The organism is Microbacterium sp. LBN7 (assembly GCF_045690345.1).
Classification (GTDB): Bacteria; Actinomycetota; Actinomycetes; order Actinomycetales; family Microbacteriaceae; genus Microbacterium.
On record NZ_CP147856.1, the window covers coordinates 2,540,374 to 2,653,188 of the forward strand.

Annotated in this window: 107 protein-coding genes and 1 riboswitch (2 of these 108 cut by a window edge); of the genes, 55 read left to right on the plus strand and 52 right to left on the minus strand. The window is 69.8% G+C overall.

Going from position 1 to position 112,815, the window contains the following annotated elements:
* The 4 genes in view from hemC to LBN7_RS12225 are tightly spaced (at most 30 nt apart) and all read left to right on the plus strand, a layout consistent with a single transcriptional unit that may run on beyond the window.
* Positions 1–320, plus strand: the 3' portion of a protein-coding gene (gene hemC, locus LBN7_RS12210) for a hydroxymethylbilane synthase (RefSeq protein WP_407359779.1). The gene continues 676 nt to the left of window position 1, outside the view; the window shows 320 of its 996 coding nt (coding positions 677–996); its start codon lies off the left edge, out of view; the stop codon is at positions 318–320.
* Positions 317–1,111 carry a uroporphyrinogen-III synthase gene (locus tag LBN7_RS12215; RefSeq protein WP_116633818.1) on the plus strand — a complete coding sequence of 265 codons (795 nt, stop codon included), beginning with the start codon at positions 317–319 and terminating at the stop codon, positions 1,109–1,111. Before hemC ends, LBN7_RS12215 begins: the two co-directional genes overlap by 4 nt.
* Positions 1,108–2,085: a porphobilinogen synthase gene (gene hemB, locus LBN7_RS12220; protein WP_407359780.1), complete on the plus strand. Its 978-nt coding sequence runs from the start codon at positions 1,108–1,110 to the stop codon at positions 2,083–2,085. The genes LBN7_RS12215 and hemB overlap by 4 nt, the downstream gene beginning before the upstream one ends.
* A gap of 30 nt (positions 2,086–2,115) precedes the next feature.
* The gene (locus LBN7_RS12225; protein WP_116633820.1) at positions 2,116–3,438 is read left to right on the plus strand and encodes a glutamate-1-semialdehyde 2,1-aminomutase; all 1,323 of its coding nucleotides are present in this window, start codon (positions 2,116–2,118) and stop codon (positions 3,436–3,438) included.
* A 98-nt stretch (positions 3,439–3,536) separates the two neighbouring features.
* Here LBN7_RS12225 and LBN7_RS12230 read toward each other — a convergent pair whose 3' ends face one another.
* Positions 3,537–4,982: a DUF222 domain-containing protein gene (locus LBN7_RS12230; protein WP_407359781.1), complete on the minus strand. Its 1,446-nt coding sequence runs from the start codon at positions 4,980–4,982 to the stop codon at positions 3,537–3,539.
* Positions 4,983–5,116: 134 nt separating this feature from the next.
* Here LBN7_RS12230 and LBN7_RS12235 point away from each other — a divergent pair, with 134 nt between their 5' ends.
* Entirely contained in the window at positions 5,117–5,566 is a 450-nt protein-coding gene (locus LBN7_RS12235; protein ID WP_116633822.1) for a hypothetical protein, read from the plus strand.
* A gap of 70 nt (positions 5,567–5,636) precedes the next feature.
* Here the strand turns inward: LBN7_RS12235 and LBN7_RS12240 are convergent, their stop codons facing one another.
* Positions 5,637–7,874: an ATP-binding cassette domain-containing protein gene (locus LBN7_RS12240; protein WP_407359782.1), complete on the minus strand. Its 2,238-nt coding sequence runs from the start codon at positions 7,872–7,874 to the stop codon at positions 5,637–5,639.
* A gap of 110 nt (positions 7,875–7,984) precedes the next feature.
* On the opposite strand from LBN7_RS12240, the gene LBN7_RS12245 reads away from it, so the two are divergent.
* From LBN7_RS12245 to LBN7_RS12255, 3 genes are all read left to right on the plus strand, one after another.
* Entirely contained in the window at positions 7,985–9,046 is a 1,062-nt protein-coding gene (locus LBN7_RS12245) for an enoyl-CoA hydratase/isomerase family protein (RefSeq protein WP_407359783.1), read from the plus strand.
* A 232-nt stretch (positions 9,047–9,278) separates the two neighbouring features.
* A complete protein-coding gene (locus LBN7_RS12250) occupies positions 9,279–11,006 on the plus strand; it encodes an ABC transporter ATP-binding protein (protein WP_341947392.1) in 1,728 nt (575 codons plus the stop codon).
* Positions 11,003–13,234 carry an ABC transporter ATP-binding protein gene (locus LBN7_RS12255; protein WP_407359784.1) on the plus strand — a complete coding sequence of 744 codons (2,232 nt, stop codon included), beginning with the start codon at positions 11,003–11,005 and terminating at the stop codon, positions 13,232–13,234. Before LBN7_RS12250 ends, LBN7_RS12255 begins: the two co-directional genes overlap by 4 nt.
* Positions 13,235–13,301: 67 nt before the next feature.
* On the opposite strand, the gene LBN7_RS12260 is transcribed toward LBN7_RS12255, so the two are convergent.
* Positions 13,302–15,242 (minus strand): D-alanyl-D-alanine carboxypeptidase, encoded by a 1,941-nt coding sequence (locus tag LBN7_RS12260; RefSeq protein ID WP_407359785.1) that lies wholly within the window; start codon positions 15,240–15,242, stop codon positions 13,302–13,304.
* A gap of 81 nt (positions 15,243–15,323) precedes the next feature.
* Positions 15,324–15,435: riboswitch (TPP riboswitch) on the plus strand.
* Between LBN7_RS12260 and LBN7_RS12265 the strand changes: the two genes are divergently transcribed.
* From LBN7_RS12265 to LBN7_RS12275, 3 genes are all read left to right on the plus strand, one after another.
* Complete coding sequence (locus LBN7_RS12265; protein WP_407359786.1) at positions 15,426–16,076, plus strand: ECF transporter S component; 651 nt, start codon at positions 15,426–15,428, stop codon at positions 16,074–16,076. It overlaps the preceding riboswitch by 10 nt.
* 2 nt (positions 16,077–16,078) lie before the next feature.
* Entirely contained in the window at positions 16,079–17,530 is a 1,452-nt protein-coding gene (locus LBN7_RS12270; protein ID WP_407359787.1) for an ABC transporter ATP-binding protein, read from the plus strand.
* Positions 17,527–18,306: an energy-coupling factor transporter transmembrane protein EcfT gene (locus LBN7_RS12275; RefSeq protein ID WP_116633826.1), complete on the plus strand. Its 780-nt coding sequence runs from the start codon at positions 17,527–17,529 to the stop codon at positions 18,304–18,306. The genes LBN7_RS12270 and LBN7_RS12275 overlap by 4 nt, the downstream gene beginning before the upstream one ends.
* A gap of 19 nt (positions 18,307–18,325) precedes the next feature.
* Here the strand turns inward: LBN7_RS12275 and LBN7_RS12280 are convergent, their stop codons facing one another.
* Complete coding sequence (locus LBN7_RS12280; protein ID WP_407359788.1) at positions 18,326–19,060, minus strand: phosphotransferase; 735 nt, start codon at positions 19,058–19,060, stop codon at positions 18,326–18,328.
* Between the two features lie 117 nt (positions 19,061–19,177).
* On the opposite strand from LBN7_RS12280, the gene LBN7_RS12285 reads away from it, so the two are divergent.
* Positions 19,178–19,939 carry an SDR family NAD(P)-dependent oxidoreductase gene (locus tag LBN7_RS12285; RefSeq protein ID WP_407359789.1) on the plus strand — a complete coding sequence of 254 codons (762 nt, stop codon included), beginning with the start codon at positions 19,178–19,180 and terminating at the stop codon, positions 19,937–19,939.
* Between the two features lie 27 nt (positions 19,940–19,966).
* The gene (locus LBN7_RS12290; protein WP_407359790.1) at positions 19,967–20,797 is read left to right on the plus strand and encodes an SDR family oxidoreductase; all 831 of its coding nucleotides are present in this window, start codon (positions 19,967–19,969) and stop codon (positions 20,795–20,797) included.
* Positions 20,798–20,803: 6 nt separating this feature from the next.
* Here LBN7_RS12290 and LBN7_RS12295 read toward each other — a convergent pair whose 3' ends face one another.
* The 4 genes from LBN7_RS12295 to LBN7_RS12310 form a co-directional block, all read right to left on the minus strand.
* The gene (locus tag LBN7_RS12295; protein WP_407359791.1) at positions 20,804–21,553 is read right to left on the minus strand and encodes a sulfite exporter TauE/SafE family protein; all 750 of its coding nucleotides are present in this window, start codon (positions 21,551–21,553) and stop codon (positions 20,804–20,806) included.
* Complete coding sequence (locus LBN7_RS12300) at positions 21,550–22,137, minus strand: ankyrin repeat domain-containing protein (RefSeq protein ID WP_243408783.1); 588 nt, start codon at positions 22,135–22,137, stop codon at positions 21,550–21,552. The genes LBN7_RS12295 and LBN7_RS12300 overlap by 4 nt, the downstream gene beginning before the upstream one ends.
* Positions 22,138–22,315: 178 nt before the next feature.
* Positions 22,316–22,954, minus strand: coding sequence for a bifunctional 4-hydroxy-2-oxoglutarate aldolase/2-dehydro-3-deoxy-phosphogluconate aldolase (locus LBN7_RS12305; protein ID WP_407359792.1), 639 nt, complete (start codon positions 22,952–22,954; stop codon positions 22,316–22,318).
* 63 nt (positions 22,955–23,017) lie between these two features.
* A complete protein-coding gene (locus LBN7_RS12310; protein ID WP_407359793.1) occupies positions 23,018–23,578 on the minus strand; it encodes a ribosomal protein L7/L12 in 561 nt (186 codons plus the stop codon).
* Between the two features lie 71 nt (positions 23,579–23,649).
* On the opposite strand from LBN7_RS12310, the gene rlmN reads away from it, so the two are divergent.
* Positions 23,650–24,951: a 23S rRNA (adenine(2503)-C(2))-methyltransferase RlmN gene (gene rlmN, locus LBN7_RS12315; RefSeq protein WP_207769884.1), complete on the plus strand. Its 1,302-nt coding sequence runs from the start codon at positions 23,650–23,652 to the stop codon at positions 24,949–24,951.
* Here the strand turns inward: rlmN and LBN7_RS12320 are convergent.
* Positions 24,900–25,535: an NAD(P)H-dependent oxidoreductase gene (locus tag LBN7_RS12320; protein WP_116633833.1), complete on the minus strand. Its 636-nt coding sequence runs from the start codon at positions 25,533–25,535 to the stop codon at positions 24,900–24,902. The genes rlmN and LBN7_RS12320 overlap by 52 nt on opposite strands.
* 66 nt (positions 25,536–25,601) lie before the next feature.
* Between LBN7_RS12320 and LBN7_RS12325 the strand changes: the two genes are divergently transcribed.
* The gene (locus LBN7_RS12325) at positions 25,602–26,180 is read left to right on the plus strand and encodes a TetR/AcrR family transcriptional regulator (protein WP_407359794.1); all 579 of its coding nucleotides are present in this window, start codon (positions 25,602–25,604) and stop codon (positions 26,178–26,180) included.
* Positions 26,181–26,236: 56 nt separating this feature from the next.
* Positions 26,237–27,847: a DUF4407 domain-containing protein gene (locus LBN7_RS12330; protein WP_407359795.1), complete on the plus strand. Its 1,611-nt coding sequence runs from the start codon at positions 26,237–26,239 to the stop codon at positions 27,845–27,847.
* Between the two features lie 57 nt (positions 27,848–27,904).
* On the opposite strand, the gene LBN7_RS12335 is transcribed toward LBN7_RS12330, so the two are convergent.
* On the minus strand, positions 27,905–28,225 hold the full coding sequence (locus LBN7_RS12335; protein WP_341947410.1) for a hypothetical protein: 321 nt from the start codon (positions 28,223–28,225) through the stop codon (positions 27,905–27,907).
* Positions 28,226–28,310: 85 nt separating this feature from the next.
* On the opposite strand from LBN7_RS12335, the gene LBN7_RS12340 reads away from it, so the two are divergent.
* Both LBN7_RS12340 and LBN7_RS12345 read left to right on the plus strand, forming a co-directional pair.
* Positions 28,311–29,744, plus strand: coding sequence for a PLP-dependent aminotransferase family protein (locus tag LBN7_RS12340; RefSeq protein WP_243408785.1), 1,434 nt, complete (start codon positions 28,311–28,313; stop codon positions 29,742–29,744).
* A 73-nt stretch (positions 29,745–29,817) separates the two neighbouring features.
* Entirely contained in the window at positions 29,818–30,831 is a 1,014-nt protein-coding gene (locus tag LBN7_RS12345) for an aldo/keto reductase family protein (protein WP_341947412.1), read from the plus strand.
* A gap of 76 nt (positions 30,832–30,907) precedes the next feature.
* Here the strand turns inward: LBN7_RS12345 and LBN7_RS12350 are convergent, their stop codons facing one another.
* Genes LBN7_RS12350 through LBN7_RS12365 form a run of 4 tightly spaced genes read right to left on the minus strand, consistent with a single transcriptional unit; the run spans position 30,908 to position 35,355 of the window.
* Positions 30,908–31,813: a carbohydrate ABC transporter permease gene (locus tag LBN7_RS12350; RefSeq protein WP_341947413.1), complete on the minus strand. Its 906-nt coding sequence runs from the start codon at positions 31,811–31,813 to the stop codon at positions 30,908–30,910.
* The gene (locus LBN7_RS12355; RefSeq protein ID WP_116633839.1) at positions 31,810–32,772 is read right to left on the minus strand and encodes a carbohydrate ABC transporter permease; all 963 of its coding nucleotides are present in this window, start codon (positions 32,770–32,772) and stop codon (positions 31,810–31,812) included. The genes LBN7_RS12350 and LBN7_RS12355 overlap by 4 nt, the downstream gene beginning before the upstream one ends.
* Before the next feature lie 3 nt (positions 32,773–32,775).
* On the minus strand, positions 32,776–34,086 hold the full coding sequence (locus tag LBN7_RS12360) for a sugar ABC transporter substrate-binding protein (protein WP_116633840.1): 1,311 nt from the start codon (positions 34,084–34,086) through the stop codon (positions 32,776–32,778).
* A 33-nt stretch (positions 34,087–34,119) separates the two neighbouring features.
* The gene (locus LBN7_RS12365) at positions 34,120–35,355 is read right to left on the minus strand and encodes an aminotransferase class V-fold PLP-dependent enzyme (protein WP_407359796.1); all 1,236 of its coding nucleotides are present in this window, start codon (positions 35,353–35,355) and stop codon (positions 34,120–34,122) included.
* A gap of 163 nt (positions 35,356–35,518) precedes the next feature.
* Between LBN7_RS12365 and LBN7_RS12370 the strand changes: the two genes are divergently transcribed.
* Positions 35,519–36,211 carry a FadR/GntR family transcriptional regulator gene (locus LBN7_RS12370; RefSeq protein ID WP_407359797.1) on the plus strand — a complete coding sequence of 231 codons (693 nt, stop codon included), beginning with the start codon at positions 35,519–35,521 and terminating at the stop codon, positions 36,209–36,211.
* A 103-nt stretch (positions 36,212–36,314) separates the two neighbouring features.
* On the opposite strand, the gene LBN7_RS12375 is transcribed toward LBN7_RS12370, so the two are convergent.
* The 6 genes from LBN7_RS12375 to LBN7_RS12400 form a co-directional block, all read right to left on the minus strand.
* Complete coding sequence (locus LBN7_RS12375) at positions 36,315–36,830, minus strand: glycine cleavage system protein R (protein WP_407359798.1); 516 nt, start codon at positions 36,828–36,830, stop codon at positions 36,315–36,317.
* A 139-nt stretch (positions 36,831–36,969) separates the two neighbouring features.
* Positions 36,970–38,028, minus strand: a complete 1,059-nt coding sequence (locus LBN7_RS12380) for a PLP-dependent cysteine synthase family protein (protein ID WP_341947416.1) — start codon at positions 38,026–38,028, stop codon at positions 36,970–36,972.
* A 22-nt stretch (positions 38,029–38,050) separates the two neighbouring features.
* Complete coding sequence (locus LBN7_RS12385) at positions 38,051–38,716, minus strand: hypothetical protein (protein ID WP_407359799.1); 666 nt, start codon at positions 38,714–38,716, stop codon at positions 38,051–38,053.
* A gap of 366 nt (positions 38,717–39,082) precedes the next feature.
* Positions 39,083–39,898, minus strand: a complete 816-nt coding sequence (locus tag LBN7_RS12390) for a GntR family transcriptional regulator (protein WP_407359800.1) — start codon at positions 39,896–39,898, stop codon at positions 39,083–39,085.
* Between the two features lies 1 nt (position 39,899).
* Positions 39,900–40,304, minus strand: a complete 405-nt coding sequence (gene rbsD / locus LBN7_RS12395) for a D-ribose pyranase (RefSeq protein ID WP_407359801.1) — start codon at positions 40,302–40,304, stop codon at positions 39,900–39,902.
* Between the two features lie 11 nt (positions 40,305–40,315).
* Complete coding sequence (locus LBN7_RS12400; protein ID WP_407359802.1) at positions 40,316–41,278, minus strand: ribokinase; 963 nt, start codon at positions 41,276–41,278, stop codon at positions 40,316–40,318.
* 124 nt (positions 41,279–41,402) lie between these two features.
* Here LBN7_RS12400 and LBN7_RS12405 point away from each other — a divergent pair, with 124 nt between their 5' ends.
* Entirely contained in the window at positions 41,403–42,086 is a 684-nt protein-coding gene (locus tag LBN7_RS12405) for a transaldolase family protein (RefSeq protein ID WP_407359803.1), read from the plus strand.
* Positions 42,087–42,133: 47 nt separating this feature from the next.
* On the opposite strand, the gene LBN7_RS12410 is transcribed toward LBN7_RS12405, so the two are convergent.
* Complete coding sequence (locus LBN7_RS12410; RefSeq protein ID WP_407359804.1) at positions 42,134–42,811, minus strand: FadR/GntR family transcriptional regulator; 678 nt, start codon at positions 42,809–42,811, stop codon at positions 42,134–42,136.
* Positions 42,812–42,857: 46 nt separating this feature from the next.
* Here LBN7_RS12410 and LBN7_RS12415 point away from each other — a divergent pair, with 46 nt between their 5' ends.
* Positions 42,858–43,826 (plus strand): amidohydrolase, encoded by a 969-nt coding sequence (locus LBN7_RS12415; RefSeq protein ID WP_116633851.1) that lies wholly within the window; start codon positions 42,858–42,860, stop codon positions 43,824–43,826.
* Positions 43,827–43,901: 75 nt separating this feature from the next.
* Here LBN7_RS12415 and LBN7_RS12420 read toward each other — a convergent pair whose 3' ends face one another.
* Positions 43,902–44,675: an SDR family NAD(P)-dependent oxidoreductase gene (locus LBN7_RS12420; protein WP_407359805.1), complete on the minus strand. Its 774-nt coding sequence runs from the start codon at positions 44,673–44,675 to the stop codon at positions 43,902–43,904.
* A complete protein-coding gene (locus tag LBN7_RS12425; RefSeq protein WP_407359806.1) occupies positions 44,672–45,532 on the minus strand; it encodes a fumarylacetoacetate hydrolase family protein in 861 nt (286 codons plus the stop codon). The genes LBN7_RS12420 and LBN7_RS12425 overlap by 4 nt, the downstream gene beginning before the upstream one ends.
* A gap of 125 nt (positions 45,533–45,657) precedes the next feature.
* On the opposite strand from LBN7_RS12425, the gene LBN7_RS12430 reads away from it, so the two are divergent.
* Complete coding sequence (locus tag LBN7_RS12430; protein ID WP_116633854.1) at positions 45,658–46,953, plus strand: L-fuconate dehydratase; 1,296 nt, start codon at positions 45,658–45,660, stop codon at positions 46,951–46,953.
* Positions 46,940–47,950 carry an aldo/keto reductase gene (locus tag LBN7_RS12435; protein WP_341947426.1) on the plus strand — a complete coding sequence of 337 codons (1,011 nt, stop codon included), beginning with the start codon at positions 46,940–46,942 and terminating at the stop codon, positions 47,948–47,950. Before LBN7_RS12430 ends, LBN7_RS12435 begins: the two co-directional genes overlap by 14 nt.
* A 133-nt stretch (positions 47,951–48,083) precedes the next feature.
* Here LBN7_RS12435 and LBN7_RS12440 read toward each other — a convergent pair whose 3' ends face one another.
* Positions 48,084–49,085 (minus strand): LacI family DNA-binding transcriptional regulator, encoded by a 1,002-nt coding sequence (locus LBN7_RS12440; RefSeq protein WP_407359807.1) that lies wholly within the window; start codon positions 49,083–49,085, stop codon positions 48,084–48,086.
* 194 nt (positions 49,086–49,279) lie between these two features.
* Between LBN7_RS12440 and LBN7_RS12445 the strand changes: the two genes are divergently transcribed.
* The 5 genes from LBN7_RS12445 to LBN7_RS12465 all read left to right on the plus strand — a co-directional run bounded on the left by LBN7_RS12445 (position 49,280) and on the right by LBN7_RS12465 (position 54,629).
* Positions 49,280–50,149, plus strand: coding sequence for a sugar phosphate isomerase/epimerase (locus LBN7_RS12445; RefSeq protein ID WP_116633856.1), 870 nt, complete (start codon positions 49,280–49,282; stop codon positions 50,147–50,149).
* 187 nt (positions 50,150–50,336) lie between these two features.
* The gene (locus LBN7_RS12450) at positions 50,337–51,839 is read left to right on the plus strand and encodes a sugar ABC transporter ATP-binding protein (protein WP_341947429.1); all 1,503 of its coding nucleotides are present in this window, start codon (positions 50,337–50,339) and stop codon (positions 51,837–51,839) included.
* The gene (locus LBN7_RS12455) at positions 51,839–52,873 is read left to right on the plus strand and encodes an ABC transporter permease (RefSeq protein WP_207769886.1); all 1,035 of its coding nucleotides are present in this window, start codon (positions 51,839–51,841) and stop codon (positions 52,871–52,873) included. Before LBN7_RS12450 ends, LBN7_RS12455 begins: the two co-directional genes overlap by 1 nt.
* Positions 52,874–52,958: 85 nt before the next feature.
* Positions 52,959–53,960 (plus strand): ABC transporter substrate-binding protein, encoded by a 1,002-nt coding sequence (locus LBN7_RS12460; protein WP_116633858.1) that lies wholly within the window; start codon positions 52,959–52,961, stop codon positions 53,958–53,960.
* A gap of 120 nt (positions 53,961–54,080) precedes the next feature.
* Complete coding sequence (locus tag LBN7_RS12465) at positions 54,081–54,629, plus strand: VOC family protein (protein ID WP_407359808.1); 549 nt, start codon at positions 54,081–54,083, stop codon at positions 54,627–54,629.
* A gap of 111 nt (positions 54,630–54,740) precedes the next feature.
* Here the strand turns inward: LBN7_RS12465 and LBN7_RS12470 are convergent, their stop codons facing one another.
* The 6 genes from LBN7_RS12470 to LBN7_RS12495 form a co-directional block, all read right to left on the minus strand.
* Positions 54,741–55,709 (minus strand): aryldialkylphosphatase, encoded by a 969-nt coding sequence (locus LBN7_RS12470; protein ID WP_341947432.1) that lies wholly within the window; start codon positions 55,707–55,709, stop codon positions 54,741–54,743.
* Positions 55,709–56,668, minus strand: coding sequence for a shikimate dehydrogenase (locus LBN7_RS12475; protein WP_341947433.1), 960 nt, complete (start codon positions 56,666–56,668; stop codon positions 55,709–55,711). The genes LBN7_RS12470 and LBN7_RS12475 overlap by 1 nt, the downstream gene beginning before the upstream one ends.
* A gap of 9 nt (positions 56,669–56,677) precedes the next feature.
* On the minus strand, positions 56,678–57,655 hold the full coding sequence (locus LBN7_RS12480; protein WP_407359809.1) for a phosphoglycerate dehydrogenase: 978 nt from the start codon (positions 57,653–57,655) through the stop codon (positions 56,678–56,680).
* Positions 57,631–59,121 carry a xylulokinase gene (xylB, locus tag LBN7_RS12485; protein WP_407359810.1) on the minus strand — a complete coding sequence of 497 codons (1,491 nt, stop codon included), beginning with the start codon at positions 59,119–59,121 and terminating at the stop codon, positions 57,631–57,633. The genes LBN7_RS12480 and xylB overlap by 25 nt, the downstream gene beginning before the upstream one ends.
* 9 nt (positions 59,122–59,130) lie before the next feature.
* Complete coding sequence (locus tag LBN7_RS12490; RefSeq protein WP_341947437.1) at positions 59,131–59,706, minus strand: glucose-6-phosphate isomerase family protein; 576 nt, start codon at positions 59,704–59,706, stop codon at positions 59,131–59,133.
* 211 nt (positions 59,707–59,917) lie between these two features.
* Positions 59,918–60,454 (minus strand): CGNR zinc finger domain-containing protein, encoded by a 537-nt coding sequence (locus LBN7_RS12495; protein WP_407359811.1) that lies wholly within the window; start codon positions 60,452–60,454, stop codon positions 59,918–59,920.
* A 39-nt stretch (positions 60,455–60,493) separates the two neighbouring features.
* Here LBN7_RS12495 and LBN7_RS12500 point away from each other — a divergent pair, with 39 nt between their 5' ends.
* From LBN7_RS12500 to LBN7_RS12520, 5 genes are all read left to right on the plus strand, one after another.
* Positions 60,494–61,471 (plus strand): EamA family transporter, encoded by a 978-nt coding sequence (locus LBN7_RS12500; RefSeq protein ID WP_407359812.1) that lies wholly within the window; start codon positions 60,494–60,496, stop codon positions 61,469–61,471.
* Positions 61,472–61,600: 129 nt separating this feature from the next.
* Complete coding sequence (locus tag LBN7_RS12505; RefSeq protein WP_407359813.1) at positions 61,601–62,260, plus strand: GntR family transcriptional regulator; 660 nt, start codon at positions 61,601–61,603, stop codon at positions 62,258–62,260.
* Complete coding sequence (locus LBN7_RS12510; protein ID WP_407359814.1) at positions 62,257–63,783, plus strand: MmgE/PrpD family protein; 1,527 nt, start codon at positions 62,257–62,259, stop codon at positions 63,781–63,783. The genes LBN7_RS12505 and LBN7_RS12510 overlap by 4 nt, the downstream gene beginning before the upstream one ends.
* Positions 63,784–63,877: 94 nt before the next feature.
* The gene (prpB, locus tag LBN7_RS12515; RefSeq protein WP_341947442.1) at positions 63,878–64,786 is read left to right on the plus strand and encodes a methylisocitrate lyase; all 909 of its coding nucleotides are present in this window, start codon (positions 63,878–63,880) and stop codon (positions 64,784–64,786) included.
* 76 nt (positions 64,787–64,862) lie between these two features.
* Complete coding sequence (locus LBN7_RS12520; RefSeq protein WP_341947444.1) at positions 64,863–66,053, plus strand: bifunctional 2-methylcitrate synthase/citrate synthase; 1,191 nt, start codon at positions 64,863–64,865, stop codon at positions 66,051–66,053.
* Positions 66,054–66,072: 19 nt separating this feature from the next.
* Here the strand turns inward: LBN7_RS12520 and LBN7_RS12525 are convergent, their stop codons facing one another.
* A complete protein-coding gene (locus LBN7_RS12525) occupies positions 66,073–66,498 on the minus strand; it encodes an META domain-containing protein (protein ID WP_407359815.1) in 426 nt (141 codons plus the stop codon).
* Between the two features lie 290 nt (positions 66,499–66,788).
* Here LBN7_RS12525 and LBN7_RS12530 point away from each other — a divergent pair, with 290 nt between their 5' ends.
* Entirely contained in the window at positions 66,789–68,990 is a 2,202-nt protein-coding gene (locus LBN7_RS12530) for a hypothetical protein (RefSeq protein ID WP_407359816.1), read from the plus strand.
* Between the two features lie 102 nt (positions 68,991–69,092).
* Here the strand turns inward: LBN7_RS12530 and LBN7_RS12535 are convergent, their stop codons facing one another.
* The 5 genes from LBN7_RS12535 to LBN7_RS12555 form a co-directional block, all read right to left on the minus strand.
* Positions 69,093–70,628: an alpha-N-arabinofuranosidase gene (locus tag LBN7_RS12535; protein ID WP_407359817.1), complete on the minus strand. Its 1,536-nt coding sequence runs from the start codon at positions 70,626–70,628 to the stop codon at positions 69,093–69,095.
* A 38-nt stretch (positions 70,629–70,666) separates the two neighbouring features.
* A complete protein-coding gene (locus LBN7_RS12540) occupies positions 70,667–71,584 on the minus strand; it encodes a carbohydrate ABC transporter permease (protein WP_407359818.1) in 918 nt (305 codons plus the stop codon).
* Positions 71,584–72,531: a carbohydrate ABC transporter permease gene (locus LBN7_RS12545; protein WP_207769887.1), complete on the minus strand. Its 948-nt coding sequence runs from the start codon at positions 72,529–72,531 to the stop codon at positions 71,584–71,586. The genes LBN7_RS12540 and LBN7_RS12545 overlap by 1 nt, the downstream gene beginning before the upstream one ends.
* Positions 72,528–73,865 (minus strand): substrate-binding domain-containing protein, encoded by a 1,338-nt coding sequence (locus tag LBN7_RS12550; RefSeq protein WP_407359819.1) that lies wholly within the window; start codon positions 73,863–73,865, stop codon positions 72,528–72,530. The genes LBN7_RS12545 and LBN7_RS12550 overlap by 4 nt, the downstream gene beginning before the upstream one ends.
* Before the next feature lie 93 nt (positions 73,866–73,958).
* A complete protein-coding gene (locus tag LBN7_RS12555; RefSeq protein WP_407359820.1) occupies positions 73,959–75,005 on the minus strand; it encodes a LacI family DNA-binding transcriptional regulator in 1,047 nt (348 codons plus the stop codon).
* A 78-nt stretch (positions 75,006–75,083) separates the two neighbouring features.
* Between LBN7_RS12555 and LBN7_RS12560 the strand changes: the two genes are divergently transcribed.
* Positions 75,084–76,343, plus strand: a complete 1,260-nt coding sequence (locus LBN7_RS12560; protein ID WP_407359821.1) for an FAD-binding protein — start codon at positions 75,084–75,086, stop codon at positions 76,341–76,343.
* 88 nt (positions 76,344–76,431) lie between these two features.
* Here LBN7_RS12560 and LBN7_RS12565 read toward each other — a convergent pair whose 3' ends face one another.
* The 4 genes from LBN7_RS12565 to LBN7_RS12580 all read right to left on the minus strand — a co-directional run bounded on the left by LBN7_RS12565 (position 76,432) and on the right by LBN7_RS12580 (position 81,460).
* The gene (locus LBN7_RS12565; protein WP_407359822.1) at positions 76,432–78,300 is read right to left on the minus strand and encodes a glycoside hydrolase family 127 protein; all 1,869 of its coding nucleotides are present in this window, start codon (positions 78,298–78,300) and stop codon (positions 76,432–76,434) included.
* The gene (locus LBN7_RS12570) at positions 78,297–79,187 is read right to left on the minus strand and encodes a carbohydrate ABC transporter permease (protein WP_341947453.1); all 891 of its coding nucleotides are present in this window, start codon (positions 79,185–79,187) and stop codon (positions 78,297–78,299) included. The genes LBN7_RS12565 and LBN7_RS12570 overlap by 4 nt, the downstream gene beginning before the upstream one ends.
* A 4-nt stretch (positions 79,188–79,191) precedes the next feature.
* A complete protein-coding gene (locus tag LBN7_RS12575; RefSeq protein WP_116633884.1) occupies positions 79,192–80,097 on the minus strand; it encodes a carbohydrate ABC transporter permease in 906 nt (301 codons plus the stop codon).
* Positions 80,098–80,164: 67 nt separating this feature from the next.
* Positions 80,165–81,460, minus strand: a complete 1,296-nt coding sequence (locus tag LBN7_RS12580; protein ID WP_407359823.1) for an ABC transporter substrate-binding protein — start codon at positions 81,458–81,460, stop codon at positions 80,165–80,167.
* 191 nt (positions 81,461–81,651) lie between these two features.
* On the opposite strand from LBN7_RS12580, the gene LBN7_RS12585 reads away from it, so the two are divergent.
* Entirely contained in the window at positions 81,652–82,677 is a 1,026-nt protein-coding gene (locus LBN7_RS12585) for a LacI family DNA-binding transcriptional regulator (protein ID WP_116633886.1), read from the plus strand.
* Positions 82,678–82,707: 30 nt separating this feature from the next.
* On the opposite strand, the gene LBN7_RS12590 is transcribed toward LBN7_RS12585, so the two are convergent.
* Positions 82,708–83,553 (minus strand): NAD(P)-dependent oxidoreductase, encoded by an 846-nt coding sequence (locus LBN7_RS12590; protein WP_116633887.1) that lies wholly within the window; start codon positions 83,551–83,553, stop codon positions 82,708–82,710.
* 57 nt (positions 83,554–83,610) lie between these two features.
* Between LBN7_RS12590 and LBN7_RS12595 the strand changes: the two genes are divergently transcribed.
* From LBN7_RS12595 to LBN7_RS12615, 5 genes are all read left to right on the plus strand, one after another.
* Complete coding sequence (locus LBN7_RS12595; protein ID WP_407359824.1) at positions 83,611–84,621, plus strand: LacI family DNA-binding transcriptional regulator; 1,011 nt, start codon at positions 83,611–83,613, stop codon at positions 84,619–84,621.
* 233 nt (positions 84,622–84,854) lie between these two features.
* On the plus strand, positions 84,855–85,583 hold the full coding sequence (locus LBN7_RS12600; protein WP_407359825.1) for an L-ribulose-5-phosphate 4-epimerase: 729 nt from the start codon (positions 84,855–84,857) through the stop codon (positions 85,581–85,583).
* The gene (locus LBN7_RS12605) at positions 85,580–87,181 is read left to right on the plus strand and encodes a xylulokinase (RefSeq protein ID WP_407359826.1); all 1,602 of its coding nucleotides are present in this window, start codon (positions 85,580–85,582) and stop codon (positions 87,179–87,181) included. The genes LBN7_RS12600 and LBN7_RS12605 overlap by 4 nt, the downstream gene beginning before the upstream one ends.
* 56 nt (positions 87,182–87,237) lie before the next feature.
* Positions 87,238–88,752, plus strand: a complete 1,515-nt coding sequence (gene araA, locus LBN7_RS12610) for an L-arabinose isomerase (protein WP_407359827.1) — start codon at positions 87,238–87,240, stop codon at positions 88,750–88,752.
* Positions 88,752–89,708, plus strand: coding sequence for an aldose 1-epimerase family protein (locus LBN7_RS12615; protein WP_407359828.1), 957 nt, complete (start codon positions 88,752–88,754; stop codon positions 89,706–89,708). Before araA ends, LBN7_RS12615 begins: the two co-directional genes overlap by 1 nt.
* 106 nt (positions 89,709–89,814) lie before the next feature.
* Here the strand turns inward: LBN7_RS12615 and LBN7_RS12620 are convergent, their stop codons facing one another.
* Together LBN7_RS12620 and xylA are read right to left on the minus strand one after the other, a co-directional pair.
* Positions 89,815–91,125: a xylulokinase gene (locus LBN7_RS12620; protein ID WP_407359829.1), complete on the minus strand. Its 1,311-nt coding sequence runs from the start codon at positions 91,123–91,125 to the stop codon at positions 89,815–89,817.
* Between the two features lie 7 nt (positions 91,126–91,132).
* Entirely contained in the window at positions 91,133–92,323 is a 1,191-nt protein-coding gene (xylA, locus tag LBN7_RS12625; RefSeq protein ID WP_407359830.1) for a xylose isomerase, read from the minus strand.
* Between the two features lie 136 nt (positions 92,324–92,459).
* Between xylA and LBN7_RS12630 the strand changes: the two genes are divergently transcribed.
* Positions 92,460–93,626 (plus strand): ROK family protein, encoded by a 1,167-nt coding sequence (locus LBN7_RS12630; protein WP_407359831.1) that lies wholly within the window; start codon positions 92,460–92,462, stop codon positions 93,624–93,626.
* 21 nt (positions 93,627–93,647) lie between these two features.
* Here LBN7_RS12630 and LBN7_RS12635 read toward each other — a convergent pair whose 3' ends face one another.
* A complete protein-coding gene (locus LBN7_RS12635) occupies positions 93,648–94,313 on the minus strand; it encodes a type 1 glutamine amidotransferase domain-containing protein (protein ID WP_407359832.1) in 666 nt (221 codons plus the stop codon).
* Positions 94,314–94,405: 92 nt separating this feature from the next.
* Between LBN7_RS12635 and LBN7_RS12640 the strand changes: the two genes are divergently transcribed.
* Positions 94,406–95,305 (plus strand): LysR family transcriptional regulator, encoded by a 900-nt coding sequence (locus tag LBN7_RS12640; RefSeq protein ID WP_407359833.1) that lies wholly within the window; start codon positions 94,406–94,408, stop codon positions 95,303–95,305.
* 1 nt (position 95,306) lies between these two features.
* Here LBN7_RS12640 and LBN7_RS12645 read toward each other — a convergent pair whose 3' ends face one another.
* Positions 95,307–95,891 (minus strand): antibiotic biosynthesis monooxygenase, encoded by a 585-nt coding sequence (locus LBN7_RS12645; protein WP_116633897.1) that lies wholly within the window; start codon positions 95,889–95,891, stop codon positions 95,307–95,309.
* A 438-nt stretch (positions 95,892–96,329) separates the two neighbouring features.
* On the opposite strand from LBN7_RS12645, the gene LBN7_RS12650 reads away from it, so the two are divergent.
* The 4 genes from LBN7_RS12650 to LBN7_RS12665 all read left to right on the plus strand — a co-directional run bounded on the left by LBN7_RS12650 (position 96,330) and on the right by LBN7_RS12665 (position 100,876).
* Positions 96,330–97,829 carry a CoA-acylating methylmalonate-semialdehyde dehydrogenase gene (locus tag LBN7_RS12650; protein ID WP_407359834.1) on the plus strand — a complete coding sequence of 500 codons (1,500 nt, stop codon included), beginning with the start codon at positions 96,330–96,332 and terminating at the stop codon, positions 97,827–97,829.
* A 34-nt stretch (positions 97,830–97,863) separates the two neighbouring features.
* Positions 97,864–99,045: an acyl-CoA dehydrogenase family protein gene (locus tag LBN7_RS12655; protein WP_407359835.1), complete on the plus strand. Its 1,182-nt coding sequence runs from the start codon at positions 97,864–97,866 to the stop codon at positions 99,043–99,045.
* A complete protein-coding gene (mmsB, locus tag LBN7_RS12660) occupies positions 99,042–99,929 on the plus strand; it encodes a 3-hydroxyisobutyrate dehydrogenase (protein ID WP_407359836.1) in 888 nt (295 codons plus the stop codon). The genes LBN7_RS12655 and mmsB overlap by 4 nt, the downstream gene beginning before the upstream one ends.
* Positions 99,930–100,099: 170 nt before the next feature.
* Positions 100,100–100,876, plus strand: a complete 777-nt coding sequence (locus LBN7_RS12665; RefSeq protein WP_407359837.1) for an enoyl-CoA hydratase-related protein — start codon at positions 100,100–100,102, stop codon at positions 100,874–100,876.
* Positions 100,877–100,977: 101 nt separating this feature from the next.
* On the opposite strand, the gene LBN7_RS12670 is transcribed toward LBN7_RS12665, so the two are convergent.
* The 3 genes from LBN7_RS12670 to LBN7_RS12680 are packed head-to-tail and all read right to left on the minus strand — an operon-like array spanning position 100,978 to position 102,426.
* On the minus strand, positions 100,978–101,421 hold the full coding sequence (locus tag LBN7_RS12670; RefSeq protein ID WP_407359838.1) for a YdeI/OmpD-associated family protein: 444 nt from the start codon (positions 101,419–101,421) through the stop codon (positions 100,978–100,980).
* Positions 101,418–101,888: an SRPBCC family protein gene (locus tag LBN7_RS12675; protein WP_116633903.1), complete on the minus strand. Its 471-nt coding sequence runs from the start codon at positions 101,886–101,888 to the stop codon at positions 101,418–101,420. The genes LBN7_RS12670 and LBN7_RS12675 overlap by 4 nt, the downstream gene beginning before the upstream one ends.
* Before the next feature lies 1 nt (position 101,889).
* Complete coding sequence (locus LBN7_RS12680) at positions 101,890–102,426, minus strand: MarR family winged helix-turn-helix transcriptional regulator (protein WP_116633904.1); 537 nt, start codon at positions 102,424–102,426, stop codon at positions 101,890–101,892.
* A gap of 139 nt (positions 102,427–102,565) precedes the next feature.
* On the opposite strand from LBN7_RS12680, the gene LBN7_RS12685 reads away from it, so the two are divergent.
* The 5 genes from LBN7_RS12685 to LBN7_RS12705 all read left to right on the plus strand — a co-directional run bounded on the left by LBN7_RS12685 (position 102,566) and on the right by LBN7_RS12705 (position 107,678).
* The gene (locus LBN7_RS12685; RefSeq protein ID WP_116633905.1) at positions 102,566–103,342 is read left to right on the plus strand and encodes an electron transfer flavoprotein subunit beta/FixA family protein; all 777 of its coding nucleotides are present in this window, start codon (positions 102,566–102,568) and stop codon (positions 103,340–103,342) included.
* Between the two features lies 1 nt (position 103,343).
* Entirely contained in the window at positions 103,344–104,315 is a 972-nt protein-coding gene (locus LBN7_RS12690; protein ID WP_407359839.1) for an electron transfer flavoprotein subunit alpha/FixB family protein, read from the plus strand.
* Positions 104,316–104,752: 437 nt separating this feature from the next.
* On the plus strand, positions 104,753–106,015 hold the full coding sequence (locus LBN7_RS12695) for a cytochrome b/b6 domain-containing protein (protein WP_407359840.1): 1,263 nt from the start codon (positions 104,753–104,755) through the stop codon (positions 106,013–106,015).
* The gene (locus LBN7_RS12700) at positions 106,012–106,482 is read left to right on the plus strand and encodes an ASCH domain-containing protein (protein WP_407359841.1); all 471 of its coding nucleotides are present in this window, start codon (positions 106,012–106,014) and stop codon (positions 106,480–106,482) included. Before LBN7_RS12695 ends, LBN7_RS12700 begins: the two co-directional genes overlap by 4 nt.
* A 44-nt stretch (positions 106,483–106,526) precedes the next feature.
* Positions 106,527–107,678, plus strand: a complete 1,152-nt coding sequence (locus LBN7_RS12705; protein WP_407359842.1) for an acetyl-CoA C-acetyltransferase — start codon at positions 106,527–106,529, stop codon at positions 107,676–107,678.
* Positions 107,679–107,708: 30 nt separating this feature from the next.
* Here LBN7_RS12705 and LBN7_RS12710 read toward each other — a convergent pair whose 3' ends face one another.
* A complete protein-coding gene (locus LBN7_RS12710; protein WP_116633909.1) occupies positions 107,709–108,218 on the minus strand; it encodes a GNAT family N-acetyltransferase in 510 nt (169 codons plus the stop codon).
* A 130-nt stretch (positions 108,219–108,348) separates the two neighbouring features.
* Between LBN7_RS12710 and LBN7_RS12715 the strand changes: the two genes are divergently transcribed.
* Both LBN7_RS12715 and LBN7_RS12720 read left to right on the plus strand, forming a co-directional pair.
* Positions 108,349–108,909: an acyl-CoA thioesterase gene (locus LBN7_RS12715; protein ID WP_116633910.1), complete on the plus strand. Its 561-nt coding sequence runs from the start codon at positions 108,349–108,351 to the stop codon at positions 108,907–108,909.
* A gap of 42 nt (positions 108,910–108,951) precedes the next feature.
* Positions 108,952–110,352, plus strand: coding sequence for a hypothetical protein (locus LBN7_RS12720; RefSeq protein ID WP_407359843.1), 1,401 nt, complete (start codon positions 108,952–108,954; stop codon positions 110,350–110,352).
* Here the strand turns inward: LBN7_RS12720 and LBN7_RS12725 are convergent.
* From LBN7_RS12725 to LBN7_RS12735, 3 genes are read right to left on the minus strand one after another with little or no spacing between them, the layout of a single operon-like run.
* Positions 110,307–110,894, minus strand: a complete 588-nt coding sequence (locus LBN7_RS12725) for a hypothetical protein (protein WP_341947475.1) — start codon at positions 110,892–110,894, stop codon at positions 110,307–110,309. The genes LBN7_RS12720 and LBN7_RS12725 overlap by 46 nt on opposite strands.
* Positions 110,891–111,451 (minus strand): hypothetical protein, encoded by a 561-nt coding sequence (locus tag LBN7_RS12730; protein ID WP_116633913.1) that lies wholly within the window; start codon positions 111,449–111,451, stop codon positions 110,891–110,893. Before LBN7_RS12730 ends, LBN7_RS12725 begins: the two co-directional genes overlap by 4 nt.
* Positions 111,448–112,164 carry a hypothetical protein gene (locus tag LBN7_RS12735; protein WP_341947477.1) on the minus strand — a complete coding sequence of 239 codons (717 nt, stop codon included), beginning with the start codon at positions 112,162–112,164 and terminating at the stop codon, positions 111,448–111,450. Before LBN7_RS12735 ends, LBN7_RS12730 begins: the two co-directional genes overlap by 4 nt.
* A 208-nt stretch (positions 112,165–112,372) precedes the next feature.
* Between LBN7_RS12735 and LBN7_RS12740 the strand changes: the two genes are divergently transcribed.
* A protein-coding gene (locus tag LBN7_RS12740; protein ID WP_407359844.1) for a Re/Si-specific NAD(P)(+) transhydrogenase subunit alpha crosses the window boundary here: on the plus strand, positions 112,373–112,815 show its beginning. Its footprint extends 1,096 nt past the window's final position; 443 of the gene's 1,539 nt are visible here — the first part of the coding sequence; it begins with the start codon at positions 112,373–112,375; its stop codon lies off the right edge, out of view.

Below are 112,815 nucleotides of genomic sequence, written 5' to 3' on the forward strand. Positions count from 1 at the left end.
CCACCACCGTGGAGCGCGCTGTGCTGGAGGGACTGGATGCCGGATGTCAGGCTCCGATGGCCGCTCATGCGGTGGTCGAAGGGTCCGCGATCCGAGTCAGGACGGTCGTCTACGCCCCCGACGGGGGCCGTCGGATCGGCCTCGACGTCACGGAAGCCCTGAACGGGGAGTATATTCGTCGGAACGGCAGTGGCAATGGAGCGGATGCTGCCGATGGTGCAGACCCGATGCACGCAGCGCGCGAGCTCGGGTTCACTGTTGCCCGTCGGCTGCTCGATCAAGGGGCGGCTGGCCTCGTTTCCCGAGAGCAATCCCTATGACATCCGATTCGAAGCAGGACCTACCGCTGTACGGCTGGCGCATTCTCGTGCCCCGTGGCGGGCCGTGGGGCGACGGCGTCGCCGCCAGCCTCCGCGCCCAGGGCGCGGTGCCGGTCGTCGCACCCCTCATCAACTTCGCCCCGACCAATGACCAGGCCGCGCTCGACGTCGCGTTGGAGCAGCTGGCAGCCGGCGCCTTCGACTGGCTGACGATCACGAGTGCCACGACCGTCGACGTGCTGTTCGCCCACCGCGCGGTGGTGCCGCGGACGACGAGGATCGCCGCGGTCGGCGAGACCACGGCGGCGGCTCTGCAGGCTGTCGGCTACGAGGTGACCCTGGTTCCGGCGCAGGACAACTCCGCCGAGGGGATGGCCGAGCAGCTGATCGCCCTCGAGACGGAGCCCCGCCGCATCCTCGCCCTGCGCAGCGAGATCGCGAAGCCGGTGCTCAGCACTCTGCTCTCGAACGCCGGACACGATGTCGCGAGCGTCGTCGCCTACCGCACGGTCGGGGTCCCGGTCACGGAGCGGATCCGCCGGGACGTCGAGAACGGCCGGATCAACGCGATCCTCGTGACGAGCGGCTCGGTTGCCGAACAGGTGCGCGAGCAGTTCCCCGAGATCCCCGACGAGACGCTGCTCGCAGCAATCGGCCCGCGCACCGCACGCGATGCTCAGAAGGCCGGCCTGCCGGTGTCTGTGGTCGCCGACCGCCAGACGGTCGACGCGCTCATCGATGCCGTCTCGCACTTCACGCTTCCGCACGCGGCCGACGAGTTCGCGCCGTGAGCTTCCCCGAGGTCCGCCTGAGGCGGCTGCGTCAGTCGCGCGCCGTGCGCGATCTGGTCCGTGAGACGTCGCTGGAGCCGCGTCAGCTCGTGCTCCCCCTGTTCGTGCGCGAAGGCCTCTCGGAGCCCGTGGCGATCGGCTCGATGCCGGGTGTGGCGCAGCATTCGCTCGACTCTCTCCGTGCGGCAGCCGTCGAAGCCGCGGAGGCGGGCGTCGGCGGTGTGATGCTGTTCGGCGTTCCCGCGGTGCGCGATGCCCGTGGTTCTGGTGCCGACGACCCGCAGGGCATCCTGAACGTCGCGACCGAGGCTCTGGCGGCCGAGGTCGGCGATGCCCTCGTCGTGCAGACGGATCTCTGCCTCGACGAGTTCACCGATCACGGGCACTGCGGTGTCCTCGACGCCGACGGTGCGGTCGACAACGATGCGACGCTGGAGCGCTACGCCTCGATGGCGCTCGCTCAGGCGCGGGCCGGATCGCAGCTGCTCGGCCTGTCCGGGATGATGGACGGCCAGGTTGCCGTGATCCGTGCGGCGCTCGACGCCGAGGGCTTCTCCGACACCCTGCTGCTGGCCTACGCCGCGAAGTACGCGAGCGCGTTCTACGGACCGTTCCGTGAGGCGGTGGACTCGCAGCTGACGGGCGACCGTCGCACGTACCAGCTCGATCCCGGCAACCGTCGCGAGGGCGTGCGCGAGGCCGTCGTCGACGAGGCCGAGGGTGCGGACATCGTCATGGTCAAGCCGGCGATGGCGTTCCTCGACGTGCTGCGGGAGGTCCGCGACGCCGTGCATATTCCGGTGTGGGCATACCAGGTGTCCGGTGAGTACGCCATGATCGAGGCCGCGTCCGCGAACGGATGGATCGACCGTCGCGCCGCCGTGCTGGAGTCGCTGCTCTCCATCCGCCGCGCGGGTGCCGACGCTGTTCTGACCTACTGGGCGACGGAAGCCGCCCGCTGGCTGCGCGCCTGAGGATCCGGCGCATTCTCTCGAAGGGCCCTGATGACCGACCGCAATGACGACCTGTTCTCCGCTGCCCGCGCGGTGATCCCCGGTGGGGTCAACTCGCCCGTGCGCGCGTACGGCTCGGTCGGCGGCACGCCGCGCTTCCTCGCCTCTGCGGCGGGGGCAAGGGTCACGGATGCCGCAGGTCGCGCCTACGTCGATCTCGTTGCCTCCTGGGGGCCGGCGCTGCTCGGGCACGCGCACCCCGAGGTCGTCGCCGCCGTGCAGGAGGCTGCCACTCGCGGGCTGTCGTTCGGCGCTCCGACCGAGGGCGAGGTGGAGCTGGCTGCGCTGATCGCCGACCGCGTGCGCTTCGGCGACATCCGTCCGGTCGAACGCGTGCGTCTGGTGTCGACAGGTACCGAGGCCACCATGACCGCGATCCGGCTGGCTCGCGGGGCCACGGGTCGCGATCTGCTCGTGAAGTTCGCCGGCAACTATCACGGGCACTCTGACGGGCTGCTCGCCGAGGCGGGCTCGGGTGTCGCGACCCTCGCTCTCCCCGGTTCGGCCGGTGTTCCGGCTCCGATCGCCGCCCAGACGCTGGTGATCGGATACAACGACCCGGAGGCCCTGGCGGCCGTGTTCGCCGAGCACGGCCCGCGCATCGCGGCCGTCATCGTCGAGGCCGCCGCGGCGAACATGGGTGTCGTCGCTCCTCTCCCGGGGTTCAACCGCCTCATCGCGGAGACCGCTCATGCTCACGGCGCGCTGATGATCCTCGACGAGGTGCTCACCGGATTCCGTGTGCACCCGGCCGGCTACTGGGGTCTGCAGGCCGCCGCCGGCGAGGACTACCTGCCGGACATCATCACGTTCGGCAAGGTCGTCGGCGGAGGGATGCCGCTGGCCGCGCTCGGCGGACGCGCTGAGGTCATGGATCTCCTCGCTCCGCTCGGGCCGGTCTACCAGGCGGGCACGCTCTCGGGCAATCCGCTCTCGGTCGCCGCGGGCCTGGCCACTCTGCACCTGGCCACGCCGGAGGTGTACGCGACCGTGGACGCGGCATCCGTCCGCCTTGCTGCCGCGCTCGACGCCGCGCTCGCGGATGCCGGGGTCACGCACGCCGTGGCCACGGCGGGCAGCCTGTTCAATGCGTCCTTCCGCGCGACTGCCCCGCGGGACTACGCCGAGGCGCAGGCGCAGGAGTCGTTCCGCTACGCCCCGTTCTTCCACTCCATGCGCGAGCAGGGCGTGGCACTGCCGCCGAGCGTCTTCGAGGCCTGGTTCCTCACGGCCGCGCACGGCGACGAGGAGTTGGAGCTCATCGAAGCCGCGCTCCCCGCCGCCGCCGCGGCCGCGGCATCCGCTCGGGCCTAGTCGGGGTCGCCAGCACGCCAGGACGCCGGCATGAGCTGGCCCGGCAGGAGCGGGCTTGGAGGAGCTGGCCTGGAGGAGCTGGTCAGGGGATTCGCCGCTCAGACGAACATGACGCGTCGCGGTGCCATGTCGGTGTAGGTGCGCCCGAGCGGACTCGTCCATTCGATGTCTCCACCGGGACGCTGTCGGGCGGTCCATCGATAGCGGCCGTCGATATCAGGATGCTTGAGCGCGTGGTGCCCCAGACACAAGTGGGAGAGGTTGTCGTTCGCCGTCGGCCCGCCTCTGGCGTGGTCGTGGTTGTGATCGATCTGGCAGCGCTGCGTCGGCATGCGACAGCCGGGGAACCGGCAGTGCTGGTCTCGTGCCCGCAGATGCCGACGCATCGCCTCGGTCGGCGAGTACGCGTCGGTCGCCGTCACCATCCCGGTGCGGTCGAGGAACAGGCGGGACCATCCGCCCGCGCGCGCAGCGAGGTCTCGCGCGATGTCGGGGTGCAGCGGACCGAATCCGTCGAACTCTGCCGGACGGTCATCGGCTCCGGCGAGGGTGGAGGCCGCGATGGTGACCTGGATCTGGGCGTGGATTCCATCGAGCCCTGTGCCGCTGGCTGCGACAGGATCGCTCGCGAGCAGCAGGTCCGTGAGCAGATCGGAGCGCACCTGATCGAGTGTGCGGTCGTCGGCCGGCACGTGCTCGATCCACGGGTCGGTCGTGTAGGTGTCTCCGCTGACGATGGAGTGCGCGTCGAGCGGGTCGTGATCGATGCGGTGTTCGTTGAGCGCAGGATCGTCCCGGTGCGGATCGTCGGCGGCGAGATCGCGCACGAACACGGCGTCGTCTCCGGAGTCGAGCGCGTCGGAGGAGAGGACAGGATCCTGCTCGTCGCGGGTGGTGATCACCTGCCGAGCGAGCCGCGTCAGCCGATCGAGGATCGCCGCGGCGAGGTGCTCGGGCAGCACCACCTGGAGCAGTGCGAGGCCGTCGTCGAGCGAGCGCATCGTCACCGCGCGCTCGCCGCGCGCGCGTCGGTGACGCTCGACCAGGGTCTCTCCGGCCAGCGACGCGGCGATCTGCCGCACCATGGCCCGCGTGCGGCCGGGGGAGTCGTGTTCGGCGATCTCGAGGGCCGCGGCGTCGTAGAGACCCAGCGTCTCGGCATCCACCCGTCCCTCCCGCACGGCCAGTCGCACGATCATTCCCGCACGGACGATCTCGCGCACGTGGGCCGCCGTGATGTCTCCCCGCCGGAAGGACTCCTGCACAGCCGGATGCTCGGAGTCGAGCAGACAGGCATCCGAGAACGCGTACTCGACGCTGCCTCGGGCCAGGCGTCCCGCCGCGGAGTACTCCGCGATCATGGAGCGGTGGATCGCGTCGCGGTGGTGCGGATGATCCTTCACATCTTGGTCGAGGATGCGCATCCGGTCGGCGAGGAACGAGGCCGCCTCGGCCTCGTTCACGGCGATCTGCCGGCGCTTCTCCACCCATGCGTCGAGCAACCGCTGACGCTGCTCGATGTCGCTTGTCGGAGAGGAGTTCATGCCTCTAGTATAGAACATATGTTCGAAAGTGCAAGAGGTGATTCGGGGCGACTGGTGCGATCCCACAACGGATCGTTGCGTTCCTGTGAGCAACTTCCAGACAACTGAGAGGGCCGCGCTGGCAGACTGGGGTCATGGTGACGTTGCTGCTGGACCAGACGCAACTGGAGGTCGTGCTCTCGCCGATCGAGCGTGCCGCCACCTTCCACCGGAGCAACCTCCGCGTCGTCCGCGACACCATCACCAAGGTGCAGCTCACGGAAGACGCCTGGACCTGGCTGCGCGGCGTGCCGAACCCCGGAACCCACATCCCCGGCGTGCTCGCCGCCGGCAGCTGGAAGGCTGCGGGCAGCCTCGACTTCGTGCTCATCCGTCGTCGTCGACCCGGTGTCGTGATTGACCTCGAGGGTGACGAGCAGTACCGTCGGCTGATCCTGAGCACGCGTCACGGTCTCGCGCTCACGCAGGCGCTCCGTCTCGACGTGTCGACCGAACCCGCAGACGTGGAGGAGATCGTCGCGACCGCGCCGACCCCCGTCTCGAAGGGCAGCCGCCGACCGGTCATCCGTCCGCGACCCGCCTGACCCGCCCGTTCATCGGGAAAGCCCTCCGCACCTTTCGGCGCGGAGGGCTTTCTCGTGTCAGCGGGCGGTCTCAGCCGTGATGGTGCTCGGAGTTCTCGTCGCCGTGGTGCTCGTGGTGCTCGTGATGCTCGCCCTGCTCGCCCTGCTCGCCGTTGTCCTCGGAGCCCTCGGAGCTCTCGGAGCTCTCGGAGCCCTCGGAGTGCTCGGCGTTCTCGTCGTGGTTCTCGGAGCCGTCCGAGTCCCCGGCGTCCTCGTCGTGGGTCTCGCCCTGCTCCCCGGCATCCGCTTCGCTGTCGGGGGCCGGCTCGCCCGCGAGCGGGACGGTGTCGATCACACCCGTGGACGCGACCGCCCAGTGCGTTCCCTCGTCGGAGGACGCATCCTGCGGATAGTCCTTCGGCTCGTCCTCGTAGTACGCACGTGCGGCAGCCGCGAGCATGGAGCTGACGGCAGCCGATCGGGGGTCGTCGTCGTCCGTGGAGTCGGAGTCGGGGGCCTCAGCGGCGTCGGGCTGCGCCTCGTCCTGCGCGGACCCGGCGTCCGCGTTCACGGACTCATCGTCCGACTCCGCTTCGCTGTCCGCGTCCGTCGCGTCGGAGGCGGCGTCGGTCGCCTCGGAAGCGACGTCGGCCGAGTCGGACGCCTCGTCCGCCGTGTCATCCGTCGCGCCGAGCTCCGTGAAGAACTCGACGCCGGCGTGCGCGTCGTCGCCCGGCTGGTCCGTGCCGTCCTGTGCCGCGTCGTCGGATTCCGTCGCCTCGGATACGGCGGGAGCCGACGTGCCGAACAGGATCTCGTCGAAGGAGCGCGTCGGCGCGGCATCCTCCTCGGATGCGCCATCGTGAGACGCATCGTCCTGAGGTGCATCGTCGGACGTAGCGTCGTCAGCATCGTGCTGCTCGACCGTGCTGTCCTCGACCGTGCTGTTCTCGGCCGAGGTCTCCTCAACGGACCTCTCCTCGACCGAGCTCTCCTCAACGGAGCTCTCCTCGACGGAGCTCTCCTCGACGGAGGTCTCCTCGACGGAGGTCTCCTCGACGGAGGTCTCCTCGACGGAGGTCTCCTCGACGGAGCTCTCTTCGGCGGCGAAACCCGCATCGGCCGCGTCGTCGGCGACGAGCGCTTCGGCAGCACTCTCCTCGACCGCAGCCTCCGAATCCTCCGAAGCCTCCGAATCCTCAGCTGCCTCCGAAACCTCCGCAGCCTCCGAAGCCTCCGAAGCCTCGGCAGCCTCGTCCTCGGCCGCCGTCGCTTCGTCAGCGTCGCCGAGAGCAGCGACACCCGCGACACCGGCAACCCCCGCGACACCGGCAACTCCCGCCGCGACAGCGCCGGCGGCGATTCCTGCGCCGGGTGCCTCCGCGCTCTGCGGGGCGACGAGCTGCGGCGCGGCGGCCTCGGCGCGCGGGCTGAACTTCCCGCCGCGCACATGCTCGATGAAGACGTCTTCCAGGGTCGGGCCGCGCTGCACGAGCGTGCTCAGCGCGATCCCCGCGTCCGCGGCGACGGCGCCGACGGTACCGGCGTCTCCGCCGCGCACGGTGAGTCCGGAGCGCAGCACCTCGACGTCGAATCCTGCACCGGACAGGGCCGCCGTGAGGGCGGCGCGATCGGCGGCGTCCACGACCACCGAGCCGTTCTTCGGGTCGGCGAGCGTCTCGATGCCGCTGGCCAGCACCAGCTGACCCTTCGACAGGACGAGCACGTTGTCGGCGACCTGCTCGACCTCGCTGAGGAGGTGCGACGAGACGAGCACCGTGCGGCCCTCGTCGGCCAGGCGTCGCATCAGGAGGCGCATCCAGCGGATGCCCTCGGGGTCGAGACCGTTCGCGGGCTCGTCGAAGACGAGGGCTCCAGGGTCGCCCAGGAGGGCGTTCGCGATGCTCAGCCGCTGGCGCATGCCGAGCGAGAATCCGCCGATGCGGGAATCGCCTTCACCCTCGAGACCCACCATCGCGAGGACCTCGTCGACGCGCGCGAGCGGGATGCCGTTCGCCTTCGCGGCGATGGTCAGCTGCCGGCTCGCGGTCCGGCGCGGACGGTAGACCGTCTCCTCGAGCACGGAGCCGATCGTGCGCAGCGGCTGACGCAGCTCCGCGAAGGTGGTCCCGCCGATCGTGGCGGTGCCGGAGGTGGCTCGGATCTGACCGAGCAGAATACGAAGAGTGGTGGTCTTGCCTGCCCCGTTCGGGCCGAGGAAGGCGGTGACGGCGCCGGGCTCGACTCGTGCCGAGAAATCGGAGACAGCGGTCACCTCATTGAAGCGCTTCGTCACATTCGTGAACTCGAGCACCTGTCCGTCGGGCATCCGCGACCTCTCGTTGCAATGAACAGTTCCCCCTATCCTGCCGGAAAAGCGCCCGGATCGCGTATTTCGTGCGGATTCCGACCCCGCGCCGACGGAGTAGCCTGGCACGCGTGACCGACACCATCGCTGCGCCCCGCGTCCTCGCGAGCAAGGAAGGAGCGCTCGGCCGGCTCACCCTCAACCGCCCCGAGGCGATCAACGCCCTCGACCTCGGCATGATCGAGCTGCTCACGCAGGCTCTCACCGCCTGGATCGACGACACCGACGTGCAGATCGTGCTGATCGACGGCGCCGGGGAGCGGGGGATGTGCGCGGGTGGCGATGTGCGTGCCCTGCACGGCCAGATCGTCTCCGGTCACGCAGAGCGGACCGCCGAGTTCTTCCGCGCCGAGTACGCGCTGAACGCGCTGATCGCCGAGTACCCGAAGCCCGTGGTCGCGATAGCGGACGGCATCACGATGGGCGGCGGCATCGGCCTGGCCGGCCACGCCGCGATCCGCATCGTCACCGAGCGGTCGAGGCTGGCGATGCCCGAGACCCGCATCGGGTTCACTCCCGACGTCGGCGGCACCTGGCTGCTCGGGCGCGCTCCCGGCCGCTTCGGCGAGTACTTCGCGCTCACCGGCTCGACCATGGACGGAGCGGATGCCGTGCTGCTCGGATTCGCCGACCACTTCGTCCCCTCCGACCGGCTCGACGCCCTGCGCGAGGCGCTGGCCTACCGCGCCGACCCCACGGGGCCGAGTGAGATCGTGCTGCTCTTCGACGAGACGCCCGACCCGTCGCAGCTCCCCGCATCGCGCACATGGATCGACGAGGCGTTCTCCGCGCCGACGGTCGTCGAGATCGTCGAGCGCCTGCGGAGTCAGGGGACGACGGATGCCGCCGCCACCGCCGACCTCCTGGAGGAGCTCGCACCGACGGCGCTCGTCGTCACCCTCGACGCCGTGCGCGAAGCGCGTGGTTTCCCGAACCTGCGTGCGGCGTTGGAAGGCGAGTACCGCCGTGTCCTGTGGTTCGTGAACGAGCACCCCGACCTCGTCGAGGGCATCCGCGCGCAGCTCGTCGACAAGGACCGCGATCCGAAATGGCAGCCCCCGACGCTCGCCGAGCTGGCACCGGATGCCGGTGCCGGCGCGCGCGACTACGCACCGGAGCGTCCGCTCTTCTGAGTCTCGCTGTGCGCGAAGAAGAGGTCTCCATTCGCGCGAATACACGCCCCCCGTTCTTCGCCCGGGTTCAGAAACCGCAGGCCGCGGTTGAAAAGGTTCGCTGTCAGCGAAGGTCCTCCGAAAGGGGGATACGAATGTCCGCGGTTCGTGGCACTCTGTCTTGTGGCCGGTTGTCGGTCGGCACCCGTCTGCCGAGAAACCTGTCGCTCCATCCTTCCTAGAAAGTCCGCCTGTGCTGGGAAAAATCCTCGTCCGCTATCTGTCTCGCTATAGGTGGCTCCTGCTCGGCGTGCTGGTCTTCCAGCTCGCCAGCGCCGCCGCGACCCTCTACCTCCCGCGCCTGAACGCCGACATCATCGACAAGGGCGTCGCGCAGGGAGACACCGGCTACATCTGGAGCACCGGGCTGTTCATGCTCGCCGTCTCGCTGGGCCAGATCATCGCCTCGGTCACCGCCACCTACTTCGCCGCCCGCGCCGCGATGGGCGCCGGTCGTGACATCCGCGCCGACGTCTTCGGCAAGGTCAGCGGCTTCTCCGAGCGCGAGGTCTCCGTCTTCGGCGCCGGCTCGCTCATCACGCGCAACACGAACGACGTGCAGCAGGTGCAGATGCTCGCGATGATGGGCGCGACCATGCTCGTCACCGCTCCTCTGCTCGCGATCGGCGGCATCATCTTCGCCGTCCAGACCAACGTCGGCCTCAGCTGGCTCATCGCCGTCTCGGTGCCGGCCCTCCTCATCCTCGCGGCCCTGGTCATCGGGCGCATGGTGCCGCTGTTCCGCAGCTACCAGGGCAAGCTCGACAACGTCAACCGCATCATGCGCGAGCAGCTCACGGGTGTCCGTGTCGTGCGCGCATTCGTGCGCGAGGGCATCGAAGAGGAGCGTTTCCGCGGAGCCAACACCGACATCATGGTCGTCGGCCGCAAGGTCGGCTCGCTGTTCGTGCTGCTGTTCCCGCTGTTCATGCTGATCCTCAACGTCACCGTCGTCTCGGTCATCTGGTTCGGCGGCATCGAGGTCAACAACGGCACGGTGCAGGTCGGCACGCTCTTCGCCTTCATGCAGTACATCGGCCAGATCATGGGCGGCGTCATCATGGCCAGCTTCATGGCGATGATGATCCCGCGCGCCGCGGTCTCGGCCGAGCGCATCGGCGAGGTGCTCGACTCGGAGTCCTCCATGATCCGCCCGGAGAACGGCGTCACCGCGTTCCCCGCACCCGGTGCCGTGGCGTTCGACGACGTCGAGTTCACCTACCCCGGCGCCGATGCCCCCGTGCTCTCGGGCATCAGCTTCGGCGCGCAGCCCGGAGAGACGGTCGCGATCGTCGGTTCCACCGGATCGGGCAAGACGACGCTCGTCTCGCTCATCCCGCGCCTCTTCGACGTCTCGGGAGGAGCCGTGCACGTCGGCGGCACCGATGTGCGCGACGCCGACGTGGAGGCGCTGTGGGACAGCATCGGCCTCGTGCCGCAGCGTCCGTTCCTCTTCACCGGCACGGTCGCGTCGAACCTTCGCTACGGGCGCGAGGAGGCCACGGACGAAGAGCTCTGGCACGCGCTCGAGATCGCGCAGGGCCGCGACTTCGTCGAGGAGATGCCGCAGGGCCTCGAGTCGCGCATCGCGCAGGGCGGCACGAACGTCTCCGGCGGACAGCGTCAGCGCCTTGCGATCGCCCGTGCGATCGTGCATCAGCCGCAGGTACTCGTGTTCGACGACTCGTTCTCGGCTCTCGACCTGACGACGGATGCCCGCTTGAGGCAGGCGCTGTGGCGGGAGCTCCCGCACGTCACGAAGATCGTGGTCGCGCAGCGCGTCTCGTCGATCACGGATGCCGACCGCATCGTCGTCCTCGAAGGCGGCACCATGGTCGGCGTCGGAACCCATGAGGAACTGCTCGAGACGAGCGAGACCTATCGAGAGATCGTCGAATCGCAGCTGGGGGTGGACGCATGAGCGACAACACCAAGCGAGGCCGCGGCAAGGCAGCGGTCGCCGAGCCCGAGCTGACCGAGGAGGAGAAGTACGAGGCCGAGCTCGCCGAGCAGGCGCGCCAGAACTCGGGCGACTGGGACAGCGTCGCACCGGGCAAGGCCGACAACTTCGGTCCGAGCTTCGCGCGCATGATCGGCCTGCTGAAGCCCTCGGCGGTGTGGTTCGTCTTCGTGTCGATCCTCGGCGCCCTCGGCGTCGTCCTCACGGTCGCGGCACCCAAGGTGCTCGGCGAGGCGACGAACCTCGTCTACAAGGGCTTCATCTCCATCCAGCTCGGGCAGCCCAACGGCGACTTCCCCGGGTTCCCCGCCGGCACCTCGCAGGACGTCGTCGTCGAGGCCCTGCGCAGCGCGGGGCAGGACGACTTCGCGAACCAGGTCGGCGCGCTCGGCGACTTCACGGTCGGACAGGGCGTCGACTTCGAGGCGCTGCGGTGGATCATCGCCGCGGTTCTCGCGATCTACGTCGCGGCGGCGTTCCTCACCTGGATCCAGGGCTACGTCATCAACGTGATCATGGTGCGCACGATGTGGCGCCTCCGGGAATCGGTCGAGGCGAAGATCAACCGTCTGCCCCTGTCGTACTTCGACAAGGTGCAGCGCGGTGAGCTGATCTCGCGGGTCACGAACGACATCGACAACATCACGCAGACGATGCAGCAGTCGCTGTCCGGAGCGCTCACCTCGGTGCTCACCGTGATCGGCGTGCTGTTCATGATGTTCTCGATCTCGTGGCAGCTGGCGCTCGTCGCGCTCATCACGCTGCCGCTGATGGCCGTGATCTTCGGTGTCATCGGTCCGCGTTCGCAGAAGGCGTTCGGCGCTCAGTGGCGCAAGGTCGGCCGACTGAACGCCCGCGTCGAGGAGGCCTTCTCGGGCCACGCCCTCGTCAAGGTGTTCGGACGCGAGAACGACGCGCTCGACAAGTTCCAGGTCGAGAACGAAGAGCTGTTCCAGGCGAGCTTCAAGGCGCAGTTCCTCTCCGGCATCATCATGCCGGCGATGATGTTCGTCGGCAGCCTCAGCTACGTGGGCATCGCGGTGCTCGGCGGGCTGATGGTCGCGAACGGTCAGCTCCGTCTCGGCGACGTGCAGGCGTTCATCCAGTACTCGCAGCAGTTCACGCAGCCGCTGTCCGAGCTGGGCGGCATGGCCGCGGTCGTGCAGTCCGGCACCGCGTCGGCCGAGCGCGTCTTCCAGCTGCTGGACGCCGACGAGCAGGAGGCGGACGACGCCGATGCTCCGGAGCTCGCCGACGGCAAGGGCGTCATCGAGTTCGAGAACGTCGCGTTCTCCTACACGCCCGAGCGCCCGCTCATCCAGGACCTGTCCTTCCGAGTGGAACCGGGACAGACCGTCGCGATCGTCGGACCGACCGGTGCGGGCAAGACCACGCTGGTCAACCTGATCATGCGGTTCTACGAGCTCAGCGGCGGCCGGATCATGCTCGACGGTCAGGACATCGCCGAGATCACCCGCGACGATCTGCGCTCCCGCACCGGCATGGTGCTGCAGGATCCGTGGCTGTTCGCGGGCAGCATCCGCGAGAACATCCGGTACGGCCGCTCCACGGCGACCGACGACGAGGTTCTCGAGGCGGCCAAGGCGACGTACGTCGACCGATTCGTGCACGCTCTCCCCGAGGGCTACGACACGGTCCTCGACGAGGACGCCTCGAACGTCTCGGCGGGTGAGCGCCAGCTCATCACCATCGCCCGCGCGTTCGTCGCGCAGCCGTCGATCCTCATCCTCGATGAGGCCACGTCGGCGGTCGACACCCGCACCGAGCTGCTGCTGCAGCACGCCATGGCGGCACTCCGTGAGGGCCGTACGTCGTTCGTGATCGCGCACCGTCTGTCGACCATCCGCGACGCCGACCTCATCCTCGTGATGGAGCACGGTGACATCGTGGAGAAGGGCACGCACGACGAGCTCATCGCCGCGCAGGGCGCCTACTGGCGCCTGTACCAGTCGCAGTTCGAGCAGGCGGCCACCGACCTCGATGCCGAAGAAGCGCTCACCGGGACGACCCCGGTCGTCGTCACCGGCGACGCCGACGACAGCGCTCAGGCCGAGGCGGATGACGCCGCAGCCGGCGCGTCGGTCGGTGCGCAGTCGCCGACGGCAGAGGCGGCGGCCGGGCAGCGCCTGGTGGAGGACGGTGCCGACGACTCCGGTCGCCGGGCCTGATCACCTGCACAGCACGACGCCCCATCCCGTTCTCCGGGGTGGGGCGTCGTGCTGTTGTCGAAGCCGGTCAGGACTCGTCGGAATGGATGCCGAGCAGCTGCAGCGGGTGCGTCAGCCGCCACCAGGGACTCGGCCCCTCGACGTCCTCCGCGAGCACGAGCGGTGTCGTCACGGAGTCGAGCGGGCCCGCCGTGGTCAGTGTGCCCACCGTGCCCTTCTGCTCGCGCTGGTCGCCCAAGGCGAAGTCCGTCGTCGTGGTCGCGGTCGACCCGTTCCAGAGCACGACGTTCGCGTCGTCAGCGGTGATGATCTCGACCTTCTCGCCCCAGAGCGTCGTGACCTCTCCGACGACCGTGCCCTTCTCGACGGCGGGGGCCTGCGCCTGCAGCGCGGCCTCGGTCTCGGCGAAGAGCGCGCGCGTCGCGGCGAGGCGCTGCTCGTCATCCGCCTGGTTCAGCACCGCGGCGTAGAGCCGCACGGTGGTGTCGCCGACTGCGAGGTCCTTCGCCGTCAGCAGGTTCCACCCGACCAGTGATCCGGTCTTGATGCCCACGACGCCCGGGTCGACGAGCATCCCGTTCGTGTTGACCACTGTGCCCGCTCCGGGCAGATCGACCACCGGGGTTCCGACGATCTCGGCGAAGACCGGGTTCTTCATCGCCCATTCGCCGAGCGTGATCAGCGCCTCCGGGGTCGCCACGTTGCCCTCGTCGAAACCGGACGGCGTGACGACGGTGATGCCGCCGAGCCCGCGCTCCCGCAACCACACGGCAGCGGCGTCCGCGAACTGCTCGTCGGACCCCCAGATCTCCGAGGCCAGCCGGTCGATGTAGTTGTTCGCCGAGCCCATCAGCGTGCCCTGCAGCAGCTGATACTCCGTCAGCACGCCGTCGACCGGCACGTCCAGGGCCGATTGGTCCGACCTCCGGTACTCCCAGTACTCATCCTCGTCGTCGCTGTCGAACGAGAACTCCGGGCCCTGCTCGCCGAGGGCCAGCGGCATCCGGTCGAGCACCATCAGAGTGCTCACGACCTTGGTGATGCTGGCGATGCTCGCGGCGTCCGGCGTGGAGGCGGCCGTGCTCACGCCGGCGATCCCGACGGCCGCGCTGCCCTGCGCCGGCCAGGTGAGGGTCGCTGCCGGTGCGGGGATCGTGTCGAACTCGATCGTCTGCACGGTCGGAGGAACCTCGTGCAGCGGCCAGAGCAGCGTCGTGCCTGCATAGGCCGCGACCAGCCCGGCGAGCACGCCCAGCGGGACCAGCAGACCCGGACGCGTGATCGCCGGCCGCAGGTGCGCATCGCGCATCAGGCCGTCGGCCTGCTCGGCGTCGGCGACGTCATCGAGCGTCGCCACGGACGTGTGGTGCGCGACGGCCGCGGGGTCGACCCAGGTCAGGGCGGTCGCGGTGACGGCCTCGTCGGCCCACTGCGCGGGAGGCGCCTGCAGGGCCGCGGCCCCGCCGTCGGTCTCGTCAGACGTCGCGGCGGACGATTCGGGAGGGAGCGTCGCCGTCGGCGCATCGGCGCGCGGCTTGAAGAGAGGCGGCTCCACGACGTCGGTGGGGGCCTCGGTCGGGACGCTTCCCGCAGCGACCGTCGCGGTCGAGGCGGTGTCGGACAGGGTCTGCTCGGTCGGGACCGTCTCAGTCGGGACGCTCTCGGTCGGGACCGTCTCAGTGGGGACGCTCTCGGTCGGGACCGTTTCGGTCGGGACGCTCTCGACCGCCGTGACCTCGCCGGCCTCCGGACGCGGCGGGTCCGAGGTGAACAGCGCGTCGACGGCGACGGCCGAGACCGCGAGGGCGGGCACGTGGGTCGAGGACGGCGGCGGCGCATCGCCCGCGAACAGGGCGTCGGTCGCGAAGGCAGAAGCCTGGTCCGGCGTGCGCGTGGCGGCATCCGTCCCGAACGGGAACGCGGCGCGATCGGCGTCGGGGGAGGTGTCCGAAGGAGCACCGTCGCCCAGGACGCCCGTCGCCTCGTCGGCGGGATCAGAAGGGGTCACTCGTTTACGGTACCGAATCCCGGCCGTGATCGCGGCGGAGTCACCCCGAGGTCACAGAGTGTCGGGACGCGGTAGGATCGTCAGCACAACCACGGGAGTCCGGCGAGCCGGGCTGAGAGGGAGCGAATCGCGCTTCGACCGTCGAACCTGATCTGGGTCATGCCAGCGCAGGGAGGAGTTCAGATGAGTACGTCCACGTCCACATCCGCGTCCACCACGACGCAGGGTCAGACACCCGCCGCAGGCCTCTTCCGCTGGCGCGTCGTCGACATCGTCGTCGCCGCAGTGCTCGGCGTCGCGATCGGCCTGGTCTTCTGGGGCTGGAACACGATCGGCTACGCCTGGTTCGGCGCGGCCGATGCCCTGACCCCCGGTCTCGGCGGCATCGCCGTCGGCATCTGGCTGCTCGGTGGCGTCGTCGGCGGACTCGTGATCCGCAAGCCCGGCGCCGCGCTGGTCGTCGAGCTCGTCGCGGCGATCGTCTCGATGCTGATCGGCAACGTCTGGGGGGTCTCCACGGTGCTCTCCGGACTCGTCCAGGGACTCGGTGCGGAGATCATCTTCGCGCTGTTCTTCTACCGCCGCTTCGGCATCGTCGTCGCCGCACTGGCCGGTATGGGTGCGGCAGCTGCCGCGTGGGTGTTCGAGCTCTTCTACGGCAGCTCGCCGAACATCCTGAAGTCGCTCGAGTTCAACACGATCTACCTGGTCAGCGTCGTCGTCTCCGGAGCGATCCTGGCCGGCGTCCTCGGCTGGCTGCTCGTGCGCGCTCTGGCGGTCACGGGCGCACTGAGCCGCTTCGCCGTCGGGCGAGAGCACGTGCGCGAGGTCTGAGCGTGAGTGTCGCCGCCCCGGCCCGCGTGCAGGCCGCGGGCTGGGGGTGGCGGTACGCCGGTCGAAAGCGCCCGGCGGTCACCGATGTGAGCTTCACGATCGAGCCCGGGGAGCGCGTGCTGCTCCTCGGCGCCTCCGGTGCCGGCAAGTCCACGCTGCTCGCCGGCCTCGCGGGCGTGCTCGGAGACGCCGATGAAGGCGACCGTCACGGCTCGCTGCTCGTCGACGGGGCCGCCCCGGAGTCTCGGCGCGGACAGGTCGGTCTGGTGCTCCAGGATCCGGATGCCGGGATCGTGCTGTCCAAAGTGGGTGACGACATCGCCTTCGGGTGCGAGAACCTGGGCGTCGCGGCATCCGAGATCCCTGGCCGGGTCGCCGAGGCGATGGATGCCGTGGGCCTCGACGTACCGCTCCACCGCGCGACCAAGGCGCTGTCGGGAGGGCAGAAGCAGCGACTCGTGCTCGCCGGCGTGCTGGCCATGCGGCCAGGGCTCCTCCTGCTCGATGAGCCGACGGCCAACCTCGACCCCGACGGCGTGCACGAGGTGCGGGCCAGCGTCGAGCGTGCTGTCGCCGCGACCGGTGCGACGCTGATCGTCGTCGAGCACCGCACGCCTGTCTGGATCGACCTGATGACGCGGGTGATCGTGCTCGCCGCCGACGGAGGCCTGCTGGCGGACGGCCCGCCCCATCGGGTGTTCGCCGAGCACGGGGCCACGCTCGCCGACGCCGGGGTGTGGGTGCCCGATCGCGGCATCGAGCTCCCGGTGCTGCAGCAGGTGCCGGCATCCGACGCCCTCACGGCGTCCGGGCTCGCGGTCGCCAGGGAACCCGGCGTGGTCGTGCAGGCGGGGCTCGACCTGCGTGTCCCGCGGGCGAACGCGACCGTGATCACCGGGCCGAACGGCGCGGGGAAGTCGACGCTCGCGCTCACTCTCGCCGGCCTCATCCCCGAACACGACGGCGAGGTGCGCTCCGCGCCCGAGCTCGCCGGGCGACGGGGGGTCCGTCCCATCCGCTGGACCTCTCGCGAGCTGCTCACCCGCATCGGCATGGTGTTCCAGGAGCCCGAGCACCAGTTCCTCGCGCAGACCCTGCGCGACGAGCTCGCCGTCGGACCGCGCGCTCTCGGGTGGACCCAGGCGAAGACGGATGCCGTCGTCGACGAGCTGCTCGAGCGGCTGGGCCTCGCGCCTCTCGCGCTCGCCAATCCGTTCTCGCTCTCGGGTGGACAGAAGAGGCGCCTCTCGGTGGCGACCGTGCTCGCGGGCGCACCCGAGGTGATCGTGCTCGACGAGCCGACCTTCGGGCAGGACCGCCGCGGATGGATCTCCCTGGTCGCGCTGCTGCAGGAGGAGATCGCTCGCGGTCGCTCGATCGTCGCGGTCACCCACGACGATGCCGTGATCCGGCACCTCGGCGGTCACCGCATCGAGCTGGGGGCGGCATCATGACCACGACCGAGACCGTCAGGGCGGCGTGGCTCGACGGCGTCAACCCGGTGACCAAGCTGCTGCTCGCGCTGCTGCTCTCGGTGCCGCTCTTCGCATCGATCGACGTCACGAGCGCCCTGGTCGCGATCGGGCTGCAGCTGCTGTGCCTGCCGCTGACGGGCCTGCGCCTCGCCACGGTGCTGAAACGGCTGCTGCCGATCATGATCTTCGCGCCGATCGCCGGGATCAGCATGCTGCTCTACGCGGAGCCTGCCGGTCGCGTCTACTGGACCTTCGGCTTCGCGACCATCAGCGAGGGCTCGATCGTCCTCGCGATCGCGGTGAGTCTGCGCGTGATCGCCCTCGGCCTGCCGACCATCCTCCTGTTCGGCGGCACGGACCCCACGCAGCTCGCGGACGCACTGTCGCAGGTCGCGAAGCTGCCGAGCCGTTTCGTGCTCGGCATCCTCGCCGGCACGCGGATGCTCGGACTGTTCCTCGACGACTGGCGCACCATGGGCCTCGCCCGCCGGGCGCGCGGCGTCGGCGACCGCGGAGCGCTGCGGCGGTTCTTCTCGATGGCGTTCGTGCTGCTCGTGTTCGCCGTGCGTCGAGGGTCGAAGCTCGCGCTGGCGATGGAGGCGCGGGGCTTCGGGTCCGGCATCCCGCGCACCTGGTCGCGGCCATCGCGGCTGCATCCGCGGGATGCCGTCGCCGTGCTCGGCGGCGTCGCGATCATGGCGCTGGCGCTCGCCGCCGCCGTGGCCCTCGGCACGTTCCGCTTCGTCTGGAGCTGAGTCCGAGTCGAGGCGATCGTCAGGTCGCGTTCCAGAGGTCCCGGTAGTAGGCGAGGCGCTCGCGATCGGGTTCGAGACCGTAGGCCTCGATGAGTGCGTCCTCCCAGCCGGGGCCGTAGTTCCACTCCGTGCTCATGGAGGCGACGGCCAGGTCGGCCCAGCGGTCGGCGGTCCCGAGCAGCGCGAGGTCGACGTGGGCGATCCAGCGCCCGTCGTCGCCGACGAGCGTGTTCGGGCAGCAGGCGTCGCCGTGGCTGACGACGAGGCGATCGATGGGCGGGGCGGTGCGCAGCGCGTCCGGCACCTCGATGCCGCGCCCTTCGGCGTTCGCGATGCGCGAGGCGATGCTCCACTCCCACGGGCACTCCTCGACGGGGAGCGCGTCGTGCATCGCCCGCAGGGCCTCGCCGACCGCACGCACAGCGGTCGCGGGTTCGGCGACCCAGCGCGGGTCCACGGCGCTGAGGCCGTCGATCGCCGCGGTCACGAGCCACTCGTGCGTGTCATCCTGCCCCTGCTCGATCACCGTCGGCACGGCGATCCAGCGGGAGGCCCAGGCCATCCGCTCGGCCTCGTCCTGCAGGCTGAACTCGAGGTTCCGCGGTCCCCACTTGATGTAGAACGGATCGCCCGCACCTGTCGCTCGGAAGGTGAGCCCGCCGTAGTCGTTGTCCCAGACGCAGACCAGGTCCGCACCACGCGCGAGGCGGCGGACCTTCTCGGGGACGGCGACCGGTTCCGTGGGAATCGTCATGCCTCCATCCTGACGCACGGTGCGATACCCGGGCCCGGCTTCGTGACTGCACGGAGAACCACGTAGGCTGAGACTGCGTTTCAGAAGCAGCAGTCGCACACGTTCGAAGGAGAACAGATGCAGGTCAGCGGACAGGGTGCTCTCATCACGGGAGGGGCGTCCGGGCTCGGGCTCGCCACAGCACGACGACTCACGAAGGCGGGCGCGCACGTCACCATCGTCGACCTCGCCTCGTCGAAGGGCGCGGAGATCGCCGAAGAGCTCGGCGGACTGTTCGTGCCCGCCGACGTCACCAGCGCCGACGAGGTGCGCGATGCCGTCGCCGCGGCCCAGGCGGCCGCGCCGCTGCGCGTCGTCGTGAACTGCGCGGGGATCGCTCCGCCCGCCAAGGTGCTCGACCGCGACGGGAACCCCGCCGTGCTCGTCGACTTCGAGCGCGTGGTCCGCATCAACCTCGTCGGCACGTTCAACGTGACCTCGCAGGCCGCTGCCGTCATCGCGAAGAACGAGCCCACCGAGAGCGGCGATCGCGGCGTGATCGTGAACACCGCGAGCGTCGCGGCCTTCGACGGGCAGATCGGCCAGCCCGCCTACTCCGCGTCCAAGGGCGGCGTGCACGCGATGACCCTGCCGGTGGCCCGCGAGCTCGCCCGCCACGGCATCCGCGTGTGCACCATCGCCCCCGGCATCATGGAGACGCCGATGCTGATGGGGCTGCCGCAGGCCGCGCAGGACTCGCTCGGCCAGCAGGTGCCGTTCCCGTCGCGCCTCGGCCGCCCCGACGAGTACGCCGCGCTGGTCGAGCACATCGTCGACAACGGCTACCTCAACGGCGAGACCATCCGTCTCGACGGCGCCATCCGCATGGCGTCGAAGTAACCCGTCCGGCAGATCAGAGGAGCACCCATGTCACTGGCAGGCAAGACCATCCTGATGTCCGGCGGAAGCCGCGGCATCGGCCTCGCGATCGCGCTGCGTGCGGCACGAGACGGCGCGAACATCGCGATGCTGGCGAAGACCGACACCCCGCATCCGAAGCTCGAGGGCACGGTGCACAGCGCGGCCGAGCAGATCCGCGCCGCGGGAGGGCAGGCGCTGCCGATCGTCGGCGACGTCCGCGACGACGACGACATCACCGAGGCCGTCCTGAAGACGCAGGGCGAGTTCGGCGGCATCGACATCGTGATCAACAACGCCAGTGTGATCGACCTGTCGCGCTCGCTCGAGCTCGGCGCCAAGAAATACGACCTCATGCAGGACGTCAATGTGCGCGGAACGTTCATGCTGTCGCGCGCCGCGGTCCCGATCCTCAAGGATGCCGAGAACCCGCACATCCTGTCGCTGTCGCCGCCCCTGAACCCGACGCCGAAGTGGCTCGGCGCGCACACCGGGTACACGCTGGCGAAGTTCGGCATGACGATGGTGACGCTCGGCCTGGCCGCGGAGTTCGCCCGTGACGGCATCGCCGCGAACACGCTCTGGCCGCGGACGACGATCGCCACCGCGGCGGTGCAGAACCTCCTCGGCGGCGACAAGGTCATGGCGGCGAGCCGCACGGCCGACGTCTACGCGGATGCCGCCTACGCGGTGCTGCTCAAGCCCGCCGCGAGCTACACGGGCCAGACGCTCATCGTCGAGGACGTGCTCGAGGCCGACGGCGTGACGGACTTCTCCGGCTACGCCGCGATCCCCGGGACGCCCGACTCGGCGCTGTTCCCGGACATCTTCCTCGACTGAGCGGGCTCAGAACAGCAGGTAGACCGCACCCACGACGGTGAGCACGATCACGATGCGGTCGAACAGCCGCTGGTCCATGCGCTTCGCGAGACGGATGCCGGCGAGGGCGCCGATCACCACCAGCGGGGCGAGTACCGCGTCCATCAGCAGCACGGGCACGTGGAACAGGCCGAGTCCTGCGAGGAACGGCACCTTGACCAGGTTGATGATGGCGAAGAACCAGGCCGAGGTGCCGAGGAACACCTGCACGGGCGTCCGCGTCGCGAGGAAGTACGTCGACATCACCGGTCCGCCTGCGTTGGCGACCATCGTGGTGAAGCCGCCGAGCGTGCCGTAGACGCCGGACAGCAGGATGCCGCCGGGGGCGGGCGCCGCGGCATCCGCTCTGTCCTGCCGCCAGCGGCGCCACAGCGTCACGGCGATCATGAGGAGCAGGATCACGCCGATCGCGCGCCGCACGATGCCGTCGCCGGCGAGCGCGAGGAACGCGAAGCCGACCAACAGCCCTGCGACGACGGCCGGCGCGAGGCGCAGCAGCGTCGGCCAGTGCGCGTGGCGGCGGTAGGCGATCAGCGCGAAGATGTCGCCGACCATGAGCAGGAGCAGCATCGCCGCCGTCGAGGTGCGGGCGGGCAGCACCGCCGCGAACAGGGCGATCGCGAGGATGTTGCCGCCGGGGATCGCGGTCTTCGAGATGCCGATCGTGATCGCGGCGACGCCGAGGGCCGCCCATGCCCACGGCTCGAGGCCGATCATCGGTCGATCTCGGCGACGATCGCGTCATAGCCGCGGCTCGCGGCGAGTTCGCGGGGCAGGACGCCGTCGCCGTCGGGGATCGTCACGTCGGCACCGCCGTCGATCAGTGCGCGCACCACGTCGACGTAGGCGCCGGACCCGTCGCCGAGCACGATCGCCTCGTGCAGCGCCGTCCAGTTGAGGTCGTTCACGTGGTTCGGATCGACGCCCGCCTCCAGCAGGATCCGCACGGTGGCGAGCAGGCCGCGCTCGGATGCCGGGATCAGCGCCGTGCCGCCGAAGCGGTTCGTGCTCGTCAGGTCGGCGCCGTTGTCGAGGGTGAGGCGCAGGATCTCGTCGTGACCGCGGGCCCCCGCGTAGAGGTAGGCCGAGTCCTGGATGTCGTCCTTCGCGTTCACGTCGGCGCCCGCTTCGATGAGCACGCTCGCGGCATCGACGCTGTTCGCCTTGGTCGCGATCACGAGCGCCGTCATCCCGCCCTCACCCCGTGCCTCGATGTCGGCGCCGGCGTCGAGCGCCTTCGCGACGGCGTCGGCATCGCCCGTGCCGACGGCATCGAGCAGGTCACGGGTGGCTTCGGACACGGAGGACTCCTCAGACGGCGGCGGCGTTTCGGCGGAGGCGGTGCACGCCGTGGCGGCCAGGGCTGTGCTCGCCGCGATGGTCGCAGCGAGCAGCATCCGTCTCGCTCTCATCGTTCTGGTATACCAAACCAAGCTGAACGTGACCGAATGCGTCGCAGAGTGACGGCGGCGGAGCGCGTCAGCCGCGGACGGCGGACAGCGCTGCCGCGAACCGTGCCGCGCGCTGCTCGATGTCCGTCCAGTCGGATGCCGCGATCGACGCGCCGTTCGCCAGATCGCCGCCGGCTCCGACCGCCACCGCACCCGCGGCGAACCATGCCGCGAGGTTGTCGGGGCTGACGCCGCCGGTGGGCATGAGGGGAGCGTCGGGGAACGGTCCGCGCAGCGCGCCGAGGTAGGAGGGGCCGCCGAGGGACGCCGGGAAGATCTTGACGACGTCGACGCCCAGCGCGAGTGCGCTCATGACCTCGGTCGGGGTCATCGCGCCGGTCATCACGACACGGCCGGTGTCGAGCATGGTGCGGGTCAGGTCGGGGAGCGTGCCCGGACTCACGAGGAACTCGGCCCCGGCGTCGGCGGCGAGCGCCGCCTGCTCCGGAGTGGTCACGGTGCCGGCGCCGACGTAGGCGGCATCCCCGTGCCGGGCGATCAGCTCGCGGATCACAGCCGGGGCATCGGGCGTCGAGAACGTGACCTCGATGCCCGTGACGCCGCCGCGGATGATCGCCTCGGACGCCTCCAGAGCGAGTTCGGGCGAGGGAGCGCGGAGCACGGCGAGGATGCCGGTGGTGCGGGCGCGGGCGAGACGGTCGGACATCGGTTCTCCTCGGGGTGGGGTGCCCCCATTCTCGCGGAACACAACCTGTAATGACAAGTTGTCTCAGTGCGTGCGGCCGGGAACCCAGGCGTCGATCAGGAGCTTGGACTCCTTGAGCCCGAGGCCGGTGTGCTCGCGAAGCACCTTGATCGCGACGATCCGCTGATCACCGGCGACCAGCTTGTCGATGTCGGAGGCGACGGGTGCCGGCAGCGACGCGCGCACCGAGGCGGGCGTGTGCGCCGCCGGAGTGATCGAGGAGTACGCGGCGGTGGCGTTCGATCGGGCAGCGAGGTGCGGAGCCGTCGTGCTGATGGACCAGTGCTCGACGCGGTCCTTCGCTTCCTTCAGGCCGACGCCCGTGACGTCGCGGAACAGCTTGATGGCGTGGATCTTCTGCCCTGCCGCGATGAGCCGGTCGATCTCGGCGACGACCTGCGGGGTGAGACCCGAGGCGGTCGTGGCCGCGGACGACGCGGGCAGCGAGCGTGCGGTCGTCGGCGAGGGCGTGAACGCCTGGGGTTCGGGGAGCTTCGGTCGCATCCCTCGGAGCGCGGCGGACAGGATCACCACGACGACGACGAGGCCGACGACGATCCCGATGATCCAGACGATGGTGTCCATGGGGTCAGTCTAGGGACGCCCCGTTCCGCGCCCCAGGGCCTTCCCACCCGCCACCGCGTACCCTTGTACGTATGACCGACACTCCCCGCACGCGCGAGACGCGCCCCGCAGCATCCGCGTCCGCCCCGGAGGGTCGACCCGCCCAGGGCAAGGTCCGCTCCACGAAGCCCGCCCAGGTGCGTCCGGCAACCGAGGGCTGGACGCAGCAGAAGGATGCCGAGGGGCGTCCGCTCCTGCAGTTCGCGAGCCCGAAGCGGGGGAAGCCCCCCGTGCACCTCGCCGACCTCACCCCGGCCGAGCGGGCCGAGAAGGTCAAGGAGCTCGGGCTCCCCGGCTTCCGGGCGAAGCAGCTCTCCACGCACTACTTCCGGCACTACACGTCGGATCCCGCCGAGATGACCGACCTCCCCGCCGGCATCCGCGAGGATCTCGTCTCCGGGATGCTGCCGCCGCTGCTCACCGAGGTGCGCCGGCTCGAGACCGACCGCGGCGACACGATCAAGTTCCTCTGGCGCCTGCATGACGGTGCGCTCGTCGAGTCGGTGCTCATGCGCTACCCCGGCCGCATCACGCTCTGCGTGTCGAGCCAGGCCGGTTGCGGCATGAACTGCCCGTTCTGCGCGACCGGGCAGGCGGGCCTGACCCGCAATATGTCGACCGCGGAGATCATCGAGCAGATCGTGCGCGCGAACCGCCTGATCGCCGAGGGCGGCCTCGGCGGCAAGAAGGCCGATGACCACAGCATGGAGCGCGTCTCGAACATCGTCTTCATGGGCATGGGTGAGCCGCTCGCCAACTACAAGCGGGTCATGGATGCCGTGCGGTCGATGGTGGCCCCGCAGCCCGACGGCCTGGGCATGAGCGCTCGCGGCATCACGGTGTCGACGGTCGGGCTCGTGCCGGCGATCAAGAAGCTCGCCGACGAGGGCATCCCCGTCACCTTCGCGCTGTCGCTGCACGCGCCCGACGACCACCTGCGCGACGAGCTCATCCCGGTGAACTCCCGGTGGAAGGTCGACGAGGCGCTCGACGCCGCGTACGACTACTACGCGAAGACCGGTCGCCGCGTCTCGATCGAGTACGCGCTGATCAAGGACATGAACGACCACGCCTGGCGCGCCGACCTCCTCGCCGAGAAGCTCAACCAGCGCGGCCGCGGCTGGGTGCACGTGAACCCGATCCCGCTGAACCCGACGCCGGGATCGATCTGGACCTCGTCGGAGACCTCGGTGCAGAACGAGTTCGTGCGGCGCCTGAACGACGCCGGCATCCCGACCACCCTCCGCGATACCCGCGGCAAGGAGATCGACGGCGCCTGCGGTCAGCTGGTCGCGACGACGGAGGACGAGGCCGCCTCGGCCGCGATGGCCTGACCTGCCCGACGCGGTTCCGCCGACCGGCGGGCGTCGCGGGCGCCGAGCTGCTCGGCGCGGTCGAGCCAGCGGGTGACGGTCGCCTCCTTCGCGTCCTTGACGCCGAGCATCCGGTGGGTGCGCACCGAGCGGATGCCGCACAGGCGCATCGTGTTGCGCGCGACGTGCGTCTGCGCGGGGAGACCGGTCAGCGGCGCCGCGAACCACGGGGTGTCGGCGAGCAGGAGCAGGCGCCCGCGACGTGCGGGCAGCAGGCCCTCGGGGAGTCCGAGCTTCGTGTAGCGGTACTCCTGCTGCGGAAGAAGAGCCCGGTCGAAGAAGCCCTTCAGCACGGCGGGCACCGACCCCCACCACAGGGGCGTGGTCACAACCACGGTGTGCGCCTCGCTCAGCGCTCGCTTGGCCTCGACGAGGTCCGGCTCGAGCGTCATCCGCTCGCGGTATCCGAAACGCAGATGCGGATCGAAGTCGAGGTCGCGCAGCGCGAGCACGCGGGCGTCGCCGTGCCCTGCGGCATAGCGCTGCGCGAGCGCGGCGGTCAGAGAGCGGGCGTCGGGGTGGCCGTCGATCACGAGAGCGGGCATGGCTGCGTTCCTATCTGGACAGTGTCAAGCTGGTGGACACTGTCAAGATAGGAGACAATGTTGCTCATGTCAAGTTCGAAGGACGGCTACCACCACGGCGATCTCGCCCGCGCGCTCGAGGATGCCGCGATGCAGCTGCTGGAGCGGATGCCGGCCGCGGAGATCAGCCTTCGCGAGGTCGCTCGCGCGGCGAACGTCAGCCACAACGCTCCGTATCACCACTTCGCCGATCGGCTCGGACTGCTGAAGGCCATCGCCGAGCGCAGCATGGCCGACCTGCTGGAGCAGGTGCGGGTCGCCTCGGTCGCGGCAGGCACCCCCCGAGAACGGCTCATCGAGGGTGGATCGGCGTACATCCGCTTCGCGGTCGAGCATCCGCACGCCTTCGACGCCGTCTACGATCCGACGGTCTGCGTCCCCGGATCGCCGACCGCCACCATGGCGCCGCTCATCCAGGGTCTCGAAGACGTGCTGGCCGAGTCGGCCACCGCGGCAGGGCTCGATACCCCGGCCGATGGACTGGCGCTGTGGGGGCTGATCCACGGGCTGGGCACCCTCGCCGCCGCCGGCCACTTCACGCTCGACCACGCCATCGTCGCGCATGCCGCGACCGTCGACCGGCTCCTCGGAGAGTCGAACCTGTGAGTCGTTCAAAGCCTTCTTCCACGGGATGCACAGGCGACCTTTCGTAGATTGTCGGGATGCCCTATTCCGCCCATCGACCGGGTCGCTACGACTCGCAGGGTCGGATCGTCCTCGACAGCGACCCGAACGCCGAGACCGACGACTTCGACTTCCTGCGCGAGTTCGAGCCCACCGGCACCGACGACGTGACCCGCGAAGTGCCCGTCACCGCGCCTACAGAGGAGACGACGGAGCAGCCGTCACCCGCTCCGAAGCCGGCGCGCAAGCCCCGGGTCCGCAAGCCGCGTCGCGCGCGCACGCCCGGTTCCCGCGCCAGGACTCTGGCGATCCTCGGTGGTGCGGAGGGCGAGATCCTCGACCGCGTCCCCGGCGAGACCCCGCGCTTCGTGCAGATGTTCTTCGTGCTCGCCGGGACCGCACTGGTCTCGGCGATCTCCATGCTGTTCGCCTTGACCACCGGCGTTCAGGCGGCGATGTGGCTGGCCGTGCCGCTGGCACTCGTGTGGGCGCTCATCATCTTCAACCTCGACCGGTTCCTGACGTCGACCATGGCGTCGACCCGGAACGTCTGGAAGCTCATCGGCCTCGCGATCCCGCGAGTGATCATGGCCGCGATCATCGGCTTCGTGGTCGCCGAGCCGCTGGTGCTGCAGATCTTCCACAACGACATCGCACGCGAGGTCGCCTCGACCAACATCACGCAGTCGCAGTCCGACCAGGAGGCCCTCGAGTCGGGGCCGGAGAAGATCGCTCTGGACGCGGCATCCGACCGCGTGGCCGAGCTGGAGAACCAGGCCGCGACCGGAATCGTCGCCGGCACGGATTCGTCCTCGGCGACCGAGTCCGCCGCGCAGGCGACGGTCGACGACCTCACCGCCAAGATGACCGCGCAGCAGGCGGTCATCGATCAGGCCCGCCTGCTGTACCAGTGCGAGCTCACCGGCGAAGGCGCGGGCACGGTCCCCGGCTGCACCGGAGTCAACGGCGAGGGCGCGAGCTCGGATGCCGCCGAGGCGCAGCTCGCCGAGGCGCAGCAGACCTACGACGCGCTGGCTGCGCAGCTGCGCACGGCGAACGACGAGCTCGCCGCCGCCGGCACGTCCGCCAAGGAGAACACCTCGGCGTCGGAGTCGCAGAACCGCGAGCAGGCGCAGTCGCAGCTGCCGGGGGCGCGCGACACCTACGACCAGGCTCTCGCGGCATACAACGCGCGCGCGGATGCCGTGGCGCAGGGCAACGCGGGAGCTGTCGGACTGCTGAGCCAGATCAGCGGACTCAACCGGCTGAGCGAGAAGGAGCCGACGATCCTGTGGGCGCACATCCTGATCGCGGCGCTGTTCTTCATGATCGAGCTGCTGCCCGTGCTGGTGAAGGTCCTCACGAGCTACGGGGACCCGAACCTCTATGAGAAGGCCGCGGCCATCCGCAAGCAGGTCGCGCTCGACAAGGTGACGGCCGAGGGCTTCCGCGACCGCGCCGAGATCGTGACGACACAGTCGCAGGGGATGCAGGCGGATGCCGCCGGCTCCGGTGAACCGCAGACCCGCGCCGAGCGCCGCGAGGCGGCCGAGGCGGCCGAGGCGCAGGAGCGCGAACGGGCCGAGAAGCGCGCGCAGGCGCAGACCCTCGACGAGCAGGAGCAGCTGGTCCGTCCGACAGTCGGCTGAGCCGGCGAAGGCGGCTCAGCCGCGTCGGGAGCACAGGAACCGCAGGCGAGCGGGCTCTCAGGCGAGCTGGAGAAGCCGCTCCGGCGTGGACGTGCTCGTGGAGGTCGGATCGGGGCTGCCGAGATCGCGGATGCGGATGCGGCGGATCGCCGGATCGCCGATCACCGCGTCCGCGATGGATCGGATCAGGGCGACGGTCGACGGGCTGTGCGTCCAGCGCGCACCGGCGAGCTCCGCGTCGATCCGGGCGAGCGGGCCCCGGAGCGCCGGGTCGTGCTGACGGGAGTCCTCGCTGAGCCACTCGACGAGCGCGCCGATGGTCCAATCTGGGTCGATTGGACCGAGATCGGGTGAAGTGCTGGCGAAGAACGTGTCCATTGGTCCAGAATCGGGTCTCATGAGCATCGATCACAGGGCCAATCCGGCGCCAGTGGACCACGGATCGGACACAGGATCATCGACCGTGCTCGTTCGGGCCGGCGAGGTGTCGTCCGAGGGGCTCTCCGGGCGACTGGGGCGCTGGACCCACGGCGACGGCACTCTCGCGGGCCGGCTCGCGCGCGGAATCGCGGGCCTCATCGAGACCGGCGAGCTGCGTCCCGGTGACCGCCTCCCCGCCGAACGCGCGCTCGCCGCCGCCAGCTCGGTGTCTCGGGGCACCGTCGTCGCGGCCTATGCCGACCTCGCCGAGAGCGGGCTCGTCGAGCGGCGGCAGGGGAGCGGAACGCGCATCGCGGGCTCCGCGGCATCCGTCGCCCCCGTGCAGCGACCGGGTCGCGGCGAAGCGCTGTTCTCCGCCCTGCCGAACGCGATCGACCTGCTGCGGACCGTCCCGCAGATCCCCGAGCTCGCCGTGCAGCTGATCCGCGACCATCAGCCACGGCTCGACCTCGCGCTCCTGCCCGAGACGGACCCCGCTGGACTCCCCGTCCTGCGCCAGCTCATCGCGGAGATGTACCGCGCCGAGGGCACGCCGACCACTCCCGAGCAGATCCTCGTGACGCACGGAGCGCAGCAGGCGATCAGCCTCGTCGTGAACGCGCTCGTCGGCCCCGGCGACGTGGTGCTCGCGGAGGAGATCACCTGGCCGGGGGTCACCGACTCGGTGGGGCTGCGCGGCGGCACGGTGCACGGCATCCCGATGGGGCCGGACGGGCTCGACGTCGACGCGCTCGAGCAGGCGCTTGCGCGGCTGCGGCCCGCACTCGTCGCGCTCAACCCGCACCACCAGAACCCGACCGGGACGCGTCTGCCCGTCGCCGCCCGGCGCCGCGTCGCGGAGCTCGCCGCGGTCTACGGCGTGCCCGTGATCGAGGACCGCGTCGTCGCAGGCATCTCCTTCGACGGCGTCGTGCCGCCCACCCTCGCGGCAGAGCGGGCCGATGCGCCGATCATCGTCGTCGAGTCCGTCTCGAAGTGGGCGTGGGCGGGGCTGCGGATCGGCTGGCTGCGCGCCGAGCCGGTGCTCGTGCGGCGGCTGCGCGGCGCACGGCAGCTCGCCGACCAGTCCACCAGTGTGCCGGGGCAGCTCATCGCGCTCGACCTCATCGCGCACGCTGAGGAGCTGCGGCGTGCGAACAGCCGCATCCACCAGGAGCGCCTCGGGCTCCTCCAGCGCCTGATGGCCGAGCACCTGCCCGACTGGCAGGTCGACCCGCCGCGTGGTGGCCTGTCGCTCTGGGTCGCGCTGCCCGCGGGATCCGCCGACGCCCTCGCCCGGATCGCGGCCACCCACGGCGTCTCGATCGCCGGGAGTGCCGCGTTCGCGGCATCCGTCTCCTCCGACGACCACATCCGGATCCCGTTCACCGCACCCGACGACGTGCTCACGGAGGGCATCCGCCGGCTCGGCGCGGCGTGGCGCGAGTATCGGGAGACTCTCGGGCGTGCTTCCTAGGATGACGATGTCCGCCTGAGACCGGTCACGGAATCCCGCCCTCGGCCCGCTCGGCAGCGACTAGCGTGGGAACATGGTCAACTATCGCTATCTCGGAAACAGCGGTCTCAAGGTCTCGGAGATCACCTACGGCAACTGGGTCACCCACGCATCGCAGGTCGGCGATGACGCCGCCGTGAAGACGGTCCACGCGGCGCTCGACGCCGGCATCACCACATTCGACACCGCAGACACCTATGCCAACACCGCCGCCGAGGTCGTGCTCGGCAAGGCTCTGGAAGGACAGCGCCGCGAAGGGCTGGAGATCTTCACGAAGGTCTACTTCCCGACCGGCCCGAAGGGTCCGAACGACACCGGCCTGAGCCGCAAGCACATCCTCGAGTCGATCAACGGCTCGCTGAAGCGCCTCGGAACCGACTACGTCGACCTGTACCAGGCGCACCGCTTCGACTACGAGACGCCGCTCGAGGAGACCTTCCAGGCCTTCGCCGACGTCGTGCGTCAGGGCAAGGCGCTGTACATCGGCGTCTCGGAGTGGACCGCCGAGCAGCTGCGCGAGGGCCACGCGATCGCGAAGCAGCTCGGCGTTCAGCTCATCTCGAACCAGCCCCAGTACTCGATGCTGTGGCGGGTCATCGAGGGCAAGGTCGTCCCGGCATCCGAAGAGCTCGGCATCTCGCAGATCGTCTGGTCGCCGATGGCGCAGGGGGTGCTCAGCGGCAAGTACCTCCCCGGTCAGCCGGTGCCCGAGGGATCGCGCGCGACCGACCCGCACAGCGGTGCCGACTTCATCAAGAGCTTCCTGCAGGACGACATCCTCACCGCCGTGCAGCGGCTCAAGCCGATCGCCGACGAGGCGGGCCTCTCGATGCCGCAGCTCGCGATCGCGTGGGTGCTGCAGAACCCGAACATCGCCGCGGCGCTGGTCGGAGCATCCCGTCCGGAGCAGCTCGCCGAGACGGTCAAGGCCTCGGGCGTGAAGCTCGACGCCGACACGCTCGCGGCGATCGACACGGCACTCGGCGATGCGGTCAACCGCGACGCCGAGCACACCTACTCGGTCTCGCCGAAGCACCGCCTGACCTGAGCCTCGCGTTCCGGTCGCGAAAACGGCTCCATCCGCATGTCGGATGGAGCCGTTTCTGCGACCGGAACCGGCTCGATTACTCCTTCACGGCGCCGGCCGTCAGGCCCTGCACGATCCAGCGGCTCGCGAGCGCGAACATCGCCATGGTCGGCAGGATCGTCAGGACCGCTGCGGCGCTCATCGAGCCCCAGTCGATGTTGAACGTCGAGATGAAGCCGTTCAGCGCCGAGGGGACCGTGCGGTTCTCGTCGGTGTTCATCAGCACGACCGACAGGAACAGCTCGTTCCAGCAGTTCACGAAGTTGAAGATGAACGCCGCGATGATGCCGGGCGTCATGACCGGCACGAGCACCCGGAACAGGGCGCCGAGGCGGGAGCATCCGTCGATCATCGCCGCCTCCTCCAGCGCATCCGGCACGTTCTCGAAGAAGCCCCGCAGCATGACGGTCGAGAACGGGATGCAGATCGCGATGTAGACGAGGATGAGGCCGGGCTTGGTGTCGACCAGACCCAGGTCGGTCATCATCGAGTACAGCGGTCCCAGGGCGATGAACGCCGGGATCATCTGGGTGAGCAGGAACGCGATCAGCACCGCGCCCTTCCCGCGGAACTCGAAGCGGGCGATCACGTAGGCGGAGAGCAATGCGATCAGCGTGGCCACCGCGCCGGCGACGATCGCCACCAGGGCCGAGTTGCCGAGGAACACCGCGAACGAGCTCTGCTGGAACAGGTTCACGTAGTTCTCGAACGAGGGCTCGCTGGGCCAGTACTCGATCGGGAACCGGTTGATCGTGCCCGGCGACTTGATCGACGTCAGCGCGATCCAGTAGAGCGGGAAGAGCGTGATCACCAGCCAGAGCCCGAGGCCGACGACGCGCACAACGCCGCCCGGCGTCACCCGGCGCTTCGGACGCGGAGCCCTGGCCGGGTCGGGGACGGTGAGCCGCCTGGTCTCCGTCATGGTGGTACCGGTGATGGTCATCGCTGGGCCCTCCGCATCGCCATCAGATAGAACGCGCAGAACACGAACAGGAACGCGACGACGATGAGGCCGATCGCGCTCGCGATGCCGTAGTTGCCCTGCTGGGTGTAGTTGATCATCCAGGTCGTGATGATGTGGGTCTGGTTCGCGGGCCCGCCGTTGGTCATGGCGTAGATGATGTCCGGGAAGTTGAAGATCCAGATCACGCGCAGCAGGATCGTGAGCAGCAGCGTCACCGCGATGTACGGGATGATGATCGAGAACAGCTGTCGCACCTTGCCGGCGCCGTCGAGGCTCGCGGCCTCCAGCATCTCGTCCGGGACGGACTGGAGCGCGGCCAGGATCATGATCGCGAAGAACGTCACGCCGTACCAGATGTTGGCGACGATCACGGCGATCATCGCGAGCTTCGGGTCGGCGAGCCAGGGCAGCGGGGCGTCGATCAGACCGGCCTTCATGAGCAGGTCGTTGACGACGCCGAACTCGGCGTTGAACATCCAGCGGAACAGCATCCCGATCAGGAAGCCCGACACCGCCCAGGGGAAGAACACGAGGGCCTGGTAGAGCCCGCGGAAGCGGAACCGCTTGCGCAGGGCGAGGGCGATCAGGAAGCCGATCACCAGCTGCGGGACGAGGGAGCCGACCACCCAGAGGATCGAGTTCCACGCCACGACGGGGAACGCCGGATCCTGGAACACCGCGACGAAGTTGTCGAAGCCGACGAACGGGGTCGACGTGAGGTCCCAGAGGTTCCAGTCGTGGAAGGCCATGCGGGCGCCCTGCAGCATCGGCCAGTATGTGAACCAGCACACGAAGACGATCGCCGGGGCCATGAAGGCCAGGAGCGTCAGCGCGTGCCGGCCGCGGAACGGCCGGCGCCGGGGGCCGGGGGAGGCCCCGCCGGCGGCTTCTTTCGAAGCCGTGCCGACGGAACCTCCCTCGCGAGCGGTCAGGGCCACGGGTCAGCCCTTCTCCGCGGCGTACTTCTCCGTCCAGAAGGCGTCCCAGGATGCCAGCAGATCGCTCGTCGACATGTTGCCGAGCAGCACGTTCTGCACATCCTGGTCGGACTTCTGGATCCACTCGGTCCACCAGCTGACGCCGCGCGGCTGGCGCACGTTGACGTAGGTGTCCGGGTCTTCCGTCATGGTGACGTAGCTCGTCCACGGGCCGGTGGAGTAGAAGTCGTCGTCCGCCGCTTCGGTGATGATCGGCACGAGGCTGTTCGCCTGCGCGAACTCGGTCGCGGGCTCGGCGGACGAGAGGAACTCGACGAGCTTCACCGCCGCCTCCTTGTTCTCGCTCGCCTCGGCGACGCCCCATCCGGCCACGGCCAGCGGCTGCGCGGCCTTGCCCGACGGGCCCACGAGGAGCGGAGCGGTGTCCCACTGGTCCTCGGTGAGGTTCGAGTCCTGGACCGTCGCGATGACCTCGGGGTCCTGCAGCAGGAACGCCGTGGTGCCGTTCGTGAATCCGGCGACCATCTCGGGGTAGCCCCACGACACGGCCGAGGGCGGCGATGCCTTCTCGAAGAGGGCGAAGTAGTCGTCGACGGCATCCTGCGCCTCGGGCGCCGCGAAGATCGTCGAGCCGTCCTTCATCAGGAAGGCGTCGTCGACGTTCAGATCGTCGATCGTGTACGCCTCGATGGCGGCGACCACGTTGCTGTTCGCGTTCGGGCCGCCGCGGAAGGCGTAGCCGTAGACGTTGTTCGACGGGTCCTGGATCGCGCTCGCCTGCTCGAGCAGGTCTTCCCAGCTCTTCGGCGGACCGTCGAAGCCGGCCTTCTCGACGAGGTCGGTGCGGTAGAACAGCGACAGGCCGTAGAAGCCGTACGGGACGAAGTAGCTGTTGCCGTCTTCTGCGACCGACGCGGACTTGGCGTTGTCGGTCAAGGCGTCCCAGCCGTCCCACTTCTCCAGGTCGTCGCCGAGGTCGTACAGCCAGCCGTTGTTGGCGAACGGTCCGACCGTGATGTCGCGCACCTCGAGGAGGTCGACGCCCTTGCCGGACTGCAGCATCTGCTGGATCTTCTGGTCGGCCTGCTCGGTGGGCGGCGAGACCAGGTTGACCTTGATCTTCGGGTTCTCCTTCTCGAACTCGTCGAGGAGTCCGCGGATGAGGTCGGTGCGCGCCGGGTTGGTCAGGCTCTCGACCATCTGCAGGGTGACGGTCCCGTCGGCGGACGGGCCGCCGCCGGCGGAGCAGCCGGTGAGCGCGAGGACGGCGACGGTGCCGACTCCCGCCGCTGTCGTCAAGATCTTGTTCTTCACGATGTGCCTCTCAGTTGGTGTTTCGGGTGGGGGTCAGGGGATGATGACGGATGCCGCGGGCCGGATGCCGGCACGCTGGAGGATCTGCGGGATGCAGCGCTCCACGAAAGCCTCGAAGTCGGATGCCTCGGAGTAGAGGTGCGCCGACAGGCGGAAGTAGCCGATGCCGCGGAAGCTGGTGAACGCGGTCTCGACCCCGGTCTCGTCGAGCAGGTCCATGCGCAGGGCGTCGGCCTCCTCCCGCGTGGCGCCGAGGCCGAGGGGGAGGCGGACGAGTCGCATCGACGGAACGGGCGAGGGGAGCGGGGTGAGGGGCTCCTCGTCGGCGTAGGGGCGGAAGCCCTCGGCGATGATCTCAGCGCCGGCATCCGCGAGCACCGCCATCGTCTCGCGCGCACGCTGCCAGCCGTACTCGCTCTCGATGAAGTCGATGGCGGCGGGGGTGGCGAGGTAGGTCGTCGCGTCGATCGTGCCCTGCGTGTCGAAGCGCGTCGGGTACGACTCCTGCGCCGCCCACGAGTCGATCAGGGGCCAGAGCTCTTCGCGGTCGTGCGTCTCTGTCACGAGCAGCGCCGAGCCGCGCGGAGCGCAGGGCCACTTGTGCAGGTTGCCGAACCACCAGTCGCCGCCGGCGACGGCTGCGGCATCCGCGACGAGGCCGGGGGCGTGGGCGCCGTCGACGAGCGTGCGCACTCCGCGGTCGGCTGCGAGTTCGGCGATGCGTCGGGTCGGCAGCAGCCGGGCGGTCGGGGAGGTGATCTGATCGACGACGATGAGCTTCGTGCGCGGGGTGAGGGCAGCGGCGAACAGCTCGACGATCTCGTCGTCGGAGCCCAGCAGCGGGAGCTCGACGACCCGCACGGTCGCGCCGAAGCGGCGGGCGAGGCGCTGCGCCCCCATCGTGATCGCGCCGTAGCCCTGATCGGTGACGAGGATCTCGTCTCCGCTATCGAGGCGGAGCGCGTTGTAGACGACGGTGGCAGCGGCAGAGGCGTTCGGCACGAAGGCACTGTCCTCGGGGCGAGCGCCCACGAACGGGGCGGTCAGCTCCCGGGCGGCGCGCACGCGCTCGGCGATGCGGGGGAACCACTCGACCGGGCTCAGATCCGCCTTGCGGCGCAGCGCGTCCTGCTGCTCGACGACGGCGGTGGGGACGGCGCCGAACGAGCCGTGGTTGAGGTGGATGATCGCCGGATCCAGGGGCCAGGCATCCCGCGCACGGTCGAACGACCTCAGTCGGAGCGGGGCGGGGAAACCGGTGGCCTGCATGGGTCCTCTTCAACACGTCGGGGGGAGTTGTTGCACAACTTTGCCACACAGGTCGATAGATCACCAGAAATCACGCACAATTTAATAAAGTCGTCATACAAGTTGGTTGCGCGATCGGCATCCGACAGACTCACAGGAGATCCGGGTGCCAGAGAGGAACACGATGAGCGCGTTGGACAAAGCGCTGCACGGGCTGCGGGCGCTCATCGCCGACGGTGCCCTGCGGCCGGGGGACAGACTGCCCAGCGAGGGCGAGCTCTGCGAACGGCTCGGCGTCTCTCGCGGATCACTCCGCGAGGCGATCCGCACGCTCGGCGCCCTCGGCGTGCTGGAGACCCGGCACGGGTCCGGCAGCTACGTCAGCGAGCTGCGCGCCGCCGACCTCATCGGCAGCCTGTCGCTCACCGTGGGGCTTCTGCCCATGGCGGGAGTACTCGAGCTCACCGAGCTGCGGCGCGTGCTCGAACCGCACGCTGCTGCGCTCGCCGCGGCGCGTATCGATGAAGAGACCGTGGAGAAGCTCGACGCGCTCCTCGGCGAGATCGAGGTCAGCGACGACTTCGAGGATCACTCGCGGCTCGACCACGAGTTCCACATGACGATCTCGAAGGTCGCCGGCAACGACGCCCTCACCAGCCTGATCGACGTGCTCCGGTCGCGCTCGCGCGCCTATCGGATCCACGATGTGCACGATGCGGCCGAGCTCAAGCTGCATTCGGATGCCGGGCACCGCGCGATCCTCCGCGGTCTCGCCGCGGCCGATCCGGTGGCGGCCTCGGCGGCCGCGTCTTCGCATGTCGCGTACACCGAGTACTGGGTGCGCAAGTACACCGAGGTGGACGAGCAGGCTGACTGAGACAGTCGACGTCCCGATCTGCGGATGTCGTCCCGATCTGCGGAGGATTCTGACCGATCCGTGAGCTGATCGGGTCACGGTCAGCAGATCGGGACGCAGGCGGTCAGGCGAGGGTGATGTCGACCTGGATCTCGGCGGCGATGCGCTCGAGGTCGGCGCGCAGCGCGTCGAGATCGACCGTCGCCGGAACGCGCGCGGTGACGGACGCCTCGAACAGGCGACCGCCGGCCATCGCGGCATCCCGGGTCTCGGTCGCCAGCTCCTCGATGCTCAGGGCGTGCTGACTCAGCACCGTCGAGATCTCGCGGACGATGCCGTGGCGGTCGTTGCCGAGCACCTGGATCGTCAGGAGCTGCTCGTCGTCGAGATCGACGGCGGGGGTGCCCGTGAGCACGGCGAGGGTCAACAGGCCCTGGCCCTGCAGCGAGCGCAGCGCGGTCTGGAGCTCGGGCGCGCGGTCTTCGGGGACGGACACCTCGATCACGCCCGCGAACGTGCCGGCGAGTTCTGCCAGCGAGCTGTTCTCCCAGTTGCCGCCGTGCGCATCGACGACATCGGCGACAGCGGCCACGAGGCCCGGACGGTCTGCACCCGCGACGGTGAGGATCAGAGTGGTCATGCCGCCAGCGTAGCCCGATCGGCCATCGCCGAAGGGCTGGGTCGCTGAGCCTGCTCGGGCCCTTCGACAAGCTCAGGGACCCAGGGGTGCGGGAGTCATGGCCCCAGGGGTGCGGGAGCCGGGGAGCCGGGGGTGCGGGTCAGTCGGCCCAGACGCCCGTCTCGAGGAAGGCGTCCAGACGTGCGCGATGCGGGGCGAGGTCCCAGCCCTGGGCGGCGACCCACTCGTCGGAGTAGTAGGTGCCGGCGTAGCGGATGCCGCTGTCGCAGATGAGTGTCACGACGCTGCCGGTCTCGCCGGCCGCCCGCATCCGGGCGATGAGCTGGAACGCGCCGTAGAGGTTGGTGCCCGTCGACCCGCCCGCCCAGTGCAGGGTGCGTGCGCGCAGCATCCGGATCGCGGCGATCGAACCCGCATCCGGCACCCGGATCATCTCGTCGATCACACTCGGCACGAACGACGGCTCGACGCGGGGCCGTCCGATGCCCTCGATGCGGCTCGGTCGTCCGGCGGGGGCGTCGACGGTGCCGGCCCAGCCGTCGTAGAACGCCGAGCCCTCCGGGTCGACCACGGCGATCTGCGTCTCGTGCCGTCGGTACTTCACGTACCGTCCGAAGGTCGCGCTCGTGCCGCCGGTGCCGGCGCCCACGACGATCCAGCGGGGGATCGGATGCCTCTCCTGGGAGAGCTGGCTGAACACGCTCTCCGCGATGTTGTTGTTGCCGCGCCAGTCGGTCGCCCGCTCGGCGAACGTGAACTGGTCGAGGTAGTGGCCGTGGCAGTCCGAGGCGAGACGCTGAGCTTCGGGCGACATGTCCTCCGCGCGGTCGACGAAGTGGCACCGTCCGCCGTAGAACTCGATGAGGTCGATCTTCTCCTGGCTGGTGGAACGCGGCACGACGGTGACGAACGGCAGTCCCAGCATCCGCGCGAAGTACGCCTCCGAGACCGCGGTCGACCCGCTCGACGACTCGACGAGCGTCGTGTTCTCGTGGATGCGTCCGTTGACGAGCCCGTAGAGCAGGAGCGAGCGGGCCAGGCGGTGCTTGAGGGAACCGGTCGGATGCACCGACTCGTCCTTCAGGTACAGGTCGATGCCCCACTCCGGCGGCAGCGGGAACAGATGCAGGTGCGTGTCGGCGCTGCGATTGGCATCGGCTTCCAGCAGGGCGATCGCGGTGCTGGTCCAGGAGGTCACGGATCGAGCGTAACGCGCCCGCTCACTTGTCGGTGTAGCCGCCTTCGCCGGTCTCGCCGTCATAGGTGAAGACCTTGTCCTCGAGGGTGATCTTTATATCGTCGCCGAGCGGCTGCTGCGCGAGCAGGCGCTCCTCGAGCATTGCCATGCGTTCGTCGTACTCCTGCGCCTGCTGTTCGTCGATCCCCCAGATCGTCGCGACCTTCATGTCGGTCATCAGATACAGGAACGCCGAGACGGCGGTGCGGTTGTACTCGGTGTCGGGGATCGTCTGCCAGAGCGCGCCGGAGTCGCGCAGGCGCTTGTACTCATCGATCTTCGCCGCGAGCCGGTCCGCGATCCCCGAGGCGTCGGCGTCAGGGCCGGCAGGCTCGTCGTCGGACGGCTGGTCGTCGGAGGGGGCATCCGGCTCTTCGGCGAACGCGCTCGGGCTCGGTACCGGGACCGGGACCGGCGGGGAAGCCTCGTCCGACCCGCGGACGAGGAACCCGACGAGCACGGCGACGCCGACGACCGCGAAGATGACGAGACCGCCGACCACGGCCAGCACGATGCCGAGGGCGTTCGAGGACTTCGCCGGGGCAGGTGCCGGGTACGCGGGTGCGGGAGCGGATGCCGGGTGGCCGCCCGCGGTCGCGTAGGGCGGCAGAGGTGCGGCGGAGGGTCCGGGAGGAACGGGAGCGCTCACCGGTGGCGCGAGCGGGACGACGGGCGGGAAACTCGGAGCGCTGCCGCCTTCGTCCACAGGTGGAGGCGGAATGACGTCGTCTGTTCCGGCCCCTGTCTGCTCGTCTGTCATCGTTCTCCCCTGGATCGACGGCCCCTGCCGGATGCCCTCTCCGAAAGGTAGTCGTTTCCGTCATCGACCGTGCGGGCAGATCTGCTCAGGTGGTCATGCTGTGGGGAGAATCTTCGCCACCATCCGCGACGTGCAGGAGAGATCGTCAGTCGTGCGCGGGCCGCTCGGGGCCCAGGGTTCCTGCTGATTGCTCTCCTGCGGCGTCGTCTTGTCGCGCGGTTCGTCGGTACTCGGGATGACCGCGTCAGGCCCTCTTCAGCCGACCGTGCCCGCGCGAGAGGCACCGCCATCGCCGTCGACGTGCAGGAGAGACGCCTGCGACTGCTCCTGCTGCAGCTGGAACTCGAAGCGCGACCGATCGCCGCGGTGGTAGGCGATGAAGTACTCCATGGGGGCGCCGTCGGCGCTGCGGCTCACGCTGCGCAGCCGCAGCAGAGCCGAGCCCGCACTGACGCCGAGGAGCTGCGCCTGCTCGTGGGTCGCGACCGTGGCCTCCGCTGAGCGGACGCCGTGCGTCGCGACGACGCCGTTGTCGGCGAGGAGACGGTACAGCGACGCCTCGGTCAGATCGGCGTCGAGGGTGACGGCGCCGACGGCATCCGGCATCCAGGTCGTGGAGAGCGACCACGGCTCGCCGTCCACATGACGCAGTCGCTCGAGGGCGACGACCGGTGACCCGACGGGGATCTCCAGGGCGAGCGCGACCTCCTCATCGGCAGTCGTCCGTTCGTGCCGCAGCACATCGCTGTGCACGTGGCCGCCGCGACGCTCCACGTCGTCGTACAGGCCGACGAGCGTGTGCACGAGGCTCTCGCTCGTGCGCGGTCGCGACACGAACGTGCCCTTGCCCTTGACCCGCTCGACCAGCCCTTCGTGCTCCAGCTGGGCGAGAGCCTGTCGCACGACGGTGCGCGAGATGCCGTAGCGCTCGCACAGGCGGTGCTCCCCGGGCAGCGGATCGCCGGGCTGCAGGCCGTCTCGCGCGATGCCGTCGATGATCAGCTGGCGCAGCTGGTCGTACATCGGAGCGGCGGAGTGCCGGTCGATCGTGTCCGCAACGGTGCCGGTCATGTCAGTACGCGACCCCCGCGTGCAGGATGACGTTCGCATAGGGCGTGAACTCGCCGGAGCGCACGAACGCCCGCGCGCCCTGCGTGAGCTTCTTGAACTCGACGTGCGGCACGAGCTCGATCTCGAACCCCATCCCGGTGAAGCGCTCGCGCAGGGCGTCGAGCACCTGCGGGCTCTTCTCGGCGACCTCGGCGGACACCGTCGCGCCCTCCACCACGAGCTCGGCCAGCACGGTGTCGAGCACATCGAGGAAGGCCGGTGCTCCGGGTCGATACGCCAGGTCGATGCGCTCCGAGCCGAGCGGGATCGGCAGGCCGGCATCGGTCACGACGAGCAGGTCGGTGTGCCCGGTCTCGCTGATCACCCGTGAGAGCGCGGGGTTGATCGTGGTCGCTGACTTGCGCATGGGGGTTCTCCTCAGTTCGTCGCGGTCGCGGATTCCCGCGCCTCGAGGAAGGCATCGACATCGGCACGGTGCGGCAGGCTCGGCGACGCGCCCTGCGTGGTCACGGTCAGCGCTCCGGCCGCCGTGGCCAGGCGCACGGCTTCGCTCAGCGTGCTGCCGTTCGCGAGGGCGGCGCCGAGGTAGCCGGCGTAGGCGTCGCCGGCCGCGGTCGTGTCGACCGCCTCGACCGGGAACGGCGGGACGATCGTCGCGCCGTCCGCCGTCACGACGCAGGACCCCTGCCCCGCGAGCGTGATGACCGCGGCGCCCACGCCCTGCTGGAGGAACCAGAGGCCGGCGCGCTCCGCCGACGCGGCATCCGTCACCTCGATCCCGCTGATCAGCGAGGCCTCGGTCTCGTTGGGGGTGACGATGTCGACGCTCCGCCAGATCTCGGCCGGGAGCTCGGCAGCGGGCGCCGGATCGAGGATCACGGTCATCCCGTGCTCGCGCCCGCGTGCCGTGATGTGGGCGGTGAGCGCGGACGGCGTCTCGAGCTGGGTCAGGAGGACGGATGTCGTCGACGCCAGCGCACCGAGCGCGGCGTCGATCTGCTCGGTGCTCAGGGCGGCGTTGGCGAGCGGGACCATCACGATGTCGTTCTGCGCGGAGGCGTCGACGCGGATGTGCGCGATGCCGGTCGGGCCCGGGACCGTGCGCAGGTGCGTGAGGTCGACTCCCGCGTCGCCGAGTCCGTCGACGACGAGGTCGTGGAACAGGTCGTCGCCGACGCAGCCCACGAAGCTGGTGCGGGCGCCGGAGCGCCCGGCGGCGACCGCCTGGTTGGCGCCCTTGCCGCCGAGCATGAGCGTGAACTCGTCGCCGAGGATCGTCTCGCCCCGGGCGGGGAGGCGCCGTGAGAAGGTGGTCACATCGGCGGTCACGCTGCCGACGATGACGACGCCGGAGCGATCGCCGGGAAGTGCGGGGGACATCTCGCTCCTGATCCTCTTCGACAGCACGCTCGGCCGCGTCGGCGTCTTTGACAGACGTCGGCGGCTGTCATTACATTAGCCGAATCCGAACCTGTAACGACAGGTTCCTCTGTCTGGAGCTCCGATGACTGCGATCGCCCCCCGCCTCTACGTCGACAGCGCCGACGTCGACCGCGTCTCCCGGCTGCTCGCCGCCGGCGTCGTGCACGGCGTGACGACCAATCCGACCATCCTCGAGCGCGGCGACAGGACGGCCGCGGACATCCCGGAGCTGTATGCGCGGTGGGCGGGCGAGGGTGCGCAGGAGATCTTCTTCCAGACGTGGGGAGGTGACACGGCGTCCTTCCTGCGAAACGCCGAGGGCATCCGCGCTCTGGGCGACCGCGTGGTCGTGAAGGTGCCGGCCACGGCCGACGGCTTCGCCGCGGCATCCGCTCTCGTCCGCGACGGCGCGACCGTGCTCGTGACGGCCGTGTACTCCGTGGCGCAGGCACTCGTGGCCGCGAGCATCGGCGTGCGGTACATCGCCCCGTACCTCGGACGGATGCGGGATGCCGCCGCCGAGACCGGCTTCTCCGGGCCCGGCGCAGAAGACGTCATCGCCCGCATGCAGGAGGTCTGCGTCGGCAGCGGCACCGATGTTCTGGCGGCGTCGCTGCGCTCGCCGGAGGACATCGTCGGTCTGCGGATGCTGGGCGTGCCCTACTTCACCGCCGCCCCGGACGTGATCGAGCGGATGCTCCTCCATGACGTGAGCGACAGCTCGGCTGTGGAGTTCGACGCGGCCATGGAGCGACTCGGGGCCTGACCCGGGTCGATTCGGGCTGCAGCTTCTGCGCACGCTGCGCGTCGGGATCAGGCGGATGCCGCCTGGCGCAGCCACCGTTCGACGCCGGCGATGTGCGCCGTGGTCAGCGAGGTCGCGAGAGCGGAATCGTGCTGCGCGATGGCCTCGGCGATCGCGCGGTGCTCGGAGAGCGTGCGCTCGACCGCGCCGCCCTCGGTGAGACCGCGCCACACGCGCGCGCGCACGGTCTGGCTGCTGAGGTGGTCGATCAGGCTCGCGAGGTACGCGTTGCCCGCCATCCGGACGATGTCGCGGTGGAAGCGGATGTCGTGCTCCACCAGCTCCTCGATCGTCACGGAGGCGTCGATCCCGTCGATCTCGGCCGCCAGCTCGGCGATCGCCTCGTCGGTGCCCAGGTTCGCGGCGAGGCCGGTCGCCTGCGACTCCAGCATCCGCCGCACCGCGAAGATCTCGAGCATCGAGTCGTCGTCGTGCATGTCGACGACGAACGAGATGGCCTCGAGCAGGAGATGCGGTTCGAGGCTCGTCACATAGGTGCCGTCGCCGCGGCGCACATCGAGCACGCGGATGACCTCGAGTGCCTTGACCGCCTCGCGCATCGAGTTGCGGGACAGGCCGAGGCGTTCGGACAGCTCCTTCTCGGGAGGGAGTCGATCGCCGGGGGACAGCTCGCCCGACACGATCATCGCCTTGATCTTCTCGATCGCCTCATCCGTGACAGCCATGGCGTCATCCTAGCGATTGATCGGATGTCTGGGGCAGGATGGGGGCATGCGCGTCATCGATTCACATCTGCACCTGTGGGATCCGGAGCTGCTCGAGTACACCTGGCTCGAGGGGCCGTACGATTTCCGGTTCGCCGAGATCGAGCTGGAGCACGCGCGGCTGGGCGCCGCGGCGGACGAGAAGGCGGTGTTCGTGCAGGCCGAGACCGCCGACGACCGCTTCCTCGACGAGGTGCGCTGGGTCGAGAGCCTCGCCGAGCGCGTCGGGGTGATCGGCATCGTGGCGGGCGTGCGCCTCGACCACGGAGTCGACACGACCACGCACCTCGACGAGCTCGCCGCGCAGACGCTCGTGGTCGGCGTGCGGCACAACCTGCAGAACGAGCCGGACGGCCTCGCGGTGTCGACGGCGTTCGTGACGGGAGCGCGCGAGGTCGCGGCGCGCGGATGGACCTTCGACGCCTGCGTCCGCGCGAACCAGCTGCCCGACATCGCCCGTCTCGCCGGTGCGATCCCGGAGCTGCGCATGGTGCTCGACCACCTCGGCAAGCCCGAGGTCGGCACGGCGGATGCACCGCGGACGCCGTCGGTGGAGTGGGTGCGCGATCTCGACGAGCTGGCACGGCATCCGAACGTCTTCTGCAAGCTGTCGGGCCTGCCGGCGGAGTCGGCGGGGAACTGGAGCAGAGAGCAGCTCGAGCCGTTCCTGGACGTCGCCGCCGACGCGTTCGGCGAGGAGCGTCTGATGTGGGGCAGCGACTGGCCCGTCTCGGCGATCGGACCGGCGGAGTCGGGCGACCCGCATGCCCCGGAAGACGGCTCCGCGACCTACCAGGCGACCGCGCGCACACGCTGGCTCGAGGTCGTCGTGGCCTGGGCCGAGGCGCGCGGCCACGACGTCGACGCGATCCTCTGGTCCAATGCCGAGCGCTTCTACGGGGTGGGGGACGCGCGGCAGCCGGAGGCGCCGGAGTCTCCGCGCCGCGGCATCCTCGGCTGGCTGCGCGGGGAGTAGGAAGCTCCCGTCGCAGAAAGGCACCGATCCCCGCTCGGGATCGGTGCCTTTTCGCGACCGGAACGCTGACCGGGGCTACTCGGTGCGCAGACGCAGCTGCGCCATGCCGCCGTCGACCTCGATCGCCGTGCCGGTCGTCGAACCGGCGGACGGGCCGACCAGGTAGGCGACGGCTGCGGCGACCTCGTCGGCGCTCACCAGTCGGCCGTGCGGCTGCCGCGCCTCGAGAGCCGCGCGCTCGGCGGCGGGGTCGGATGCCGAGTCCAGCAGCCGACTGACCCACGGGGTGTCGGCGGTGCCGGGGTTGACGGCGTTCACGCGGATGCCCTCGCGCAGATGATCTGCAGCCATGGCGCGGGTGAGCGCGGCGACCGCACCCTTCGACGCGGTGTAGAGCGCGCGCTGCTGCAGGCCGGTCGTCGAGGCGATGGATGCCGTGTTGCAGACCGCCGCCGACGGCGACTTCCGCAGCCAGGGGAGCGCGGCCGAGGTCACGCGGGCGATGCCGGTGACGTTGATCGACAGCACGCGGGCCCACTCGTCGTCGTCGTTCGCGGTGATGTCGCCCGTCGCGCCGATCCCGGCGTTGTTCACCACGATGTCGATGCGGCCGAACTGCTCGGCGACCGCGGCGACCGCCGCGTCGACGCTCGCGCGATCCGACACGTCGGCCGTGAAGGCCGCGAAGGCAGGATCTGCGGCGGAGGTGTCGCGATCGAGCACGGCGATCTGCGCCCCGTCGGCGTGCAGGCGCTGCGCGATCGCCGCGCCGATGCCGGATGCTCCGCCGGTGACGATCGCGACCAGTCCGTCCAGTGCGGTGGGTCCCTGAGCCTGTCGAAGGGTCACTTCTGCGCCTCCCATGCCACGAACTCCTGACGCTGTCGGCCCAGGCCGTCGATCTCGATCTCGACGACGTCGCCGGCGGCGAGGTACGGGAAGTTGCCTGAGAGCGCGACGCCCTGCGGGGTGCCGGTGAGGATCAGGTCGCCCGGCTCGAGGGTCACGTACTGCGACAGGTGGTGCACGATGTGCTCGACCGAGAAGATCATGTCGCTGGTGTTCGAATCCTGGCGCGGCTCGCCGTTGACGAAGCTGCGCAGTCCGAGGGCATGGTGATCGACCTCGTCGGGGGTGACCAGCCACGGACCGGTCGGGTTGAAGCCCGGAGCGATCTTGCCCTTCGACCACTGGCCGCCGGACACCTCGATCTGGAACGAGCGCTCGGAGACGTCGTTCGCCGTCACGAAGCCGGCGACGTGCGCCATCGACTCCTCGGGGGAGTCGAGATAGGCGGTGCGGGCGCCGATGACGATGCCGAGCTCGACCTCCCAGTCGGTCTTCTCGCTGCCGCGGGGGATCGTGACGGTGTCGTTCGGGCCGACCACGGTGTTCGGGGTCTTCAGGAAGATGATCGGGATGGTCGGCGGCTGCGAGCCCGACTCGGCCGCGTGGGCGGCGTAATTCATGCCGACGCAGATCACGGCGCTGGGCCGGGCGATCGGGGCGCCGATGCGGAGGGACGCGGCATCCGTCAGCTCGGGGAGCTCACCGGCATCACGCGCCGCGGCGACGCGGGCGCGGAAGTCGCCGGCGAGGAAATCACCGTTCACATCGGATGTCACGGGACGGAGGTCGAGGTAGCGGTCGCCCTCCACGAGGACGGGGATCTCGCTCCCTGGGGCGCCAAGCCGCGCGAACTTCATGATTCTCCTGATCGGTCGGTGGGCCGCGTCGGTGCGGCCGGTCTCGTTGACAGTATAGACATCCGATGTTTACACTCCAAGAGATCCGCGCGAAGAAAACCGCTCGCGCATGGAGAGGAAACCCTGTGAGCCGCATCGTCGCCCTCGACACCACCGACATCCGCTTCCCCACGTCGCTCAGCCTCGACGGCTCGGATGCGATGAATCCCGACCCCGACTACTCGGCTGCCTACGTGATCGTGCGGACGGATGCCGACGACGACATCGAGGGTCACGCCTTCGTGTTCACGATCGGCCGCGGCAACGACGTGCAGGTCGCGGCGATCGATGCGCTCGCCGGACACCTGGTCGGGCGCGAGCTCGAGCCGCTCCTCGATGACATGGGCGGCACGTTCCGCGCGATCATCGGCGACTCGCAGCTGCGCTGGCTCGGCCCCGAGAAGGGGGTCATGCACATGGCGATCGGCGCGGTCATCAACGCGCTGTGGGACATCAAGGCCAAGCGCGCCGGGCTCCCGCTCTGGCAGCTGCTGGCAAGGATGACGCCCGAGGAGCTCGTCGACCTCGTCGACTTCCGCTACCTCACCAACGCCCTCACCCGCGAGGACGCGCTCGAGATCCTGCGCGCCGCCGAGCCCGGTCGCGCCGAGCGGGAGCAGCAGCTGCTCGCCACCGGCTATCCGGGCTACACCACGAGCCCCGGCTGGCTCGGCTACTCCGACGAGAAGCTCGAGCGCCTGGCCCGTGAGGCCATGGCCGACGGCTTCACCCAGATCAAGCTCAAGGTCGGCGCCGACCTCGACGACGACATCCGCCGGTTCCGCAAGGCGCGCGAGGTGTGCGGACCCGACTTCCCGATCGCGATCGACGCGAACCAGCGCTGGGAGGTGTCCGAGGCGATCGAGTGGGTGAACGCGCTCGCCGAGTTCCACCCGGCCTGGATCGAGGAGCCGACCAGCCCCGACGACGTGCTCGGTCACGCCGAGATCGCGCGGGGGGTGGCGCCCATCCGCGTCGCGACCGGCGAGCACGCGCAGAACCGCGTGATCTTCAAGCAGCTGCTGCAGGCCGAGGCGATCTCGGTCATGCAGATCGACGCGGTGCGGGTCGCCGGCGTGAACGAGAACATCGCCAACCTTCTCCTCGCCGCGAAGTTCGGGGTGCCGGTCTGCCCGCATGCCGGCGGCGTGGGCCTCTGCGAGGCCGTGCAGCACCTGTCGATGTTCGACTTCGTGGCCGTCACGGGCACGCGCGAGGGCCGCATGATCGAGTTCGTCGATCACCTGCACGAGCACTTCGTGGTGCCGACCGACATCCAGGGCGGTTCGTACATGGCGCCGACCGCTCCCGGTGCCGGCATGGAGATGAAGGCCGACAGCATCGCGACCTACACCTGGACGGGTGCGCATGTCGGGGCCTGAGCGGCGGGTTTCCACGTCGGCGGACACCGGGGAGCGCGGGCACGCCCTCACCGACATCCCCGCCCTCGGCTACGGCGCCGCGAACGTCGGGAACCTGTTCCGCGCGCTCTCCGACGACGATGCGTGGGCCGTGCTGGATGCCGCGTGGGAGAGCGGCATCCGGTACTACGACACCGCGCCGCACTACGGACTCGGCCTGTCCGAGCGTCGCCTCGGCGCGTTCCTCCAGACGAAGCCGCGCGACGAGTACGTGCTGTCGACGAAGGCCGGGCGGCTGCTGCGCCCGAACCCCGAGTTCTCCGGCGGCCTCGACACGGCGAACGACTTCCACGTGCCCGACGACCTGCAGCGGGTGTGGGACTTCTCGGCAGAGGGCATCCGTCGGAGCCTCGACGAATCGCGCGAACGCCTCGGCATCGAGCGCATCGACCTGCTCTACCTGCACGACCCGGAGCGCAACGACCTGGATCTCGCGCTCGCCGAGGCCTTCCCCGCCCTCGAGCAGCTGCGTGCCGAGGGTGAGGTCGCGGCGATCGGCATCGGATCGATGGTCTCGGATGCACTGGCCGCCGCCGTCCGCAGCGCCGACCTCGACCTGATCATGATCGCCGGTCGGTACACGCTGCTCGAGCAGCCCGCCGCCGTCGACGTGCTCCCGGCCTGTCGGGAGCGGGGGACCGGGATCGTCGCGGCATCCGTCTTCAACTCCGGCCTGCTCGCCTCGAGCGAGCCGCGCCGCGACGGGCGCTACGAGTACGGACAGCTGCCGGACGAGCTGTGGGAGCGGCTGCTGCGGATCGCCGCGGTCTGCGCCGACCACGACGTGCCGCTGCCTGCAGCCGCCGTGCAGTTCCCGCTGCAGGCGTCGGGCGTGCGCTCGGTGGTCGTGGGCGGGAGTCGCCCCGAGCAGCTGCGCCAGAACGCGGAGTATGCGGCCCGGCCGATCCCCGAGGAGCTCTGGGAGAACCTGGCGGCCGACGGCCTCATCCCGGCGTGAGCGCGGGCGGTGCACGCCGCGTGTTCACATCTCAGCAAGAACGTACGGAGATCGCCCGGATCGCGTCCGAATCCTCAGGGAACACGACGGATTTGCTGAATCGTGAACGCCGACGCAGCGAGACGAGACCGCCTCAGCGTCCGATCGTCGACTCGCGCACGATGAGTTCGGCGGGGAACGGGGTCGTGGCGGGTGGCGGAGCGCCGGGGTCGGCCAGCTGCTGGAGCAGCGCTGCGCCTGCCGCACGGCCGATCTCGTAGCCCGGCTGCCGCACGCTCGTCAGCGGCACGACCCCCTGGTGCGCCTGATCGACGTCGTCGAAACCGACGAGCGCGATCTCCTCGGGAACGCGGATGCCGCGCCGCAGCAGCTGCGTGAGCACACCCAGCGCCACCATGTCGTTCGCGGCGAAGACGGCATCCGGGCGCTCGGCGGCAGGGAGGGCGATGAGCTGCTCGGCGGCCCGCAACCCGTCTTCGGTCGCGAGATGCGGCACGTCGACGACCGTGATGGTCGCAGCGGTGCCCGCGACCGCGTCCTGGAGGCCGGCCAGGCGGTCGTTCGACTGGCTGACCGCGGGATTCCCGAGGAAGAGGATGCGGCTGCGGCCGAGCGAAAGCAGATGCTCGCCCGCGAGCCTGCCCCCGCCTCGATCGTCGAAGAGCACGGACGCGACGGTGTCGGATGAGCGGATGGGGCCGACGACCACCGAGCGGATGCCCCGTTCGGCCAGGAGCTCCAGACGCGGCACGACATCGCCGAGCGGATAGATCACGATGCCCTGCACCCGGTGCGCCTCGAACATGTCGATGTTGCGGCGCTCCTGCGCGCCGTCGCGGTTGCTGTTGCTGAAGAAGAGCGACCAGCCGCCCTCGCGGGTCACGTCCTCGACCCCGCGGGACAGCTCGTTGAAGTAGGGCAGCCACGCGTCGAGCAGGATCAGCGCGAGCGCCTTGCTCGACCCTGCGCGCAGCTGCCGCGCCGACTCGTTGGGCACGAACCCGAGCTGCTCGATCGCGTCCCGGACGCGCTCCCGGCTCGACGCGCCGAGCACGTGCGGGTGATTGAGGTAGTTCGAGACCGTGGAGGATGAGACCCCGGCGAGAGCGGCGACGTCCTTGACGCTCGCGGGCATGGATACTCCTCGTTGTCGTGCCCCGATCACGGCAGCGGGCGGGGCGGCGACCCTCAGCGTAGCGGAGGAGTTGGCACGTGCCAAGAAATGTCTTGACTTCGCTGCGCCACCGCCGTAGCGTGACTCGAACGCCGGGATTGGCACGTGCCAACCGGCGAGGCGACGGTGCCGGACACCCGCCTGCGAGAGGCCTCATGAACATCGGCTGCCACGGGCTCGTCTGGACCGGGAACTTCGATGCCGACGGCATCCGTCTCGCTGTGGAGAAGACGAAAGCGGCGGGATTCGATCTCATCGAGTTCCCCCTCATGGATCCGTTCTCGTTCGACGTGGCGGCCGCGAAGGACGCGCTCGAGGAGCACGACCTCGCGGTGAGCGCATCGCTCGGGCTGTCCGAGGCGACGGACGTCACGAGCTCCGACCCCGCGATCGTCGCGGCGGGCGAGGCGCTGCTGATCCGCGCGGTCGACGTGCTCGCCGAGCTGGGCGGCGAGCACTTCTGCGGGGTGATCTACAGCGCCATGAAGAAGTACATGGAGCCCGTGACGCCCGAAGGACTCGCGAGCAGTCGCGCCGCCATCGCGCGGGTCGCCGACCACGCCGCCGAGCGCGGGGTGTCGGTGTCGCTCGAGGTGGTCAACCGCTACGAGACCAACGTGCTGAACACGGCACGTCAGGCGCTCGGCTACCTGGCGGAGGTCGACCGGCCCAATGTCGGGATCCACCTCGACACGTACCACATGAACATCGAGGAGTCGGATATGTTCGCGCCGGTCCTCGACGCCGCTCCTGCCCTGCGCTACGTGCACATCGGCGAGAGCCATCGGGGCTACCTCGGCACCGGGACGGTCGACTTCGACACCTTCTTCAAGGCGCTCGGCCGCATCGGGTACGACGGTCCGATCGTCTTCGAGTCGTTCTCGTCGGCCGTGGTCGCTCCTGATCTCAGCCGGATGCTGGGCATCTGGCGGAACCTCTGGACCGACAACGACGAACTGGGCGCCCACGCCAACGCGTACATCCGCGACAAGCTCGTGGCGGTCGAATCGATCCGCCTGCACTGAGGCGGGCAGCCGGATCCGGCGGCGGGAAGATCAAGATGTTATTACAGGCCTTCCCCATCCGTGCTTCGTTAGATACATTCAGATACAACTTGCGCGGAAGAGGCGCAGGCCGCAGAATTGATCCGATGTTTACTGCGGCCCGCATCGCCGGACTCGCAACATGACCTTCAAGGAAGCAGGTGAGCACATGAGTGAGCCCATTCTCAGAGTGGAGGGGATCAGCAAGGGATTCCCCGGTGTGCAGGCGCTGAAAGACGTGCACCTGGAGGTGCGTGCCGGCGAGGTGCTGGTGCTGGTGGGAGAGAACGGCGCCGGCAAGTCGACGCTGATGAAGATCCTCTCCGGGATCTACACCAAGGACGAGGGCACCATCACGTTCGAGGGTCAGGAGGTCGAGCTCACCAGCCCGCTGCAGGCCCAGGAGCTCGGCATCACGATCATCCATCAGGAGCTCAACCTGATGCCCGATCTGACTGTCGCGCAGAACATCTTCGTAGGCCGTGAGCCGACTTCCGGCCCCTTCCTCTCCGAGAGGAAGCTCAACACGCAGACCGCTGAGCTGCTCAAGCGGCTCGAGATCCGCCTCGACCCGCGCCAGCTCGTCGGCGAGCTGACGGTCGCCGAGCAGCAGATGGTCGAGATCGCCAAGGCCCTGTCGTTCAACGCCAAGGTCCTGATCATGGACGAGCCGACATCGGCCCTCACCGACACCGAGGTCGAGACGCTGTTCGTGCTGATCGAGCAGCTCAAGGCCAGCGGCACCGGCATCGTCTACATCTCGCACCGCATGGACGAGCTCCGCCGACTCGCCGATCGGGTGACCGTGCTGCGCGACGGCACATACATCGGATCACTCGACCGGGCCGACGTCACGATCCCGACGATCATCGAGATGATGGTTGGCCGCGTGATCGACGAGGGCACCCGGCCCCAGGCGCGCGAGCACATCAACGATCCGATCGTCCTCGACGTGCAGGGCCTCTCGACGAGGAACCTGCTCAAGGACGTGTCGTTCCAGCTGCACAAGGGCGAGATCCTCGGCTTCGCCGGGCTCATGGGCGCCGGCCGCACCGAGACCGCGCGCGCCGTCATCGGCGCCGACCACCGCGACGGCGGCACGATCTCGATCAGCGGACGTCCGGTGCGCATCGGCCAGCCGGCGGATGCCGTGAAGCACGGCCTCGGCTACCTCTCCGAGGACCGGAAGCTGCTCGGACTCATGCTCGAGCAGGACGTCACGTTCAACACGGTGCTCGCCTCGCTCGGCTCGTACGCCAACGGCATCGGCTGGATGGGCGACAGCAAGGCGAAGAACCGCACCAAGGAGTACGTGCAGCAGCTGCGGGTGAAGACGCCCTCGGTCAACCAGGTCGTCAAGCTCCTCTCCGGAGGGAACCAGCAGAAGGTCGTCATCGCCCGGTGGCTGATGCGCGACTGCGACATCCTCATCTTCGACGAGCCGACCCGAGGGATCGACGTCGGCGCGAAGGAGGAGATCTACCGCCTCATGCAGCAGCTCGCTGACCAGGGCAAGTCCATCATCGTCATCTCATCGGAGCTCCCCGAGATCCTCCGCGTCGCGAACCGCATCGCGGTCTTCGCGAACGGTCGCATCACCGGGACGCTCCGCAACGAGGAAGCCAGCCAGGAGAAGATCATGCAACTCGCAGCCCACGGGGAGGAAGACTGATGAGCACCCCACAGCAGCCCGGATCGTCGACGACGACGGTCATCCAGACGGCGGTGAACGAGAACACCGACAAGCGCGACGTCGGAGCGTTCCTGAAGCGCCAGCTCCAGCAGTCGCTGGCATTCGGCACCCTCATCGTCCTGGTGATCTTCTTCACGATCGCCAGCCCGAACTTCTTCACCTTCAGCAACATCGCCACGGTCCTCCTCTCGACCGCGGTCATCGGCATCCTCGCCCTCGGCACGACGTTCGTCATCATCACCGGCGGCATCGACCTGTCGATCGGCACCGGCATGGCGCTCTGCGCCGTGATGACCGGTGTGTTCGTGACCAACATGGGCCTCCCGGTCTGGGTCGGCGTGATCGGCGGCGTGCTGACCGGTGTGCTGATGGGCCTGGTGAACGGCGTGAACATCACGTTCCTCCGGCTTCCTCCGTTCATCGCCACGCTCGCGATGATGATGATCGCGGGCGGTCTCGCCCTCGTCATCTCCAACGTCTCGCCGATCTACTTCTCCACCTCGGCGCCGGACTTCAAGAAGATCGCGCTCGGCGTGATCATCCCCGGCATCCCGAACGCCGTGCTCATCACGGCCGTCGTCGCGATCATCGCGTGGCTGGTGCTGTCGAAGACGCTCCTCGGCCGCTACACCTTCGCGATCGGCTCCAACGAGGAGGCCACGCGTCTCTCGGGTGTCAACACCCGTCGCTGGACGATCCTCATCTACATGTTCGCCGGCGCCTTCACCGGCATCGCGGGCATCGTGATCGCCGCTCGCCTCGACTCGGCCCAGCCGCAGATCGGCATGGGGTACGAGCTGCAGGCGATCGCCGCGGTCATCATCGGCGGCACCTCGCTGCTCGGCGGCCGCGGATCCATCCTCGGCACCGTGATCGGCGCGCTCATCATGAGCGTGCTCGTCAACGGCCTGCGCATCCTGTCGATCCAGCCCGAATGGCAGAACATCGTCGTCGGCGTCGTCGTGCTGCTGGCCGTGTTCCTCGACTCGCTGCGCAACCGCCAGCGGACCTGAAGCAGTTCGACCCGACTCAACTGAATAGCACCACGCAGTCCACCGTCGGCCCCGGCCGGCAATCACAGAGAACAATGGAGTTTCCATGAAATTCGGCAAGAAGACCGCATTCGCGGCACTCGTGGCAGCATCCGCGCTGGTGTTCGCCGGCTGCGCCGGCGGCGGAGACGTGATCGAAGAAGGCAGCGGCGGAGGCAGTGGCTCAGGCGACGGCGAGATGTACATCGCCCTCGTCTCGAAGGGCTTCCAGCACCAGTTCTGGCAGGCCGTGAAGAAGGGCGCGGAGCAGAAGGCGGAAGAGCTCGGCGTCAAGATCACGTTCGAAGGCCCCGCGGCTGAGACCGAGATCGCGGGCCAGCTCGAGATGCTGACCGCCGCGATCGACAAGAACCCGGATGCCATCGCCTACGCGGCGCTGGACCCCGAGGCCTGTGTCGCCCCGCTCGAGCAGGCGAAGTCGAAGGACATCCCTGTCGTCTACTTCGACGCTCCCTGCAACGGCGACGTCGGGCTCAGCCTGTCGGCGACCGACAGCAAGGTCGCGGGCGCGCTCGCCGCAGAGCACATGGCCGAGCTGATCGGCGGTGAGGGCCAGGTCGCGATCGTGGGCCACTCGCAGATCAACTCGACCGGTGTCGAGCGTCGTGACGGCTTCGTCGAGAAGATCGAGGCCGACTACCCCGACATCGAGATCGTCGACATCCAGTACGGCGACGGCGACCACCTGAAGTCGGCCGACATCGCGAAGACGCTGATCGCGGCGCACCCCGACCTCAAGGGCATCTACGGCACCAACGAGGGCTCGGCCATCGGCGTCGTGAACGCCGTGAACGAGCTCGGCCTGGAGAAGGGCAAGATCACGATCGTCGGCTTCGACTCCGGAGCGGCGCAGATCAACGCCATCAAGGACGGCACCATGGCCGGCGCCATCACGCAGGACCCGATCGGCATCGGCGAGCAGGTCGTGCAGGCCGCCTACGACGCGGCCAACGGCAAGGAGGTCGACGAGTTCTACGACACCGGTTCCTACTGGTACGACAAGACCAACATCGAAGACCCGAAGATCGCCGCAGTCCTCTACGAGTGACCTCGGCGGATCCACGGGAGCCCCTCACCTTCGGGTGGGGGGCTTCTTCGTGCGCCCGGCGAATGAGGACAGGATCCGTCCGCGGCGAATGTCACGATGTGATCGACGAAAGGATGCACCATGACCACCACCCCCGCGCGACCTGACGGCTCCAACACCGTCAACCCCTTCCTCATGACCGACGACGCCGCACGGATCATCGACTTCCTCACGCGCGTCTTCGGCGCGATCGACGTGCCCGAGGCGCGGACGCTCGACACCGACGGGCTGATCCTGCACTCCGAGCTGCGCATCGGAGACTCCCTGATCACGGTGGCGGATCGCAAGCCGGACTGGCCGTTCACGCCCGGCTTCCTCCAGGTCTACGTCGACGACGTCGAGGCGACGCTGGAACGCGCGGTCGCGCTCGGTGCGCGCATCGTGACCCGCCCGACGGACTTCTTCGGCGACACGTTCTCGCGCTTCACCGATCCGTCCGGCAACCTGTGGTGGGTGTATCGGCACGAGCCGCAGGAAGCGGCCTGGGATGCCGCGCCGGCTGTGGACGCCGGAACGACCGATGCCGACGCCGAGGACTGGTCCAGCTTCACCTCTCCGCAGCTCGAGTATATCCACGAGAGCCTGGTCGAGGCGATGACATCGTTGCAGGATCCGCGGCTCGCGAACTGAGGCGCCTGGTCGGGCGGAGATCTCACGTTCGGGAGTTGGATCTGAGCCTCAGACTCCTCCCGTCGCGGAGAACTCCGCCCGAACAGCTGTCAGATGACGCAGCGCCGCGACTCACGCCGAGAGCGTGAGCAGGCGCGCGGGGTTGGCGATCAGCATCCGGTCCACGGCGTCATCGCCGATCAGCGCGCGGAGACGCGGGACGTAGCGCTCGCCGAGGTAGCCGAGGCCCGGCATGCCGCCGTAGGCGAGGTAGCGGGTGCGTCGCGCGACGTCTCCGCCGAGCACCACACGATCGCCCGCTCCACGCTCGACGACGGATGCGGTCAGCGCCAGCAACTCGGCATCGGACCGCGTGCGCGGTCGCGCGAATCCGTCGTACCCGAGGTAGGCGCCGCGTTCGGTGAGGGAGACGTGCAGCCCCGGATCCGGATCGCGGTCGGCGTGCGCGAGCACCACACGATCGGATGCCACGCCCTCGGCCGCGAGCAGATCGAGGACCTCATGGGCTGCGGTGCAGAACTCCAGGTGCACCATCACCGGCGCACCGGTCTCGCGGTGCGCGGCGGCGACGGCGAGGAGGCTCGTGCGTTCGAAGGGGCTGATGCGCCAGTAGTCGATGCCGGCCTTCAGCAGCCCGGCGCGCACCGGCTCGCCGTGGGTGGTCGCGGCGAGTGGGACCTCCGGCGTCTCGAACACCGCGGTGTCGGCATCCGGCATCCCGCGGGTGAGGTCGGAGCGGAACAGCGCGGCCAGGCGGTCGACCGTCCAGACCTGCATCGGATGGTCCGCTCCGTAGTGCGCCTCGCGGTGCCGACCGGTGGTCGCGATGATGTGCAGGCCGGTCGTCGCACTGATCCGCGCCAGCGCCGCGGGGTCGCGGGCGAGGCCGAACGGGGTCGCATCGACCATCGACTCGAAGCCGCTCGCCTTCAGCAGCCCCGCTTCCGCGCCCGACGCGCGCTCGTCGTCGAGCTCATCACCCGGCAGCAGAGGCGACACCTGGAACAGATGCTCGTGATAGTCCACGCGCCCGAGCGCGGCCGGTTCGACATCGCCGAGCACCGTCCGGACGACCGGCATCAGCGCACCGACTCCGCCGCCTCGGCGAGCCGCTCGACGGTCTCGGGGGTGAGGTCGAGCTCGAACACGTCGGCCACGACCTGCGACCAGCCGTGGATGAAGTAGCGCCAGCCGTCGACCACGTGCAGCGACCGGGCGGTCTCCTGCGCGTGGGCCTGGTGCAGGAACTCGAGCGAGCCGCGGTAGTTGAACTCCCACGCGTACGCGCCCTCGGGGAACACGACCGCGTCGGTCAGCGGAGAGCCGGGGCGATCCTTGCCGAGTCCCGTGGCGTTCGCGATCACCGATCCCGGGGGAGCGGCGGCCACGACCGCGTCGGCCTCGTCGGGGGTGGCCGTGACGATGTAGTCGATCAGCCCGTCGCGGGTGCCGTGCTGGCGGTGCACCTCGCGGAGATGGTCGAGCTTGTCCTGCGAGCGGGCCGTCACCGTGACGCGAGCGGGAGCATCGGCGCGCTCCGCGAGCGCCCAGCTGAGCGCCGTGCCCGAGCCGCCGGCTCCGAGGATCACGACCTCCGCTCCGGTGCGGGCGAAGTGGTCGGCGGGGAGGAAGTCGTTCAGCGCCAGGTCGACCGTGATCGGATCCTTCGCGCGGCCCGACAGCAGCGCGCCGCGCTTGGAGATGCTCGAGATCTCGGCGCACGACACCGCGAACGGATCGAGCTCGTCGAACAGATCGGATGCCGCGGCGTACACGTTCATCTTGTGCGTGGTGACGAGGGCGCCGCGGTGGTGCGGGTCGTCGCGGATCTGCTCGACCATCGCCCGGTACTGCGCCGGATCGGCATCCATCGGCAGGTCGTGGCCGATCAGCGTGCGGGTCGGGAGGCCCAGGATGTCGGCCCAGAGCGGGAACACCTTCATGATCGACGACGACGCCGTCGTCACGCCGACGAAGCCCATGTAGTTCGACGGCACGGTCTCGATCGTCTCCGGATCGGTGGTGAGGGACGAGGTCATCGGAGGCTCCTAGCGGGCGGTCACGGGGTGGGCGGGCTCTGCGCCCCTGAGCACGGCGAGGACGTCGTCGAGCGAGATCGAGCCCATGTTGTCTACGGCCTGGGTGGTCTGCGCCCCGAGATGAGGAGTCACGATCACCCGGTCCGCGAGGGCCGGATCGAGCAGAGGGCTGGCCTGGGCGGCGGTGTCGCCGTCGAGCGTGTCGGCGGCGTAGGCGGACAGGATGCCGTCGCGCAGCGCCTCGGCGACGGCGGTCTCGTCGACGAGGTCGCCGCGCGCCGTGTTCACCAGCACGGTGCCTCGTCGCATATGGGCGAGCCGTCCGGCGTCGACGAGCAGCTGACCGCCCGGGGCGTGCAGCGTGATCACGTCGGCGACGCGGAACAGCTCGTCGAGGTCGATCGGCTCGGCGCCGTTCGCCTGGATCAGGTCGGCGGACAGGAAGGGGTCGGCGGCGACGACGCGCGGCCCGAAGCCGCTCAGGCGCCTCGCCACGCCCTGGCCGATGCGGCCGAAGCCGACGATCCCCACGACGGCCGCCCCCAGCTCGCGTCCGCGTCGCACGCTCCAGTCGCCCTCGCGCACCCGGCGGTCGCCGTCCGGCACGGACCGCAGCGCGGCCAGCATGAGACCTGTGGCGTGGTCGGCGACGGCATCCGCATTGGCGCCGGGGGTGTTGGTGACGGGGATGCCGCGGCGACGGGCCGCCTCCAGATCGACGGCCTCCGTGCCGACGCCGTAGCGGGCGATGACCTTGAGGCGCGGCCCCGCGTCGAAGTGCTCGTCGGTGACGGCACCCGTGCCGGCGATCCAGGCATCCGCGCCATGCAGCAGCGGACGCAGCTCGTCGAGGTCGTGGTGGGCGGGACCGCGCAGGATGCGGTGACCGGCCTGTGCCGCCCGACCGACGAGGTCGAGGTCGCCGTCCGAGAACGAGCGGCTGGTGACGAGGATCACGCCCATCAGCTCGGCCGTCCTGCGAACCAAGGCGCGAGAGCCGAGTAGGCCTCGGCGAAGCGGGCGTGGCGCTCGACATAGACCGCGTGACGCCCGGCATCCGGGGTGAACTCGGCGGTCACCTCGCTCAGCGCGCGCGCCGCGGCGAAGTCGGCGAGGCCGAGACCGACCGCGCCCGTGACCGCGGCGCCGAGGCTGTTCGCCTCTTCGACGATCGTGCGTCGGCGCACCGGCACACCCCAGACATCGGCGAGGACGGACAGGTACACGTCGCTCTGCGCTCCGCCGCCGACCGCATCGATGCGGTCGATCACGGCGCCCGAATCCCGGAACGCCTGGATGCACGTGAGCAGGTTGAAGGCGGTGCCCTCGAGCACCGCGCGCATGAGGTGGGCGCGCTGATGATGGCGGGCGAGTCCGACGAAGGCGCCACGGGCATCGGGGTCCCAGAGCGGGGAGCGCTCACCGAGGAGGTACGGGAGGAAGTAGAGGTCGTCGGTGTCGACGTCGCCGGAGGCCTCGGCGATGAGCCGACCGGTCTGCGGGTGCGCGGCATCGGGGGAGAGGGCTTCGGCGATCCACTGCACGGATGCTCCGCCGGCCTGCATCGTCGCGGTCGGGACGAACGACCCCGGCACGACGTTGTCGAACGTGAAGGTGCGCATCGCCGGATCGTGCAGCGGCTGATCCGCGGCGAACGAGATCCACGACGACGTGCCGAGGCAGACGTACGCGCCGTCCTCGGGTGCGACCACGCCGGAGCCGACGGCGGCCATCGGGCCGTCTCCGCCGCCCATGACCACGGGGACGCCGGCAGGCAGGCCGAGCGCCTGGGCCGCGGCATCCGTCAGTCCGCCGGCGATCGCGGTCGAGTCGAGGATCTCGGGGAACAGGGCGGGGTCGAGGCGCGCAGCCTGCAGCACCTCGTCGGACCAGGTGCCGGTGCGCTGGTCGTACGCGTTCGTTCCCGAGGCATCGGAGCGGTCGGTCGCCAGGCGCCCGGTGAGGCGCAGCACGATGAAGTCCTTGGCGACGCAGACGCGGCGCACGCGCGACCAGATCTCGGGCTCGTGGTCGCGCACCCACATGACCTTCTCGAGGGAGTAGGTCGGGTTGAGGCGATGACCGAGGATCGCGTAGGCGTGCTCGGCGCCGAGGGCGGCTTCGAGCTCGCGCTGCTGCGCCCCCGCACGGGTGTCGGCCCAGATGATCGCCGGACGCGCCGGCTCTCCGTCGGCGTCGAGAAGCACGGCGCCCATCATCTGCCCGCTCACGACGAGGCCGGCGATGTCGGCAGGGGCCGTCTCGGTGCGGGCGAGCAGATCGCGGGTCGCGGCGACGACCGCGTTCCACCAGTCGGCCGGTTCCTGCTCGGCGATGCCACCCGCGGCGAAGTGCGCCGGGTAGGGCACGGTGACCGCGGCGACCAGTCGGCCGTCGTCGTGATGCAGGGACGCCTTGTTCCCCGTGGTCCCCAGGTCGTGCGCGATGAGCATGGCCGCGGCCTATCCCGCGTAGGGACGCAGGTCGACGCCGTCGGCCGCACGGTAGGCGCGCGAGCCCATGCCGTGCTCGAGCACCCAGCCGTAGTCGTGGCCGGCGCCGCCCGGATACACGGCGAGGAACGCGTAGGGCTCGTCGCCGGTGTTGACCGAGCGATGCGCCCACCCCGGCGGGATGTAGCCGATGGTACCGGGGAGCATGTCGAGCCATTCGGTGCGCTCGCCGTCGAACATGAGCAGTCCGCCGCGTCCCTTCAGCGCGAGGTAGATCTCGCCCTGGTGGTTCGGATGCTGGTGCCCCTTGGTCATCCACAGCTCGCCGGACGTGTCGCCGGGCATGATCGTGGTGATCGACTGGGGGAGCTCGCGGTCGATCTCGGGGACAGGAGAGCTGACGACGGTGTAGACGACAGGGTCGTCGCCAGCGGATGCCGCGGCCCAGGCGTCGGCGTCGAGGAAGAGCCCTTCGAGGTCCGACATCCGCCGGGTGAGCGTCGGACCTTCCGGCGAGAGAGTCAGCTTCTCGGCATCGAAGGCGATCGCCATCGGGGAGATCGGCGGGGTGTGGAACTCGGGCATCGGTGCTCCTTGCGAGGATGCTGCGGCGCTGCGCAACCTGTAATGACAAGTTGAGTGTACCTGTGATGACAGGTTCGCGTCCAGGACACATCGCTCATCCGCGCAGGTCTCGGCGCGCGCTGGTGGCCGCTCTGTCAGCTCCGGTCGCGATATCTCATGGATCCGCGGCCGGGATGGCTGACATATCGCGACGGGAGGCGGGTCAGCGGGGTCAGGCGTCGGCGCGGCGGGCGCGGTACGCGGCGACGGCGTTGCGGTTGGCGCAGGTCGCCGAGCAGTAGCGCTTCGAGCGGTTGCGCGAGAGGTCGAGGGCGAGAGCCTCGCAGGTGTCGTCGTCGCAGACCGTGATGCGCGACCCCTCGTCGGTGCGGATGACGTCGATCAGGGCCATCGCCGTCTCGATGAGCACGCGCTCGGCGAGCGGTCGTTCGTCATCGACGGCGTGCAGGTGCCAGTCGGTGCCGTCGTGCCGCACGAGGTGCGGCGTGAGCGTGCTCTCGTCGAGGGCGGCGTTCACCCGCTCGACCATGTCGTCGCGCGGGGCCAGCAGCATCGAGCGCAGACGCGGTCGAAGCTGCTGCAGCGACGCGAGTTCCGCGTCGTCGAGATCGAGCCGCCCGGTGTAGGGGAACTCCCGCAGGAACGCCGCGTAGTCGTCGAGATCGGCGAGGGTCTCCGGGTCCTCCGCCGAGTTCACGAGCCAGACCGCCGAGCGGAGCGCCTCGGCCGTGTCATTCGTGAAGAGCATGTTGACATCTTACATCGGGGACGCGTAACGTCACATCCCATGAGCACTATGGCGAATGACAGCGTCGGCACGACCGTGTCCGGCGTGCGTCTCGGCCTGCCGCTGGCGATCGGCGCCGCGTTCGCCTTCGGCATGTCCGGCGGCTGGGCGCGCGGTCTCATGGATGCCGGGTGGACGCCCGGTGCCGCGGTGACGGCACGCATCTGGATCGCCGCGCTGGTGCTGCTCATCCCGACGGTCCTGTCCCTGCGAGGACGATGGAGTCTGCTCCGACGCAATCTCGGCATGATCGCGGCGTACGGCCTGCTCGCGGTGGCGGCCACGCAGCTCTTCTACTTCCAGGCTGTTGCCGTGATGGATGTCGGCATCGCGCTGCTCATCGAGTACACGGCGCCGATCGCCGTCATCCTCTGGCTGTGGCTCCGCCGCGGGGAGCGGCCGAGCCGACGCAGCATCCTCGGTGCGCTGATCGCGTTCGTCGGCCTCGTGCTCATGCTCGACATCGTGACCGGTGCCGAGGTGAAGGCTGCCGGCATCCTGTGGGCGCTCGGCGCCATGGTCGGTGCCGCGACCTACTTCCTTCTCTCGGCCAAGGCCGACACGGGTCTGCCGCCGGTCGCGCTCGCCGGGAGCGGCCTGCTGCTCGGGGCGCTCGGTCTGACCGTCGCCGGCGCCGTCGGCGTCCTGCCCATCGCGTGGAGCACCGACGACATCGCCTACCGCTTCGGCACGGTTCCGTGGTTCGTGCCGGTGCTGGCGATGGGCGTGCTCGCGACGGCGCTGGCCTATCTGCTCGGCATCGCCTCGACGCGGATGCTGGGCTCGCGACTCGCCTCGTTCGTCGCACTGGCCGAGGTCGTGGCTGCGCTGCTCTTCGGCTGGCTCCTGCTCGGACAGCTGCCCGATCTTCTCCAGGCCCTCGGCGGCGTGCTCGTGCTGGCGGGTGTCGTGATCGTGAAGCTCGGGGAGCCGGTGCCGGCGGAGTTCGTCGAGCCCGTGCCGGAGCCGCGTCGCTGACTGCTTCCCCGCCGAGAGGGTGGCTCGACAGGCGTTCTCGACGGCGCGACAGTGAGACGAATGTATACGAGAGGTGCATGAATGGGGAGATGCGCCCGGGAGTAGCTCGTTTATGTATACACTGAGGGCATGACCCTCTCCGTCGAGCGCACGTCCGCGAGCGATCGCGCGTATGCGGCTCTGCTCGACGGCATCCAGTCCGGAGCCCTCGCAGCGGGCGTCGTCCTGGGCGAGGTCGAGCAGGCGGAGCGCCTCGGCGTGAGCCGCACCCCGATGCGCGAAGCGCTGCGCCGCCTGATCGCCGACGGCCTCGTCGTGCAGCAGTCGCCGCGGGTCACCGTCGTCGCGGACCTGGATGCCGACGACATCCGCTCGCTCTTCGAGATCCGCCGTGCTCTGGAGGAGACCTCCGCCCGGCTCGCGGCGACCAGAGGAGACGCGCGGCTCTTCGCCGCCCTCGCCGACGAGTTCGCCCACGTCGACCTCGCCGCCGCCGAGGGGCGCGACGCCTACTACGCCCTCATCGCCCGCTTCGACGCCGCCCTCGATGCGGCCGTCGCCAACGACTACATCGCCTCGGCACTGCGCACCGTGCGCACGCACCTCGTGCGGGTGCGGCGGATGGCGCGCGACAACCCGGCGCGACTCGCGGCATCCGCCTCCGAGCACCGGACGATCGCCGAGGCCCTCGCCGCGCGCGACGGCGACCTCGCCGCCCACGCCACGCACGTCCACCTGCACAACGCGCTCACCGGCATCCTCGAGACCCTGAACGAAGGACAGAAATGACCGTCACCCACCACGTCCGTGTCCACCGCAGTGACGAGAACCTCGCGCGCGAGGACCAGCTCGCCTGGAAGATCGCCGAGGTCGCGGCCGACCCGGTCGAGGTCGAGCAGGACGTCGTCGACATGATCATCAACCGCATCATCGACAACGCGTCGGTCGCCGCGGCATCCCTCACCCGTGCGCCGATCAACGCGGCACGCGCGCAGGCGTTCAGCCACCCGGTCTCGACCGGAGGAGTGGGCGCGAACCTCTTCGGTGCCGCCCTCGACCGTCGCACGAGCCCCGAGTGGGCGGCGTGGGCCAATGGCGTGGCCGTGCGCGAGCTCGACTACCACGACACGTTCCTCGCAGCGGAGTACTCGCACCCCGGCGACAACATACCGCCGATCCTCGCCGTCGCGCAGCACGCCGGCAAGGACGGCCGGGCGCTCGTGCGCGGCATCGCGACCGGATACGAGATCCAGATGGACCTCGTGCGCGCGATCTGCCTGCACAAGCACAAGATCGATCACGTCGCCCACCTCGGCCCGTCGGCCGCGGCCGGCATCGGCACGCTGCTCGGCCTCGACGTCGAGACGATCTACCAGGCCGTCGGGCAGGGGCTGCACACCACCACCGCCACCCGGCAGAGCCGCAAGGGCGAGATCTCGACCTGGAAGGCGCACGCCCCGGCCTTCGCGGGCAAGATGGCCGTCGAGGCGGTCGACCGGGCGATGCGCGGGCAGACGAGCCCCGCCCCGATCTACGAGGGCGAGGACGGCGTGATCGCCTGGATGCTCGACGGCAAGGATGCCGCGTACGAGGTGCCGCTGCCCGCCGCCGGCGAGTCGAAGCGCGCGATCCTCGACTCGTACACGAAGGAGCACTCGGCCGAGTACCAGGCGCAGGCGTGGATAGACCTGGCCCGCAAGCTCGGCACCGAGAACCCGGCGCTGCGCGACCCCGCGAACATCGCCTCGATCGTGCTGCACACCAGCCACCACACGCACTACGTGATCGGCTCGGGTGCGAACGACCCGCAGAAGTACGACCCGACGGCGTCCCGCGAGACGCTCGACCACTCGATCCCGTACATCTTCGCGGTGGCACTGCAGGACGGCGGCTGGCACCACGTCGACTCCTACGCCCCGTCTCGCGCCGGCCGGGAGGACACCGTCGAGCTGTGGCACAAGATCACCACGGCCGAGGATGCCGAGTGGACCCGCCGGTACCACTCTGAAGACCCCGACGTGAAGGCGTTCGGCGGACGCGTCGAGTTCCAGCTGACCGACGGCACGACCGTGGTCGACGAGATTGCGGTCGCCGACGCGCACCCGCTCGGCGCCCGTCCGTTCGCCCGCGACAACTACATCGCGAAGTTCCGCCTGCTCGCCGAGCCCGTGCTCGAGCCCGCCGAGATCGAGCGCTTCCTCGAGCTCGTGCAGCGCCTTCCCGAGCTCGCCGCCGCCGAGGTCGGCGAGCTCTCGATCGTCGCGAAGGCCGGGCTGCTCGACGGCGCCGACGCGCCGAAGGGGCTGTTCTGATGCTGTCCTCGGACCCTTCGACAAGCTCAGGGACCCAGGGTGGGTTGCTGAGCCTGTCGAAGCACCCCACCCGCGCACGTGATCGGAGGTTCTGATGCTGTACTCCACGACCACCCCGGCCGAGAAGCGGCGGCTGTTCCGGGAGCGGCTCCGCTCCGGCGAACTGCTTCGCTTCCCGGGAGCCTTCAACCCGCTGAGCGCCCGGCTCATCGAGCAGAAGGGCTTCGACGGGGTGTACATCTCCGGTGCGGTGCTCGCCGCCGATCTCGGGCTCCCCGACATCGGCCTCACGACGCTCACCGAGGTCGCCGGTCGGGCGAAGCAGATCGCCCGCATGACGGAGCTCCCCGCGATCGTCGATGCCGACACCGGATTCGGCGAGCCGATGAACGTCGCCCGCACGATCCAGGAGCTCGAGGATGCCGGACTCGCCGGCACGCACATCGAGGACCAGATCAACCCGAAGCGCTGCGGTCACCTCGACGGGAAGAGCGTCGTCGACGAGAGCACGGCGATCAAGCGCATCCGCGCCGCCGCGGACGCGCGTCGCGATGAGAACTTCCTCATCATGGCGCGCACCGACATCCGCGCGATCGAGGGACTGGATGCCGCGATCGACCGCGCCAAGGCGCTGGTGGATGCCGGAGCGGATGCCGTGTTCCCCGAGGCGATGCGGACCCTCGCGGAGTTCGAGGCGATGGCGAACGCGCTGGACGTGCCGATCCTCGCGAACATGACCGAGTTCGGCAAGAGCGAGCTGTTCTCCACGGACCAGCTGCGCGACGCCGGGGTCGCCCTCGTCATCTGGCCTGTGTCGCTCCTTCGCATCTCGATGGGGGCATCCGGGCGTGCACTGGATACTCTGAACGACGAGGGGCATCTGACCTCGAAGCTCGGCGAGATGCAGCACCGCGCCGATCTCTACGACCTCATCGACTACGAGTCGTACAACCACTTCGACTCGGGCGTCTTCAACTTCACAGTCGACAACACCGGTCGCTGAGCAAAGCGAAGCGGACATCCGACCCGGTCGCCGAGCGAGCAGCGAAGCGACGAGTCGAAGCACACGAAGGAGTGACATGACCGAGCCGGACATCAAGAAGGGCCTCGCGGGGGTCGTGGTCGACACGACCGCGATCTCGAAGGTCAATCCCGAGACGAACAGCCTGCTCTACCGGGGATACCCGGTGCAGGAGCTGGCCGCGACGCAGCCCTTCGAGGCGGTCGCGTACCTGCTCTGGAACGGGGAGCTGCCCACGGCCGAGGAGCTGGCGGCGTTCCGCGTCACCGAGCGCTCGAACCGCGCGCTCTCGCCGGTGGTCAAGGACGCGATCGACCGGCTGCCGCTGGACTCGCATCCGATGGACGAGGTGCGCACGGCGGTGAGCGTCATCGGCGCCATCGAGACCGCGGGCATCGCCAACGTCCTCGACGCGGTCGGAACTCCGGAGGAGAACCTGGAGCGCAGCCTGACCCTGTTCGCCGCGCTTCCCGCGATCGTGTCGTACGGTCAGCGTCGTCGCCGGGGCCTGGAGCCGCTCGAACCGCGCGATGACCTCGACTACGCGGCGAACTTCCTCTGGCTCACGTTCGGCGAAGAGCCCGAGCCGGCCGTCGTCGACGCGTTCAACCGCTCGATGATCCTCTACGCGGAGCACTCCTTCAACGCCTCCACGTTCACGGCACGGGTGATCACCTCCACGCTGAGCGACCTGTACTCCGCGGTCGTCGGCGCCATCGGCGCGCTCAAGGGGCCGCTGCACGGCGGGGCGAACGAGGCGGTCATGCACATCTTCGACGAGATCGGCACCGCCGACCGGGTCGGGGGGTGGCTCGACGCCGCGCTGGCCGAGAAGCGCAAGATCATGGGCTTCGGGCACCGCGTGTACAAGCGCGGCGACTCGCGGGTGCCGACCATGAAGGCGGCGCTCGACTCCCTCGTCGCGCACTACGACCGGCCGGATGTCGCCGAGCTGTACGAGACGCTGGAGAGCGAGTTCGTCTCCCGCAAGGGCATCTACCCGAACCTCGACTACCCCTCGGGTCCCGCGTACAACCTCATCGGGTTCGACACCCTGACGTTCACGCCGCTCTTCGTCGCCGCTCGCATCACCGGCTGGACCGCGCACATCATCGAGCAGCAGTCGTCGAACGCGCTGATCCGTCCGCTGTCGGCCTACGACGGCCCGGATGAGCGCCACATCGAGGAGTACGTGCCCGACACCGCGGCGATCGACGTGCTCGAGCGTCCGGAGGAAGCCGCCGGCTGACCCTGTCGAAGCGAGGCTCTCAGTCCGCGCGGGTGAGCTCGCCGACCCTCGTGCCTGCCGCGTTCATCGCGACCAGCACATCGCCGTCGATCTCGGCGGAGCGCACGCTGCGCAGCCAGTCGTCGACTCCCTCGCACGCCTTCAGGGTCGACGCGAAGGGCGCCAGGGAGATGCGGCCGCCGTCGACCGTGTACGTCGTCGTGATGCCGTTGCACCCGTCGCTGCCGTGCACCTCGCCGTCCGCCGTGAACTCCAGGTGCGGCTCACCCGACGCGTCCTGACCCCAGAGTCCGACGACCTCGGAGGCGACGGCATCCGGTGCTGCCGCATCGGTCGGGGTCGAAGTGGGCGCGGCGGACTCGCCGGACGTGCATCCGGTGCCGACCAGCGCGAGGAGGCCGAGCGCCGCGAGGCCGACCAGGGAACGTGTTCGGGTTCGGCTCATGCCCGTCATGCTAGCCGCCTCCTCGTCGAACCCGCCGATATCTCCAGTCATTGGAACAAAGCGCGCACACTTTCGCCCACCTTATGAATTCCTCATGAACGCAGCCGGTTTCCTGTGTGTTCGCTGAGTAGTATTTCGGTTATCCCTCGCCATGACGGCGAGGGACTCTGCTGCTCGGGGGACCAGCGTCGCACTTCGCGCCCCGTCCGGGACGCAGACCGGCCGTGCGTGAGCACGAGGCCGCAGTCCAGAGTGAATGACGATCCGCGACCAGCAAGGACATACATCACATGAAGCACAGAGGGACAGGACGGCGCCCACTGGCGTTGACCGCCGCAGCGACGATCGCCCTGTCGGGGCTCTTCATCAGCGCACCGGCCTTCGCCGAAGACGGGGCTGACCTGCCCGCCGACCCGTCGGCGACGACGTCGGAGACCGCGGCGCCGGAGGCCCCCGCGACCGAGGCGCCCGCGACCGAGGCTCCTGCGGAAGAGCAGCCGCCTGCCGCGGAGGAGCCGCCGGCCGAGCTCGTCGAGACCTTCGAGGCTGCGGCCGCGAGTGACATCGACGCGGTCGCCTACGGCCAGAACGCCAACGACGAGTGGGTGTTCCTCGTCACCGAGGCCACGACCGCGAGCGACCAGGAGATCCAGGACTTCGCCGACTCGAAGAGCCTCCCGGTCGACGTCGTCGCGAAGGTGGACGCCGCTCCCACCGCCTGGGCGGACGGCGACTTCGTCGGCGGCCAGGGCTACCTCGTCGTGCACCCCGACGACAACGTCTCCGCCTGCTCCGTCGGCTTCGCTGCCTTCGCACCCGACGGATCGGACGCCTTCCTGAGCGCCGGTCACTGCGCGTTCAACGCCCAGGGCGCCAAGCTCTCGGCCACGACGCTGAGCATCCCGAACCAGGAGCCCGCCGTCGGCGGCCCCGGCTTCGAAGTGCCGAACCCTCCCGTTCTGCTCGGCACCTTCGGGTTCGCGCAGTTCGGCAGCACGGGCAACGCCGCAGGTTCCAACGGCGACACCAACGCCACCGACATCTCGGTGATCGATGTCGTCGAGGCCAACGGCTGGAACCCCCTTCCCTCCGTGACCGACTGGACGACCGCCGGCCCCGCTCTCGACTCGCTCGCCGCGAGCACCTTCCCGGTCAAGGCCGTGGGCTCTGCGGTTCCCGGCTCCGTCTCGAAGAGCGGTCGTACGACCGGATTCACGACCGGCACGATCGACGGCGACGACATCATCGACGGCTGGGCGAACATCGACGGCCGCTTCGTGCAGGGCTTCTCCAGCAACACCGTCGCCGGCCCCGGAGACTCCGGCGGCTCGGTCATCCAGGGCACCACGGCAGTGGGCCTCATCAGCGGCGGTACCGAAGCCGACCCGGGAGCCGGCATCGAGCAGTGGACCTGGGCGGCGTCGCTCACCACCGCTCTTCCGAAGACCGGTGGCTACGAGGTCGCGCTCGACCTCGACGCCCCCGCGATCGCGAGCCCGGCCAACGGCGCCAGCGTCACCCCCGGCCAGACCGTCAGCGGCACCGCCCCTGGCGCCACCTCTGTCATCGTGAACCTGGGTGGCGGCGACCAGGAGGTCCCGGTCTCGAACGGCGCGTTCTCCTTCGCGGGTCCGGTCGCGCTCGGCGCCGCCTCGATCTCGGTGACCTCGGCGAACGGCTTCAGCCGCTCGGACACGACGACCATCGCCGTCGAGGTGGAGGCTGCTCCGCTCGCCGCGCCGATCATCACCTCGCCGACCAGCGGCACGACGCTCACCGCGGCCGTCACGGCGATCAGCGGCACGGGTCTCCCGACCGCGGACATCACGGTCGTCGACGGCGAGGGCAACACGCTCGGCACGGCAGTGGTCGGCGGGACCGGCACCTGGACCGTCGACGGGCTGAACCTCGGGTATGGGGCTCACACGGTCGTCGTGACGCAGGCCAGCGCAGGTGAGGTCTCCCCGGAGGCCACGGCCTCCTTCTCGGTCGTGCCGGTCGCCCCGGGTGTGACGTCGATCGCGGGCGGCTCGGCCTTCCCGCATGACGGCGGGCCCTCGGCTCTCTCCGGCACGGGGATCGACGGAGCCACGGTCACCGTGGTGCTCACCGGCGTCGACGCGCCCGCGGCGAAGGCGGATGCCGGTGCCCTCGCGGCGCTGAGCGGCGTCTACACCACGACCGTCGCAGGCGGCACGTGGACCGTGACCTTCCCCGAGGTCCTGATGACCGGTTCGTACACGGTCTCCGCGCGGCAGAGCGTCTCCGGCTTCGTCTCTTCGGCGACGCTGGTCTCGTTCTCGGTTCTCGGCGTGCCGGCACCGGGTGGCGGCGCGGTCGCTCCGGGCGGCGGCGGCGGAACGGGCGACGGCAACCTCGCCGCGACGGGTGCGGACGCACTCGTCCCGATGGGTGCCGCGGCCGTCGCGCTCGCGCTGCTCTCGGGCGGGCTGCTGCTGATGGCACGTCGTCGTCGGACGATCGAGGCCTGACCGCACTGATCGGAACCTGATCCGACACGACCTCGGTCGTCGTCGGAGAACGAAGAAGCCCGGTATCGGAGGATACCGGGCTTCTTCGTTCTCGAGGAGGGGTCAGGCGCGGGTCACGTCCAGCTCGATGACCGACCAGGACAGCGGCGGGAGAGCCGTGCGCACGGCCCCGTCGACGACCTCGGCGCGTGCGAGCGGAACCATGTGCACCGTGTCGGGTGCGGTCTCGAGGTTCGCCGTGTGGCGGTCGCCGCCCTCGGGGATCGTGAGGGTCTCGGCCTGGCGCACGTGCAGGTCGCCGAGTCCGTGCAGGTCGATCGTGAGGTCGCTCTCCTCATCGAGCGAGCGGTTCGCGACGAAGACGACCAGGCGTCCGGTCGTCTCGTCCCAGGTCGCGGCCGCGTCTACCGCGTCGACTCCGCCGTAGCGCGTGGTCTCGATCTGCGGCGCCGACACCGCGAGACGCAGGATGCGGCCCTTGGCGAGGCGCGCCATGCGCTCGAACGGCCAGAAGCTCGTCTGCCGCCATGCGGCACCGCCCTCCTCCGACCGGATCGGGGCGATCACGTTCACGAGCTGCGCCTGGTTGGCGATCTTCACCCGGTCGCCGTGCCGCAGCAGGCTGTTGAGCAGGGTGCCGACGACGACGGCATCCGTCACGTTGTACGTGTCCTCGATCAGGCGCGGATGCTGCTTCCATCCGGCCTTCGCGATCTCCCCGGCTTCGACGTCGTTGTACTTGACCTGGTCCCACACGTTCCACTCGTCGAACGAGATGTCGACCTGCTTGGTGTGCTTGCCGGCGGCCTTGACCGCGTCGACCGTCGCGATGACGCCCTCGATGAAGGCATCCATGTCGACCGACTCCGCCAGGAACGACTCGGCGTCGCCGTCGTGCTCCTGGTAGTACGCGTGCATCGAGACGAAGTCGACCTCGTCGTACGCGTGGCTCAGCACGGTGTGCTCCCAGGTGCCGAACGTCGGCATCGAGCGGCCCGACGAGCCGACCGCGACGAGCTCGATGGACGGGTCCACGAGGCGCATGGCCTTCGCCGCCTCCTGGGCGAGGCGGCCGTACTCGGTCGCGGTCTTGCCGCCGATCTGCCACGGCCCGTCGAGCTCGTTGCCGAGGCACCAGAGCTTGATGTCGAAGGGCTGCTCCGCACCGTTCTTCCGGCGCAGGTCCGACCAGTAGGTGCCACCGGGGTGGTTCGCGTACTCGACGAGTGCGCGAGCCTCCTCCACGCCGCGCGTACCGAGGTTGATGGCCTCCATGACCTCGACGTCGGCCTCCTTCGCCCAGTCCATGAACTCGTGCAGGCCGAACGCGTTGGTCTCGATCGTGTGCCACGCCCCGTCGATGCGCACGGGGCGGTCCTCGACGGGGCCGACGCCGTCTTCCCACCGGTACCCGGAGACGAAGTTGCCGCCGGGGTAGCGGATGACGGTCGGTCCCATCTCCTTGACCAGCGCCAGCACGTCCTGGCGGAATCCGCGCTCGTCGGCCTGGGGGTGGCCGGGCTCGTAGATGCCGGTGTAGACGCAGCGCCCCATGTGCTCGACGAACGAGCCGAAGAGCCTCCGGGGGACGTCGGCGATCGTGAAGTCGCGGTCGATGGTGATGCGGGCCTGAGACATTGCTCTCCTTGTGTCTGGCTCTGTGGCCGGGTGGGGGACTACTGACCGCCGAAGCCGCTCGTCGCGACTCCCTTGACGATCTGCTTCTGGAAGATGAGGAACACGACGATCAACGGCAGCGCGGCGAGCACGGCCTGCGCCATGACCTGGGCGTACTGCACGCCGTAGGCGCTGATCACGGTCTGCAGGCCGACCGGCAGCGTCATCAGCGTGGTGTCGTTGATGACGAGGAACGGCCAGAGGAAGTTGTTCCACGCGGCGATGAAGACGAAGATGCCGACGGATGCCATGATCGGACGCGACAGCGGCAGCACGATCGACCAGAAGATGCGCAGGCGCCCGGCGCCGTCGACGCGGGCGGCGTCTTCGAGCTCGATCGGGATCGCGTCGAAGAACCGCTTCAGGATGGACACCATCGCGGGGGCCACGACCTGCGGCAGGATCAGACCCCAGTACGTGTCGATCAGGTTGAACGCGAGCATCTCGTAGAACAGCGGGATGATCAGCACCTGCGGCGGCACGACGATCGAGGCGATGATGACGACGAACAGCCACTTGCGTCCGGTGAAGTCCAGCCGTGAGAAGGCGTACGCGGCCAGTGCCGAGATCGTCAGCGTGATCAGGGTGATCGCGACCGAGGTCCAGAGGCTGTTGAACGCCCAGGTGTAGACGTTGCCCTGCGACAGGATCGCGGTGAACGCGTCGATCGTGGGGCCGGCGGCTCCGATCCAGCCGGGGTCGCCGGATGCGGCATCCGTCTCGGTCTTGAACGCGGTGGCGACCGCCCACAGGAAGGGCAGCAGCCAGCCGATCGCGAGGAGCAGCAGCACGACGAAGGCGGTGATGCGCAGCGGCCCGAACGGCTTCTGGCCGGGCAGGTGCGCGCGGCGGGGCTTCCGCGTCTCGGCGGTGGTGATCGCCTCGGTACGGGTGGCGGTGACGGTGGCGGTGGACATCAGAACTGCTCCTTCCGGCGGCGCGTGATGAGGGCCTGCACGACGCCGAGGATGACGATGAGAGCGAAGAACACGTAGGAGATGGCGGCCGAGTAGCCGAACCGGTAGCTGACGAATCCGGCCTCGTAGATGTACTGGACGATCGAGCGGGTGGTGTCGCTCGCGACCCCGCCGAGCATCTGGTACGCCTGATCGAAAAGCTTCAGCGAGGCCAGGATCTGCAGGATCAGGATCAGCACGGTCGCCGGTCCCAGCTGGGGGAGCGTGATCGACCAGAACTGCCGCCACGCGCCGGCGCCGTCGAGGGATGCGGCCTCGTACTGCTGCGGCGGGATGTTCTGCATCGCCGCCAGGTACAGCAGGAAGTTGAAGCCGACCGTCCACCACACGGTGGCGATCACGATCGACAGCATGTTCGTGTCGGGGTTCTGCAGCCAGGCGAGCGGCTCGAGTCCGAAGAACTCCAGGATGTTGTTGGCCGCGCCGACCTGCGGGTTGAAGATCCAGACCCAGATCTGCGAGATCACGGTCGAGGCCAGCAGGAACGGCATGAAGAACGACAGCCGCCAGAGCCATTGGCCGGGGATGCCGCGGTCGACGAGTGCCGCCATGACCAGGGCGATCACGACGAGCGGCACGGTGGAGAGCAGCGTGAACCACACCGTGTTCCCCATCGACTGCCACATCTTCGGGTCGCCGAGCGCCTCGACGTAGTTGGCGAAGCCGACGAAGGCTCCGCCGGCCCCGGTGAGGGACTGGTCGGTGAAGCTGAGGATGATGCCGTGCACGATGGGCCAGGCGAGGAACAGGACGAACGCGACCAGGAACGGGGCGAGGAACGCCCAGCTGATGAGCTGCTCGCGGTTGCGGGCTCCGGCGCGACGCGGCGGGGTTCCGGTCTTCGATCCGGTGACGATGGTGCGGGTGGAATCGGTTGCGGTCGTCATGATCCGAACGTCCCTTCGGGGTCAGCCGGGTTGGGCTGTCGGAGCAGGGTGTTCACCCGTGCCTCGAAGCGGTCGATCGCGGCAGCGGGGTCGTCGCCCGAGAGGAGCACACCCTGCACGGCGGCGCCGAACTCGGACTGGAAGTTCGATCCGGATCCGGTGAACCACGCGGTCGGGTCGTAGACGACGTGCTGCGCGGCCTCGGCGTAGTGCGCCTGCGGGATGAGGTCGTCGTAGTCGGGGGACTCCGTGACCGGCAGGAAGGCCGGGATGTGCCCGGCCTCGGCCCACCCGAAGGATCCCTTCAGCATGTCGGCGACGAACTGATAGGTCAGGTCGCGGCGGACGGGGTCGGCGTTCGTCTGATGCGGGAGCACGAAGGAGTGCGAGTCGGCGTAGACGGCCGGAGTGCCGAACAGGGTGGGGATCATGGTCGCGTCGAAGGGCAGCGACGCCGCCTGCATGGTGCGCAGCTCCCAGACGCCGGTGAAGAGCATGCCGCTCTTGCCGGTCGCGAACTCGGCGACCGCGCTGCCGTAGTCGGCCTGCGCGAGGGCGATCTCGCCGTCGAGGAGGGTGCGCATCAGTGACAGCGACTCGACGGCGACGTCTTTGTCGATCACGGCAGGGCCGCCGGGCGGGAGCTCGATGGCGCCGCCGTGCTGCGAGTAGAACGTGTAGAACAGGCGCCACATCTGCGCGCCGTCGCCGAGGTAGCCGTAGGACAGCGCGTGGCCCTCGGCCTGGCCGCCCACTTCGCGCAGCTGGTCGAGGAACTCCTCGGGCGAGGAGGTCTCCTGGAGCTTCCCGTCGCTGTCGAGCACTCCGGCCGCATCGCAGATCTCGGTGTTGAACATCATCACGAACGGGTGGGCGTCGAGCGCGATGCTGTACATGCCCTCGCCGACGAAGCCCTTCTCCCAGATCGGCTTCGGGAAGGTCGAGCTGTCGATGCCGAGAGAGGCGAGCTTGTCGACATCCCAGCGGTCGAGTAGCCCGCCCGGCGCCCAGCCGACGGTGCGGGTGGCGTGCATGATCGCGACGTCGGGTGCGCGACCGCCGGCTCCCGCCATCGCGAGCTTCGTGTAGTACGGCGTGCCCCAGGCGAGCACGGTGGGGCGGATGCGGAACGCGCTCTGCGCGCCGTTCACGTCATCGAGCAGCTGCGACATGGTGACACCGTCGCCTCCGGAGAGCAGGTGCCAGAACTGCAGGGTCTGGGTTCCCGAGCCGGGGACCGCGCCGGGTGCGCAGCCGGCGAGCAGAGCCGTGCCGGCGGCCACCGAGGCGGCGGTCAGGAACTGCCTGCGGGACAGATCGAGTGGGGGCGTCATCGTCACTCCTTCGTGACCGGTGGGTGGACGACTCATCATTACATCGATGTAATCGACGCGCAAGAAGCAGTTCGGACGATTCGCACGCGGGAGTCAGGGGCGGTAGCCCGCGGGGCGTCCGGCGGTGCTCGCGCGCTCGAGCAGATGGTGCGACAGCGTCAGGGATCGCGGCGGCGTGCTGCGGTCGTCCATGCGCGACTCGAGCAGACCGAGCGCGGCCTCGGCGAACGCGCGACGGTCGAAGGCCACCGAGGTGAGCGCCGGCGACGTGTACTTCGAGAACTCGACGTCGTCGAAGCCCGTGACGATCACGTCGTCGGGAACGCGGATGCCGTGATCGTGCAGGGTGTGCAGCGCCCCGAGGGCGAGGGAGTCGGTGAAGGCCACGATCGCGTCGAACGCGACTCCGCGGGCGAGCAGCGTGCGCGCGGCATCCGCTCCACCCGACATCGACCAGGGCAGCCGGTTGACCTCGAGCGCCGGGTCCCGCGGGATGCCGGCTTCGCGCAGCGCGTCGTGCACGCCCTCGAGGCGCAGTCGACTCGTCGCCGTCGCGACGGACGGGTCGTCGTCGGCGCCGACCACCGCGATCCGCCTGGCGCCGCGCGAGAGCACGTGTCGCGTGGCATCCGCGGCCGCCATCCGGCTGTCGATGCGCACGTGGTCGGTCCTGTTCTGCTCGACCTCGCCGATCACGACGAGGGGCGGCAGACGATCGGAGTACTTGATGACGCTGTCCTCGAGGCGGATGGGGTTGAGGATCAGCCCGTCGACGAGGTGCGCCCTGGCGCGCGAGACGAGCTCCTTCTCGCGCTCGGGCACCGACGCGGTCTCCTCGATCTGCACGGCCAGGCCGCGATCGTGTGCGGCCTCGACGATGCGGTGCAGCAGCTCGGCCGAGAACGCGGTCGCGAGATCGGGGAGGGCGACGGCGATGATGCCGGACCGCCCCTTGCGGAGCCCGCGTGCGCTGAGGTTCGGGACGAAGTCGAGCTGCGTCATCGCGGATTCGACCTTGGCGCGCGTCTCCTCGCGCACGGCCACGGTGCCGGTGACGACGTTGGAGACGGTCTTGATCGACACCCCGGCGAGGGCGGCGACGTCTCTCATCGTCGCGCGTGGCGGTGGCGTCGCTGTCATCCGGTCAGCCTAGTGGGGACCGCCTCCGGCGAGGGAGTACAACGATGTAGCCGAGCCGTTCGTGGCTATCATGGCGCCATGGGCATCGAACGCAACTGGGCGGGCAACCTCACGTATCGCGCATCACGCGTGGAGCACCCGTCGTCGACGGATGAGCTGGCCGCGCTTCTCGCGCAAGGCGGTCCGGTGCGGATGCTGGGATCACGCCACAGCTTCAACGACCTCGCCGACACCGACGGCCTGCTCGTGGCCCTCGACGCGCTGCCCGCGGTGTTCGAGGTGAACCAGGCGCGCGACGCCGTCCGCGTCTCGGGTGGGCTGCGCTACGGCGACATCGCCCCGCGTCTGCTGGCGGAGGGGCTCGCGCTCGCGAACCTCGCCTCGCTCCCGCACATCTCGGTGGCGGGCGCGGTCATCACCGGCACGCACGGCTCGGGCGACGCGATCGGCTCGCTCGCGAGCGCGGTGCGTGCGCTCACGATCATCACGCCGACGGGGGAGATCCGCACGCTCCGCCGCGGCGACGACGACTTCGACGGCGCGGTGGTGAATCTCGGCGCGCTCGGAGCGGTCGTCGACCTGACCCTCGACGTCGAGCCGACCTACGAGGTCGCTCAGCACGTGTTCGAGCATCCGGACTGGGACGCGATCCTCGCCGACCTCGACGACGTGACCGGCGCCGGCACCAGCGTGAGCATCTTCTCGACCTGGCAGCGGACCGACATCGCCGACCAGATCTGGGTGAAGCAGCGGCTGCCCGAGGCGCACGAGGCTGCGCGCGAGTCGCTGTTCGAGCGTCTCGGCTCCGCGGCCGCCGTGAGCAAGCGGCATCCCATCCTCGGTGTGGACCCGGTCGCCTGCACCGACCAGCTGGGCGTTCCCGGGCCCTGGTCCGAACGGCTGGCCCACTTCAAGCTCGAGTTCACGCCCTCGGCCGGGGCCGAGATCCAGAGCGAGTACCTCGTGCCGCGCGCCGACGCCGTCGCCGCGATCCAGGCCGTGCGCACGCTCGCCGGCCAGATCGCCCCGCTGCTGCTGGTCAACGAGATCCGCACGGTGCGGGCCGACAGCCTCTGGCTGAGCTCGTCGTACGAGACGGATGCCGTGGGCATCCACTTCACGTGGAAGCCCGAGGAGGCCGCGGTCCGGGCGCTCCTCCCGACGATCGAGGCGGCGCTGCCGCCGACGGCCCGTCCGCACTGGGGCAAGGTGTTCGAGTTCGACGGCGCCGAGGTGCGCTCGCGGTACCCGCGCTTCGACGACTTCGCGGCGCTCGCCGCGCGCTTCGACCCCGATCGTCGGCTGGTGAACCCGTACCTGGAGCGCCTCGGACTGTAGGTCGGCCCTTCGACAGGCTCAGGGACCCAGAGGTGCGGAGGCTCAGGGACCCAGGGGTGTGGAAGCTCAGGGACCCAGGGGTGCCGACTCAGCTCGTCGGGATCCAGACCCGCATGGTCGACGGGCCGCGCTGCGCCCAGTCGTGGTACGGCACCAGCACGGCATCCGCGACCTCGCCGGACGCGCGGTGCCGCAGCGGCAGGCGCACCTGCCCGCCGGATTCGACCGGCTCCCCGGCGACGACCGCGTCGACGATGTCGGCACCGAAGTCGATCGACTCCAGTGCGAGCACCTCGGGGCCGCGCTCGACGACGACGGATCCGCGCACGGCATCCACTCGAGGATCGGCGCTGCTCACCCGGGCGACCAGCGGCAGGGTCAGCTCGACGACGTCGCCGGCGCGGAAGGGACGACGCACCTCGACCGTGCCGGGAGCGGCCGCCTCCTCCGTGACCTCGCCGTCGGCTTCCACGCGCACCGTCGCCCCCTCGGCCCACGCCGGCACCCGCAGCGTCAGGGTGAACTCGGCATCCTCTGCGATCGACACGCGGATGCCGCCGTCGACCGGGTAGCCCGTCTCGACGTCGAGCGCGACGACCCTCCCGTCGGGGAGCGTCGTGCGCACGGATGCCGGCGCGTACTGGTGCAGCTGCACGCCCTCGGCGTCTGAGGTCGCGAGGTAGGCGGCGAGGCTCGCGAACGTGCGCGCCACGTTGGGCGGGCAGCACGAGACCTCGAACCAGGGTGCGCGCAGCGAGGACGATGCCCGTTTCGACGTGCCATCGGGATCGGCCTCGACCCCCGGCATCCGCTGGTGGAGCGTGTTGGCGTAGTAGAACGCGCGTCCGTCGGGAGCGGGCGAGGTGGCGACGACGTTGAACAGCGTGCGCTCGATGAGGTCGGCGTGCTGCGTCCCGCCCGTCGCGAGCAGCAGGCGCCACGAGAACATGATCGACCCCACGCCGGCGCAGGTCTCGGAGTAGGCGCGATCGCTCGGCAGCTCCCAGTCGGCGCCGAACGCCTCGTCCTGGTGGTGCGAGCCCTGTCCCCCGGTCACGTAGGTGCGGCGTTCCGTCGTGCGGTGCCACTGGGCGCGCAGGGCATCGAGCAGACCGTCGTCGGAGAGCTCCACGGCGACGTCGGTCGCCCCGGAGGCGAGGTAGTTCGCCCGCACGGCGTGCCCGCGCAGCGCCTCGGCCTCGCGCACCGGCACGTCGTCCTGGAAGTACTCCTGCCCCCACTCGATCTCGGCGAGGGTCCCGCGTCCGTGCCGCTCGACGAACAAGGCGGCCTGATCGATGAAGCGCTGCTCGCCGAGCGCCCGTCCGAGCTCCGCGAGACCGACCTCGACCTCGGCATGGCCGCAGATCGCGTCGCGTCCGGCGGGCCCGAACTCGCGGATGACCAGCTCTGCCGCGCGTCGCGCGATCTCGATCAGTCCGTCGTCGGCGTCGGGGCGGGTGCGGTGCCGGGCGACCGCCGCCTGGAAGAGGTGCCCGAGGCAGTACAGCTCATGCCCCCACTCCAGGTCCGACCAGCGGTCGCCCTGGCCGGGGCGACCGAACCGCGTGTTCAGGTAGCCGTCGGCCTCCTGCGCGGCCGCGACGCGTGCCACGACCGACCGGAACCGCTGCTCGAGCGCGGCGTCTGGCGCGGCATCCGTCCGTCCGATCTCCCAGGCGAGCGCCTCGAGGTACTTGTAGACCTCGGAGTCGGCGAACTCCCGGCCCCGACGTCCCGCGGGCAGCGTGCCGGCGGCGGCGAGATCGAAGTTCGGCAGCCAGCCCTCGGACTCGAGACGAGAGGCGATGTGGTCGAGCGTCGCCGCGCCGTTGATCTCCTGGCGCTCGCCCCAGAACCCTCCGGTGATGCGCACCTCGGAGACGCCGAGCGGGCGCAGGCGACCGCGCGTGGGGACCACCGGCGCCGCCGGTGCAGTGATGTCGTACATGGTCATCCCTTGAAGGCGCCGGACATGAAGCCGCGCACGTAGTGTCGTTGGAGGATCAGGAAGAGAAGGATGCAGGGGAGCGCCAGAACGACCACCCCGGCCTCGGTCGCGCCGTAGTCGACCACGCCCTGCACCTGCCCGCGGAGGTTCGCGACCGCGAGCGGCAGCGTCATCCGGTTGGAGTCGTTGATGAGGATCAGCGGGGCCATGAAGTCGTTCCACGCCGTGAGGAAGGCGAAGAGTCCGACGGTCACGAGTCCCGGCTTGACCGCCGGCAGCAGCACCCGCCACAGGGCGCCCCAACTGGAGCATCCGTCGACCATGGCGGCCTCGTCCATCTCGCGCGGGATCGACTCGAACGAGATCCGCATCATGAACATCGAGAACGGCAGCTGGAACATCGTGATCACGAGCGCGACGCCCACGAGCGAGTTCTGCAGGCCGACCGCGTTGAGGATCACGTAGAGCGGGATCAGCAGGGTCGCATACGGCACCATGAGGATCGCGAGCGTCACCAGGAACAGCGCGTTCTTGCCGGGGAACGAGAACCGGGCGAAGGCATAGCCGCCCAGCAGCGAGATGAACAGGGTGAGGGCGACCGTGAGCACCGAGACGAACAGCGAGTTGCCGAGGTACACCCAGATGCCCGCCTGGTAGTCGGCGAGGGCGATGTAGTTGCCGAAGCCCCAGCCGTCGGTCTGGCTCGTGCCGGCCACCGGGCTGAGCGAGGAGACGCCGGTCCAGATGAGCGGATAGAGGAAGATCACCGCGAGGGCGGTCGTGAACACCCAGTAGGGGATGCCGAAGACGATGCGCGCCGCTCTCGAGCGGTACCGCGGAGCGGCGGGCTGATGGTTCGGGGCGACGATCGTGCGCGTGAGTGTCTGGGACATGGCTTCAGCTCTCATCCGGACGCCGGAAGGCGCGCAACTGGAAGACGTTGATGACGATGAGCGCGAGCAGCACGATCACCGAGAGGGCGCCGGCGATGCCGAGGCTGTTCTGGCCCTGGAAGGCCACGTTGTAGATGAGCTGCACGACCGTCATGGTGCTGTTGTCGGGGCCGCCCTTGGTGAGGATGTAGAACTGCTCGAACGCGAGCAGGGAGCCGGTCACGCACATGACGGTGGTGAGCGCGAAGGTCGGCTTGAGGAGGGGCACCGTGATGTAGCGGAACGTCTGCCAGCGGCTCGAGCCGTCGATGCGCGCTGCTTCGTAGATGTCGTCCGGGATGCCCTGCAGGCCCACGAGCATCAGCAGCATGTAGAAGCCGGCGAAGCGCCACACGATGAGGAAGATCGTCGACCAGAGGGCGCCGTCGGGGGTGCCGAGGAACGTGATGCCCCACGACTTCATCAGGCCGGCGAAGGGGCCGGCGATGGGGGAGTAGAGCACGTAGAACAGCAGAGACGCGGAGGCCAGGCCGAGGGCGCTCGGGATGAGGAAGGCCGTGCGCAGGAGGCCCTTCCACCGGGTCGACTCCTGTACGAGGAGGGCGAGTCCGAGGCCCAGGCCGATCAGGATCACGGTCGTGATCAGGGTGTACAGCAGGGTGAAGCGGATGCTGTCCCAGAAGAGCCGGTGGCTGACGGCATCCACGTAGTTCTCGGGGAAGTTCGGGCCGCGGTTGCCGCTGAGCAGCGGCCAGTCGGACCCGGACATCTGCAGCACGAGCACCAGCGGCACCACGAACAGCAGGGCCACGAAGATCGCGGTCGGTGCGGCGTAGAGCCAGCCCTGCACGGGCCCGCCGAAACCGGTGCGCACGCGGCGGCGGCGCAGCGGGGATGCGGTCGAGGTCATCTCAGTCTCTTTCGATTGGGGCGAGCGGGCGGTGGGGCGGCGCGGTCGTGCGCCGCCCCACCGGAGGTCACTGCGAGAGGATCGCGGTGATCTCCTCGTTGTCGGCCTCGACGGCGTCTTCGCCGTTCAGGACCCGGTTGCGCACCAGCGCGAGCCACGGGCTGCCCGGTGCGTTGAACGCCTGCTGGAAGTTCAGGGCGACGGGTGTGCTGCCCTGTGCTGCGACCTCGTTGATCGTGACCAGGCGCGGGTCGGCGGCCGCGTACTCGTTGTCGGCGAGATCGCCGCGGGAGACGGCGTTGCCGTCCTTGGCGAGCACCTCGACCTGGGCCTCCTCGGACATCATCCAGTTGAGGAAGTTCCAGGCCTGCGCGGACTGCTTCGAGTCCTTCGAGATTCCGATGCCGTCACCGCCCACGAACGTGGAGACGCCGCCGTCGACACCGGGGATGCCGGCGACTCCCGCGTCGAACTCGAGAGACGGCAGCAGCGTGGCCGGGAACGGCATGACGCCGACCTTGCCCTCGCTGAATGCCGCGGTCCAGGTGGGACCGGCCTCGTCGGTGGAGCTGGGCAGCACGGCTCCGGCCTTCTCGAGTTCCGCCCAGGTGTCGTACACGGCCTGCGCGGCGTCGCCGTCGAGCAGCGCCTCGGCGCCGTCGTCGGTCATGACCTCTTCGCCGGATGCCCAGACCGAGGGGAACCACGTGAAGACGAGGCATCCGCCGCAGTTCAGGCCCGTGGCGGTGCCGTAGGTGTCGGGCTTGTTCAGGGCCTGCACGGCCTGCGCCGCCTCGGAGAACTCCGCGAGCGTGGCCGGAGCCTTCTCGGGGTCGAGTCCGGCCTCGGCGAACAGCTCCTTGTTCCAGAACAGCATCGAGAGGTCGAGGGCGAACGGCAGCACGTACTCCTTGTCGTCGACCGTGCCGGCGGAGAGGTGGCCCTGGTTGATGTCGTCCTTGAAGTCGAGGCCGTCGATCTGCTCGGAGATGTCGGCGAAGAGTCCCTGCTGCGCCCAGTTGGGCACGTAGACGATGTCGGCGGCGAAGAGGTCGGGGAGTCCTCCGGAGCCGGCGGCCGCGCCGACCTTGGCGACGTAGTCGTCGTTCGGGACGACCGTGAGCTCGACCTGGTTCTCGTGCGACTCGTTGTACGCGTCGACGAGCAGCTTGGCCTGCCGCTCGATGGGTGCGCGCGTCCAGAGGGTCAGGGTCGACCCGTCGTCGACGCCTTCGGCGGTGATCGGCTCGTCGGACGCGGCTTCGCCGCCGGATGCGCAGGCGGCGAGAGGGGCGGCGAGCAGGGCGGTCGCCGCGAGGGCGGTGACGGTGCGTCGGAGCGCACGGCGTCGGGTGGTGTGCATGGGATGGCCTCCAGGACTCTTCGGTGAGCGGATGCTGTCGTCGGGCGACGGCGCTGACTTGCGTTGGCGGGCGAGTTCGAAAATCTCCGAAACCGCTTTCGAAAAGGTATATCGTGAATGTGGCGCAGCGGTCAAGGACTGCTCCGATAACCTTTCAGCAACGTTCGGTTCAGTGCGGTTCAGGGGGCGAGATGGCAAACGGCGAATCCGTGGGCAAGGCGGCGACGCTCAGCGATGTGGCCCGTCTCGCTGGCGTGTCGATCGCGACGGCATCCAAGGCGCTCAACGACCGCGGGGATGTCGCCGCGGCGACGCGAGCCCGTGTGCTCGCGGTCGCCGACGAGCTCTCCTTCACGCCGAACGCGATGGCGCGGGGGCTGCTGGCCGGCCGCACCGGCACCGTGGGCCTGCTCACGAGCGACCTCGAGGGCCGCTTCATGATCCCGATCCTGATGGGGGCGGAGGATGCCTTCGGCGCCGGCCGCATCAACGTGTTCCTGTGCGACGCCCGCGGCGACGCGATCCGCGAGCAGCATCACCTGAAGGAGCTCCTCAGCCGCAGGGTCGACGGCATCATCGTGGTCGGACGCCAGACCGACCCGCGCCCGTCGCTCGGACAGGACCTTCCCGTGCCGGTCGTCTACGCGTACGCGCCGTCGGATGACCCGCGTGATCTGTCGCTCACCCCCGACAACTACGCCGGCGGGCGCCTCGCGATCGAGCACCTGCTCGCGTGCGGGCGCCGGCGCATCGCCCACATCTCGGGGGACCCCTCGTATGCCGCGGCCCAGGATCGTCTCGCGGGCGCACGGGCCGCGCTCGGCGAGGCCGGACTCGAGCTCGTCGGAGAGCCGATGTTCTCGGAGTGGACCGAGCACTGGGGCAGAGACGCCGCCGCGATGCTCCTGCAGCGGCATCCCGACATCGACGCGGTGTTCTGCGGCTCCGATCAGATCGCGCGCGGCGTGCTCGACTCGGCGCGCGACCTCGGACGCTCGGTGCCCGACGACCTCGCCGTGATCGGCTACGACAACTGGGAGGTGCTCGCGACCAACGCCCGCCCCGAGCTCACCAGCATCGACGCGAACCTGCAGCAGCTCGGGCGACAGGCCGCTCAGCGCGTGTTCGATGCGATCGACGGCGTCGACATCGGCGAGGGCTCGCACCACCTGCCCGTGCGCCTGGTGATCCGCGGCTCGACCATCGCCCGGCGGTAGCCCGGGGGCGAAGGCGCCGAGAGGCACCCGTCAGACGTGGTCGCGCCAGGAGTGCTGCGGGTCGAACCCCAGCACGCGCCGCGCCCTGTCGATCGAGAGCAGCGTCTCGTTCGGCCCGAACTCGCCCCTGACCGGCACGTCGGGGAACACTTCGGCGAGCAGCTCGGCGTTCGGTCGTGTCATGACCGTGTCGGCGGCCGCGATGATGAAGCGGTCGAATCCGGGAGCGGCGACCTCGAGCGCGCGCTGCACGGCCTGCGCCCCGTCGCGGGCGTCGATGTAGCCCCAGAGGTTCCACTTGCGCAGCAGCGCATCGGCGTCGAACGACGGGAAGGCCGCGTAGTCCTCGGGGTCCATCACGTTCGAGAACCGCAGCGCCGTGATCGACAGATCGGGGTGCCAGCGGACGAGCTCGGTCGCCAGCTGCTCCTCGAGCGTCTTCACCAGCGAGTACACCGACTCCGGGCGCGCCGGATAGTCCTCGTCGACCGGCACATAGGGCGGCGGAACGTCGAACGGCAGGCCGAGAACCGTCTCGCTCGACGCGTAGACGATACGACGGATGCCGAGCCGCACGGCCGCCCAGAACACGTTGAACGTGGCCGGCATGTTGTTGTGGAAGGTCGCGACATCGCTGCGGATGCCGGGCGCCGGGATCGCGCCGAGATGCACGACCGCGTCGATGCCGTCGTGCCGATCGCCGACCGCGGTGAAGGCGTCGACGACCTGGCCGTAGTCGGTGAGATCGACCTGCACGAAATCGGGTCCGCGGACGCCCGCGACATCCATCCCGATGACGTCGTAGCCGTTCGCGCGCAGTTCGCGAGCGACGACGCGGCCGAGCTTGCCCGATGATCCCGTGAGAGCGATGCGCATGTCTCCAGAGTGGCACGGCTGCGAGCGGCGCGGGTCGGGCGTCGTACACTCGTCGGCGTGAGTGAGTCCCCCAGCGCGTCGAATCGCACGGTCGGCGTCCGCGACGTCGCGGCGCTCGCCGGGGTGTCCCGGCAGACCGTCTCGCGAGTGCTCAACGATCACCCCGATGTCGCCCCCGAGACCCAGCTGCGCGTGCAGGCGGCCATGGCCGAGCTCGGATACCGGATGAACAACGCCGCTCGCGCGCTGGGCACCCGCCGGTCCCGCACGCTGGGCGTGCTGGCCTCCGACGCCCTGCAGTACGGTCCCTCACGCAGCATCGCCGCGCTCGAGGCGTCCGCTCGGGCGGCGGGCTACTGGGTCAGTGCGGCCTTCGCCGATGCGGGAGACGCCGCTGCGGTCGTCGCGGCCGTCGACCACCTCATCACCCAGGGCGTCGAGGGCATCGTGGTCGTCGCTCCGCATGCCCGCACGCTCGAGGCGCTCGACGCCCTCTCGATCGGCGTTCCCGTCGTCACCCTGCATTCCGCCGGGCGCGGCGCTCACGGACTCTCCGTCGATCAGGCGGCCGGCGCGCGCATGGCCGTCGCCGCCCTCGCGGATGCCGGGCACACCCGCATCGTCCATCTCGCGGGTCCCGCCGACTGGCTCGAAGCGGAGTCGCGCGCGGAGGGCTTCGCCGCGGAGCTGGCCGCACGGGGTCTCCCGGCCGGGCCCGTGGTCGCAGGGGACTGGTCGGCGGGATCGGGGTATGCCGCCGTCGCCGCGGTCCGCGCCGCGGGTGCCACCGCCGTCTTCGCCGCGAACGACCAGATGGCGCTCGGACTGCTCAGCGGACTGCACGAGGCCGGGCTCGCGGTACCCGCCGACATCAGCGTGGTCGGCTTCGACGACATCCCGGACGCGGCGTTCTACTGGCCGAAGCTCACGACCGTGCGACAGGACTTCGACGAGCTGGCCCGCCGCGCGGTCGCTGCGGCGGTCGGCGGCGCCGAGGCCGAGGCGGCGGATCTGGCCCCGGTCGCCCCGGTGCTGATCACGCGCGACTCGGTCGCCCCGCCGCGCTGACCCTCGGCTCGTCGAGCCCGTCGTTCCGGCCGGAGTGGCGTTCGCAATTCAGCAAGAGTTCGGACGCGCGGGGCTCCTTGCCTCGGAATTCCGGGGGCCGTGATCGGGGCGCAGGGAGTTCTTGCTGAATTGTGAACGGGCGACCGCCGAGCCCCGTCCTCTTGACGACCCGCGCGACCCGTGTCACACTTCTGTGACCGGTCACAGTGGCCGGTTCGAGCACTCGAGGTCCCGTGAGCAACGAAGCCCCTGCCTTCTCCGACGAGGTCGAAGCGGCCATCGCCACCGTCCGCGCCGACGTCGCCCGACTGCACGGCGAGCTGGTGCGCTACGGACTCGTCGTCTGGACCGGCGGCAACGTCTCCGGCCGGGTTCCCGGCGCCGATCTGTTCGTGATCAAGCCGTCCGGCGTCTCCTACGACGACCTCGCACCCGACAACATGATCCTCTGCGACCTCGACGGGAACGTCATCCCCGGCACCCCCGGCACCCCCGGCAGCGATCGCTCCCCGTCGAGCGACACCGCCGCACACGCCTACGTGTACCGCAACATGCCGGCGGTCGGCGGCGTCGTGCACACGCACTCGACCTACGCCGTCGCCTGGGCCGCCCGCGGCGAGGAGATCCCCTGCGTGATCACCGCCATGGCCGACGAGTTCGGCGGACCGATCCCGATCGGCCCCTTCGCGATCATCGGCGACGACTCGATCGGACGCGGCATCGTCGAGACCCTCAGCGGACACCGCTCGCGGGCGGTGCTCATGCAGAACCACGGCCCGTTCACGATCGGCGTCGACGCGAAGGATGCCGTGAAGGCGGCGGTCATGGTCGAGGACGTGGCCCGCACCGTGCACCTCGCCCGCGAGGCCGGTCCGCTGGTCCCGATCCCGCAGGCGGCGATCGACAGCCTCTTCGACCGCTACCAGAACGTGTACGGCCAGAGTCAGGACGCCCGCCGATGACCTCTCCGACCGCGGCGTCCGGCGCCGATGACATCCGCGCCGGCCGGACGAGCCTCGGCATCGAGCTGGGTTCCACGCGCATCAAGGCCTGCCTGATCGGGTCCGACCCCACCGAGGTTCTCGCCACCGGCTCCTTCTCGTGGGAGAACCGGCTCGAGGACGGGCTCTGGACCTACGCGATCGACGAGGTCTGGACGGGACTGCAGGCCGCCTACGCCGCACTGGTCGCCGATGCGGAGCAGCAGCACGGCATCCGTCCCTCATCGTTCGGAGCGATCGGCGTCTCGGCCATGATGCACGGCTACCTCGCGTTCGACGAGGCCGGCGAGCTGCTCGTGCCGTTCCGCACCTGGCGCAACACCAATACCGGCGCAGCATCCGCCGAGCTGACCGAGCTGCTGGGAGTCAACATCCCGCTGCGCTGGTCGATCGCCCACCTGCACCAGGCCGTCGTCGACGGCGAGGCGCATGTGCCGCGGATCGCGAGCGTGAACACGCTCGCCGGCTATGTGCACCACAAGCTCACCGGTCGGCGCGTGCTCGGCGTCGGCGACGCCTCGGGCATGTTCCCGATCGACTCGGCCACCCGCGACTACGACGAACGGATGCTGCGCGCCTACGACGCCCACGCCGCCGGTCGTCTGCCTCGCCCGCTCGTCGAGATTCTCCCGGCCGCGCTCTCCGCCGGTGCGGATGCCGGTGTCCTCACGACCGAGGGAGCGGCGCTGCTCGACCCGAGCGGTGCTCTGCAGCCCGGCATCCGGCTGTGCCCGCCCGAGGGCGACGCGGGCACCGGCATGGTCGCGACGAACTCGGTCGCGCCGCGCACCGGCAACGTCTCTGCGGGCACCAGCATCTTCGCGATGGTCGTGCTCGAGCGTCCGCTGACCGAGGTGCATCACGAACTCGACCTCGTGACCACCCCCGCGGGCGACGCCGTCGCGATGGTGCACTGCAACAACGGCGCGAGCGAGCTCGCGGCCTGGGCGGGTCTGTTCACCCGCTTCTCGGCCGCCGCGGGGCAGCCGCTCGACGATGACGCCGTGTTCGACGCGCTGTTCCGCGAGTCGCTCGACGGCGAGGCGGATGCCGGCGGTCTGATCGCCTACAACCATCTCGCGGGCGAGCCCATCGCCGGGCTCGATGCCGGCCGGCCGCTGTTCGTGCGCACGCCCGACAGCGCGTTCACGCTCGCGAACTTCATGCGCTCGCAGCTCTACGGTGTGTTCGGCACTCTCGCGCTCGGCATGCAGGTACTGGCCGACGAGGGCGTCGAGTTGGACCGGATGTTCGCCCACGGTGGCATGTTCCGCACGGCCGGGGTCGCGCAGCGGTTCCTCGCCGGCGCCCTCGGTGCGCCGGTCGCCGTCGGAGAGCTGGCATCCGAGGGTGGTGCGTGGGGCATCGCGGTGCTGGCCTCGTACCTCGCGCATGCCGACGCGCTGTCCCTGGGGGACTACCTCGAGCAGCAGGTGTTCGCCGCGGCATCCCTCTCCACGACCGAACCCGACCCCGCGGATGTCGCGGGCTTCGCCGCCTACCTCGACCGCTATCGGGCGGGGCTGGCCGTCGAGGCCGCCGCCGTCGCATCCCTCTGACGCTTCGTCTCGCTGCGCTCGCTCAGTGCCCGAACCCTCCTGAAAGGCAACATCCCATGACGCTCTCCACCTCGCTCGACGGCTACGAGGTCTGGTTCCTCACCGGCAGCCAGCACCTGTACGGCCCCGAGACGCTCGCCCAGGTCGCCGACCAGTCGCAGGAGATCGCGCGCCTGCTCGACTCCGCAGACGACGTGCCCGTGAAGATCGTCTGGAAGCCGGTGCTGACGGATGCCGCCGCCATCAAGCGCACCGCCCTCGAGGCGAACGCCGACGACCGGGTGATCGGACTCGTCGCCTGGATGCACACGTTCAGCCCCGCGAAGATGTGGATCGCGGGCCTGGACGCGCTGCGCAAGCCACTCGCGCACCTGCACACGCAGGCGAATGTCGAGCTGCCCTGGGCCGACATCGACTTCGACTTCATGAACCTCAACCAGGCCGCGCACGGCGACCGCGAGTTCGGGTACATCCAGACGCGTCTCGGCGTGCCGCGCAAGACCATCGTCGGGCACGCCTCCGACCCGCGCGTGCGCCGCGAGCTCGGCACCTGGCAGCGCGCCGCCGCGGGGCTCGCCGCGTCGCGCGACCTGAAGCTCGCCCGCTTCGGCGACAACATGCGCTTCGTCGCCGTGACTGAGGGTGACAAGACCGAGGCCGAGCTGCGCTTCGGCGTGCAGGTGAACACCTGGGGCGTGAACGAGCTGGCGGATGCCGTCGCCGCGGCATCCGACTCCCAGATCGACGCGCTCGTCGCGGAGTACGAGGACCTGTACGAGGTCGTCCCCGAGCTGCGGAAGGGCGGCGAGCGGCACCAGTCCCTGCGCGACGGCGCCGCGATCGAGATCGGGCTGCGCTCGTTCCTCGAGGAGGGCGGCTTCGGCGCCTTCACGACCTCGTTCGAGGACCTCGGCGCGCTGAAGCAGCTGCCGGGCCTCGCCGTGCAGCGGCTGATGGCCGAGGGCTACGGCTTCGGCGCCGAGGGCGACTGGAAGACGGCGATCCTCGTGCGCATCGCGAACGTCATGGGGGCAGGCCTCCCCGGCGGCGCGAGCCTCATGGAGGACTACACCTACGACATGACCCCGGGGGATGAGCTGATCCTCGGGGCTCACATGCTCGAGGTCTCGCCGTCGCTGACCACCGCGAAGCCGACGCTGGAGATCCATCCGCTCGGCATCGGCGGCAAGGACGACCCGGTGCGCCTGGTCTTCACCGCCGACCCCGGTCCGGCGATCGTGGTCGCGCTGAGCGACATGCGCGACCGCTTCCGGCTCACCGCGAACGTCGTCGAGAACGTGCCGCCGCGCGCCTCCCTCCCCAAGCTCCCGGTCGGCCGCGCGGTCTGGAAGCCGGCGCCCGACTTCACCACCAGCGCGGCCGCCTGGCTCACCGCGGGTGCCGCGCACCACACGGTCATGTCGACCGCGGTGGGTCTCGAGGCGTTCCGCGACTTCGCCGACATGGCCGAGGTCGAGCTGCTCGTGATCGACGACAGCACGACGCTGCCGGAGTTCCAGAAGCAGGTGCGCTGGAACCAGGCCTACTACCGTCTCGCGCAGGGACTGTGATGACGGTGGGGCTGCGATCCGGGCGGCAGCTGCGCCTCGCCGGCCACGGCTACGAGGCGATCATCGCGAGCGTCGGCGCCTCGCTGCGGATGCTGACGTTCGAGGGGCGCGACCTCGTCGTGCCGTTCGACGCCGACGAGGTGCGGCCCGGGTACCGCGGTGCGACCCTCGCTCCGTGGCCCAACCGGATCGTCGACGGCCGCTACCGCTTCGGCGGCGCCGTGCACCAGCTGCCGCTGACCGAGCCCGGGCGCGGCCAGGCCCTGCACGGACTGCTCGCCTGGGTGGAGTTCTCCGACCGGCTCATCCTCGACGATCGCGTCGTGCTCGCCGCCGTGATCGAACCGCAGTCCGGCTACCCGTTCCGCATCGAGGTCGAGGTCGAGTACCGCCTCGACGCGGACGGCCTGCGCCAGACCGTCACCGCCCACAACATCGGAGCGGATGCCGCGCCCTGGGGCACCGGACCGCATCCGTACCTCGTGGCGGGCCCTTCGACAGGCTCAGGGACCCAGAGAGGCGACTCGGCACCTCCGGTCGATGACTGGACGCTCCTCCTTCCGGCATCCGAGGTCCTGGCGGTCACTCCCGATCGCCTGAGCCCGGTCGCGGTCGAGCCGGTGGCGGAGCATCCGGAGTGGGATTTCCGCGCAGCCCGTCGGATCGGCGACGTCTTCATCGACCACGCCTTCACGGGTCTCGCCCGCACCGACGGCGTGGCCGAGGTGCGGCTCACGAACGATGCCGGAATCGGCGTGGCGATCACCTTCGACGAGCGCTGCCCGTGGGTGCAGGTGCACACGGCCGACAATCCAGGACTCGACGGCATCCATCGGATCGGCCTCGCGGTCGAGCCGATGACCTGCCCGCCCGATGCCTTCAACTCCGGCACGGATCTCGTGACGCTCGCCCCCGGCTCGGAGCACGCCGCGAACTGGCGCATCCGGGCGGTGTAGCCGAGGTTCTTCGGTCTCGGTCGCAGTTCGTGCCGCCTCACGCGCCGGGAGCCGGCAGCAACGGCGACCGGAACGCCTGGCGACGACGGGAACTGCGACCTGAGGCTCAGCCGCCGAGCACCGCGGCCGCCTGACGGACGGCGCCGAGGGCGACGTACTCGCCGGCCGGCGGCACCTCGACCGGGATGCCGAGCACCTCAGGGGCGATCGCCCGCACGGCCTCGGACTGCGCGCCGCCGCCGATCAGCAGGGCCCGATGCAGGGGCACGCCCTCCTCGCGGAGCGCGTCGAGGCCCGCCCCGAGACCGGACAGCATCCCCTCGACCGCGGCTCGCGCCAGGTTCTCGCGGGTCGTCGAGGCCAGCGTCATGCCGCTGAGCGTGGCCGTCGCATCCGGCAGGTTCGGGGTGCGCTCTCCCTCGAAGTACGGCACCAGCGAGAGCCCGTCGGCACCCGACGGCGCCGAGAGGGCCAGGCGGCTGAGCTCGTCGTGGTCGACACCCAGCAGCGTCGCCGTGACGTCGAGCACCCGGGCCGCGTTGAGAGTGCACACCAGCGGCAGGAAGTGTCCGTCGGCGGAGGCGAAGCCCGCGATGATCCCGGTCGCATCGGCCGACGGCGCCTCGCTCACGGCGAAGACCGTGCCACTGGTGCCGATCGAGACGACGACATCTCCGGGACCGGCGCCCAGTCCGAGGGCTGCCGCGGCGTTGTCGCCGGCGCCGGGCGCGACGCGTCGGCCCGCGGCGTCGGTCACCCACTCGTCGGCGCCGAGCACTCGCGGGAGCACCGCGTCATGTCCCAGGGCGGCGATCAGCAGCTCGCGATCGTATCCGCCGGTCGCCGCACTCCAGTACCCGGTGCCGGAGGCGTCGGAGCGGTCGGTGACCAGCTCGGCGAGGTCGGGCCCGAGCGGTGCGGCATCCGCCCCCGCCGGGCCGTACCCGCGCAGCCGCCAGGTGAGCCAATCGTGCGGCAGGGCGATCGCCGCCACGCGCGCCGCGTTGTCGGGTTCGTGATCGCGGAGCCAGCGCACCTTCGAGATCGTGAAGGATGCCACGGGCACGAGTCCCGTGCGGTCGGCCAGCTCCCGCGCCCCGAACTCGGCGACGAGCGCGGTCGCGGCATCGGCCGACCGTGTGTCGTTCCAGAGCAGCGCGTCGCGGATGACCCGGCCCTCGGCGTCGAGCGCGACCATGCCGTGCTGCTGCCCGCCGATGGCCCACGCCGCGATGTCGTCGAGTCCGCCTGCCGCAGCGATGGCCGCCTGCAGCGCGATCCACCAGGCGTCGGGATCGACCGAGGTCCCGTCGGGATGCGATGCCCGACCGGTGCGCACGACGGCACCGGTCGAGCTGTCGACGACGACGACCTTGCACGACTGCGTCGAGGAGTCGACGCCGAGGACGAGGGCCATCGCGGACTCAGCGCGCGCCGAGCAGGTGCTCGGTCGCCAGCTGCTGAAGGCGCACGAAACCGAAGCCGTGACCGCCGAGGTAGGCGTCGGCGTCGAAGTCCTCGTAGGCGCTGCGGTCGGCGAGGAAGTCGTCGTAGCTCTCGCCGGGGTTGAGCGTCGGCGTGGACAGCTCGGCGACCTTGGCGGCAGCCAGCGCCTCCTGCACCTCGGGGTCGGCGCGGAAGGCCGCGGCGCGCTCCTTGAGGAGGAGGTACGTGCGCATGTTCGCGGCGGCGGAGTCCCAGACCCCGCTCTCGTCCTCGGTGCGGCTCGGCTTGTAGTCGAAGTGCCGGGGGCCCTCGTACGCCGGGACGCCGTTCGGTCCGCCGTTCTCGAGCAGGTCGACCAGCGAGAAGGCGTTGTGCAGGTCGCCGTGCCCGAACACGAGATCCTGGTCGTACTTGATGCCGCGCTGACCGTTGAGGTCGATGTGGAAGAGCTTGCCGTGGTACAGCGCCTGAGCGATGCCGGCCGTGAAGTTCAGACCCGCCATCTGCTCGTGCCCGACCTCGGGGTTCACGCCCACCAGCTCCGGGCGCTCGAGGGAGTCGATGAACGCGATCGCATGTCCGAGCGTCGGCAGCAGGATGTCGCCGCGAGGCTCGTTGGGCTTCGGCTCGATCGCGAAGCGGATGTCGTAGCCCTTGTCGGTCACGTAGTCGCCGAGCAGGTTCACCGCTTCGCGGTAGCGCTCGAGCGCCGCGCGGATGTCCTTGGCGGAGTCGTACTCGGCGCCTTCGCGGCCGCCCCACATGACGAACGTCTTGGCGCCCAGCTCGGCACCGAGGTCGAGCTGGCGGAACACCTTGCGCAGGGCGAAGCGCCGCACCTGACGGTCGTTCGACGTGACCCCGCCGTCCTTGAAGACCGGGGCGCTGAAGAGGTTGGTGGTGACCATCGGCACGATCAGGCCGGTGTCGTCGAGCGCACCCTTGAGCCGGTCGATCTGCGTCTGCCGCTCGGCTTCGGTGGAGCCGAACGCGAACAGGTCGTCGTCGTGGAACGTGAGCCCGTACGCGCCCAGCTCGGCGAGCTTCTCGACACCGTGCACCACGTCGAGGGCCGGACGCGTGGGTCCGCCGAACGGGTCGGTGCCGTTGTAGCCGATGGTCCAGAGGCCGAACGAGAACTTGTCGTCGCGGGTCGGGGTGAGGCTCATGATGCTCCTTCGCATGGTGCGGCGCGCCGACATGCAGAAGTCGCCGTGCTCAAATGTTGTGAGCAACAACATATAGCCTGGAGTGCAGGATGTCCAGCCTCCTAGACTGAGACGCCGAACCGAATGCGAGGACGATGTGACGGACGCTTCGACGGGGCGCAGCGGAACCGCGGCGCTCAAGGACTCGGGCGACGGCGTGCGTGCGCGCAATCTCGCGCGGGTCCTGCGGCTGGTGCACCTGGGTGGAGCGCAGTCGCGGGCGCAGCTGACGACCGCGACCGGCCTGAACCGCTCGACGATCGCCGACCTGGTCGCCGAGCTCGTGAACGAGGGCTGGGTCGTCGAGCGCGATCCCGATCCGGTCGGACGGGTGGGGCGGCCCTCGCCTGTCGTCGCGGCATCGCCGAGGGCGGTCGTGATCGCGGTGAACCCCGAGATCGACGCGGTCGAGATCGCGGCCATCGACCTCTCCCGCACGATCGCGGTCCGCGAGCGCATCGAATCCGCGACGCTGCTCACCGCCGTCGAGGTCGCCGATCTCGTCGCGGCCGTCGTCGATCGCTGGCGCGACGGCCCGCTCGCGGATGCACGGCTGGTCGCGGTCGGGGTCGCCGTGCCCGGCCTCGTGCGCGCGGCTGACGGGCTCGTCCGCAACGCCCCGCACCTCGGCTGGACGGATGCCCCGGTGCGGGCGCTGATCGCCGAGACGACGGGACTCCCGACCGCCGTGGGGAACGATGCGAGCCTCGGCGCGCTCGCCGAGCATCTCTTCGGCGCGGCACAGGGTGCCGACGACGTCGTGTACCTCAACGGCGGCCCGTCCGGCATCGGCGGCGGCATCATCGTGCACGGCTCCCCGGTCGGCGGAGTGGGCGGATACGCCGGCGAGTTCGGGCAGAACCGGGTCGACCCCGCTCGCTCGGCCGTGCTCGAGGATGACGTGAGCCGTGCCCGACTCCTGTCCGTGCTGGGCCTCGCGTCGGCTGACGATGCGACGCTCGCGGAGTCTCTCGCCGCGGCATCCGATGCCGACCCCGTCCGCGAGGAGTGCGCGCGTCAGCGCGGGCTGCTGGCGCAGGCGATCGCGGATGCCGTGAACATCCTCGATCCCTCGGTGGTCGTGCTGGGTGGCTTCCTCGCCCAGCTGGAGGAGCTCGACCCCGAAGGCTTCGCCGCCGACGTGGCCGACCGCGCGATGGCGGAGAACGCGGAGGGGCTCCGCATCCTCCCGGCATCCCTCGCCGCCGACCGGCTGCTGCTCGGTGCGGCAGAGCTCGCCTTCACGTCCGTCGGCGTGATCTGACGAGCCCCGCCCGCCGGCCGATCAGGCGAGGGCTGCCACCAGCGCCCGCGCCGCCGACTCCGAGGACTGAGGGTTCTGCCCCGTGATGAGCAGTCCGTCCACGATCGTGTGGTCGCTCCAGGCCTCGGAGACCTCGACGTCGGCGCCCAGCGCGCGCAGAGCGCTCTCGAGCAGGAACGGTGCGCGGTCGGCGAGGCCGGCCTGACGCTCCTCCTCGTCGGAGAAGCCCGTGATCCGGCGTCCGGCGACGACCGGCTCGCCCGAGGCCGTGCGTGCGGGAAGGAGGGCCGCGAGCCCGTGGCAGACCGCGGCGAGCGGGCGTCCGGCGGCGAGGGTCGCCGTGATGAGCGCCGCCGAGTCGGCATCCTCGGAGAGGTCCTGCATCGGACCGTGACCACCGGGGTAGTAGACGGCGTCGTAGGCCGCGGGATCGACGTCGGCCAGAACCAGGGGCGTCGCGAGCGCGGAGATCGCCGCGATGGATGCCGCGTCGCCGTCCGCCACGCTCGCGGCGTCGGCGATCGGGGGCACCCCTCCCGGAGTGGCGAACACGATGTCGTGACCGGCTTCGGTCAGCAGTCGGTAGGGGGCGAGCAGCTCCTCGGCCCAGAACCCGGTGGGGTGCGCGGTGCCGTCGGTGAGGGTCCAGGTGCGGGCGGCGGTGACGACGAAGAGGACGGTGGACATGGATGCTCCTTCAGGGAGTGACGGATGCCGAGCGGATGCCGGTATCGAGCACAACCGTTCGGCTTTGCGCGTCCTTCCGATAGATTCACGATATGAGCGATCGGAATTCCGATGGACTGAGAGACGTCGCGCTGTGGCGGACGTTTCTCGCGGCATATCGATCGGGTTCGGTGTCGGCGGCGGCGCGGATGCTGGGACTCGCGCAGTCGAGCGTGACCGCGCAGATGCAGGCGCTGGAGGCGCGGATCGGCGAGCCGCTGTTCGACCGCCACGCCCGCGGCATCCGTCCCACCCCTCGGGCCGACGATCTCGCGAACCGGCTGGCGGGTCCGCTCGACGCGCTCGCGACGGCGCTCGGATCGCCTCCGCCCGCCGATGCGCCGCCGGTCCGACTCGGCGGCGCGGGCGATCTCCTCGCGGTGCTGGCGGCTCCTGCGCTCGCCTCGGCCGTGGCGGGAGGCCTCCGGGTCACCATGACGCCGGGACTCGCGGCCGACCTGCTGGACCGGATCGCGACGGGGAGCCTCGACCTCGTGGTCTCGGCGGTGCGACCGCGCGGTCGCGCGCTCCCGACCGTCGCCCTCTTCGACGAGGAGTTCGTCCTCGTCGCATCCCCCTCGCTCGGGATCGAGCCGTCGGTCGACCTGCGGCCCGATGCGCTGGCGTCGACGCCGCTTCTCGCGTTCGCACCGGATGTGCCGATCCTCCGCCGCTACTGGCGGCACGTGTTCGGGATCCGGCTCGAGCGCGCGCCCGCTCTCGTCGCTCCCGATCTGCGCGCCCTCGTCGCCGCGGCGGTGGCGGGTGCGGGAGCCACGGTGCTGCCCACCTATCTGATCGCCGGCGAACTGGCCGAGGGGCGGCTGACGGTCCTGCGCGAGACCGACGACCCGCCGATCAACACCCTCTACCTCGTGCGGCGCCCCGGGCCGCTCGCCGAAGGGGTCGCGGTGGTCGAGCGCGCGCTGCGCGACGCCGTCGCGGACCTCTGACTCAGCGCGCGAACCAGCTCCGCAGCGAACGGGTCACGAAGGGCAGCACCCAATAGGTCATGATCGGCGTGAGCACCAGGGTCGTGGCGAGCACGCGCAGCCAGATCGGCAGGGCATCCCAGCCGGGGATGGGACTCATGGCGTAGGTGAACGCGAGGTTCACGGGGAAGAAGCCCAGCCAGATCGAGACCGCCTGCTTCCAGCGGGGAGGGGCGGGCGCGACGGTGACGGTGGTGGTCCCGCCCTCGGGCGTCGGCAGGGTGATGCTGCCGGTGGTCGGCTCGTCGAACCAGCCCTCGATGCCCGTGCGGCGCTTGGAGCGCTCGCTGCGGATGAAGCCCTCGCCCATCGAGAGCCACCATTCGCGCTCGCCGGACTTCTCCCATGCGACGAGGGATTCCTCGTTCGCGAAGCGGTAGAGCATGTGCCAGATCTGGGAGTCCTCGCCGGCGCGGACCCAGCCGGAGCCGAGGAATCCCGGATACTTCGTCGCGAGGTTCACGCCCGTCTGCACCCAGACGGTCGCCTCGGTGATGCGGTCGGGGTCGACCTCGCGGCGGATGGACACGGTGATGGGTTCGGACACGATGCAGTCCTCGAAGACGGGGAGCCCGGATCACGGGCTGCCGAAGCGGCTGCGCCGGGGTGCGGGCGCACGTCGATTCTATTTCGGCTCGGCGGGCACGCGGAATCAGGCGATCGCCTGATCTCGCGCGTCCGCATGAGGCTCCCGGGAAAGAGAGGACCCCCGCCGACCCGATTCGGCGGGGGTCTCGCGGCGTGGGCACCGCGACGGGAGCGAGAGTGCTCACCGAGTGCGCGGATGATGTGACTACCCGATCCGGTCTGAGTCTCTTTGCCCGCGCATCTGCAGTTGTAATCGACCGAGGTGACGGGACGGTGAACGCGGTGCGAACATCCGCGCGCAGACGCTGTTCCTCATTTACAAGGATGTCCTAGTAAATGATCGGATGCCGGAGTAAACTCCCAATGTGCCAATGATGGCTCGGAGGGATGTCACACAATGACTCGTACTATCCCGCACTTCGTGGGCGGATCGCTTCTCACCCCGGACACCGGTCGCTTCGCCGACGTGTTCGATCCGAGCTCGGGCGCCGTGCAGGCTCGTGTGCCCCTGGCGTCGGCCGACGAGGTGCGCGAGGTGATCGCGAACGCCGAGGCGGCGCAGATCGCCTGGGCCGCGACGAACCCGCAGAAGCGCGCCCGCGTGCTGCTGCGCTTCCTCGATCTCGTGCAGCGCGAGATGCAGTCGCTCGCCGAGCTCCTCGCCAGCGAGCACGGCAAGACCGTCGACGACGCCAAGGGCGACATCCAGCGCGGCCTCGAGGTCATCGAGTTCTCGGCGGGTGCCCCGCACCTCCTCAAGGGCGAGTACTCGACCGGTGCCGGGGCCGGGATCGACGTCTACTCGATGCGGCAGCCGCTCGGCGTGGTCGCCGCGATCACTCCGTTCAACTTCCCGGCGATGATCCCGCTGTGGAAGGCGGGGCCGGCGCTCGCCGCGGGCAACGCCGTGGTGCTCAAGCCCAGCGAGCGTGACCCCTCCGTGCCCGTGCGCATCGCCGAGCTCTTCCTCGAAGCGGGTCTTCCCGCCGGCGTGCTGAACGTCGTGCACGGCGACAAGGAAGCCGTCGACACGCTGCTCACCGACGAGCGCATCCGCGCCGTCGGCTTCGTGGGGTCCACCCCGATCGCCGAGTACATCTACTCGACCGCCGCGGCGCACGGCAAGCGCGCACAGTGCTTCGGCGGCGCGAAGAACCACATGATCGTGATGCCGGATGCCGACCTCGACCAGACCGTCGACGCGCTCATCGGCTCCGGCTACGGCTCGGCGGGGGAGCGCTGTATGGCGATCTCCGTGGCCGTCCCGGTCGGGCAGGAGACCGCCGACGCGCTGGCCGCGAAGCTCCTCGAGCGGGTGGGGCAGCTGCGCATCGGCCCGTCGCTCGCGAAGGACGTCGACTACGGACCCCTCGTGACCCGCGCCGCGGTCGAGCGGGTCGAGGGTTACATCCAGCAGGGCATCGACGAGGGCGCCACGCTTCTCGCCGACGGCCGCGGCTTCACCGTGGACGGCCACGAGGAGGGCTTCTACCTCGGCCCGACGCTGTTCGATCACGTCACGACCGACATGGCGATCTACCGCGAGGAGATCTTCGGACCGGTGCTCGTGATCGCACGGGCGGCCGACTACGAGGAGGCCCTGCGGATGGCGTCGGAGCACGAGTACGGAAACGGCGTCGCGATCTTCACCCGCGACGGAGATGCCGCCCGCGACTTCGCGGCCCGGGTGCAGGTCGGGATGGTCGGCGTGAACGTGCCGATCCCGGTGCCGATCGCCTACTACACGTTCGGCGGCTGGAAGCGCAGCGGCTTCGGCGACCTGAATCAGCACGGCGCCGACGCGTTCCGCTTCTACACGAAGACCAAGACCGTGACGAGCCGCTGGCCATCGGGCATCAAGGACGGTGCCAGCTTCGTCATCCCGACCATGCACTGACCCACCCTTCGACAAGCTCAGGGATCCAGAGAAAATGACAATGACCACCGTCACCACCACCGCCGAAGAGCGCGAGGCCATCCTCGACGCCGTCCGCGACTTCGCGGAGACCGAGCTCGCGCCGTACGCCGCCGAGCGCGATGAGAAGCACATCTTCCCGCGGGAGTCGCTGAACAAGGCCGGAGAGCTCGGGCTCGGCGGCATCTACGTCCGCGAGGAATTCGGCGGCACGGGCCTGAGTCGCACCGACACCGTGGCGATCTTCGAGGAACTCGCGAAGGGCGACCCCGCGGTGGCCGCCTACATCTCGATCCACAACATGGTCGTGTGGATGATCGACACGTACGGCGACGACCCGCAGCGGAGTGCCTGGCTGCCGCAGCTCACCGCGATGCAGGAGTTCGGCGGCTACTGCCTCACCGAGCCCGGTGCCGGCTCGGATGCCGCGAACATCGCCGCCAGTGCGGTCCGCGACGGCGACGAGTACGTGCTCACCGGCGTGAAGCAGTTCATCTCCGGTGCGGGTGAGGCAGCGGTCTACGTCGTCATGGCGCGCACCGGAGAGCCGGGCGCCCGCGGCATCAGCGCGTTCCTGGTCGCCGGCGACGCGGAGGGACTCAGCTTCGGAGCGCCGGAGAAGAAGATGGGGTGGCACGCCCAGCCCACGCGGCAGGTGATCCTCGACGGCGTGCGCGTTCCGGCATCCGCTCTTCTCGGTGAGGAGGGTCGCGGCTTCGCGATTGCGATGTCGGCTCTCAACGGCGGTCGGCTCAACATCGCCGCATGCTCGCTCGGCGGGGCGCAGTGGGCGCTCGACAGGGCGGTGCAGTACGTGCACGAGCGGGTCGCCTTCGGAGAGCCCCTGGCCGAGAAGCAGTCGATCATGTTCGCGATCGCCGACATGCGCACCGACCTGCAGGCGGCTCGCCTGATGGTGCGCGACGGTGCGGAAGCCGTCGACCAGCACTCACCCGACGCGACCATGCGCTGCGCGATGGCCAAGCGCTTCGCCACCGACGCCGGCTTCGACGTCGCGAACCGCGCGCTCCAGCTGCACGGCGGATACGGCTACCTGCAGGACTACGGCATCGAGAAGGTCGTGCGCGACCTGCGCGTGCACCAGATCCTCGAGGGGACGAACGAGATCATGCGCCTGATCGTCGGCCGCGAGATGCTGCGACCCGCGGGGTCGTCGTCGATGCGGAGCGCATCATGACCAGCGTCGCCTTCCTCGGTCTCGGTCACATGGGCCTGCCGATGGCGAAGAACCTCGTCGCCGCGGGCCATGAGGTGCACGGGTTCGACCTGGTTCCGGCCGCGATCGAGGCGGCGCGGGAAGCCGGGATCGCGGTGGCTCAGAGCGGGGCGGATGCCGTGGCCGACGCGGATGTCGTCATCACGATGTTCCCCGCGGGGAAGCACGTGATCGAGGCGTACCGCTCCGAGCTGCTCGCCGCCGCGCGCCCCGGCACCCTGTTCATCGAGTCATCGACGATCGCGGTCGACGAAGCCCGTGCGGCGCATGCACTGGCGATCGCCGCCGGTCACCGCAACGTCGACGCTCCCGTGTCGGGCGGCGTCGTCGGGGCCGAGAACGGCACCCTGGCCTTCATGGTCGGCGGGTCTGACGAGGACTACGCCGCTGCCCTTCCGCTGCTCGAGGTCATGGGCAAGCGGATCGTGCACTGCGGCGGACCGGGCCTCGGCCAGGCAGCGAAGGTGTGCAACAACATGGTCCTCGCGGTGTCGCAGATCGCGGTCGCCGAAGCGTTCGTGCTGGGGGAGCGTCTGGGCCTCGAGCATCAGGCGCTGTTCGACGTGGTGTCGCAGGCCTCCGGTCAGTGCTGGTCGATCACGACCAACTGCCCGGTGCCGGGACCGGTGCCGACGAGCCCCGCCAACCGGGACTACCAGCCGGGGTTCGCCGGCGCGCTGATGGCCAAGGACCTGGGCCTCGCGCTGCAGGCGATCGAGCAGACGTCGACGGATGCGCAGATGGGACGGCTCGCGCAGCAGATCTACGCCGCGTTCGCTGCGGGCGACGGTGCGGGCCGGGACTTCTCCGGCATCATCACCGACATCCGCGACGCGACCGACTGACCGATGCCCGCCAGTTTGCAGGTCGGCGATACATCTGCAGGTCGCATCCGCGCATCGAGACCTGCATCTGTCTTTTCGACCTGCAAACTGCGCCGGGAACTGCGGGTCCGGGTCGAGCGACGAGACCGCACGCAGGGCGATACTGGGATGACCACGACGGAGAGGGCCACATGACCGAGTACGAGACGATCCTGGTCGAGCAGCGCGGACGCGTCGGGTGGATCACCCTGCACCGGCCGGAGGCGCTGAACGCCCTCAACAGCCGGCTCGCGGAAGAGGTCACGGCCGCAGCGGTCGCCTTCGACGAGGAAGAGGGTGTCGGCGCGATCGTCGTGACCGGGTCGGAGAAGGCGTTCGCGGCGGGTGCCGACATCAAGGAGATGGAGAGCATGTCGGCCGCGGAGATGCTCGAGACCGACCACTTCGGCGTCTGGCATGAGTTCGCGGCGGTGCGCACGCCGGTGATCGCTGCCGTCTCCGGCTTCGCGCTGGGCGGCGGATGCGAGCTGGCGATGATGTGCGACATCATCCTCGCAGCCGACACCGCGAAGTTCGGACAGCCGGAGATCAATCTCGGCGTCATTCCGGGCATGGGCGGCACGCAGCGTCTGATCCGCGCCGTCGGGTACTACAAGGCCGCTGAGCTGGTGCTCTCCGGACGCTTCATGGGCGCCGAGGAGGCGGAGCGCTCAGGTCTCGTGTCGCGCGTCGTCCCGGCATCCGATCTCCTCGCCGAGACGGGGAAGCTCGCCGAGACGATCGCCTCGAAGTCGTTGCCCTCGGTCTATGCGGCCAAGGCGGCTCTGGACGCGGCGATGGAGACGACGCTCGCCGAGGGGCTGGCGCATGAGAAGCAGGCTTTCGCCGCGCTCTTCGACACCGCCGATCAGAAGGAGGGCATGTCGGCCTTCCGGGAGAAGCGTGCACCGCAGTTCGAGAACCGGTGACGGGTGTCGGGGTGTTCACAATTCAGCAAGAATCCGGCGGATGTGCCCGGAAAGGACTCGCCAGAGCCGGTGAAGCCATGATCCTGCTGAATCATGAACGGTCAGCTGCGGAGACCGTCGACGATCTTCGCGATCCTGCGCTCCCGGGTCGCCTCCTGCTTCGCGTCGGCGACCGTGCGGGCGTGCTCCTTGCGGGCCGAATAGCTCAGCGCGTCGAACGCCGCACGCACGGCCGGGTCGGCATCCAGCGCCGTGGCGAGTTCGTCGGGCACGTCGACCGTCCGCTCGGCGGAGTCGACCCGGATGACGGCGTCGATCTCCTGATCGATCTCGAGGCCGAGATCGCTGCGCACGGCCTTGCTGAAGCCGATCATGTTCTCGCTGCCCATGCGCGCGACACGCAGTCGCGCCGTGCGTCCGCCGATCGTGACGGCCACGGGGAAGGCCTTGCCTGCCCCGAAGGACGCGACCTGCTCGTCGCTGAGCAGGATCGCCGCGGCGGGACCACGGCCGGTGAGGACGGTGTGCAGGCGCAGTTCGCTCATGCCGACAGATTACGCCCGTGTCCCGCGACTTCCGCGGAGAGGATCGCGTTGCGTTCCTCGATCAGCCGGCGCATGTACGCGCGCATGAAGACGGCGTCGACGAGCCGGCCGAGCGGACCGAACGGCGAGTGGAAGGTCACGGTGTCGCGCATGAGGGTGCCGGTCGGATGCTCGTCGAACCGGTGCTCGTGCAGGAAGGCCCCGAAGGGGCCGGCGATCTGCCGATCGGAGAATCCGCGCGGCGGATCGATGTCGAAGACCACCGAGCGCAGGCGGAAGCGGATGCCGAGATGGCGCGCCTGCCAGGTCACGGTCGAGCCCTCGGTGAACACCCCGCCCGCCGGAGGCTCGACCATCGTCTCGCCGTACCGTGCCATGGAGCGCACGTGCAGGCCCGGATCGAGCGAGGCGCCGAAGACTTCGGCCGGTGGGGCGGCGATGATCGTCTCGAGAACGAACCGCGCCACGTCAGAGCGCTTCGGGCTGGGGGCGCGGGTCGGCGAAGTCGCCGGCGTCCTTGCGCATCCTCGCCACGATCGCGACGAGCTCGGCGGCATCGTCGCGGCTGAGACCCGGATCGGCGAAGACGTCGGCGTTGAGGGCCTCGGTCGCCCGCTCGACGAGCTCGCGGCCGGCATCCGTCAGGGCGAGGAGCGCGGCGCGGCCGTCGTAGGGGTGCGGCGCACGCACGATCAGGCCGTCCCGCACGAGCCGCTCGGCTGTGCTCGTCACCGTGGTCGCATGCACCTGGAGCCGGGCGACCACGCTCGACAGCGGCAGGCTCCCCGCGCGGCTGAACGCCAGCAGGCGCAGCACCTCGTAGCGGGCGAAGCTCAGCGCGAACGGCTTCAGGGTGGCGTCGACGCGGGCGAGCAGCAGCTGTTGCGCGCGCATGACCGAGGTGACGACGGTCATGCCGTCGGCGGCATCCGTCCATCCGTGCGCGAGCCATTGCCGCTTCGCCTCGGCGAGCGGATCAACGGGGAGCGGTCGGGATTGGGCCACATCCCTACGGTAGCGGCGGGAGGCCGGTGCGTCGGGACGGCGCGCGACGCGCCATCGTCGGAGTCCTTGGGTCTCAGTCGCAGAGGTGCTGGGACTCAGTATCGCGGTCTAGAATTGCAGCAGTCGTGAGGAGCAATCGATGAAGATCTTCGTCCTGGTCAAAGAGGTGCCGGACACCTATGGCGATCGCAAGCTGAATCTCGAGACCGGCCTCGCGGATCGGGCGGCAGGCGATGTGGTCCTCGACGAGATCACGGAGCGTGCCCTCGAGGTCGCGTTGGCCTTCGCCGACAAGAATGAGGGCACCGAGGTGGTCGCCCTCTCGATGGCACCCGCGGGGTCGACGGCATCCGTCCGACGCGCTCTCGCGATCGGCGCAGGGTCAGCCGTGCACATCGCCGACGAGCAGTTGGCGGGCGCGGATCTCGGACTCACGGCCGAGGTGCTGGCCGCGGCCATCCGCCGCGGTGCTCCCGACCTGGTGATCACCGGGAACCTGTCGACCGACGGATCCGGCGGCGTGATCCCGGCGATGCTCGCCGAGCACCTCGGCTTCGCGCAGGCCACCGCCCTCAGCTCCGTCGAGATCACCGCGGATGCCGTCGCCGGCACGCGCGCCGCGGATGCCGGCGGCCAGCAGATCTCCGCTCCGCTTCCTGCCGTGATCTCGATCACGGAGGCGCTCCCTGACGCCCGGTTCCCGAACTTCAAGGGGATCATGGCTGCGAAGAAGAAACCGCTCGACGTGCTCTCGCTCGCCGACCTCGAGGTCTCGGCCGACCCCGCCGCCGCGCCGCGCACCATCATGACCGCGGTGGCCGAGAAGCCGCCGCGGGCGGCGGGCGTGAAGATCACCGACGAGGGCGATGCCGCCGAGAAGCTCGTCGAGTACCTCGTGCAGAACAGGCTGGTGTGAGATGACCTATCCCGAGAACCCCATCCTCGTCCTCATCGACGTCGACCCGTCGGGCGATGCCGCGAGCAGCACAGCCGCACTGATCGGCGCGGCGTCGACGATCGGCGCCCCGATCGCGCTGGTGGTCGGCGGCAGTCAGGCGGCGGTGGATGCCGCGGCAGTCGCCGGCGCTGCGGTCGTGCTGACCGCCGACGGCGACGCCACGGCGCTCACCGTGCCGATCGTCGACGCGCTGCAGGCCGCTTTCGACCGGGTGGAGCCGGATGCCGTGCTCGTCTCGAACTCGATCACGGGCCGCGACGTCGCGGGGCGGTTCGCCGTGCGGGCTCGACTGGCTCTCGCTGTGGATGCGGTCGGCGTCTCGCGCGATGACGAGGGCATCGTCGCGCACCACTCGGTGTACGGCGGCTCGTATCTCGTCGATGCGGCGGCGACCTTCGGGGCGCCGGTCATCACTGTGCGGCAGGGCGCGGTCGACGCGCGTGTCGAGGCCGTGGCTTCGCCGCAGGTCGAGGTGCTGCAGGTCGCGGCATCCGGTGCGGTCGCGGCGACCGCCGGTGCGGTCGAGGCGGTGGAGGTCGCGTCCTCCCGGCCCGAGCTCCGAGGGGCGACGCGCGTCGTCTCCGGCGGACGCGGCCTCGCATCGAAGGAGAAGTTCGTGCTCGTCGAGGAGCTCGCCGATGCGCTCGGCGCCGCCGTCGGCGCCTCGCGCGCGGCAGTGGATGCCGGGTACATCCCGCAGTCGCACCAGGTCGGACAGACCGGCGTCTCGGTGTCTCCGCAGCTGTATGTCGCTCTCGGCATATCCGGGGCGATCCAGCACCGCGCCGGCATGCAGACCTCGAAGACGATCGTCGCGATCAACAAGGACGGCGAGGCGCCGATCTTCGACGTGGCCGACTTCGGCATCGTCGGCGACCTCTTCACCGTCGTGCCGCAGGTCATCGCCGCGCTCGAGGCGCGGAAGAAGTAGACATGGCCCTTCGTCAGGCTCCGGGACCGGCGAGCATGCGGCGCGGACTCCCGCGCGTGCCGGGTGGCGAGCCGTGGCCCCCGGCGGATGCCGCGGCCGAATGGGTCGCTGCGCCTGTCGAAGCGTCTGCGGGTGCGGGCCCTTCGACGAGCTCGGGGACCCAGGTTGCGGGCAGTGCAGAGGTGACTCCCAGTTGGGTCGCTGAGCCTGTCGAAGCGTCTTCCGCCGTGGGCCCTTCGACAAGCTCAGGGACCCAGGTCGCGGAAGGTCCGGTCGCGCGCATGCGTCGCGGTCTGCCTCGCGTCGTCGGCGGCGAGCCCTGGCCACCCGCCGGCACGGCTGCGGTCGGTTCCGCGACTGACCGTGGCGCCGCGCCCACCGTGGGGGCCGACATGCCAGATGTCGGACATTCGACCCCAACCGGTCCGACATCTGGTGTGTCGACCCCCGACGCGGCGTCGGCTGCGCCCGAGGCGGTGGCGACGCCCGTGGCTGCGGCAGCCGCCGCGACGCCGGCACCCGGCGAGTCCTCGGTCCGTCGAGGCCTCCCGCGCGTCGTCGGCGGCGAGCCGTGGCCGCCGGCCGGGACGGCGCCCGCGTCGGGAGACGTTTCGTCTCGGTCGGCTTCGCCGTCCTCCCTCGACGACCGGGCGTCCGACGTCGGCGCCCTCGTCGTCGTCCAGCCCGAAGCATCCGCGCCGGTCGCGATCCTCTCCGCCGACCTCGACACCCCGCTGTCGTGGACCCGCACCGTCTGGAACGGCCGCGCTCCCCGGCATGTGGCCGCCGCGCCGGCATCCGCTCGTCGTCTTCCGACGTGGCCGCAGGCGATCGCCGGGCTCCTCGCCGCCGCCGCTCTGGGCCTCGTCGCCGGTGCGGCGATCGCGTTCGTGCGCACGCTCCTCAGCTTCCCGTTCATGCAGGACTTCCTCGCCGCCTTCCCCGGCGAGTACGAGCCCGCGATCGCGGTCGAGCCGGGCTTCGCGCCGTGGGTCAACTGGGCGCACTTCTTCAACATGTTCCTGATCGTGCTGATCATCCGGTCGGGGCTGCGCGTGCGCAGCGAGAAGCGGCCGACGGTCTTCTGGACGCCGCGCGGCAACCAGAAGGGCAAGATCAGCCTGACCCTGTGGTTCCACCAGGCGCTCGACCTGCTGTGGATCATCAACGGCGTGATCTTCGTGGTGCTGCTGTTCGTCACCGGGCACTGGGTGCGCATCGTGCCGACGAGCTGGGAGGTCTTCCCGAACGCGCTCTCCGCAGCGCTGCAGTACGTGTCGTTCGACTGGCCGCACGAGAACGGCTGGAACAACTACAACAGCCTGCAGCAGCTCGCCTACTTCGCGACCGTGTTCATCGCGGCGCCGCTGGCCGTCGCGACCGGCTTCCGGATGTCGGGACTGTGGCCGAAGAAGGCCGAGAAGCTGTCGAAGGCCTACCCCGTCGAGTGGGCCAGGGCGCTGCACTTCCCGATCATGCTGTACTTCGTGGCGTTCATCATCGCCCACGTCGCGCTCGTGATGCTGACCGGGTTCCTGCGCAACCTGAACCACATGTACGCATCGCAGGATGCCGTGACCTGGACCGGCTTCTGGGTGTTCATCGCCTCGCTCGTCGCGCTGGCGGTCGCCTGGTTCGCGGCGCGACCGCTCGTGCTCGCACCGATCGCGAAGCTCTTCGGCCAGGTGTCGGGCCGGTGAGCCCGGAGAGCGACGACGCGCGCATCGCCGACTACTGGCGCGATGCGCGAACGGCGCTGCCGGAGCTGCCGGAGACTCCGCCCGAGGCGTGGGGTTTCGGCGCGACCCCCTGGCAGGCCGATGAGCTCCTCGCGCTGGTGCTTGCCGGGCTGAAGGACGGAACCGCATCGTCCCTGTGGGACTACGAGGCGAACGGGGACCCGCTGCCGGCGGTCGGAGAGGTGAGCATCATCCTCGACGGGGCGGGTGCACCCCGAGCGGTGATCGAGACCACGGCGGTCGAGATCATCCCCTTCGACGAGGTCGACGAGGTGCACGCCAGCGCCGAGGGCGAGGGTGACCGTACCCTCGCGCACTGGCGCGAAGTTCACGAGCGGTATTGGCGTGAGCACTCCGAGAACGCCCGCGGTTATGCGCCGGACATGCCGGTCGTGTGCGAGAGGTTCCGGTTGATCCACGCCGCGTGAACCCGCGAACGCGCACGCGCGCGACGAGGGAGAGGAAGAAGAGCATGGCAGAGGCATACATCGTCGACGCGGTGCGCTCGCCGGTCGGCAGGCGCGGCGGCTCGCTCTCCGGCATCCATCCTGCCGATCTCGGTGCGCACAGCCTGCGGGCGCTGGTCGACCGGGTCGGCATCGACCCGGGGCTGATCGACGACGTCACCCTCGGCACGATCGATGCGATCGGCGGGCAGGCCGGCAACGTCGCCCGCACCGCCCTGCTGGTCGCAGGCTTCCCGGAGCACGTTCCGGGCGTCACGATCGACCGCCAGTGCGGGTCGAGTCAGCAGGCCGTGCATTTCGCGGCGCAGGCCGTGATGAGCGGCACGGCCGACCTCGTGATCGCGGGCGGGCTGCAGAACATGTCGCAGGTGCCGCTCACGTCGTCGGCCCTCGTGGGGGAGGGGTTCGGATTCACGACGCCGTACGCGGAGTCGCCCGGATGGCAGGCGCGCTACGGCGACCAGGAGATCTCGCAGTTCGTCGGCGCCGAGCTGATCGCCGAGAAGTGGGACATCACCCGGGAGCAGATGGAGCAGTTCGCGCTCGAGAGCCACCGCCGGGCGGCGCTCGCCCAGGACGAGGGCCGTTTCGCGCGTCAGATCGCCCCGCTGGGCGGCCTCGACCACGACGAGGGCGTGCGTCGCGACACCACCCTCGAGCGGATGGCGGGCCTCGCGCCGCTGCGTCCCGGCGGCCGCATCACGGCCGCCGTCTCGTCGCAGATCAGCGATGCGTCGAGCGCCGTGCTCGTCGCGAGCGAGCGGGCGGTGAAAGAGCACGGCCTCGTGCCCCGTGCTCGTGTGCACCACATCTCCGTGCGTGGTGACGACCCCGTGTTCATGCTCACGGCACCTATCCCCGCGACTCGGCGTGCTCTCGAACGCACCCGCCTCACGATCGACGACATCGACCTGTTCGAGATCAACGAGGCGTTCGCCTCGGTCGTGCTCGCCTGGATGCGCGAGCTCGACGTCCCTCACGAGAAGGTCAACGTCAACGGCGGGGCGATCGCCCTCGGTCACCCGATCGGCGCCACGGGGACACGCCTGATGACCACGCTTCTCGCCGAACTCGAGCGCACCGGGGGCCGCTACGGACTGCAGACGATGTGCGAGGGCGGTGGCGTCGCCAACGTCACGATCATCGAGCGCCTCTGACGCACGTCTGCGAGACCCGCGGCGCCCGACTCAGGAGCGGACGAAGCGGACCTCGGTCAGCGTCTCGCCGAGGAAGGGCTCGGTGTGCGTGGCGCCGTCGAGCGTGAAGCCGTTGCGCGTGTAGAACCGGTGCGCGCGGGGGTTGTCCTCGGCGACCCAGAGGTACAGCGGCTCGTCCTTCTCCACGGCGGCGTCGAAGAGCTTCTGGCCGATGCCGGTGCCGTGCAGCGCGTCGAGCAGGTAGATGAAGTAGAGCTCGCGGAACGCCGGGGCATCCTTGTCACGGGCGGGGCCCGAGCCGACGAACCCGACGATCTCGCCGTCGACCAGCGCGGCCCTCATGGTGAACTCGGGGCCCTGGGCCGCCCAGTGCGTCCACAGCTCCGCCATGCGGCGGGGCGAGACCCGCTCGAGCGCAGCCTTGCTGATCAGGTGGTCGTAGGTCTCGTGCCAGCACTGGGCGTGCACGCGACCGAGAGCCTCCGCGTCCACATCACGGACCGGACGGACGATGACTTCAGGCTGGGCTTCGGCGCTCATGCCGCGACTCTACGCGCGGCATTCCAGATCAGGAAATCGAACGGATGCCGTGCGCGGAGTGATCGAAACCGATGGAGGATTCGTACAACGATGTTCGCGGATCGTTCGTCGATGGCTACGATCGATCTTCGTGAATGTGATCTGGCGCACGCTCCTCGTGATCCTCCGTGCTCGTCGCCGTGTGCGTCGGGGAAAGACGCTCGACCCGACGGCCGTCGGCACCGTCCGCGTCACGACCCTCCCCACCGATCTCGACATCCTGCGGCACATGAACAACGGCCGGTATCTGTCGCTGTTCGACCTCGGGCGCTGGGACCAGCTCATCCGCACGGGGCTCTTCGACGCCATGAAGGAGCGCGGCTGGTACGCGGTCGTCTCGAGCGAGACCATCACGTTCCGCAAGTCGCTGCAGCTGTGGCAGCGCTTCGAGGTGCAGTCGCGGTTCATCGGCCACGACGAGAAGGCTCTCTTCATGGAGCACCGGGCCGTGGTCGACGGCGAGGTCTACGCACGCGCGATCGTGCGGGCGCGGATGCTGCGCCGCACCGGCGGCACCGTCAGCAATGAGGAGCTCTTCGCCGCGGTCGGCAAGCCCGATGGCGTGCCGGAGATCGATCCGTGGGTGCACGACTGGGCCGCGGCATCCGCTCTTCCTCCCGTGCGCACGAAGGCGCCGAGCGTCTGGTCGTAGCGCCGGTATTCCGGATGGCGCTCGACGCGGTAGTTTAGGGCCGTGCTGGGGATCCTGACCACGACCGGACGCGTGCTGATGAGGCACTGGCCGGCACTCATGGCGTGGTACCTCGCCGGAGTGCTCGTGCAGTACGTGATCGGCCAGGTCGCAGGATTCATCGGAGCCTCCTCGGCGACGCTCGGCTTCCTCGTGCTCCCGATCGGCATCCTCGCGCGACTGATCAGCATCGTCGCGATGTTCCTCGTGTTGCGCGATGGCCTGCGCAACCTGCAGGAGGTCGCCCCTCTTCCCGCGGATCCGGTCGAGCGTCGGCGCACCTTCCTCTCGGCGTTGCTCGCCGGCATCCTGCCCTTCTTCGCCGTGTACTGGGCGCAGGGACTGCTCCGCGAGGATGTGAACGCCTATTCCACGCGTGCCCTGGAGGTGCGCTCCGGCATCATCTTCACCGCCAGTGTCAACGGCGACGGCCCGGTGAGCGATCAGGACACGGTCCTGAACCTGCCCTTCAACGTCTGGACGGTCGCGATCATCGTGATCGCTTTCGCCGGGCGGTGGGCGTGGTCGAAGTGGTCGGCCAAGCTCTCGACCTGGCTCGCGCCTGTGGCTGTCTACTTCGAGGTCGTGTGGGTCTTCTTCTCGGTCATCCTGCTGGGCGATCTCTTCGACGCGATCAAGGCGTGGGTGGACAGCCGTGCGGCCATGGCGTTCCTGGAGGATGTGCGGGAGCGGATCCTGGATGCCGTCGCGCCGCTGCGCTGGCTGTGGGAGGCGATCGGATGGGTGCTCACCGAGGCGGGCCCCGTGCTCCTCGCTCCGCTCGCCTGGCTCACGATCGCCGGTGTCGTGTTCGGTCAGGCGATCGTCGCGGAGAAGCTGCGCGTGGAGAACCAGCTGATCTCCCGATTCCGCCAGCATGCGACCGTGATACCGAACCCTGTGGTGCGGAGGCTGAAGGATCTCGGTGACGAGCTCGGCGCGCGCTTCCGGCCCATCGGGCGTGCGATCCTGCTGATGTGGCGGGCCGGTCCGCTGCTGGTTGCCTCGTATGCGCTGTTCTACGTCGCTGTGAAGGCGCTCGAGTCGTACCTCTCGTTCGGGATCACGAGGCTGATCGGCCCGCACGAGTTCCTGACCTGGGCGATCATCCTGCCGGTGGTCTCGATCGTGCCGCTGCTCCTCACCGAGCCCCTGCGCATCGCCGTCATCAGCGGTGCCTACGACGCGACACTGGGGCGTCTGCGCCGCCGCCCGCAGGAGCGCGCGGACTCCGCGACCGTGTCGTCGGAGGAGACCGAGATGCGCGCCGTCGCCGACGCCGCCGGTCTGCTGCCTGCCTCAGCGGATGCCGTCGCCGCCGCGGTCGTGTCGGCACCGCCGCGGGATGCGGTCGGCGGTCAGTCCTCGAGCGTGAACCTGAGGAACGATCCGCCCGCCTCCTGAGGCCAGACGTCGACCCAGAACGGGCCCTCGACATCGTCCGGGACGACGAAGGGGACGATCAGCTCGTAGTCACCCTTCTCGTCGCTCACGCAGGTCTCCGGCTCCTCCGAATCGGAGAGCAGACCCATCTCGGACCGCGCCGTCTGCCATTCGCGACCGCTCGCCTGATGCACGAGGACCGGCGCCGTGCACGTGACGCCGTCCGTCCCGGCGTCGACGGGAACGCCGACCGCGATCACCTTCGCGCCGTCGGGGACATCGAATCCGCTGAGGTCATCGATCTCGCCTCCGCGCACGGGGCCCCAGGTCGCTCCGACGAGCTCGGCCGACGCGTCTTCCTCGACGACGATCGGCTGGAACGGACGGGCCTCGAACCCGTAGTACTGGTGCCACTCGTGCCATCCGATGCCGATGGCCGTCCCCGGGATGAGCACGACCAGGGCGATCAGGGCGAGGCGATTGCGCCGCCACCACGACGGCGACCGCGTGGGCTCCGGCTCCGGCTGCGGCTGCTCGCGGATCGGGGGAGGGGGGATCGTCATCGCGCCCATCCGTTCTCGTCCAGGAGCACCTCGACCTCGACCGGGAGATCGTCGAGCACGATCGGAAGCTCGATGAGACCGTCGAGCAGCACCTCGTTCGGCGATCCGTTCGGCACGCCCAGCCGGAGAGTGGCAGTGCCGACCAGGGCGTCGGCGGGGAGCTCGAACGCGAGGCTTCCGGCGCGCGCGACGCCGGTGACGAGCCGCTGCTTGGCGAAAGTCGTTCCGCGGTCGGTGGCGCTGAAGGTGCGATCGCCGACGACCAGCTCGGCGAGACCGAGGATGGCGGCCTCCTGGGTGACGACCGAGGCGGCCTCCAGATCGACGACGACCCAGGTGCCCTCGGCAGACCAGCCGTCGGCATCCGTCACGCGGCTGGCGGCGTGCACATCGGTGACCGTGACCTCGAGGTTGCGCACAGAGACCGGCTCGTCGAGCGCGGCGACGGTCGGGAACGCCGCGGTCGAGGCGTCGTCGGGCAGCGTCGCCTTGGACACGCCCCACGCCCCGGCGAGCAGCACGAGCGTGAGAGCCCACACCAGGATCTTCTGCTTCACGGCACGGGCTCCTCGTCGACCTCGGCCGGTACCTCGACGACCTCGGCGGTCACCGTGGCTCCGACGCGGGCGTCAGTCCAGTAGTCGCCCCGCATCACGCTCTTGCCGACGTAATGGGTCGAATCGGGGAGTGTGAGCTGGACTTCGTCGCCGTCGCGGTAGTCGTCGGGGCCGACGATCCAGGCCAGGAGGAGGCGGACGGGCACGTCGGGCTGCAGCATCGGACTGCCCGCTCCGTCATCGGCGCGCGAAACAGAGGGCTTCTCATCGATCCCCTCGAGGTGGATTCCGTTGACCACCGGCGACATCTTGTCGCCGCTGTACGAGCTTCGAGGTGTGTCGAACGTGTTGACGACGTCGACCACGACCACGAGTACGCGCTCGTCCTTCTCCTCGTCCGGATAGAGGGCGGCGTTGCCAGGCTCCTCGCGCAGCTCGACGCCGACGATCGTCATCTCGAGGTCGGATCCCGCGAACGTCTCGCCGACTGCGACGGTGGGTGTCGGGTCGACCGCCGCGGCCTCCAGGCCGCCGAAGATCGCGGTGGCACCGAGCAGCACAGCGCCGGCACCGGTGATCAGCCACGAGGTCGGGATGAGATCGATGCTCCGCCGTGCCCATCCGAGCACCTTGGCACGCGCCCCCGCGTTCGCGGATGCGACGCCGCGGGCATCGGGCTGCGCTCCCGGCTCGCCCGGCGGTGTCGCGTTCACGGAAACAGCATAGAGCCGCGGGCGCGCTTGCGCGGTGGGGAGCGGTGCCCGGTGCGCGGCATACGTATTCCGCAAGAAATGGAATTCTTTTCTCGTAATGTGACCAGAAGGGCAGGGCGCTGCCGTCTCCTCTCAGTACTGTGAGCGGAACATACGGGCACGGTAGCCCGCAAGACCCCGTCGGAGCAGACGGGCGGAGGAGGAGCAAGTGGCAGTCATCGGCATCGTGCGGGAGCCTGCGGGCGAAGCACGGGTCTCGGCCACCCCGGCGACGATCGCGTCGCTGCGGAAGCTGGGCCACACGGTCAGCGTGGAGCGGGGAGCGGGCGCGGCAGCGTCCTACCCGGATTCGGAGTACGAGGCGGCCGGTGCGACGCTCGTCGACCGTGCAGGGGCATGGGGGAGCGAGATCGTCCTCGCGATCACCGCACCGGATGCCGCGGCGATCGCACTCCTCGCCGATGGGGCGACGCTCATCGCCCTGCTTTCGCCGGCACTCCGTCCTGACCTCGTCGAGTCGCTCGCCCAGCGGGGGATCACCGCGCTCGCCCTCGACGCGGTGCCGCGCATCTCGCGCGCGCAGTCGATGGACGTGCTCAGCTCGATGGCGAACATCGCCGGCTACCGCGCTGTCGTCGAGGCCGCGCACGA

Bases quoted from the DNA above. Each gene is read 5' to 3' on its own strand.
- LBN7_RS12275 (WP_116633826.1), top strand. From the start codon at position 17,527: ATGACCACGACCGAGACCGTCAGGGCGGCGTGGCTCGACGGCGTCAAC.
- LBN7_RS12415 (WP_116633851.1), top strand. From the start codon at position 42,858: ATGCGCGTCATCGATTCACATCTGCACCTGTGGGATCCGGAGCTGCTC.
- LBN7_RS12640 (WP_407359833.1), top strand. From the start codon at position 94,406: ATGAGCGATCGGAATTCCGATGGACTGAGAGACGTCGCGCTGTGGCGG.
- LBN7_RS12465 (WP_407359808.1), top strand. From the start codon at position 54,081: ATGACCACCACCCCCGCGCGACCTGACGGCTCCAACACCGTCAACCCC.
- LBN7_RS12655 (WP_407359835.1), top strand. From the start codon at position 97,864: ATGACAATGACCACCGTCACCACCACCGCCGAAGAGCGCGAGGCCATC.
- prpB (WP_341947442.1), top strand. From the start codon at position 63,878: ATGCTGTACTCCACGACCACCCCGGCCGAGAAGCGGCGGCTGTTCCGG.
- LBN7_RS12535 (WP_407359817.1), bottom strand. From the start codon at position 70,628: ATGTCTCAGGCCCGCATCACCATCGACCGCGACTTCACGATCGCCGAC.
- LBN7_RS12580 (WP_407359823.1), bottom strand. From the start codon at position 81,460: ATGCACACCACCCGACGCCGTGCGCTCCGACGCACCGTCACCGCCCTC.
- LBN7_RS12525 (WP_407359815.1), bottom strand. From the start codon at position 66,498: ATGAGCCGAACCCGAACACGTTCCCTGGTCGGCCTCGCGGCGCTCGGC.
- LBN7_RS12280 (WP_407359788.1), bottom strand. From the start codon at position 19,060: ATGACGATTCCCACGGAACCGGTCGCCGTCCCCGAGAAGGTCCGCCGC.
- LBN7_RS12325 (WP_407359794.1), top strand. From the start codon at position 25,602: ATGTCAAGTTCGAAGGACGGCTACCACCACGGCGATCTCGCCCGCGCG.
- LBN7_RS12215 (WP_116633818.1), top strand. From the start codon at position 317: ATGACATCCGATTCGAAGCAGGACCTACCGCTGTACGGCTGGCGCATT.
- araA (WP_407359827.1), top strand. From the start codon at position 87,238: ATGACGCTCTCCACCTCGCTCGACGGCTACGAGGTCTGGTTCCTCACC.
- LBN7_RS12560 (WP_407359821.1), top strand. From the start codon at position 75,084: ATGGGCATCGAACGCAACTGGGCGGGCAACCTCACGTATCGCGCATCA.
- LBN7_RS12650 (WP_407359834.1), top strand. From the start codon at position 96,330: ATGACTCGTACTATCCCGCACTTCGTGGGCGGATCGCTTCTCACCCCG.
- LBN7_RS12620 (WP_407359829.1), bottom strand. From the start codon at position 91,125: ATGGCCCTCGTCCTCGGCGTCGACTCCTCGACGCAGTCGTGCAAGGTC.
- LBN7_RS12290 (WP_407359790.1), top strand. From the start codon at position 19,967: ATGTCACTGGCAGGCAAGACCATCCTGATGTCCGGCGGAAGCCGCGGC.
- rbsD (WP_407359801.1), bottom strand. From the start codon at position 40,304: ATGCGCAAGTCAGCGACCACGATCAACCCCGCGCTCTCACGGGTGATC.
- LBN7_RS12520 (WP_341947444.1), top strand. From the start codon at position 64,863: ATGACCGAGCCGGACATCAAGAAGGGCCTCGCGGGGGTCGTGGTCGAC.
- LBN7_RS12450 (WP_341947429.1), top strand. From the start codon at position 50,337: ATGAGTGAGCCCATTCTCAGAGTGGAGGGGATCAGCAAGGGATTCCCC.
- LBN7_RS12295 (WP_407359791.1), bottom strand. From the start codon at position 21,553: ATGATCGGCCTCGAGCCGTGGGCATGGGCGGCCCTCGGCGTCGCCGCG.
- LBN7_RS12350 (WP_341947413.1), bottom strand. From the start codon at position 31,813: ATGACCATCACCGGTACCACCATGACGGAGACCAGGCGGCTCACCGTC.
- LBN7_RS12305 (WP_407359792.1), bottom strand. From the start codon at position 22,954: ATGTCCGACCGTCTCGCCCGCGCCCGCACCACCGGCATCCTCGCCGTG.
- LBN7_RS12685 (WP_116633905.1), top strand. From the start codon at position 102,566: ATGAAGATCTTCGTCCTGGTCAAAGAGGTGCCGGACACCTATGGCGAT.
- LBN7_RS12365 (WP_407359796.1), bottom strand. From the start codon at position 35,355: ATGCAGGCCACCGGTTTCCCCGCCCCGCTCCGACTGAGGTCGTTCGAC.
- LBN7_RS12690 (WP_407359839.1), top strand. From the start codon at position 103,344: ATGACCTATCCCGAGAACCCCATCCTCGTCCTCATCGACGTCGACCCG.
- LBN7_RS12460 (WP_116633858.1), top strand. From the start codon at position 52,959: ATGAAATTCGGCAAGAAGACCGCATTCGCGGCACTCGTGGCAGCATCC.
- LBN7_RS12310 (WP_407359793.1), bottom strand. From the start codon at position 23,578: ATGGACACCATCGTCTGGATCATCGGGATCGTCGTCGGCCTCGTCGTC.
- LBN7_RS12500 (WP_407359812.1), top strand. From the start codon at position 60,494: ATGAGCACTATGGCGAATGACAGCGTCGGCACGACCGTGTCCGGCGTG.
- LBN7_RS12490 (WP_341947437.1), bottom strand. From the start codon at position 59,706: ATGCCCGAGTTCCACACCCCGCCGATCTCCCCGATGGCGATCGCCTTC.
- LBN7_RS12235 (WP_116633822.1), top strand. From the start codon at position 5,117: ATGGTGACGTTGCTGCTGGACCAGACGCAACTGGAGGTCGTGCTCTCG.
- LBN7_RS12545 (WP_207769887.1), bottom strand. From the start codon at position 72,531: ATGACGACCGCAACCGATTCCACCCGCACCATCGTCACCGGATCGAAG.
- LBN7_RS12585 (WP_116633886.1), top strand. From the start codon at position 81,652: ATGGCAAACGGCGAATCCGTGGGCAAGGCGGCGACGCTCAGCGATGTG.
- xylB (WP_407359810.1), bottom strand. From the start codon at position 59,121: ATGCTCATCGCGCACGACCTGGGGACCACGGGGAACAAGGCGTCCCTG.
- LBN7_RS12570 (WP_341947453.1), bottom strand. From the start codon at position 79,187: ATGTCCCAGACACTCACGCGCACGATCGTCGCCCCGAACCATCAGCCC.
- LBN7_RS12505 (WP_407359813.1), top strand. From the start codon at position 61,601: ATGACCCTCTCCGTCGAGCGCACGTCCGCGAGCGATCGCGCGTATGCG.
- LBN7_RS12705 (WP_407359842.1), top strand. From the start codon at position 106,527: ATGGCAGAGGCATACATCGTCGACGCGGTGCGCTCGCCGGTCGGCAGG.
- LBN7_RS12345 (WP_341947412.1), top strand. From the start codon at position 29,818: ATGGTCAACTATCGCTATCTCGGAAACAGCGGTCTCAAGGTCTCGGAG.
- LBN7_RS12335 (WP_341947410.1), bottom strand. From the start codon at position 28,225: ATGGACACGTTCTTCGCCAGCACTTCACCCGATCTCGGTCCAATCGAC.
- LBN7_RS12230 (WP_407359781.1), bottom strand. From the start codon at position 4,982: ATGAACTCCTCTCCGACAAGCGACATCGAGCAGCGTCAGCGGTTGCTC.
- LBN7_RS12635 (WP_407359832.1), bottom strand. From the start codon at position 94,313: ATGTCCACCGTCCTCTTCGTCGTCACCGCCGCCCGCACCTGGACCCTC.
- LBN7_RS12370 (WP_407359797.1), top strand. From the start codon at position 35,519: ATGAGCGCGTTGGACAAAGCGCTGCACGGGCTGCGGGCGCTCATCGCC.
- LBN7_RS12550 (WP_407359819.1), bottom strand. From the start codon at position 73,865: ATGACGCCCCCACTCGATCTGTCCCGCAGGCAGTTCCTGACCGCCGCC.
- LBN7_RS12255 (WP_407359784.1), top strand. From the start codon at position 11,003: ATGAGCGACAACACCAAGCGAGGCCGCGGCAAGGCAGCGGTCGCCGAG.
- mmsB (WP_407359836.1), top strand. From the start codon at position 99,042: ATGACCAGCGTCGCCTTCCTCGGTCTCGGTCACATGGGCCTGCCGATG.
- LBN7_RS12240 (WP_407359782.1), bottom strand. From the start codon at position 7,874: ATGCCCGACGGACAGGTGCTCGAGTTCACGAATGTGACGAAGCGCTTC.
- LBN7_RS12470 (WP_341947432.1), bottom strand. From the start codon at position 55,709: ATGCCGGTCGTCCGGACGGTGCTCGGCGATGTCGAACCGGCCGCGCTC.
- LBN7_RS12455 (WP_207769886.1), top strand. From the start codon at position 51,839: ATGAGCACCCCACAGCAGCCCGGATCGTCGACGACGACGGTCATCCAG.
- LBN7_RS12530 (WP_407359816.1), top strand. From the start codon at position 66,789: ATGAAGCACAGAGGGACAGGACGGCGCCCACTGGCGTTGACCGCCGCA.
- LBN7_RS12400 (WP_407359802.1), bottom strand. From the start codon at position 41,278: ATGTCCCCCGCACTTCCCGGCGATCGCTCCGGCGTCGTCATCGTCGGC.
- LBN7_RS12475 (WP_341947433.1), bottom strand. From the start codon at position 56,668: ATGACCTCGTCCCTCACCACCGATCCGGAGACGATCGAGACCGTGCCG.
- LBN7_RS12605 (WP_407359826.1), top strand. From the start codon at position 85,580: ATGACCTCTCCGACCGCGGCGTCCGGCGCCGATGACATCCGCGCCGGC.
- LBN7_RS12590 (WP_116633887.1), bottom strand. From the start codon at position 83,553: ATGCGCATCGCTCTCACGGGATCATCGGGCAAGCTCGGCCGCGTCGTC.
- LBN7_RS12440 (WP_407359807.1), bottom strand. From the start codon at position 49,085: ATGCCCGCGAGCGTCAAGGACGTCGCCGCTCTCGCCGGGGTCTCATCC.
- LBN7_RS12670 (WP_407359838.1), bottom strand. From the start codon at position 101,421: ATGAGCGAACTGCGCCTGCACACCGTCCTCACCGGCCGTGGTCCCGCC.
- LBN7_RS12390 (WP_407359800.1), bottom strand. From the start codon at position 39,898: ATGACCGGCACCGTTGCGGACACGATCGACCGGCACTCCGCCGCTCCG.
- LBN7_RS12710 (WP_116633909.1), bottom strand. From the start codon at position 108,218: ATGAGCGCCGAAGCCCAGCCTGAAGTCATCGTCCGTCCGGTCCGTGAT.
- LBN7_RS12405 (WP_407359803.1), top strand. From the start codon at position 41,403: ATGACTGCGATCGCCCCCCGCCTCTACGTCGACAGCGCCGACGTCGAC.
- LBN7_RS12540 (WP_407359818.1), bottom strand. From the start codon at position 71,584: ATGTCCACCGCCACCGTCACCGCCACCCGTACCGAGGCGATCACCACC.
- LBN7_RS12575 (WP_116633884.1), bottom strand. From the start codon at position 80,097: ATGACCTCGACCGCATCCCCGCTGCGCCGCCGCCGCGTGCGCACCGGT.
- LBN7_RS12665 (WP_407359837.1), top strand. From the start codon at position 100,100: ATGACCGAGTACGAGACGATCCTGGTCGAGCAGCGCGGACGCGTCGGG.
- LBN7_RS12225 (WP_116633820.1), top strand. From the start codon at position 2,116: ATGACCGACCGCAATGACGACCTGTTCTCCGCTGCCCGCGCGGTGATC.
- LBN7_RS12615 (WP_407359828.1), top strand. From the start codon at position 88,752: ATGACGGTGGGGCTGCGATCCGGGCGGCAGCTGCGCCTCGCCGGCCAC.
- LBN7_RS12435 (WP_341947426.1), top strand. From the start codon at position 46,940: ATGTCGGGGCCTGAGCGGCGGGTTTCCACGTCGGCGGACACCGGGGAG.
- rlmN (WP_207769884.1), top strand. From the start codon at position 23,650: ATGACCGACACTCCCCGCACGCGCGAGACGCGCCCCGCAGCATCCGCG.
- LBN7_RS12510 (WP_407359814.1), top strand. From the start codon at position 62,257: ATGACCGTCACCCACCACGTCCGTGTCCACCGCAGTGACGAGAACCTC.
- LBN7_RS12495 (WP_407359811.1), bottom strand. From the start codon at position 60,454: ATGCTCTTCACGAATGACACGGCCGAGGCGCTCCGCTCGGCGGTCTGG.
- LBN7_RS12410 (WP_407359804.1), bottom strand. From the start codon at position 42,811: ATGGCTGTCACGGATGAGGCGATCGAGAAGATCAAGGCGATGATCGTG.
- LBN7_RS12375 (WP_407359798.1), bottom strand. From the start codon at position 36,830: ATGACCACTCTGATCCTCACCGTCGCGGGTGCAGACCGTCCGGGCCTC.
- LBN7_RS12555 (WP_407359820.1), bottom strand. From the start codon at position 75,005: ATGACAGCGACGCCACCGCCACGCGCGACGATGAGAGACGTCGCCGCC.
- LBN7_RS12565 (WP_407359822.1), bottom strand. From the start codon at position 78,300: ATGACCATGTACGACATCACTGCACCGGCGGCGCCGGTGGTCCCCACG.
- LBN7_RS12425 (WP_407359806.1), bottom strand. From the start codon at position 45,532: ATGAAGTTCGCGCGGCTTGGCGCCCCAGGGAGCGAGATCCCCGTCCTC.
- LBN7_RS12265 (WP_407359786.1), top strand. From the start codon at position 15,426: ATGAGTACGTCCACGTCCACATCCGCGTCCACCACGACGCAGGGTCAG.
- xylA (WP_407359830.1), bottom strand. From the start codon at position 92,323: ATGAGCCTCACCCCGACCCGCGACGACAAGTTCTCGTTCGGCCTCTGG.
- LBN7_RS12320 (WP_116633833.1), bottom strand. From the start codon at position 25,535: ATGCCCGCTCTCGTGATCGACGGCCACCCCGACGCCCGCTCTCTGACC.
- LBN7_RS12330 (WP_407359795.1), top strand. From the start codon at position 26,237: ATGCCCTATTCCGCCCATCGACCGGGTCGCTACGACTCGCAGGGTCGG.
- LBN7_RS12445 (WP_116633856.1), top strand. From the start codon at position 49,280: ATGAACATCGGCTGCCACGGGCTCGTCTGGACCGGGAACTTCGATGCC.
- LBN7_RS12285 (WP_407359789.1), top strand. From the start codon at position 19,178: ATGCAGGTCAGCGGACAGGGTGCTCTCATCACGGGAGGGGCGTCCGGG.
- LBN7_RS12725 (WP_341947475.1), bottom strand. From the start codon at position 110,894: ATGACGATCCCCCCTCCCCCGATCCGCGAGCAGCCGCAGCCGGAGCCG.